At 61.6% G+C, this 115,343-nt stretch carries 93 protein-coding genes and 1 pseudogene (2 of these 94 cut by a window edge); 56 read left to right on the forward strand and 38 right to left on the reverse strand.

All coding sequences use genetic code 11. From position 1 onward, the window contains the following. Positions 1–1,030: the 5' portion of an omega-aminotransferase AptA gene (aptA, locus tag KVG85_RS16915; protein ID WP_217864425.1), read on the reverse strand. Its footprint begins 320 nt before the window's first position; 1,030 of the gene's 1,350 nt are visible here — the first part of the coding sequence; its start codon is at positions 1,028–1,030; the stop codon falls past the left edge of the window. Positions 1,031–1,167: 137 nt separating this feature from the next. On the opposite strand from aptA, the gene KVG85_RS16920 reads away from it, so the two are divergent. The 9 genes and pseudogenes from KVG85_RS16920 to KVG85_RS16960 all read left to right on the forward strand — a co-directional run bounded on the left by KVG85_RS16920 (position 1,168) and on the right by KVG85_RS16960 (position 11,703). Next, positions 1,168–2,088, forward strand: coding sequence for a LysR family transcriptional regulator (locus KVG85_RS16920; protein ID WP_016771807.1), 921 nt, complete (start codon positions 1,168–1,170; stop codon positions 2,086–2,088). 115 nt (positions 2,089–2,203) lie between these two features. Next, positions 2,204–3,602: pseudogene (locus KVG85_RS16925) on the forward strand (uracil-xanthine permease family protein). Positions 3,603–3,690: 88 nt separating this feature from the next. After that, entirely contained in the window at positions 3,691–4,341 is a 651-nt protein-coding gene (locus KVG85_RS16930; RefSeq protein WP_016771809.1) for a TetR/AcrR family transcriptional regulator, read from the forward strand. Between the two features lie 7 nt (positions 4,342–4,348). Then, complete coding sequence (locus tag KVG85_RS16935) at positions 4,349–4,930, forward strand: IMPACT family protein (protein ID WP_217864426.1); 582 nt, start codon at positions 4,349–4,351, stop codon at positions 4,928–4,930. 600 nt (positions 4,931–5,530) lie between these two features. Then, on the forward strand, positions 5,531–7,078 hold the full coding sequence (locus KVG85_RS16940; RefSeq protein WP_217864427.1) for an ABC transporter ATP-binding protein: 1,548 nt from the start codon (positions 5,531–5,533) through the stop codon (positions 7,076–7,078). A 13-nt stretch (positions 7,079–7,091) separates the two neighbouring features. Beyond that, the gene (locus KVG85_RS16945; protein ID WP_095180878.1) at positions 7,092–8,198 is read left to right on the forward strand and encodes an ABC transporter permease; all 1,107 of its coding nucleotides are present in this window, start codon (positions 7,092–7,094) and stop codon (positions 8,196–8,198) included. Continuing rightward, the gene (locus tag KVG85_RS16950; protein WP_217864428.1) at positions 8,198–9,124 is read left to right on the forward strand and encodes an ABC transporter permease; all 927 of its coding nucleotides are present in this window, start codon (positions 8,198–8,200) and stop codon (positions 9,122–9,124) included. Before KVG85_RS16945 ends, KVG85_RS16950 begins: the two co-directional genes overlap by 1 nt. A 276-nt stretch (positions 9,125–9,400) precedes the next feature. Further along, positions 9,401–10,087: an SDR family oxidoreductase gene (locus KVG85_RS16955; protein ID WP_217864429.1), complete on the forward strand. Its 687-nt coding sequence runs from the start codon at positions 9,401–9,403 to the stop codon at positions 10,085–10,087. A 257-nt stretch (positions 10,088–10,344) separates the two neighbouring features. Then, positions 10,345–11,703, forward strand: a complete 1,359-nt coding sequence (locus KVG85_RS16960) for an 8-oxoguanine deaminase (RefSeq protein ID WP_217864430.1) — start codon at positions 10,345–10,347, stop codon at positions 11,701–11,703. Between the two features lie 124 nt (positions 11,704–11,827). Here the strand turns inward: KVG85_RS16960 and KVG85_RS16965 are convergent, their stop codons facing one another. Then, positions 11,828–12,919: a calcium:cation antiporter gene (locus KVG85_RS16965; RefSeq protein ID WP_217864431.1), complete on the reverse strand. Its 1,092-nt coding sequence runs from the start codon at positions 12,917–12,919 to the stop codon at positions 11,828–11,830. A 286-nt stretch (positions 12,920–13,205) separates the two neighbouring features. On the opposite strand from KVG85_RS16965, the gene KVG85_RS16970 reads away from it, so the two are divergent. The 3 genes from KVG85_RS16970 to KVG85_RS16980 all read left to right on the forward strand — a co-directional run bounded on the left by KVG85_RS16970 (position 13,206) and on the right by KVG85_RS16980 (position 16,423). Continuing rightward, positions 13,206–14,279: a BMP family ABC transporter substrate-binding protein gene (locus tag KVG85_RS16970; RefSeq protein ID WP_217864432.1), complete on the forward strand. Its 1,074-nt coding sequence runs from the start codon at positions 13,206–13,208 to the stop codon at positions 14,277–14,279. A gap of 144 nt (positions 14,280–14,423) precedes the next feature. Continuing rightward, entirely contained in the window at positions 14,424–15,389 is a 966-nt protein-coding gene (locus KVG85_RS16975) for a 2-oxoglutarate and iron-dependent oxygenase domain-containing protein (RefSeq protein ID WP_217864433.1), read from the forward strand. 80 nt (positions 15,390–15,469) lie between these two features. Beyond that, positions 15,470–16,423, forward strand: coding sequence for an adenosine deaminase (locus tag KVG85_RS16980; protein WP_024011466.1), 954 nt, complete (start codon positions 15,470–15,472; stop codon positions 16,421–16,423). Positions 16,424–16,544: 121 nt separating this feature from the next. On the opposite strand, the gene KVG85_RS16985 is transcribed toward KVG85_RS16980, so the two are convergent. From KVG85_RS16985 to vimR, 3 genes are all read right to left on the reverse strand, one after another. Further along, a complete protein-coding gene (locus KVG85_RS16985) occupies positions 16,545–17,912 on the reverse strand; it encodes an MFS transporter (RefSeq protein ID WP_217864434.1) in 1,368 nt (455 codons plus the stop codon). A gap of 127 nt (positions 17,913–18,039) precedes the next feature. Continuing rightward, positions 18,040–18,774: an ArsR/SmtB family transcription factor gene (locus KVG85_RS16990; RefSeq protein ID WP_016771819.1), complete on the reverse strand. Its 735-nt coding sequence runs from the start codon at positions 18,772–18,774 to the stop codon at positions 18,040–18,042. A gap of 317 nt (positions 18,775–19,091) precedes the next feature. Continuing rightward, positions 19,092–20,021 (reverse strand): transcription regulator VimR, encoded by a 930-nt coding sequence (gene vimR, locus KVG85_RS16995; protein ID WP_217864435.1) that lies wholly within the window; start codon positions 20,019–20,021, stop codon positions 19,092–19,094. Between the two features lie 121 nt (positions 20,022–20,142). Here vimR and KVG85_RS17000 point away from each other — a divergent pair, with 121 nt between their 5' ends. From KVG85_RS17000 to KVG85_RS17010, 3 genes are all read left to right on the forward strand, one after another. Continuing rightward, complete coding sequence (locus tag KVG85_RS17000) at positions 20,143–20,436, forward strand: putative quinol monooxygenase (protein ID WP_122611296.1); 294 nt, start codon at positions 20,143–20,145, stop codon at positions 20,434–20,436. 32 nt (positions 20,437–20,468) lie between these two features. Then, complete coding sequence (locus KVG85_RS17005; protein ID WP_217864436.1) at positions 20,469–21,482, forward strand: zinc-binding alcohol dehydrogenase family protein; 1,014 nt, start codon at positions 20,469–20,471, stop codon at positions 21,480–21,482. Between the two features lie 151 nt (positions 21,483–21,633). Then, on the forward strand, positions 21,634–21,807 hold the full coding sequence (locus KVG85_RS17010; RefSeq protein ID WP_016771823.1) for a hypothetical protein: 174 nt from the start codon (positions 21,634–21,636) through the stop codon (positions 21,805–21,807). 17 nt (positions 21,808–21,824) lie between these two features. Here the strand turns inward: KVG85_RS17010 and KVG85_RS17015 are convergent, their stop codons facing one another. Together KVG85_RS17015 and KVG85_RS17020 are read right to left on the reverse strand one after the other, a co-directional pair. After that, a complete protein-coding gene (locus tag KVG85_RS17015) occupies positions 21,825–23,021 on the reverse strand; it encodes a multidrug effflux MFS transporter (protein WP_016771824.1) in 1,197 nt (398 codons plus the stop codon). An 87-nt stretch (positions 23,022–23,108) separates the two neighbouring features. Beyond that, positions 23,109–23,306, reverse strand: coding sequence for a cation transporter (locus KVG85_RS17020; RefSeq protein WP_217864437.1), 198 nt, complete (start codon positions 23,304–23,306; stop codon positions 23,109–23,111). Positions 23,307–23,454: 148 nt separating this feature from the next. Here KVG85_RS17020 and KVG85_RS17025 point away from each other — a divergent pair, with 148 nt between their 5' ends. The 3 genes from KVG85_RS17025 to cueR all read left to right on the forward strand — a co-directional run bounded on the left by KVG85_RS17025 (position 23,455) and on the right by cueR (position 26,816). Beyond that, the gene (locus KVG85_RS17025; protein WP_217864438.1) at positions 23,455–23,838 is read left to right on the forward strand and encodes a hypothetical protein; all 384 of its coding nucleotides are present in this window, start codon (positions 23,455–23,457) and stop codon (positions 23,836–23,838) included. A gap of 174 nt (positions 23,839–24,012) precedes the next feature. Then, positions 24,013–26,406: a copper resistance metal-translocating P1-type ATPase CueA gene (gene cueA / locus KVG85_RS17030; RefSeq protein ID WP_217864439.1), complete on the forward strand. Its 2,394-nt coding sequence runs from the start codon at positions 24,013–24,015 to the stop codon at positions 26,404–26,406. Continuing rightward, entirely contained in the window at positions 26,403–26,816 is a 414-nt protein-coding gene (gene cueR / locus KVG85_RS17035) for a Cu(I)-responsive transcriptional regulator (RefSeq protein ID WP_016771827.1), read from the forward strand. The genes cueA and cueR overlap by 4 nt, the downstream gene beginning before the upstream one ends. On the opposite strand, the gene KVG85_RS17040 is transcribed toward cueR, so the two are convergent. The 3 genes from KVG85_RS17040 to KVG85_RS17050 all read right to left on the reverse strand — a co-directional run bounded on the left by KVG85_RS17040 (position 26,770) and on the right by KVG85_RS17050 (position 31,141). Then, on the reverse strand, positions 26,770–27,978 hold the full coding sequence (locus KVG85_RS17040) for an MFS transporter (protein ID WP_217864440.1): 1,209 nt from the start codon (positions 27,976–27,978) through the stop codon (positions 26,770–26,772). The two genes, cueR and KVG85_RS17040, sit on opposite strands and share 47 nt — an antisense overlap. A gap of 558 nt (positions 27,979–28,536) precedes the next feature. Next, a complete protein-coding gene (locus KVG85_RS17045) occupies positions 28,537–29,433 on the reverse strand; it encodes a PA4780 family RIO1-like protein kinase (protein WP_016771829.1) in 897 nt (298 codons plus the stop codon). 430 nt (positions 29,434–29,863) lie between these two features. Beyond that, the gene (locus tag KVG85_RS17050) at positions 29,864–31,141 is read right to left on the reverse strand and encodes an acetyl-CoA C-acetyltransferase (protein WP_217864441.1); all 1,278 of its coding nucleotides are present in this window, start codon (positions 31,139–31,141) and stop codon (positions 29,864–29,866) included. 257 nt (positions 31,142–31,398) lie between these two features. Here KVG85_RS17050 and KVG85_RS17055 point away from each other — a divergent pair, with 257 nt between their 5' ends. The 5 genes from KVG85_RS17055 to KVG85_RS17075 all read left to right on the forward strand — a co-directional run bounded on the left by KVG85_RS17055 (position 31,399) and on the right by KVG85_RS17075 (position 38,174). Beyond that, positions 31,399–32,751, forward strand: a complete 1,353-nt coding sequence (locus KVG85_RS17055; RefSeq protein ID WP_217864442.1) for a 3-oxoacyl-ACP reductase — start codon at positions 31,399–31,401, stop codon at positions 32,749–32,751. 2 nt (positions 32,752–32,753) lie between these two features. Continuing rightward, on the forward strand, positions 32,754–33,608 hold the full coding sequence (locus KVG85_RS17060; RefSeq protein ID WP_217864443.1) for a MaoC family dehydratase: 855 nt from the start codon (positions 32,754–32,756) through the stop codon (positions 33,606–33,608). A 303-nt stretch (positions 33,609–33,911) separates the two neighbouring features. Next, complete coding sequence (locus tag KVG85_RS17065) at positions 33,912–35,486, forward strand: collagen-like triple helix repeat-containing protein (protein WP_217864444.1); 1,575 nt, start codon at positions 33,912–33,914, stop codon at positions 35,484–35,486. A 134-nt stretch (positions 35,487–35,620) separates the two neighbouring features. Next, on the forward strand, positions 35,621–37,291 hold the full coding sequence (locus tag KVG85_RS17070) for a ShlB/FhaC/HecB family hemolysin secretion/activation protein (protein ID WP_217864445.1): 1,671 nt from the start codon (positions 35,621–35,623) through the stop codon (positions 37,289–37,291). A gap of 520 nt (positions 37,292–37,811) precedes the next feature. Further along, positions 37,812–38,174 (forward strand): DUF6124 family protein, encoded by a 363-nt coding sequence (locus tag KVG85_RS17075; protein ID WP_217864446.1) that lies wholly within the window; start codon positions 37,812–37,814, stop codon positions 38,172–38,174. Here KVG85_RS17075 and KVG85_RS17080 read toward each other — a convergent pair. The 4 genes from KVG85_RS17080 to KVG85_RS17095 all read right to left on the reverse strand — a co-directional run bounded on the left by KVG85_RS17080 (position 38,140) and on the right by KVG85_RS17095 (position 40,101). Beyond that, positions 38,140–38,748 carry a hypothetical protein gene (locus KVG85_RS17080; RefSeq protein WP_217864447.1) on the reverse strand — a complete coding sequence of 203 codons (609 nt, stop codon included), beginning with the start codon at positions 38,746–38,748 and terminating at the stop codon, positions 38,140–38,142. The genes KVG85_RS17075 and KVG85_RS17080 overlap by 35 nt on opposite strands. Positions 38,749–39,081: 333 nt before the next feature. After that, positions 39,082–39,489, reverse strand: coding sequence for a response regulator (locus KVG85_RS17085; protein ID WP_217864448.1), 408 nt, complete (start codon positions 39,487–39,489; stop codon positions 39,082–39,084). 71 nt (positions 39,490–39,560) lie between these two features. Next, entirely contained in the window at positions 39,561–39,773 is a 213-nt protein-coding gene (locus KVG85_RS17090; RefSeq protein ID WP_110603764.1) for a Flp family type IVb pilin, read from the reverse strand. A gap of 112 nt (positions 39,774–39,885) precedes the next feature. Continuing rightward, entirely contained in the window at positions 39,886–40,101 is a 216-nt protein-coding gene (locus tag KVG85_RS17095) for a Flp family type IVb pilin (protein ID WP_397427850.1), read from the reverse strand. A gap of 329 nt (positions 40,102–40,430) precedes the next feature. Between KVG85_RS17095 and cpaB the strand changes: the two genes are divergently transcribed. From cpaB to KVG85_RS17135, 8 genes are read left to right on the forward strand one after another with little or no spacing between them, the layout of a single operon-like run. After that, on the forward strand, positions 40,431–41,372 hold the full coding sequence (gene cpaB, locus KVG85_RS17100) for a Flp pilus assembly protein CpaB (protein WP_217864449.1): 942 nt from the start codon (positions 40,431–40,433) through the stop codon (positions 41,370–41,372). A gap of 20 nt (positions 41,373–41,392) precedes the next feature. Then, on the forward strand, positions 41,393–42,610 hold the full coding sequence (locus tag KVG85_RS17105) for a type II and III secretion system protein family protein (protein ID WP_073471824.1): 1,218 nt from the start codon (positions 41,393–41,395) through the stop codon (positions 42,608–42,610). After that, positions 42,607–43,797 (forward strand): CpaE/TadZ family protein, encoded by a 1,191-nt coding sequence (locus KVG85_RS17110; RefSeq protein ID WP_217864450.1) that lies wholly within the window; start codon positions 42,607–42,609, stop codon positions 43,795–43,797. Before KVG85_RS17105 ends, KVG85_RS17110 begins: the two co-directional genes overlap by 4 nt. After that, positions 43,794–45,062, forward strand: coding sequence for a TadA family conjugal transfer-associated ATPase (locus tag KVG85_RS17115; protein WP_024011443.1), 1,269 nt, complete (start codon positions 43,794–43,796; stop codon positions 45,060–45,062). The genes KVG85_RS17110 and KVG85_RS17115 overlap by 4 nt, the downstream gene beginning before the upstream one ends. Before the next feature lie 17 nt (positions 45,063–45,079). Next, the gene (locus KVG85_RS17120) at positions 45,080–45,964 is read left to right on the forward strand and encodes a type II secretion system F family protein (RefSeq protein WP_217864451.1); all 885 of its coding nucleotides are present in this window, start codon (positions 45,080–45,082) and stop codon (positions 45,962–45,964) included. A 1-nt stretch (position 45,965) separates the two neighbouring features. Continuing rightward, positions 45,966–46,850 (forward strand): type II secretion system F family protein, encoded by an 885-nt coding sequence (locus KVG85_RS17125; protein ID WP_110647081.1) that lies wholly within the window; start codon positions 45,966–45,968, stop codon positions 46,848–46,850. Between the two features lie 23 nt (positions 46,851–46,873). Next, complete coding sequence (locus KVG85_RS17130) at positions 46,874–47,596, forward strand: tetratricopeptide repeat protein (protein WP_186567268.1); 723 nt, start codon at positions 46,874–46,876, stop codon at positions 47,594–47,596. A 9-nt stretch (positions 47,597–47,605) separates the two neighbouring features. Then, positions 47,606–47,878 (forward strand): DUF3613 domain-containing protein, encoded by a 273-nt coding sequence (locus tag KVG85_RS17135; RefSeq protein WP_024011439.1) that lies wholly within the window; start codon positions 47,606–47,608, stop codon positions 47,876–47,878. A 112-nt stretch (positions 47,879–47,990) separates the two neighbouring features. Here the strand turns inward: KVG85_RS17135 and KVG85_RS17140 are convergent, their stop codons facing one another. The 3 genes from KVG85_RS17140 to KVG85_RS17150 all read right to left on the reverse strand — a co-directional run bounded on the left by KVG85_RS17140 (position 47,991) and on the right by KVG85_RS17150 (position 50,840). Further along, the gene (locus tag KVG85_RS17140; protein ID WP_076565574.1) at positions 47,991–48,353 is read right to left on the reverse strand and encodes a DUF6124 family protein; all 363 of its coding nucleotides are present in this window, start codon (positions 48,351–48,353) and stop codon (positions 47,991–47,993) included. Between the two features lie 1,130 nt (positions 48,354–49,483). Next, on the reverse strand, positions 49,484–50,263 hold the full coding sequence (locus tag KVG85_RS17145) for a response regulator transcription factor (RefSeq protein WP_225926848.1): 780 nt from the start codon (positions 50,261–50,263) through the stop codon (positions 49,484–49,486). 106 nt (positions 50,264–50,369) lie between these two features. Beyond that, positions 50,370–50,840 (reverse strand): A24 family peptidase, encoded by a 471-nt coding sequence (locus tag KVG85_RS17150; RefSeq protein WP_130928807.1) that lies wholly within the window; start codon positions 50,838–50,840, stop codon positions 50,370–50,372. 75 nt (positions 50,841–50,915) lie between these two features. Here KVG85_RS17150 and KVG85_RS17155 point away from each other — a divergent pair, with 75 nt between their 5' ends. Together KVG85_RS17155 and KVG85_RS17160 are read left to right on the forward strand one after the other, a co-directional pair. Then, positions 50,916–51,362, forward strand: coding sequence for a TadE/TadG family type IV pilus assembly protein (locus KVG85_RS17155; RefSeq protein WP_024011435.1), 447 nt, complete (start codon positions 50,916–50,918; stop codon positions 51,360–51,362). Next, positions 51,359–54,121 (forward strand): PAS domain-containing sensor histidine kinase, encoded by a 2,763-nt coding sequence (locus KVG85_RS17160; protein ID WP_217864453.1) that lies wholly within the window; start codon positions 51,359–51,361, stop codon positions 54,119–54,121. Before KVG85_RS17155 ends, KVG85_RS17160 begins: the two co-directional genes overlap by 4 nt. On the opposite strand, the gene KVG85_RS17165 is transcribed toward KVG85_RS17160, so the two are convergent. The 5 genes from KVG85_RS17165 to KVG85_RS17185 all read right to left on the reverse strand — a co-directional run bounded on the left by KVG85_RS17165 (position 54,106) and on the right by KVG85_RS17185 (position 58,598). Further along, entirely contained in the window at positions 54,106–56,103 is a 1,998-nt protein-coding gene (locus KVG85_RS17165; RefSeq protein ID WP_217864454.1) for a pilus assembly protein TadG-related protein, read from the reverse strand. The two genes, KVG85_RS17160 and KVG85_RS17165, sit on opposite strands and share 16 nt — an antisense overlap. A 220-nt stretch (positions 56,104–56,323) precedes the next feature. Then, positions 56,324–56,881, reverse strand: a complete 558-nt coding sequence (locus tag KVG85_RS17170) for a DUF4136 domain-containing protein (RefSeq protein ID WP_016771849.1) — start codon at positions 56,879–56,881, stop codon at positions 56,324–56,326. A 41-nt stretch (positions 56,882–56,922) separates the two neighbouring features. Then, positions 56,923–57,534 (reverse strand): DUF4136 domain-containing protein, encoded by a 612-nt coding sequence (locus tag KVG85_RS17175; protein ID WP_073471800.1) that lies wholly within the window; start codon positions 57,532–57,534, stop codon positions 56,923–56,925. 12 nt (positions 57,535–57,546) lie between these two features. After that, the gene (locus tag KVG85_RS17180; RefSeq protein ID WP_024011431.1) at positions 57,547–58,296 is read right to left on the reverse strand and encodes a methyltransferase domain-containing protein; all 750 of its coding nucleotides are present in this window, start codon (positions 58,294–58,296) and stop codon (positions 57,547–57,549) included. Beyond that, the gene (locus tag KVG85_RS17185; protein WP_064362974.1) at positions 58,296–58,598 is read right to left on the reverse strand and encodes a MazG-like family protein; all 303 of its coding nucleotides are present in this window, start codon (positions 58,596–58,598) and stop codon (positions 58,296–58,298) included. Before KVG85_RS17185 ends, KVG85_RS17180 begins: the two co-directional genes overlap by 1 nt. 245 nt (positions 58,599–58,843) lie before the next feature. Here KVG85_RS17185 and KVG85_RS17190 point away from each other — a divergent pair, with 245 nt between their 5' ends. Then, a complete protein-coding gene (locus KVG85_RS17190; RefSeq protein WP_016771853.1) occupies positions 58,844–59,137 on the forward strand; it encodes a hypothetical protein in 294 nt (97 codons plus the stop codon). Between the two features lie 148 nt (positions 59,138–59,285). Further along, the gene (locus KVG85_RS17195) at positions 59,286–60,635 is read left to right on the forward strand and encodes an MATE family efflux transporter (protein ID WP_217864455.1); all 1,350 of its coding nucleotides are present in this window, start codon (positions 59,286–59,288) and stop codon (positions 60,633–60,635) included. A gap of 9 nt (positions 60,636–60,644) precedes the next feature. Here the strand turns inward: KVG85_RS17195 and KVG85_RS17200 are convergent, their stop codons facing one another. The 6 genes from KVG85_RS17200 to KVG85_RS17225 all read right to left on the reverse strand — a co-directional run bounded on the left by KVG85_RS17200 (position 60,645) and on the right by KVG85_RS17225 (position 67,326). Continuing rightward, positions 60,645–61,436 carry a DUF4123 domain-containing protein gene (locus tag KVG85_RS17200; protein ID WP_039757016.1) on the reverse strand — a complete coding sequence of 264 codons (792 nt, stop codon included), beginning with the start codon at positions 61,434–61,436 and terminating at the stop codon, positions 60,645–60,647. Further along, positions 61,433–62,773 (reverse strand): type VI secretion system Vgr family protein, encoded by a 1,341-nt coding sequence (locus KVG85_RS17205; protein WP_217864456.1) that lies wholly within the window; start codon positions 62,771–62,773, stop codon positions 61,433–61,435. Before KVG85_RS17205 ends, KVG85_RS17200 begins: the two co-directional genes overlap by 4 nt. A gap of 233 nt (positions 62,774–63,006) precedes the next feature. Then, the gene (gene speA / locus KVG85_RS17210; protein WP_016771856.1) at positions 63,007–64,920 is read right to left on the reverse strand and encodes an arginine decarboxylase; all 1,914 of its coding nucleotides are present in this window, start codon (positions 64,918–64,920) and stop codon (positions 63,007–63,009) included. A 220-nt stretch (positions 64,921–65,140) separates the two neighbouring features. Next, positions 65,141–65,512, reverse strand: coding sequence for a translation initiation factor Sui1 (locus KVG85_RS17215; RefSeq protein ID WP_007914613.1), 372 nt, complete (start codon positions 65,510–65,512; stop codon positions 65,141–65,143). 185 nt (positions 65,513–65,697) lie between these two features. Then, the gene (locus KVG85_RS17220) at positions 65,698–66,255 is read right to left on the reverse strand and encodes an NUDIX hydrolase (protein ID WP_125926231.1); all 558 of its coding nucleotides are present in this window, start codon (positions 66,253–66,255) and stop codon (positions 65,698–65,700) included. A 3-nt stretch (positions 66,256–66,258) separates the two neighbouring features. Further along, a complete protein-coding gene (locus tag KVG85_RS17225) occupies positions 66,259–67,326 on the reverse strand; it encodes a DUF2333 family protein (protein WP_217864457.1) in 1,068 nt (355 codons plus the stop codon). Between the two features lie 415 nt (positions 67,327–67,741). On the opposite strand from KVG85_RS17225, the gene gcbA reads away from it, so the two are divergent. The 5 genes from gcbA (at position 67,742) to accC (ending at position 73,964) form a co-directional block, all read left to right on the forward strand. Beyond that, a complete protein-coding gene (gene gcbA / locus KVG85_RS17230; protein ID WP_016771860.1) occupies positions 67,742–69,412 on the forward strand; it encodes a diguanylate cyclase GcbA in 1,671 nt (556 codons plus the stop codon). A 954-nt stretch (positions 69,413–70,366) separates the two neighbouring features. Then, on the forward strand, positions 70,367–71,410 hold the full coding sequence (locus KVG85_RS26335; protein WP_437182200.1) for a methyl-accepting chemotaxis protein: 1,044 nt from the start codon (positions 70,367–70,369) through the stop codon (positions 71,408–71,410). 242 nt (positions 71,411–71,652) lie between these two features. Continuing rightward, positions 71,653–72,108, forward strand: a complete 456-nt coding sequence (gene aroQ, locus KVG85_RS17240) for a type II 3-dehydroquinate dehydratase (RefSeq protein WP_016771861.1) — start codon at positions 71,653–71,655, stop codon at positions 72,106–72,108. A gap of 24 nt (positions 72,109–72,132) precedes the next feature. Continuing rightward, positions 72,133–72,591 carry an acetyl-CoA carboxylase biotin carboxyl carrier protein gene (gene accB / locus KVG85_RS17245; protein ID WP_016771862.1) on the forward strand — a complete coding sequence of 153 codons (459 nt, stop codon included), beginning with the start codon at positions 72,133–72,135 and terminating at the stop codon, positions 72,589–72,591. 17 nt (positions 72,592–72,608) lie between these two features. Further along, a complete protein-coding gene (gene accC / locus KVG85_RS17250) occupies positions 72,609–73,964 on the forward strand; it encodes an acetyl-CoA carboxylase biotin carboxylase subunit (protein ID WP_024011424.1) in 1,356 nt (451 codons plus the stop codon). Between the two features lie 64 nt (positions 73,965–74,028). Here accC and KVG85_RS17255 read toward each other — a convergent pair whose 3' ends face one another. Next, a complete protein-coding gene (locus tag KVG85_RS17255; RefSeq protein ID WP_225926849.1) occupies positions 74,029–77,853 on the reverse strand; it encodes a dermonecrotic toxin domain-containing protein in 3,825 nt (1,274 codons plus the stop codon). A gap of 323 nt (positions 77,854–78,176) precedes the next feature. Here KVG85_RS17255 and prmA point away from each other — a divergent pair, with 323 nt between their 5' ends. The 8 genes from prmA (at position 78,177) to KVG85_RS17295 (ending at position 88,546) form a co-directional block, all read left to right on the forward strand. Next, positions 78,177–79,055, forward strand: coding sequence for a 50S ribosomal protein L11 methyltransferase (prmA, locus tag KVG85_RS17260; protein ID WP_217864459.1), 879 nt, complete (start codon positions 78,177–78,179; stop codon positions 79,053–79,055). Positions 79,056–79,085: 30 nt separating this feature from the next. Further along, positions 79,086–80,345, forward strand: coding sequence for a DUF3426 domain-containing protein (locus tag KVG85_RS17265; protein ID WP_217864460.1), 1,260 nt, complete (start codon positions 79,086–79,088; stop codon positions 80,343–80,345). Positions 80,346–80,529: 184 nt separating this feature from the next. Next, complete coding sequence (dusB, locus tag KVG85_RS17270; RefSeq protein ID WP_217864461.1) at positions 80,530–81,540, forward strand: tRNA dihydrouridine synthase DusB; 1,011 nt, start codon at positions 80,530–80,532, stop codon at positions 81,538–81,540. Beyond that, on the forward strand, positions 81,537–81,857 hold the full coding sequence (gene fis, locus KVG85_RS17275; RefSeq protein ID WP_002555375.1) for a DNA-binding transcriptional regulator Fis: 321 nt from the start codon (positions 81,537–81,539) through the stop codon (positions 81,855–81,857). The genes dusB and fis overlap by 4 nt, the downstream gene beginning before the upstream one ends. 83 nt (positions 81,858–81,940) lie before the next feature. Beyond that, a complete protein-coding gene (gene purH, locus KVG85_RS17280) occupies positions 81,941–83,548 on the forward strand; it encodes a bifunctional phosphoribosylaminoimidazolecarboxamide formyltransferase/IMP cyclohydrolase (protein WP_217864462.1) in 1,608 nt (535 codons plus the stop codon). 167 nt (positions 83,549–83,715) lie between these two features. Then, positions 83,716–85,011: a phosphoribosylamine--glycine ligase gene (gene purD, locus KVG85_RS17285; RefSeq protein ID WP_217864463.1), complete on the forward strand. Its 1,296-nt coding sequence runs from the start codon at positions 83,716–83,718 to the stop codon at positions 85,009–85,011. A 99-nt stretch (positions 85,012–85,110) separates the two neighbouring features. After that, positions 85,111–87,888, forward strand: a complete 2,778-nt coding sequence (locus KVG85_RS17290) for a hybrid sensor histidine kinase/response regulator (RefSeq protein WP_217864464.1) — start codon at positions 85,111–85,113, stop codon at positions 87,886–87,888. Positions 87,889–87,949: 61 nt separating this feature from the next. Continuing rightward, on the forward strand, positions 87,950–88,546 hold the full coding sequence (locus KVG85_RS17295) for a MarC family protein (protein ID WP_016771870.1): 597 nt from the start codon (positions 87,950–87,952) through the stop codon (positions 88,544–88,546). A 78-nt stretch (positions 88,547–88,624) separates the two neighbouring features. Here KVG85_RS17295 and KVG85_RS17300 read toward each other — a convergent pair whose 3' ends face one another. From KVG85_RS17300 to KVG85_RS17335, 8 genes are all read right to left on the reverse strand, one after another. Continuing rightward, positions 88,625–95,731, reverse strand: coding sequence for a TcdA/TcdB pore-forming domain-containing protein (locus tag KVG85_RS17300; protein ID WP_217864465.1), 7,107 nt, complete (start codon positions 95,729–95,731; stop codon positions 88,625–88,627). A 367-nt stretch (positions 95,732–96,098) separates the two neighbouring features. After that, on the reverse strand, positions 96,099–97,799 hold the full coding sequence (gene cobJ / locus KVG85_RS17305) for a precorrin-3B C(17)-methyltransferase (protein WP_217864466.1): 1,701 nt from the start codon (positions 97,797–97,799) through the stop codon (positions 96,099–96,101). Continuing rightward, positions 97,799–98,533: a precorrin-2 C(20)-methyltransferase gene (locus tag KVG85_RS17310; protein ID WP_373877941.1), complete on the reverse strand. Its 735-nt coding sequence runs from the start codon at positions 98,531–98,533 to the stop codon at positions 97,799–97,801. Before KVG85_RS17310 ends, cobJ begins: the two co-directional genes overlap by 1 nt. Next, positions 98,530–99,156 carry a precorrin-8X methylmutase gene (locus KVG85_RS17315; RefSeq protein WP_076565519.1) on the reverse strand — a complete coding sequence of 209 codons (627 nt, stop codon included), beginning with the start codon at positions 99,154–99,156 and terminating at the stop codon, positions 98,530–98,532. Before KVG85_RS17315 ends, KVG85_RS17310 begins: the two co-directional genes overlap by 4 nt. Next, entirely contained in the window at positions 99,149–100,447 is a 1,299-nt protein-coding gene (gene cobG, locus KVG85_RS17320) for a precorrin-3B synthase (protein WP_225926683.1), read from the reverse strand. The genes KVG85_RS17315 and cobG overlap by 8 nt, the downstream gene beginning before the upstream one ends. A gap of 156 nt (positions 100,448–100,603) precedes the next feature. Next, complete coding sequence (locus KVG85_RS17325) at positions 100,604–101,254, reverse strand: hypothetical protein (RefSeq protein WP_217864467.1); 651 nt, start codon at positions 101,252–101,254, stop codon at positions 100,604–100,606. A 52-nt stretch (positions 101,255–101,306) separates the two neighbouring features. Then, positions 101,307–102,125 (reverse strand): hypothetical protein, encoded by an 819-nt coding sequence (locus KVG85_RS17330; protein ID WP_217864468.1) that lies wholly within the window; start codon positions 102,123–102,125, stop codon positions 101,307–101,309. A 142-nt stretch (positions 102,126–102,267) separates the two neighbouring features. Further along, positions 102,268–102,939 (reverse strand): hypothetical protein, encoded by a 672-nt coding sequence (locus KVG85_RS17335; protein ID WP_217864469.1) that lies wholly within the window; start codon positions 102,937–102,939, stop codon positions 102,268–102,270. A 225-nt stretch (positions 102,940–103,164) separates the two neighbouring features. On the opposite strand from KVG85_RS17335, the gene cbiE reads away from it, so the two are divergent. The 8 genes from cbiE (at position 103,165) to KVG85_RS17375 (ending at position 111,621) form a co-directional block, all read left to right on the forward strand. Then, a complete protein-coding gene (gene cbiE / locus KVG85_RS17340) occupies positions 103,165–104,376 on the forward strand; it encodes a precorrin-6y C5,15-methyltransferase (decarboxylating) subunit CbiE (protein ID WP_217864470.1) in 1,212 nt (403 codons plus the stop codon). Next, positions 104,369–105,466, forward strand: coding sequence for a cobalt-precorrin-5B (C(1))-methyltransferase (locus KVG85_RS17345; RefSeq protein ID WP_217864471.1), 1,098 nt, complete (start codon positions 104,369–104,371; stop codon positions 105,464–105,466). Before cbiE ends, KVG85_RS17345 begins: the two co-directional genes overlap by 8 nt. Further along, positions 105,463–106,179 (forward strand): cobalt-precorrin-6A reductase, encoded by a 717-nt coding sequence (locus KVG85_RS17350; protein WP_217864472.1) that lies wholly within the window; start codon positions 105,463–105,465, stop codon positions 106,177–106,179. The genes KVG85_RS17345 and KVG85_RS17350 overlap by 4 nt, the downstream gene beginning before the upstream one ends. Before the next feature lie 318 nt (positions 106,180–106,497). Further along, positions 106,498–106,896 carry a DUF2946 domain-containing protein gene (locus KVG85_RS17355; RefSeq protein ID WP_217864473.1) on the forward strand — a complete coding sequence of 133 codons (399 nt, stop codon included), beginning with the start codon at positions 106,498–106,500 and terminating at the stop codon, positions 106,894–106,896. A 48-nt stretch (positions 106,897–106,944) separates the two neighbouring features. Next, positions 106,945–107,424: a copper chaperone PCu(A)C gene (locus KVG85_RS17360; RefSeq protein ID WP_217864474.1), complete on the forward strand. Its 480-nt coding sequence runs from the start codon at positions 106,945–106,947 to the stop codon at positions 107,422–107,424. A 21-nt stretch (positions 107,425–107,445) separates the two neighbouring features. Beyond that, positions 107,446–107,892 carry a DUF2946 domain-containing protein gene (locus tag KVG85_RS17365; protein WP_217864475.1) on the forward strand — a complete coding sequence of 149 codons (447 nt, stop codon included), beginning with the start codon at positions 107,446–107,448 and terminating at the stop codon, positions 107,890–107,892. Between the two features lie 84 nt (positions 107,893–107,976). Continuing rightward, positions 107,977–110,097: a TonB-dependent copper receptor gene (locus KVG85_RS17370; protein WP_217864476.1), complete on the forward strand. Its 2,121-nt coding sequence runs from the start codon at positions 107,977–107,979 to the stop codon at positions 110,095–110,097. A gap of 150 nt (positions 110,098–110,247) precedes the next feature. After that, positions 110,248–111,621 (forward strand): PepSY-associated TM helix domain-containing protein, encoded by a 1,374-nt coding sequence (locus KVG85_RS17375; protein ID WP_217864477.1) that lies wholly within the window; start codon positions 110,248–110,250, stop codon positions 111,619–111,621. A 52-nt stretch (positions 111,622–111,673) separates the two neighbouring features. On the opposite strand, the gene KVG85_RS17380 is transcribed toward KVG85_RS17375, so the two are convergent. After that, positions 111,674–115,343, reverse strand: partial view of a DUF4329 domain-containing protein gene (locus tag KVG85_RS17380; protein WP_217864478.1) — the 3' portion only. 1,199 nt of this gene lie beyond the right edge of the window; the window shows 3,670 of its 4,869 coding nt (coding positions 1,200–4,869); its start codon lies off the right edge, out of view; the stop codon is at positions 111,674–111,676.

Genomic DNA, 115,343 nt, shown 5'->3' on the forward strand with positions numbered 1-115,343 from the left:
CGAGTGCCGCAAGACCGGCGGCACAGGCCACCGGGTGCGCCGAATAGGTGTAGCCGTGGGGGAATTCCACGGCGTATTCCGGCGTCGGCTGGTTCATGAAGGTCTGGTAGATCTCGGAGCTGGCAATCACCGCGCCCATCGGAATCGCGCCGTTGGTGACTTGTTTGGCGATGCACATCAGGTCCGGGGTCACGCCGAAGCTCTCGGCGCCGAACATCGAACCGGTGCGGCCGAAACCGGTGATCACTTCGTCGAACACCAGCAGGATGTTGTGCTGATCGCATATCTCGCGCAGACGCTTGAGGTAACCCTGCGGCGGAACCAGTACCCCGGCAGAGCCGGCCATCGGTTCAACGAACACCGCAGCGATGTTGGAAGCGTCGTGCAGTTCGATCAACTTGAGCAGTTCATCGGCCAAAGCAATACCGCCCTGCTCCGGCATGCCACGGGAAAAGGCATTGCTCGCCAGCAGTGTGTGCGGCAGGTGATCGACGTCCATCATCGACTGGCCGAACAGCTTGCGGTTCCCGTTGACGCCGCCGAGGCTGGTGCCGGCGATGTTCACACCGTGGTAGCCACGGGCGCGGCCGATCATTTTAGTCTTGGTCGCCTGGCCTTTCAGGCGCCAGTAGGCACGGACCATTTTCACCGCAGTATCGGCGCACTCGGAACCAGAGTCGGTGAAGAACACATGGTTCAGATTGCCCGGGGTCAGCTCAGTGATTTTCTCTGCCAGTTGAAACGACAACGGATGGCCGTACTGGAAACCCGGCGAGTAATCGAGGGTGCCCAGCTGTTTCGAAACGGCTTCCTGAATTTCCTTGCGGGTGTGCCCGGCGCCGCAGGTCCACAGACCGGACAGCGAGTCGTAGATCTTGCGGCCCTTGTCGTCGAACAGCCAGCTGCCTTCAGCGCCGACGATCAAACGCGGGTCGCGCTGAAAGTTGCGGTTGGCGGTGTACGGCATCCAGTGCGCGTCCAGCTTCAGTTGGCTGGCCAGTGGCGACGGCGCGTTTTCAGGCATGTTCATCGGGCAAAACCTCGCAGGGCATAAGCGTCAGGGAGATGGAAAGCGTTGTTGCAGCTAAATTGCCACGGCGATAAAGTCGGTGAAATCCAACTCTTCTAACCTTCAGTTAGTTCATTGCTAAACAAAGAGAACAAGAAATGAGCAGCCGCCGCGCCGATCCGTTAGCCCAGGTCAGTGACTTTGATATCCGTTTGCTGCGGATTTTTCGCAGTGTCGTGGAGTGTGGCGGCTTCTCCGCAGCGGAAACCGTGCTCGGCATCGGCCGCTCGGCGATTAGCCAGCAGATGAGCGATCTGGAACAGCGCCTCGGCTTGCGCTTGTGCCAGCGTGGCCGGGCCGGGTTTTCCCTGACCGAGGAAGGTCGTGAGGTGTATCAATCAGCGCTGCAATTGTTGAGCGCGCTGGAGAGTTTCCGCACTGAGGTCAACGGCCTGCACCAACACCTGCGCGGCGAGCTGATCATCGGCCTCACCGACAACCTCGTCACCCTGCCGCACATGCGCATCACCCACGCCCTCGCGCAGTTAAAAGAACGCGGGCCGGATGTGCAGATCCAGATTCGCATGATTGCACCAAACGAAGTTGAACAAGGTGTGCTCGACGGGCGCCTGCACGTTGGCGTGGTACCGCAGGCCAGCGCCTTGTCGGGACTGGAATATCAGCCGTTGTACAGCGAGCGCTCGCTGCTGTATTGCGCGGTGGGTCATCCGCTGTTTTATGTCGACGACAAACAACTCGATGATCAACGCCTCGACAGTCAGGACGCGATTGCGCCGACCTTTCGTTTGCCGGCGGAGATTCAGGCGCATTATCAGGCGCTCAACTGCACCGCCAGTGCCTCTGACCGTGAAGGCATGGCGTTTCTGATTCTGACCGGGCGCTACATCGGTTACCTGCCGGATCACTACGCCAATCTTTGGGTACAGCAGGGGCGCTTGCGTGCGCTCAAGGCCGGCACGCGTTTTTACGATTTGAGTCTGGCATCGGTCACGCGCAAGGGGCGGCGCCCTCATTTGGTGCTGGAAAGTTTCCTCGAGAGTCTGGCCGCAACGCGATAGATAAGCGCGCAGAGCCCAGCCCGACTGGGCCTAATCGACAGAATCGAGGAATAACCTGAGCAAGTGGACAGGTTTTTGCAGAGAAGGGGTAACTCTCCTTCAAGAAGCCAAAGCCATGCAGCCAGATTCCGATTCGTCCAGTGAACTGATCTACGGCCTCAACGACCGCCCCAAACCACTCGCCGCCATTCTCGCCGCGCTGCAACACGTGCTCGCGAGTTTCGTCGGCATCATCACCCCGCCACTGGTGATCGGTTCCGCGCTCGGGCTGACCGCGCATCTACCGTACCTGATCAGCATGGCGCTGATGGTCTCGGGCGTCGGCACTTTTATCCAGGCGCGGCGACCGTTCGGCATTGGCGCGGGGATGATCTGTCTGCAAGGCACCAGTTTCGCGTTTCTCGGTGCGGTGCTGTCGGCCGGGTTTCTGGTCAAGCAGCGCGGCGGCAGCCCGGAAGATATCCTGGCGATGATTTTCGGCGTGTGCTTTTTCGGCGCAATCGTGCAGATTGTGCTCAGCCGCTTCATCGGTCAGTTGCGCCGAGTGGTGACACCGCTGGTGACCGGCATCGTCATCACGCTGATCGGCATCAGCCTGATCAAGGTCGGCATCACCGATCTGGGTGGCGGCTTCAACGCGCCGGACTTCGGCACGCCGGGCAATCTGGCCTTGGGCGTGTTCGTGCTGCTGACAATCATTCTGCTCAACCGCTCGAATACGCCGTGGGTGCGACTGTCGGCGATCATCATCGGACTGGTGCTCGGCAGTCTCGCTGCGTGGTTCAGCGGAAAATTGCTGCCACAGCCGTTGCCTGACTTGCCACTGGTGAGTTTTCCTACGCCGTTCAAGTTCGGATTCAACTTCGACTGGACGGCTTTCCTGCCGGTCGCGCTGATTTACCTGATCAGCACCATCGAAACCGTCGGCGACCTCACCGCCAATTGCATGCTTGCCCGCCAACCGATCAGCGGCCCTTCTTATATAAGCCGCTTGCGCGGTGGCGTGCTCGGTGACGGTGTGAGCTGCATGATCGCGGCGACCTTCAGCGCCTTCCCCAACACAACGTTCGCGCAAAACAACGGGGTGATCCAATTGACCGGTGTGGCCAGCCGCTACGTCGGCCTGTACATCGGCGCGATCCTGTTTTGCCTCGGCCTGTTCCCGATGATCGGCGCGGTGCTGCAACAGATTCCGAAACCGGTACTGGGCGGCGCAACGCTGGTGATGTTCGGCGCTGTGGCGGCGGCGGGCGTGCGCATTCTCGCGCATTCTCGCGCAGTCGCCGCTGGACCGGCGCAGCATGTTGATCATCGCCACTTCGTTCGGCGTCGGCCTCGGCATCGCCGCGCAACCGAACCTGCTGCACCTGCTGCCGAAACTGGTGCAGAACCTGTTCGACTCGGCGATCACCAGCGGCGGGCTGACGGCAATCGTCCTCTGTCTGTTGTTGCCGGAAGGCAAAACCGCTGAGACAAAAAGCCCCGCGTCATTGAACAAGATCGAACAGGCGTAACTGTTTTTCCGCGCCAGGACTTGTCGGATGCCTGTGGGTGCGCTATCAACGCAGCTGGTTGCACCCACAGACAATCCCGGAAGTGCCTATGACCTTTGAAGTCCCAGCCCACGGCGGCAAACCCGCCAGCCGCATTCGTCAGAAGAACGAAGAGACCATTCTCAAAGCCGCCGAAGACGAGTTCGCCCGTCACGGGTTCAAAGGCACCAGCATGAACACCATCGCGCAGAATGCCGGGCTGCCCAAGGCCAACCTGCATTACTACTTCACCAACAAGCTCGGTTTGTATGTAGCAGTGCTGAGCAACATCATCGAGTTGTGGGACAGCACCTTCAACACCCTCACTGCCGAGGATGACCCGGCCGAAGCGCTGACCCGCTACATCCGCGCGAAGATGGAGTTCTCCCGGCGCCAGCCACAGGCTTCGCGAATCTTCGCCATGGAAGTGATCAGCGGCGGCGAATGCCTGAGCGAATATTTCAATCAGGATTACCGCACCTGGTTCACCGGGCGCGCGGCCGTGTTTCAGGCGTGGATCGATGCGGGCAAAATGGACCCGGTCGACCCGGTGCACCTGATTTTCCTGCTGTGGGGCAGCACTCAGCATTATGCCGACTTCGCCACGCAGATCTGCCGCGTCACCGGGCGCAGCAAGTTGACCAAGCAGGACATGGAAGACGCCGGCAACAACCTGATCCGCATCATTCTCAAAGGCTGCGGCCTCACTCCTTCTCTATAAGACGTTTATGCCTTTCACCCTCAGCGGTTTTTGCGAGTACCGCGAAGAGATTCGCAAAAGCCGTTTCATCACTCTGGCGACGCCGATCAGCAGCCCCGCCGATGCGCAGGCGTTTTTCGAGCAGCAAAGCGATTTGAATGCCACGCACAATTGCTGGGCGTGGAAACTCGGCGCGCAATACCGCAGCACTGACGACGGCGAGCCGGGCGGCACGGCCGGGCGCCCCATTCTGGCGGCGATAGAAGCTCAGGATTGCGATCAGGTCGCGGTGCTGGTGATTCGCTGGTACGGCGGCATTCAACTGGGCACCGGCGGTTTGGCCCGGGCCTATGGCGGCGGCGCCAACAAGTGCCTGCAAGCGGCGCAGAAAGTCGAGCTGATCAGCCGCGTGCCGCTGACTTGCGCTTGCGGATTTGCCGAGTTGGCACTGGTGAAGTTGCGCGTGGCGGATCTCGGTGGATTGGTGGTGGAGGAAAACTTCACGGCCAATGGGGTGGAGTTGAAGTTGGCGGTGGGGCAAGCGCAGATCGACGTGTTGCAGGGTCAGTTGGCGGATCTGAGCCGGGGGCGGATTTTGTTGCAGCGTTGAGAGTGGAAGATCAAAAGATCGCAGCCTTCGGCAGCTCCTACAGGGGATCGCATTCCGATTGTAGGAGCTGCGGAACGCTGCGATCTTTTTTAGGGCATTCCCCAATTGGCGACTTGCCCACACCTGCTGTGCACCCGACTGTGGATAACCTGAGCACACACCGCTGTAACCCTTCTGTCATGCGGCTTTGCGCGATTTGTTCAATTTTCGTTCAATTGACCCGACGAAAGGGAAATCAAGAGTAAAAACAAACAGTTACCTTCGTTTATGACCATTAGAACAAAGCATCGCAGTGCTTATGCCCACCCTCGGCGCTTGCGCACAATTACTGTGGAGCAACCTGTGGATAAGCCGTTCATGACCGCCGCAGCCGCTGGATCTGTCTGGCTCCCAGGCAGTTGCTCGTTTTTTAACCAACTGCAAGCGGGCAAAACTGGAGCCTGTTCAATGACTTTGCGCTGAATTGGTGCTCGATTGAAAAACAAAACGCCCGCCGATGCGCTGCTGTCGGCACTTGCGGACTGGCTCCGCAAGCGTTCCTGACTCAATGGCCAGGAAATTGCTTTATCCACAGGCACAACTCAGTCAGTCGAGCCTGTCATGTCCATCGCCCCTTCCCCACCGCGCCTGCAACTGCGCCAGATCAGCAAACGCTACCCCGGATGTCTGGCCAACGATGCCATCGACCTGAGCATCGCGCCGGGTGAAATCCATGCCCTGCTCGGTGAAAACGGCGCGGGCAAAAGTACGTTGATGAAAATCATCTACGGGGTCACCCAGTGCGATAGCGGCGAAATGCTCTGGGAGGGGCAGCACGTGCAGATGCGCAACCCGGCGCAGGCGCGGCAGCTGGGCATTGGCATGGTGTTCCAGCATTTCTCGCTGTTCGAAACCCTCAGCGTCGCGCAGAACATTGCCCTGGCGATGGGCGCGGCGGCCGGCACGCCGAAGCAACTGGAGCCGAAGATTCGCGAAGTCTCGCGGCGTTACGGCATGGCGCTGGAGCCGGAGCGACTTGTCCACAGCCTGTCGATCGGCGAGCGCCAGCGGGTGGAAATCATTCGTTGCCTGATGCAGGACATCCGCCTGCTGATTCTCGATGAGCCGACCTCGGTGCTGACCCCGCAAGAGGCGGACGAATTGTTCATCACCCTGCGTCGCCTCGCCGACGAGGGCTGCAGCATTCTGTTTATCAGCCACAAGCTCGGTGAAGTGCGCGCCTTGTGCCACAGCGCCACGGTGCTGCGCGGCGGTCGGGTTGCCGGGCATTGCGTGCCCGCCGAATGTTCGGACCAGCAACTGGCGCAAATGATGGTCGGTGAAGCGGCGGCTTTGATTGGCGAGTATCCGAAGGTCAGCGGTGGCGCGGTGTTTCTGCAGGTGCAGGGTTTGAGCTGGCACAACCCGGACCCTTTTGGTTGCTCGCTGACAGACATCGACCTGCAAGTGCGCAGTGGTGAAATCGTCGGCATCGCCGGGGTCGCGGGCAATGGGCAGGATGAGTTGCTCGCCCTGCTCAGCGGCGAACAGCCCTTACCGCGCGCGCAGGCGGCGACCCTTCGCTTCGCAGAGCAAAACGTTGCCGATCTGCGCCCGGATGCGCGGCGCAAACTGGGTTTGGCCTTCGTGCCGGCCGAACGCCTTGGCCACGGCGCGGTTCCTGAGTTAAGTCTGGCCGACAACGCCCTGCTCAGTGCTTTTCAGCACGGGCTGGTCAGCCACGGGTTGATTCAACGCGGCAAAGTCGAAGCCCTCGCGCAGCAGATCATCCAGCGCTTCGGCGTGAAAACCCCGGACACGCAAACCGCCGCGCGCAGCCTGTCCGGCGGCAACTTGCAGAAATTCATCCTCGGCCGGGAAATTCTTCAGCAACCGAAACTGCTGATCGCTGCGCACCCGATCTGGGGCGTCGACGTTGGCGCCGCCGCCACCATCCATCGCGCGTTGATTGCCCTGCGCGATGCCGGCGCGGCGATTCTGGTGATTTCCGAAGACCTCGATGAGCTGTTCCAGATCAGCGATCGCCTCGGCGCGCTGTGCGGCGGGCGTCTGTCGGCGCTGCAAGATACTGGCGCTACACAACTGAGCGATGTCGGCGCGTGGATGGCCGGCCAGTTCGATCACTCACCTCGCGCCGCCTCGGTTTAACGGAGTTCCAACCATGCTGCTTTCTCTCGAACCCCGTGGCCAGCAATCGCGCCTGATGCTGTGGTGCTCGCCGTTATTGGCGGCGGCGCTGACCCTCGGCTGCGGCTCGCTGTTGTTCATCGCGCTGGGCCACGATCCGCTGCAAACCTTGCACACACTGCTGATCGCACCGGTCAGCGATTTGTATGGCGTGTCTGAATTGCTGGTCAAGGCGCTGCCGATTCTGCTCTGCGCACTCGGCCTGGCCGTGGCCTATCAGGCGCGGATCTGGAACATCGGCGCCGAAGGCCAACTTCTACTTGGCGCCTTGGCCGGCAGTGCTCTGGCAGTGAACGTTATCGACATGCAAAGTCGCTGGGCGCTGGTGCTGATTCTGCTGACCGGCACGCTGGCGGGCGCCGCATGGGCCGGGCTCACCGCATGGCTGCGCACGCGCTTCAACGCCAACGAAATCCTCACCAGCATCATGCTCAACTACATCGCGCTGAACCTGCTGCTGTTCTGCGTGCACGGGCCGTTGAAGGATCCGGCGGGCTTCAATTTCCCCGAGTCGGCGATGTTCGGCGACGCCAGTCGTTTGCCGCTGCTGCTGGAGGACGGCCGCGTGCATGCCGGGGTGTATTTCGCCCTGCTCGCGCTGGTTGCGGTGTGGGTGTTGTTGCAGAAAAGCTTCATCGGCTTCCAGATCAAAGTGCTCGGGCTGGACAAACGTGCGGCAGGTTTTGTCGGCTTTCGAGAGAAGCGCCTGATCTGGCTGGCGCTGTTGATCAGCGGTGCTCTGGCCGGGCTCGCCGGGGTCTGCGAAGTGACCGGGCCGATTGGCCAATTGGTGCCGCAGGTGTCGCCGGGCTATGGCTACGCGGCGATTACCGTGGCGTTTCTCGGGCGGCTCAACCCGCTCGGCATTCTGTTCTCCAGTCTGCTGATGGCGCTGCTGTACATCGGCGGCGAGAGCGCGCAGATGTCGCTCAATCTGCCGCAAGCGATCACCCAGTTGTTCCAGGGCATGATGCTGTTTTTCCTGCTCGCCTGTGACGTGCTGATTCTTTATCGGCCACGCCTGAAACTGCGCTGGACCCGGCGCGCCTCGACCCCTGCCGTAACCGCCGGAGCGCTGTGATGGATATCGATCTGTTGAGCAATATTTTCTACGCGATGGTCCGCTGCGGCACGCCGCTGTTGCTGGTGGCATTGGGTGAGTTGATCTGCGAGAAAAGCGGCGTCCTCAACCTCGGCCAGGAAGGCATGATGCTGTTCGGTGCGGTGATCGGTTTTATCGTCGCGCTGAACAGCGGCAACCTGTGGCTGGGTGTGCTGCTGGCGATGTTGGCCGGGATGTTGTTGTCGTCACTGTTTGCCCTGGTCGCGCTGGTGTTCAACGCCAATCAGGTGGCCACCGGTTTGGCCCTGACGATCTTTGGCGTCGGGCTTTCGACGTTTGTCGGCGCGGCATGGGTGGGTAAGCCGCTGGCGGGTTTCGAGCCTCTGGCGATTCCGTATCTGAGTGAGATCCCGCTGATCGGGCGGATGCTGTTTGCCCAGGATCTGCTGGTGTATCTGTCGTTCGCGCTGTTTGCGCTGGTGGCGTGGGTGATCATCAAAAGCCGTGTCGGCCTGATCATTCAGGCGGTCGGAGAAAACCCGGATGCGGCCAGCGCCATGGGCTTGCCGGTGCTGACCGTACGCACCTTGGCGGTGTTGTTCGGCGGAGCAATGGCCGGGCTGGCCGGGGCTTATCTGTCGCTGGCCTACACGCCGATGTGGGCGGAAAACATGACCGCAGGGCGCGGCTGGATCGCTCTGGCGCTGGTGGTGTTTGCCAGTTGGCGGGTGTGGCGGTTGTTGCTTGGGGCGTATCTGTTCGGCCTTGCCAGCATCCTGCACTTGGTGGCACAGGGGCTGGGACTGGCGATTCCTTCGAGCCTGCTGGCGATGCTGCCGTATGTGGCGACGATCTTGGTGCTGGTGTTGCTGTCCCGCGATGCCGTGCGCACTCGGTTGTATGCGCCGGTTTCGTTGGGGCAGCCGTTGCAATCGGGACATTAGTTGATGTCAGAGCGGGCCTCTTCGCGAGCAGGCTCGCTCCCACAGGGGATCTGAGTGAACGCGGGCAAATTTGGGAGCGAGCCTGCTCGCGAAGGCGTCCGCACGGGCAACACCTGGAGCACGACCCACAACAATTCCTGCTCAAACAATCTCGAGAAAGTCAGCGAGCCTGGAGTATGCTCCGGGGTCAAAGCCTGTTTTCGCCAAGCGCTGCAACTGTGGCTCGGTCAGGCGTGTCCATTGAATCCTGAATGCTGACTTTCAAGGAAACCCATCATGTCTCAGGCAAAAAACGCACTGATCATCGGCGCCTCCCGCGGCTTGGGCCTCGGTCTGGTGAAGACCCTGCTGGCCGATGGCTGGCAGGTCACCGCGACGGTGCGCAATCCGCAGAAGGCCGAGGCGCTGCAAGCGCTGGGTGACGTGCGCATCGAGAAGCTCGACATGGACGATCAGCAAGCGGTGATCGCTCTAAGCCAGAAACTCAAGGGCGAAACCTTCGATCTGTTGTTCGTCAACGCCGGGGTCAAAGGCCCGGACGTGCAGACGCCGGGCGGCGCGACACTGGCCGAGGTCGGGCAACTGTTTTTCACCAACGCGGTGGCGCCGATCAATCTGGCCCAGCGTTTCGTCGGGCAGATCCGCGACGGCAGCGGCGTGCTGGCGTTCATGAGTTCGGTGCTCGGCAGCGTGACCATGCCCGACGCGCCGGAGCTGGCGTTGTACAAGGCGAGCAAGGCGGCGCTGAATTCGATGACCAACAGTTTTGTCACGCAACTGGGCGAGCAGAAACTGACCGTACTTTCGCTGCACCCGGGCTGGGTGAAGACCGACATGGGCGGCGAAGGCGCCGATCTCGACGTCGAGACCAGCACCCGCGGGCTGATCGATCAGGTCAATGCGTTCACCGGCAAGGGCGGGCATCACTTCGTCAATTACAAGGGTGAAACCATTCCCTGGTAAGCACTGAAAATCCCGATGTGGGAGCGAGCCTGCTCGCGAATACGATCTGTCAGGTAAATCTGTATCGACTGACAGGACGCCTTCGCGAGCAGGCTCGCTCCCACAGGGGGATGATGGTGAATGGTCGGGTGGCGCTTGCCCGGCGCGGCGATTTGTTTGAAACTGCGCGCCTCGTCCTTCGCGGCGACCCTGGATCAGCAGACAGGGCAACACTGAGCTGGCAACCCTGAACCCAACTTTCAGAGGAGCCGGCCACAATGCCTGCGACCCGTACCTGGTTAAAAAACCCCCTCGCCATTTTCACCTCCAACGAGCTTGATGCCCGTGGCGGTCTAGTCGTGCAAGACGGTGTCATCGTCGAAGTGCTCGCTGCCGGTCAACAGCCGTCGGCGCCGTGCAATGAAGTGTTCGATGCCCGCGAGCATGTGATCCTGCCGGGCCTGATCAACACTCACCATCACTTCTATCAAACCCTGACCCGCGCCTGGGCGCCGGTGGTCAATCAGCCGCTCTTTCCGTGGCTGAAAACCCTGTACCCGGTATGGGCGAGGCTGACCCCGGAAAAACTCGCCCTCGCCACCAAAGTGGCGCTGGCCGAATTGCTGCTCTCGGGTTGCACCACCGCTGCCGACCATCACTATCTGTTCCCGGACGGTCTGGAAAACGCCATCGACGTGCAGGTCGATACGGTGCGTGAACTGGGCATGCGCGCCATGCTCACGCGCGGCTCGATGAGCCTTGGCGAGAAGGACGGCGGCCTGCCTCCGCAACAAACGGTGCAGGAAGGTCAGGTGATTCTCGATGACAGCCAGCGGCTGATTCACGAGTATCACGAGCGTGGCGACGGCGCGCAGATCCAGATCGCCCTGGCGCCATGTTCGCCATTTTCCGTGACCCCGGAAATCATGTCGGCCAGCGCTGATCTGGCGAACAAGCTCGATGTGCGTCTGCACACCCACCTCGCTGAAACCCTCGATGAAGAAGACTTCTGCCTGCAACGTTTCGGTCTGCGCACCGTCGATTATCTGGACAGCGTCGGCTGGCTCGGCCCGCGTACCTGGCTGGCCCACGGCATCCATTTCAACCCCGACGAAATCGCCCGCCTCGGCCAGGCCGGTACCGGCATCTGCCACTGCCCAAGCTCGAACATGCGCCTGGCGTCCGGCATCTGCCCGAGCATCGAGCTGACCGACGCCGGCGCGCTGTTCGGTCTAGGCGTCGACGGCTCGGCGTCCAACGATGCCTCGAACATGATCCTCGAAGCGCGTCAGGCGCTGTACATCCAGCGCCTGCGCTACGGCGCCGAAAAGATCACCCCGGAGCGCGTACTGGGCTGGGCGACCAAAGGTTCGGCGAGCCTGCTCGGCCGCACTGACATCGGCGAAATCGCCGTCGGCAAACAGGCGGATCTCGCGTTGTTCAAGCTCGATGAACTGCGCTTCTCCGGTAGCCATGATCCGATTTCGGCGCTGTTGTTGTGCGGCGCGGATCGGGCGGATCGGGTGATGATCGGGGGCAAGTGGCGTGTGGTCGATGGGCAGGTTGAAGGGCTGGACCTGAAAGGTTTGATCTCCGATCACAGCCAGGCGGCTCGCCAGTTGATCGCCGGGACCTGAGTCACCGCCGTTCAAAACTGTGGGAGCGAGCCTGCTCGCGAAGAGGGAGTGTCAGACAACATGTTTGTTGGATGACACACCGCTTTCGCGAGCAGGCTCGCTCCCACAGTTGTTTTGTGTGGGCTTAGAGACCAAGTAGCGACAGCATGATGAATGTGGCAAACAGTACAAAATGCGTCATGCCCTCAATGGCGTTGGTTTCGCCGTCATTGAGGTTGATCGCGCTGACGATCAGGGTGATGAAGATCATCACCGTCTGCACCGGGGTCATCGCCATTTGAAACGGCTGGCCGGTGTACAGCGCCATCGCTTCCATCACCGGCACGGTCAGAATCACCGTCGACAGTGACGCGCCCATCGCAATGTTGACCACCGACTGCATGCGATTGGCCAGTGCCGCACGCAGTGCAGTCAGAATCTCCGGCGCGGCGGAAATCGCTGCCACCAGAATCGCCGTGATCACCGGCGGCGCGCCCGTGCCTTCCAGGCCCAGATCGAGGGTCTTGGACATCACCTCGGCCAGTGCGCCGATGATCACCACCCCCGACACCAGAATGCCGACCGACAGCGCCAGGCTGACCGGCTTCGGCTCCTGCTCGACCGGCTCTTTCTTGCGACGTTTGTCCGGGTAGCTGTAGCTGAAAAAGTAACTGTGCGGGCCGACCTGCATGCGCAGGAACAGCGCGTAGAGCACCATCATTGCGCCAATGGTGAACGCCGAATACATCTTCCAGTTGGCCTCGGGAATGAACTCCGGGACCACCATCGACACGCCCATCGCGGTGAGAATCATCACGCTGTAGCTGCGCGCCGAATCGTCGTTGTAGGACTGCTCGCCGTGTTTGATCCCGCCCATCAAAGCGGCGAGGCCGAGGATGCCGTTGATGTCGAGCATGACCGCTGAATAAATCGTGTCGCGCACCAGCGTCGCCGAGGCTTCGTTGCTCATCATGATCGCCAGGATCACCACTTCGACCAGCACCGCCGAGAGCGTGAGGATCATCGTGCCGTAGGGGTCGCCGACCTTTTCCGCGAGCAGTTCGGCGTGATGAGCGACGCGCATCGAAGCGGCGACGATAAAGGCGATCAGCAGCAGACCGCCGCCCAGCGCGACGATCTGACCGCTGTGCAACAGCCAATGTTCCAGTGGATAAGCGACGCACGCGGCAAGGACTGCCAGCAGCAGAAAGCTTTCTTGTTTAAGGATCGAGAACATGGGGGGCCTTTTGCCGAAAAGAGCTGATGAAGCTACTGACTGCTGCGCGCCGCTAACGTTTCGTTACATCTTTGCGCACCACGCGATGGCAGCTGGATTCAGGCATGCACTTTTATTGGCCTTGCCGGCCTCTTCGCGAGCAGGCTCGCTCCCACATTGAAATGCGTCCCCTGTGGGAGCGAGCCTGCTCGCGAAGGCCGCACTGCGGTTGTGGATTATTTATTGTCCTGTTGGTCAGCAATTTGCATTGGCCCTGGGCACACACAACAAAATGGAGTTCGGGTTCATGCCAATACGTCCGCTGCACAAACTGCTGTACGCCGCCATCGGTCTGGGAATCAGCCTGAGCACCAGCGCTGCCGATCCGCTGAAGGTCGGTTTCGTCTACATCGGCCCGATCGGTGACCACGGCTGGACGTATCAGCACGAACAGGGGCGCAAGGCCCTGGCGGAAAAACTCGGCACGCAGATCACCACCAACTACGTGGAAAACGTCGCCGAGGGCGCCGACGCCGAGCGGGTGATCCGCAACATGGCCAAGGACAAATATGACCTGATCTTCACCACGTCTTTCGGCTACATGAACCCGACAGTGAAAGTCGCCAGGCAATTTCCCAAGGTCACTTTCGAACACGCCACAGGCTACAAGCAGGACAAGAACCTCGGCACCTACCTGGCGCGCACTTACGAGGGCCGTTACGTCGGCGGTTTCCTCGCGGCGAAGATGACCAAGACCAAGAAGATCGGCTATGTCGCCTCGTTCCCGATTCCGGAAGTGATCCGCGACATCAACGCCATCCAGCTGGCCTTGAACAAGTACAACCCTGGCACCGAAATCAAAGTGGTGTGGGTCAACTCCTGGTTCGATCCGGGCAAGGAAGCCGACGCCGCCAACGCGCTGATCGATCAGGGCGTCGACGTAGTGTTCCAGCACACCGACAGCCCGGCGCCGATCCAGGCTGCCGAACGGCGCGGCGTGTATGCCGTGGGCTATGCCTCGGACATGGCCCACTTCGGCCCGAAAGCCGTGCTGACCTCGATCGTCAACGACTGGGCGCCGCACTACATTCAGGCGACGCAGAGCGTGATCGATCACACCTGGAAATCCCAGGATTACTGGGGCGGGTTGAAGGAAGGCACGGTGGAACTGCCGATCAGCGATCTGGTGCCGGCGCCGGTGAAAGCCGAGGCCGAGCAGTTGATCGCTGACATCAAGAGCGGCGCGTTGCAGCCGTTTACCGGGCCGATCAAGGATCAGGCCGGTGTGGAAAAAATCCCCGCAGGCGTGAGCGCGACCAATGCGGAACTGGCGTCGATGAATTATTACGTTGAGGGCATGAAGGCCGAGATGCCGAAGTAGTCCCCCGATTCACCACACAAAACCCTGTGGGAGCGAGCCTGCTCGCGAAAGCGGTGTGTCATTAACAAAAATGTTGTCTGACACTCCGTCTTCGCGAGCAGGCTCGCTCCCACATTGGAAACACAGCGTATTCAAGGATTGTGTATGGATCAGCTTCCGATCATTGATATCAGCCCGCTCTATAGCGACGACGAAAACGCCTGGCCTGCGGTGGCCGAACAAATCGACCAAGCCTGTCGCGAGTGGGGCTTTTTCTACATCAAGGGCCATCCGATCTCGGCGCAGCGCATCGACGATCTGCTCGATCACGCCCAGCGCTTCTTTGCATTGCCAGCCGCAGAAAAACTCAAGATCGACATTACTCAGACCCGCCACCATCGCGGCTACGGTGCGATTGCCACCGAGCAACTGGACCCGGACAAACCCAGTGACCTCAAAGAAACCTTCGACATGGGCCTGCACCTGCCGGCCGAGCATCCCGAGGTGCTCGCGGAGAAACCTTTGCGCGGCCCCAATCGCCATCCGGCGCAACCCGGCTGGGAAGCCCTGATGGAGCAGCACTACCTCGACATGCAGGCGCTGGCGCAAACCCTGTTGCGGGCGATGACCATTGCGCTGGGCATCGAGCGCGACTTCTTCGATACGCGTTTTGTCGAACCGGTCAGCGTGTTGCGCATGATCCATTATCCGCCGCGTCACACCGCCAGCTCGGTCGAGCAGCAAGGCGCAGGTGCCCATACCGATTACGGCTGCATCACCCTGCTCTATCAGGACAGCGCCGGCGGTTTGCAGGTGAAGAACGTCAATGGTGAATGGATCGACGCGCCACCGATTGACGGCACGTTCGTGGTCAACCTCGGCGACATGATGGCGCGCTGGAGCAACGACCGTTATCGCTCGACGCCGCACCGGGTGATCAGCCCGCTGGGCGTGGATCGTTACTCGATGCCGTTCTTCGCCGAACCGCACCCGGACACGCGCATCGAATGCCTGCCCGGTTGCCAGGATGCACAGCACCCGGCGAAATATCCGACCACCACCTGTGCGCAATTCCTGCTGTCGCGCTTCGCCGATACCTATGCCTATCGTCGCGAGCAAGAGGTGGTTTGATCGATCACCTGGTCAGGTTTTGCCAATTGTTGCGGCCAGCCTCTGTAGAATGCCGGCATTGCACCTGATGAGAAAAGACTATGTACGACTGGCTCAACGCCCTGCCCAAAGCCGAACTGCACCTGCATCTGGAAGGTTCGCTGGAGCCTGAACTGCTGTTCGCCCTGGCCGAACGCAACAAGATCGCCCTGCCGTGGAGCGACGTCGAAACCCTGCGCAAGGCCTACGCCTTCAACAACCTGCAGGAATTTCTCGACCTGTATTACCAGGGCGCCGATGTGCTGCGCACCTCGCAGGATTTCTACGACCTGACCTGGGCCTACCTGCTGCGCTGCAAAGCACAAAACGTGATCCACACCGAACCGTTCTTCGATCCGCAGACCCACACCGACCGGGGTATCCCGTTCGAAGTGGTGCTCAACGGCATCGCCGCCGCGCTCAAGGATGGCGAGACGCAACTGGGCATCAGCAGCGGTTTGATCCTCAGCTTCCTGCGCCACCTCAGCGAAGACGAAGCGCAGAAAACCCTCGATCAGGCGCTGCCGTTCCGTGATGCGTTTGTCGCAGTCGGTCTCGACAGCTCCGAGATGGGCCACCCGCCGAGCAAGTTCAAACGCGTCTTCGATCGCGCCCGCGACGAAGGCTTCCTCACCGTCGCCCACGCCGGTGAAGAAGGCCCGCCGGAATACATCTGGGAAGCCATCGACCTGCTGAAAATCCAGCGCATCGACCATGGCGTGCGCGCGATCGAAGACGAGCGCCTGATGCAGCGGATCATCGACGAGCAGATTCCGCTGACCGTATGCCCGCTGTCGAACACCAAACTCTGCGTGTTCGATCACATGTCGCAGCACAACATCCTCGACATGCTCGAGCGCGGCGTGAAGGTCACGGTGAACTCAGATGACCCGGCGTATTTCGGCGGGTACGTGACCGAGAACTTCCATGCGCTGCACGAGCATCTGGGCATGACCCAGGATCAGGCCAAGCGCCTGGCGCAGAACAGCCTGGATGCGCGGTTGGTAAAACCTTAAGCAACACCGCAAAACCAATGTGGGAGCGAGCCTGCTCGCGAAGAGGGAGAATCAGTCAACATTTTCGTTGAATGAAACACCGCTTTCGCGAGCAGGCTCGCTCCCACATTCATATCGATTTTCACTCGGTAAGCTCTTCCAGGGTCTTGCCCCGCGTCTCCATCCCGAACAACCACACCACGCCCGCCGCAATCGCGAAGCACGCCGCGCCGAGCGCGAACACCCCGCCCTGCCCGGTAATCGGGAACACCAGCCCGGTCACCAGTGGCCCGAGCAGCGAGCCGACGCGGCCGATCGCCGAGGCGAATCCCGAGCCGGTTGCCCGTGCCGAAGTCGGGTACAGCTCCGGCGTGTAGGTGTAGAGCACCGCCCACATGCCGAAGAGGAAAAACTGCATCAACAATCCGGTGCCGATCAGCAGCGCCATGTTGCCGCCGAACACCGCGCTCTGCCCATACAGAAACGCCATCACCCCGCCGCCGAGCAGGGTGACGATGCACACCGGTTTGCGCCCCCAACGCTCGACCAGCCACGCCGCCATGAGGAAGCCGGGAATCCCGCCGAGCGAGATCAGCACCGTGTAATACACCGATTGCGTCACGGCGAAACCCGACTGCTGGAGCAATGCGCTGAGCCAGGAAGTCAGCCCGTAGAAACCCAACAATGCGAAGAACCACAGACTCCAGATCATCGTCGTGCGCTGGCGATATTGCGGCGACCAGATCTGCTTGAGTGCCGAGAAGAAATTACCCGGTGGCGTCACCGTGCGTGGCAAACGAACCGGTTCCGGTAACGCCGCACCGCCCAGCGAAGCACGCACCCGCGCTTCGATGCCGTTCAACACCTTGTCCGCGTCGGCGTCGCGCCCGGCCTGTTCCAGCCAGCGCGGCGACTCAGGGATGAAAAAGCGGATTGCCAGAACAAACACCGCAGGCACCGCCAGTACCAGGAAGATATCGCGCCAGCCAATCAGCGGCAGCAGGAAGTACGAGAGAACGCCCGCCGCGACAAAACCCAGCGGCCAGAAGCCGTCCATCAGGGCGATGTAGCGCCCGCGTCGTTGCGCCGGAATCAATTCCGACAGCATCGACTGTGCGATGGGAAACTCCATGCCCATGCCGATTCCGAGCAGGATGCGAAACAGCGTCAGCGTCTCCACCGTCTGCGCCGTCGAACACAGGTAACTGGCCACGCCCCACAACACGATGCTCCACTGAAACACCGGTTTGCGCCCGAAGCGGTCGGCGAGCATTCCCGACAGCGACGCCCCGAGCACCATGCCGAAGAAGCTCGAACTGGCCAGCAGCCCTGCCTGTGCACTGCTCAGGCCGAACTCGGCTTTGATCGAGCCGAGCAGGAAAGTCATCATCGCCAGATCCATGGAATCGAAGAAAAACGCCAAGGCAATGATGATGAAAATGACGCGGTGATAACCGCTGAGCGGCAGCCGTTCCAGGCGCTCAGCCGCACTAAAGCGTTGTGTATTCATGTTGTGCTCCCCCATCCGGAAAATCCCCGGATCGAGTGTGCGTCATGGTCATTCAGAGGTCGTACTGGATGCGACCTGTTCACAGCCGTGGACGACGTCTGCCTTCAGCTCATCGCCGAGCAACGCTCTAGAACGCTGTTTCCAGCTCGGTTTCCTTGGCAAAGCGATGGATTTCGCGCTGGCCGGTGGCGGTCAACTGCAAGGCGCGGGAATCGTTGGGCAAGGTCAGCCAGCCGGACTGCATGAACAACTGCAATAGCGCCGCGCCCAGTGAGCCGCCCATGTGCGGACGACGCTCGCTCCAGTCCGGGCAGGCGCAGGCGACCTGCACGTTGCGATGGGCCAGAGCCTGGATGAATACTCCGCGCTGGGCCAGTCGGGTGGAGCCCTTGTGCGTCACCACCACCCGCTGCTCAAGCTGTTCGATCCAGCCGGCATCGAGCAGGCGCTGATACAGGTCGGCCGCCAGGGTACCGCCCAGATGATCGTCGCAGAACCGCGCGCGCAACAGCGAGGACGGCGCCGCCTGTGGTCTGACCATGGGAGCCGTGCGTTTCAGCGCATCAGGGATTTGCCGTGGCGCGCTGGCAATGGTGGCGCTGGCCAGTGCTTCGATCGCCGCGCCGATTTCCGGTGCCGCCAGGCGAAAGAAGCGTTTGCGCCCACGCATTTCGATGTTCAACAGCCCCCCTGCGGACAGGCGTCCCAGATGCGCACTGGCCGACGACGGCGAGAGCCCGGCCAGCAGCGCCAGCTCTTCGGCTTGCCGGGCCGAGCCATCCATCAACGCCCACATCATCGCGCTGCGCTTGGGGTCGGCCAGCAATGTCGCGATCTGGCTGATGCACGGTGCATGTTCCATATGTTCACTCCCTGTTGAATCGTATCGTCTACCGCTCGGAGACATCCTGGCCGGTTATGGGGCATCGGCCAACACGCGAAAATCGCCCGGGATCGGTGGCAAGGGATGCCACCGACACCAGCTGCTCCGGCACACAACCTGGCAGCAGAAGTAGCAACCGTCACCAAAAGCCGGCAACGCGTTACGGGGTCTGCGCGCCGGGTGTCAGTGCAGGCATGAGGCGGGCGCTAGTATAAGCGGGTTAAGCCAGACGTCCTGCGCCTGGGCCTGGGCAGGTGGCGATTGTTCCTGACAGAAATTTCTCTAATTGCCTGCGACTAATGATCAACTTTGAGGAAACCGGGAAATTGGCTACTCAATTCGGCGCATCGGCTGGCGAGCATCTCCCTCAGCAGGTTCACCGGCTTACTCAATTGTGCGCGATGGGCGCACAACAGATTCAGCGGTGCGCGCTCACACAGCAGTTCCGGCATCAGCACTTTGAGGCGTCCGGCGAGCACATCGGTGCCGACGTCCAGCCAGGATTTGTAGGCGATACCGGTACCGGCCAGCGCCCATAGCCGCACGACGTCAGCGTCATCGCTGAAGCGGTCGCCACTCACGGTCAGGCCGACTTCGCGTTTGCCATCGTGAAAACTCCAGTGGTCGTGGACGCGGCTGCCGAGCATGTACAAAAGGCAGTTGTGCTGGGCCAGTTGCTCGAGCTGGCGCGGTTCGCCATGCCGGGCCAGATAGTCCGCAGATGCGCACAACACGCGGCGATTGTGTGGCGCGATGGGCAAGGCGATCAGGCTGGAATCTTCCGGCTCGCCGTAGCGCAGGGCGATGTCCACCGGTTGCCGGAACAGGTCGGCGATGCGGTCGCCAAGTAACAGGCGCACCGTCAGTTTCGGGTGTTCACGCTGGAACGCGTCGAGCCACGGCAGCAGCAGATTGCGGCCGAAGTCCGAGGGTGCTGACAGTTGCAGAATTCCGCTGACCTGATCCTGTCCGCTGGCGAGCAGTCGACGGCCTTCGTCGAGATTGCTCAGGGCGGCGCGGGCATATTCGAGGAAGCCTTCGCCCTCAGCGGTCAGGCGCAGGCTGCGGGTCGACCGCGCCAGCAGCCGTGCACCGAGTTGCTGCTCGATGCGCTTCAAGGCCGCGCTGGCCACCGCAGCGGACATGTCCATCACCCGTGCCGCCGCCGACAGGCTGCCCAGATCCGCCGCGCGAACAAACAACTGCAAGTCATCAAAACGCAGCATGCGCAGCCTCGATTATCAAAAAAATATTGAAAGAGACTGCTCTTTTAGCCGGTTTTATCGCGCAGAGAAATAGCCAATGATGGCCTCCAACAAATTCATCCCGATTCTCTGGAGTCCGCGCATGTCACAGCCCTTTACCGCTATTGCTACTCTGACCGCCAAGCCCGGCCAGCAGGACGTTCTCGAACAGGCGCTGCGTGCCCTCGTCGAACCGAGCCGCGCCGAGCCCGGTTGTGGCCAGTACGACCTGCACCGCGACCTTGCCGATCAACAGGTTTTTTATGTGATCGAACAGTGGGCCAGTGACGAGATTCTTGAGGCGCACAACGCCAGCGCGCATTTTCAGAAGTTTCAGGCCAGCGCCGGCCACACCATCGAACACTTCCAGCTCAAACGCCTCGGCAAAATTGCCTGATTCCTCCTTCTATCAACTGTACGGAGCCACTTATGAAAGCCATTGCCTATTACGCGTCCCTGCCGATCAGCGACGCCAAGTCCCTGCAAGACATTGAACTGCCAGAACCGGTTGCCGGCCCGCGCGACCTCTTGGTGGAGGTCAAAGCCATCTCGGTCAACCCGGTCGATACCAAAGTGCGGCAGAACGTGACGCCGGAAAACGGCGCGGCGAAAGTGCTGGGCTGGGACGTTGCCGGTGTGGTCAAGTCGGTCGGCAGCGACGTCACCCTGTTCAAGGCCGGTGACAAGGTGTTCTACGCCGGTTCGATTGCCCGGGCCGGTGGCAATAGCGAGTTGCACGTGGTTGATGAGCGCATCGTCGGTCACATGCCCAAGTCGCTCGGTTTTGCCGAAGCCGCTGCGCTGCCGCTGACCGCGATCACTGCGTGGGAATTGCTCTTCGAGCGCCTGCAAATCAGCGAGGGCAGCAACGATGACGGCCAGAGCCTGCTGATCGTTGGTGCGGCGGGCGGCGTGGGTTCGATCCTCACTCAATTGGCCAAGCAATTGACCGGCCTGAAAGTCATCGGCACTGCCTCCCGTGCGCAAACCCGTGACTGGGTCAGCGCACTCGGTGCCGATCTGGTCATCGATCACAGCCAGCCGCTGAGCGAAGAATTGAAACGCGCAGGCATCACCAGCGTGACCCACGTCGCCAGCCTGACCCAGACCGACCAGCATCTGGCACAACTGGTCGAAGCCCTCGCGCCGCAAGGCAAACTGGCGCTGATCGACGATCCGAAGTCCCTCGACATCAGCCTGCTCAAGCGCAAGAGCCTGTCGCTGCACTGGGAGTTCATGTACACCCGCTCGTTGTTCGAAACGCCGGACATGATCGAACAGCACAAGCTGCTCAACCGCGTTGCCGAGCTGATTGACGCCGGCACTTTGAAGACCACCCTGGGCGAGCACTTCGGTGTGATCAACGCCGCCAACCTGCGCCGCGCCCATGAACTGCTGGAAAGCGGCAAGGCCAAGGGGAAAATTGTTTTAGAAGGTTTCTAAAAAATAAAGCCTCGCAAACGCTCGTGATGCCAGAGCGGTTGCGGGGCTTTTTGCCGTCAGTCGGTTGCTTGACCCTTGTCACAATTGCGCGGGTATCGAGGTCTACAATCGAAGCCTCTGCGATACGTCTTTTACGCAAGGGAGGTCAGCAATGAAGATCCTGATAAAAGAAGTGGCAAAGTCTCAATGGCAAGTGCGCCTGGACCAGCACGTCGTGACCTTTCGCAGTGAAGCCGAGGCCCTGGCCTTCACTCGCACCCTCGAAGCGCGACTCTGCGCGCCCCACCGGATCCCCGAACCCAGCCAGCAGCGCGCCGCCGGCTGAGTTTTCTAACCGAGCCTTTAAACCTGGGCTTGCGCCAGCGCCCGGGCGTTCTGCAAGCGCCGGGTGAGCAGCGCGACGCTCACCACCAGCAGACCGCACAGGCTGATGACCATGGCCATCGGCACGGCGCTGCCATCGTGCAACACACCCACCAACGCGGCGGCACCGGCGGCGATGCTGAATTGCAGGCAACCAAGCATCGCCGACGCACTGCCGGCGCGGGCGCCCTGACCGTTCATCGCGCAGGCCGAGGCATTGGGAATGATGCAGCCGAGGCTGGCGATGCAGATGAACAGCGGAATCAGCAGCGGCCACAACGCCTCGGGACGCATCGCGCCGACGGCCAGCAGCGTCAGTCCGGCGAGGAAGTAAACCCACACTGCGCGCACCAGCAAAAACGCCGGGCCACGCTTGGCGAGCAGACGAGCATTGACCTGCGCCACCAGAATGAAGCCCGCCGCGTTGGTGCCGAACAGCCAGCCGAAATGCTCGGCGGGCACACCGTAGAGCTTGATGAACACAAACGGTGAGCCAGCGATGTAGGCGAACATGCCGGCGATGGCGATGCCACCGGTCAGGGCATGGCCGAGGTAGACCGAATCCTTGACCAGTCGCGCGTACTGGCGCAACGCACCGGACAACGGCTGGCGCGGCACGTGGGCCGGCATGCTTTCCGGCAGCCCCAACGCCACCGCCAGACCCGCCGCCGCACTGAACCCGGTGAGGACCAGAAAGATCGACTGCCAACCCGTGGTATTGACCAGCAGCCCACCGAGCATCGGCGCCAGAATCGGCGCCAGGCCCATTACCAGCATCAACTGGGAAAACACCTTCGCCGAGCCCACCGCGTCGCACTTGTCGGCGACCACCGCACGGGAAATCACCATGCCCGCACAACCACCGAGTGCCTGGACAAAACGCGCGCCGATCAGCCATTCCAGGCTCGGCGCGTAGGCGCAGGCCAATGACGCCAGGGTGAACAGAGCAACGCCACTGAGCAGCGGAAGCCGCCGGCCAAAACGATCGGAAATCGGCCCGTAAGCCAGTTGGCCCAGCGACAGACCGAGGAAGTACGCCGCCAGCGTCAGCTGGACATGCTGCTCATCGGTGCCGAACGCCAGCGCCATGGCCGGAAAGGCAGGCAAATAGAAGTCGATCGCCAAAGGACCGAAGGCGCTCAAGGCGCCGAGTATCAAAATCGTGCGGAAATTCATCAGGCATCCAGGTGGGCAAGTCGCAGCCCGACAGTCTAGCCGCGCCCGGACGCCTTGAACATTCCGATAGCTCGCTAACGATCAATTTCAGACGAGCTTCACCTCATAACCCTCTTCGCGAATCGCTGCGATGACCTGATCGGCACTCAGCGCGCTCTCGATGCCGACTTCCTTGGCCTCCAGATCGACGCGCACGCTGGCCGCCGGATCCAGCGCCTGCACCGCAGTGGTAATGGCTTTGACGCAATGACCGCAGGACATGCCTTGAACGTTGAACGCTTGCATGGGAAGACTCCTTTGAGTGAGGTTGCCGGCAGTCTCGAGCTTGCCACGATGGCAAGGTCAAGTTCTGCGAAAAACTGCCGGGCTGGCAATCGGCGCCGCGCTCGGCCAAGCTGCATGCATCAATGACTGGAATTCAGGAGATTCAGCCATGCGCTGGTCAGCTTTGGGCCTGTTTGGCTTGCTCAGCCTTTTCGCCGCCGTCCCGCAGGTGCAAGCCGCCGGCGAGGATTACGCGGTACTGATCATTTCCCGCGAGCGCCTCGAAGTGGCGACCTCGTGCGAGATCGGCGTGTACATCCAGGATCAGCTCTCGGCACGCCTGTTTCAGGAGCAGAGCACTTCGTTCAACCTGCCGCCGGGCAAGGTTTCGCTGCGCCTGAAACTGCTGCCGGGACAGGCACCGGGTTGCAATCCCGGCATGCTCGCACCGGGTTCGCAGGAAATTAAACTGCAAGCTGGTGAGATACAGAAGTACCGGATAGCGATGGCGCAGGACGGTATGTACCTGAAGCGCGCCGATCTCGGTTATTGAGGCGATCCCTAACCTGTGGGAGCGAGCCTGCTCGCGAAAGCGGTGCATCATTCAGCAATCATGGTGACTGACCTGGCGCATTCGCGAGCAGGCTCGCTCCCACAAGAATGGTGCTTGACCTTGCCCGCATGGCAAGGTTGATCCTGTAGTCATCCACTACAGGGAGCGCGACCGATGTCCGAATCCACCACTTTCGATCTGCCGATTGCCGGCATGACCTGTGCCAGTTGCGCCGGGCGTGTCGAGCGGGCGCTGCGCAAGGTCAGCGGCGCTAGTGCCGTCAGTGTCAACCTCGCCACCGAACAGGCCCGGGTACAGGCGCCCGGCGACAGCCTCCCGGCGCTGATGCAAGCCGTGGAGCGCGCCGGTTACAGCGTGCCCCGGCAAACCGTCGAATTGAGCATCGACGGCATGACCTGCGCGTCCTGCGTCGGTCGCGTCGAACGCGCCCTGAACAAAGTCCCAAGCGTGAGCAGCGTCAGCGTCAATCTGGCCAATGAACGTGCGCACCTCGAATTGCTCGGCCAGGTCGATACGCAAACCCTGCTCGACGCGGTGAGCAAGGCCGGTTACTCGGCCAGCGTCTGGCAAGCTGAACGGCCACAGTCCGATGACCAGCAAAAACGCCTGCACCGCGAGCGCTGGGCATTGATCTGCGCGATCGCCCTCGCTCTGCCGCTGGTGCTGCCGATGTTACTGCAGCCGTTCGGCATTCACTGGATGCTCCCGGCCTGGGCGCAATTCGCCCTCGCCACTCCCGTGCAATTCATCTTCGGCGCACGCTTTTATGTCGCGGCGTGGAAAGCCGTGCGCGCCGGCGCCGGCAACATGGACCTGCTCGTCGCCCTCGGCACCAGCGCCGGTTATGGCCTGAGTGTCTATGAATGGGCCAGCGCGGCCGGACGCATGCCGCATCTGTATTTCGAAGCCTCGGCGGTGGTCATCGCTTTGGTATTGCTCGGCAAATATCTCGAGAGCCGCGCCAAACGCCAGACCGCCAGCGCCATCCGCGCCCTCGAGGCGTTACGGCCGGAGCGCGCGATTCAGGTGGTCGACGGACGTGAGCAGGACGTTGCGATCAGCGCCCTGCGCCTCGACGATCTGGTGCTGGTCAAACCCGGCGAACGCTTCCCGGTCGATGGCGAAGTCGTCGAAGGCCAGAGCCACGCCGACGAAGCGCTGATCAGCGGCGAAAGCCTGCCGGTGTCGAAACAACCGGGCGACAAGGTCACCGGCGGCGCGATCAATGGCGAGGGTCGTTTGCTGGTGCGCACCCAGGCCCTCGGCGCGGAAACCGTGCTGGCGCGGATCATTCGTCTGGTCGAGGACGCGCAAGCGGCGAAAGCGCCGATCCAGAAACTGGTGGACAAGGTCAGCCAGATCTTCGTCCCCACCGTATTGCTGATCGCCCTGGCCACGCTGATCGGCTGGTGGCTGTACGGCGCACCGCTGGAAACGGCGGTGATCAATGCCGTCGCCGTGCTGGTGATCGCTTGCCCGTGCGCCCTCGGCCTCGCCACCCCGACGGCGATCATGGCCGGCACCGGCGTCGCCGCGCGCCATGGCATTCTGATCAAGGACGCCGAAGCGCTGGAGCGCGCCCATGAAGTCAGCAGTGTGGTGTTCGACAAGACCGGCACGCTGACCTCGGGCACGCCGCGTATCGCGCATTTCAACGCGGTCGATGGTGACGAAAATAATCTGCTGACCTTGGCCGGTGCCTTGCAGCGCGGCAGCGAGCATCCTTTGGCCAAAGCGGTGCTGGATGCCGCCGCCGAACGCGGCTTGAACGTGCCCGACGTCAGCGACAGCCAGGCGCTGACCGGACGCGGCATTGCCGGCACGCTGGATGGCCGGCGCCTGGCGCTGGGCAATCGGCGGATGCTCGACGAAAGCGCCTTGAGTGGCGGTGAATTGAGCACATCCGCCGAAGCCTGGGAACGCGAAGGCCGCACATTGTCGTGGCTGATCGAACAAAGTCCTGAGCCGAAGGTGCTGGGTCTGTTCGCCTTCGGTGACACGCTGAAACCCGGCGCTCTGCAAGCGGTGCAACAACTCGCCGCACGGGATATCCAGAGCCACCTGCTGACCGGCGACAATCGCGGCAGCGCACGGGTGGTGGCTGATGCCCTGGGCATCCGCAGTGTTCACGCCGAAGTGCTGCCGGCCGACAAAGCCGCGACCGTCGCCGAGCTGAAGAAAACCGGCGTAGTCGCCATGGTCGGCGATGGCATCAACGACGCCCCGGCCCTCGCCGCCGCCGACATCGGCATCGCCATGGGCGGCGGCACCGACGTCGCCATGCATGCGGCCGGCATCACCTTGATGCGCGGCGATCCGCGACTGGTGCCGGCGGCGCTGGAGATCAGCCGCAAGACCTACGCAAAGATTCGCCAGAACCTGTTCTGGGCCTTTGTCTACAACCTGATCGGCATTCCGCTGGCGGTGTTCGGCTTCCTCAATCCGGTGCTGGCCGGCGCGGCGATGGCGCTGTCGAGCGTCAGCGTGGTGAGCAATGCGCTACTGTTGAAAACCTGGAAACCCAAGGACCTGGAGGAACACCGATGAACATCGGCCAAGCAGCCCGGCAGAGTGGCCTGAGCGCAAAAATGATTCGTTATTACGAGTCGATCGGTTTGCTCAAAGCGGCCAATCGCACCGACAGCGGTTACCGCGTATACGGCAGCGATGACTTGCACACGCTGGCATTCATCAAGCGCTCGCGGGATCTGGGCTTTTCCCTGGAAGAGGTCGGCAAGCTGCTGACCCTCTGGCAGGATCGCCAGCGCGCCAGCGCTGATGTGAAAGCACTGGCGCGCCAGCACATCGACGAGCTGAACCAGAAGATCCGCGAGCTCGGCGAGTTGCGTGACACCCTGCAGGATCTGGTCGAACATTGCAGCGGCGACCATCGCCCGGACTGCCCGATCCTCAAGGAACTGGCGTCGGGCTGCTGCGCGCAACCCGCCCGCGCCTGATCCCCAGCAGCGTCACCACACCCAAGGTGCCGAGGGGAATGCCGTGGAACAGCATGACCACGGCCCCCGGCGTCCACCACGCGTAGAACGGCGCGGCGACCAGCATGCCGATGCCGAAACCGCTCATCTGCAGCAAGGTCAGCACGCTGAAAATCGGCAGGCGCAACGCCGCAGGTTCCCGTTGCAGCCGTGACATCAGGCTGACTTCGGAAACCCCGTCACCAAGCCCGGCCGGCAAGGCGAACAGCAGCAGCCCCACGAGGCTGTGCTGCTGGAACATCAGAATGAAACCGCAGGACATCAGCGCCACGCCGCAGAAGAATCTTCTTTCGAGGTGGCTATTCTCCGAACCCTTCAGGCGACTGGCGATTCGCGCGCCGAGGAGTTTGCCGCTGGCCCATACCGAAAGCGCCAGGCCCAAGGTCGTACTCGCCGCCTCGGGCGTCAGCAGTTTCGAAATGATCGGGAAGCCGACGTTGTGCGCGGCGCTGCCCAATGTGTCGGCCATGGTCACCGCGAGCATGGCCGCGACCACAGGCGCCGAACGCAGGCCCTGCCGCAGCGCAAACCATTCACCGCGCTCCGGCTGTTCGCTTACATCGGTTTTTTCGAAACGCAGCGGCATGATCAGCAGCGCGGCGAGCAAATAGGTCAGCGCGTTGAGGGCGAAGACCGTTTCAAAACCAAAAGCAGCCACCAGCAACCCCGACACCAGACTGCCGCCGACCATCGCTGCTGAAGACGCCGAGGTGATCCAGGCGTTGGCCTTGAGCAATTGCGCCGGCGCGATCAAGCGCGGTAAATGGCTATTGAGGCCGATGGCGAACATCGAATTGCCCAGGCCGAGGCCGAAGGCAATGAATGGCAACAGCCATGCCTGCTGACTCGCCGGAGTGATCAACAGCAGCGCCAGCAGTGCAGCGCGCAACAGATCGAAAGCAATCAGCGGCGCGCGGCGCTGCCAGCGTCGGTAGAAGCGCGTGCCGATCAGGCTGGCGAAAATCCCGCCACCGACGCGGCTGGCAAGGAAAATGCCGACGCTCATGGCGCTGTTGCTCAGCAGGTAGACGTAGGTGGCCAGCGCGACCATGTTGAGGAAGGCGCCGAAATCGGAGATCAGCCGGGCGGTTACGATCAGGTGGGTGTTGCGTGGGGTGGTCACATTCAGTCCTTGAGTGTGGTTGGAGCGCTGGACAGTAGACGCGAATAAGCCAGGATCCGAAAGCCCCCTCACCCTAGCCCTCTCCCAAAGGGAGAGGGAACCGATTGGGGGATATTTGGGAGATACACCGACCTGAACGTTTTCCGTTGAATCCATGATCGACTCGGTTTTTCAGGTCGACGTATGACGCAAGACACCTCGGTCGGCCCCCTCTCCCTCCGGGAGAGCGGACCGATTGGGGGATATTTGGGAAATACACCGACCTGAACGTTTTCCGTTGAATCCATAATCGACTCGGTTTTTCAGGTCGACGTCTGATGCAAGACACCTCGGTCGGCCCCCTCTCCCTCCGGGAGAGCGGACCGATTGGGGGATATTTGGGAGATACACCGACCTGAACGTTTTCCGTTGAATCCATGATCGACTCGGTTTTTTCAGGTCGATGTATGGCTCAAGACGGCTCGGTCGGCCCCCTCTCCCTCCGGGAGAGGGCTGGGGTGAGGGTGCTTTTTGACTCAAACAAAAAACCCGGCCGAAGCCGGGTTTCTCATCACGCGATCACTGCATCCACGGCGGTGGAGGCGGCTCTTCGGGTTTGCCTTTCGGCGCGTCGTCCGCCGCGCGAATGGCCTGCTTGCGCTCCTCGTCGAGACGCGCCGCTTCGATCTCGCGCAGCACCCCGCCGACATCGGCCAGGTCCTCCGGATCGTCGAACTCGCCGGTCAGCACACTGTTCGGGTGCAAGGTGCCGGCTTCGTACAACGCCCACATTTCCTTGGCGTACTTGGTCTTCTTCAATTCCGGCGCGAAACGGCCGAAGTACGAAGCCATGTTGCCAACGTCACGCTCGAGCATGCTGAACGCGTGGTTGTTGCCCGCAGCGTCGACTGCCTGGGGCAGGTCGATGATGACCGGGCCGGTCGGTGTCAGCAGCACGTTGAACTCGGAGAGGTCACCGTGCACCAGACCGGTACACAACATCAGCACGATCTGCGAAATCAGGAACGCGTGATACTCGCGCGCCTGATCCGGCTCCAGCACCACATCGTTCAGACGCGGCGCGGCGTCGCCGAATTCGTCGGCCACCAGCTCCATCAACAGCACGCCGTCGAGGAAGTCATAGGGTTTTGGCACTCGCACACCGGCGCCGGCCAGACGGAACAGCGCCGCCACTTCGGCGTTCTGCCAGGCGTCTTCGGTCTCTTTGCGACCGAACTTGGACCCCTTCGCCATGGCCCGCGCCTGACGGCTGTTACGAACCTTGCGGCCTTCCTGATACTCGGCTGCCTGGCGGAAACTGCGTTTATTCGCCTCCTTGTAGACCTTGGCGCAACGTAACTGATTGCCGCAGCGCACTACATAAACAGCTGCCTCTTTGCCACTCATCAGTGGGCGCAGCACTTCGTCGACCAGACCGTCCTCGATCAGGGGTTCAATGCGTTTTGGAGTCTTCATCAGCTTTTATTGTGGGTCCTTTATTACCAAACACGCGAATGTCACTCGTTATACGGCAATCCTCGCCCGACGGGGAGGGGTTGCCGACCTGTGAACCTTGAGGATGCACACACTGTGCCGGATCAATCGCAGCGACCCGGGCGAATCATAGCCGAGACCGTGGCATTGATTGGTATCGTCCGGCAAGGGCATTTGCGACAGAATCTGACATGGTCAGTGAACTTCAGTTGCCCTCACCCCAGCCCTCTCCCTGAGGGAGAGGGGGCCGACCGAGGTGTCTCCCGTAATGCATCGACCTGAGAGACCGCAGCGCTTCTGGTTTGAATCGCAGCTTTGGATTCGGTGAAGGGCGCTCAGGTCGGCGTCGATTTCAAGCATCCCCCCATCAGTCCCCTCTCCCTTTGGGAGAGGGTTAGGGTGAGGGGCTTTTTCAGCGTTCGATAATCGCGGTGACACCCTGCCCGCCCGCCGCACAAATCGAAATCAACCCTCGCCCCTTGCCCGCCGCATCCAGCAGCTTGGCCAGATTCGCGACAATGCGCCCGCCCGTCGCAGCAAACGGGTGCCCCGCCGCCAGCGAACTGCCTTTGACGTTAAGCCGACTGCGATCAATCGAACCCAGGGGCGCGTCGAGCCCCAAGCGGGTTCTGCAGTATTCGGGATCTTCCCAGGCCTTGAGCGTGCACAAGACCTGCGCGGCGAAGGCTTCGTGAATTTCGTAGTAATCAAAATCCTGCAAGGTCAGGCCGTTGCGCGCCAGCAAGCGTGGCACGGCGTACACCGGCGCCATCAGCAGTCCTTCGGCACCGTTGACGAAATCCACTGCCGCCGCTTCGCCGTCGCGCAGATAAGCAAGGATCGGCAAACCGCGCTCTCCGGCCCATTCCTCACTTCCCAGCAACACCACCGAAGCGCCATCGGTGAGCGGCGTGGAATTGCCGGCCGTCAGCGTGCCCTTGGCGCTTTTCTCGAAGGCCGGTTTCAGCGTGGCGAGTTTTTCCGGGGTCAGGTCCGGGCGCAGATTGTTGTCGCGGGTCAGGCCGAGGAACGGCGTCATCAGATCGTTGTGCCAGCCTTCGCTGTAGGAAGCGGCGAGTTTGTGGTGGCTTTCGAGGGCCAGTTGATCTTGCTCTTCACGGGGGATATTCCAGGTCTGCGCCATCAGCTCACAGTGCTCGCCCATGGACAGGCCGGTGCGTGGCTCGCCGTTGCGCGGGAATTCGGGAATAAGATGCTGGGGCCGCAACTGCAAAAGGGTTTTCAGTTTCTCGCCGGTGCTCTTGGCGCGGTTGGCCTGTAGAAGAATCCTGCGCAGGCCTTCGCTGACGCTGATCGGCGCATCGGAAGTGGTGTCGACGCCGCCAGCGATGCCGCAGTCGATCTGGCCAAGGGCGATTTTATTCGCCACCAGCAACGCCGCTTCCAGACCAGTGCCGCAGGCTTGCTGAATGTCATAGGCCGGCGTCGCTGGAGACAGGCGCGAGCCGAGCACGCATTCGCGGGTCAGGTTCATATCCCGTGACAATTTAAGCACCGCGCCCGCCACCACTTCGCCGATGCGCTGGCCGTGCAGGTTGTAGCGTTCGATCAGGCCTTCCAGCGCGGCGGTGAGCATCGCCTGATTGCTGGCGGTGGCGTACGGCCCGTTGGAGCGGCCGAAAGGGATGCGGTTACCGCCGATGATCGCGACGCGGCGCAGCTGGGTCATGAAAAGCTCCTGTTCCAAATGGTCGAAATTTGCCCAATCCCTGTGGGAGCGAGCCTGCTCGCGAAGAGGCCGGCACATTCAGCCTCTTCAGCGCCTGATACAGCGCCTTCGCGAGCAGGCTCGCTCCCACATGAACCGCATTTATCTGCAAGACCTGCTAAACCTGAGTGTTCAAGCGTAGGCCTTATTGCGCCGATCGAACGATTGATTGCCGTAGGCAGTCCACACTTTGAACCCCAACTTCTGGAGAGCGTTCCATGTCTGACCGCTATATCGACTTCGCCAACTCATCCTTCGGCCATCGTCTGGTCGGGGCCTTGGGCCTGCCGTCGCCGGTGCGGCTGGAACGCTGGCAGGCGGGGCGTCTGCGGCCGATCGAGGGCGCCCTGTTGATCGGTGGCGGGCCGCTGGCCGAACGGATCAGCGGGTTTGCCAATCGCTTGACCGACGCGATCTACAGCTACGGCACCGAGCCCTCGCTGGCCACCGCGTGGATCCCCGGCCACGGGCCGAAAATCAAAGCGGTGGTGTTCGACGCCAGCGCTCTGCAACACACCGACCAGCTCAAGCAACTGCGCGAATTCTTCCAGCCATTGATGAAGAACCTCGACCATAGCGCGCACCTGGTGATTCTCGGCCGTGCTCCGGAAAGCCTGGGTGATCCGTTCGCCTCCAGTGCGCAGCGAGCACTCGAAGGCTTCTCGCGCTCGCTGGCCAAAGAGCTGCGCGGCGGTGGCACCTTGCAGCTGATCTACGTCGGCGAAGGTGCCGAAGATCAACTGGAAGGCCCGCTGCGATTTTTCCTCTCGCCGAAAAGTGCATTCGTTTCCGGCCAGGTGATTCGCCTGACCGCGTGCGCTACGCCAGTCACTGACTGGACCCGCCCGCTGGCCGGACGCAAGGCGTTGGTCACCGGCGCTGCGCGCGGCATTGGCGCGTCGATTGCCGAAACCCTCGCCCGGGATGGCGCCGAGGTGATTCTGCTCGACGTACCGCCGGCCAAGACCGACCTCGAGGCCCTCGCCGCCCGCCTCGGCGGCCGTGCGATCACCCTCGATATCTGCGCCGATGATGCAGCCACCCAATTGATCGAACAGCTGCCCGATGGGCTCGACATCCTCGTGCACAACGCCGGCATCACCCGTGACAAAACCCTCGCCAACATGACCCCGGAATTCTGGGACGCGGTGCTGGCCGTCAACCTCAATGCTCCGCAAGTGCTGACCAAGGCGCTGCTCGACAGCGGCACCCTGCGCGACAACGCACGGGTGGTCCTGCTTGCCTCGATCAGCGGCATCGCCGGCAATCGCGGGCAAACCAACTACGCGGCAAGCAAGGCTGGCCTGATCGGTCTGGCCCAGGCCTGGGCGCCGACGCTGCTGGAACGTGGCATCAGCATCAACGCCGTCGCCCCCGGTTTTATCGAAACGCAAATGACCGCGCACATCCCGTTCGGCCTCCGCGAGGCCGGGCGGCGCATGAGTTCGCTGGGCCAGGGCGGCTTGCCGCAAGACGTCGCCGAAGCCGTGGCGTGGCTGGCGCAACCGGGCACGGGCGCGTTCACCGGGCAGGCGTTGCGGGTCTGTGGGCAAAGTGTTCTGGGGGCATAAAGATGACCATCGAATGGCACACGCTGGATCGCGAACCGAGTCTGCCCGCGCTGTACTCGCGGGCAGCGACGCGACGCAAAATCACCGGTACGCAACTGCCCGACAGCGGCCTGCGCTGCTGGGTCGATATCGACAGCAAACGGCTGGCGGCCTATCGCAGGGTCTGCGGTTTCGTCGATGACGGCCTGCTGCCGCCGACCTATCCACACATCCTCGCCTTCGCCTTGCAGATGCAATTGCTCACGGCCAAGGATTTTCCGTTCCCGCTGCTGGGGCTGATTCACCTGAGCAACCGCATCCGCGTGCTGCGGCCGATGGGCGCGATCAGTCGCGGGCAAGTCAGCGTGCGTGTGCACAATCTGCAACCGCACGCCAAAGGCGCGACATTCGATCTGCTCACCACCCTGGACGATCAGCTTGGGCCGCTGTGGGAAGCCGAAAGCCGGATGCTCTGTCGCGGGGTGAAACTCGAGGGCGAGGCGCTGGCACAGGACTGGCAGCCGTCACAGGACTTGCTCGAAGTGGCGCGCTGGACTGCGCCGGCCGATATCGGTCGCCAGTATGCGAAAGTCTCCGGCGACTACAACCCGATTCACCTCAGTGCGGCGAGCGCCAAACTGTTCGGGTTTCCCACCGCGATCGCGCACGGACTTTGGAACAAGGCGCGGACACTGGCGGCACTCTCCGATCACCTGCCCAAAGCCAACCTGGAAATCGCCGTGCACTTTCGCAAACCGGTGCGCCTGCCCAGTGAAGTGACATTGCTGGCCAGTGCCGCGGGTTCCAGCGGTGAGTTGCGCCTGATCGGCGCCGGCGACCTGGAACATATGGTCGGTCAGTGGCAACCGATCGCCTGATCCGGCGGGGCGGAAAAACCCGTTAATTGTGTATATATCACTTAAGTTTTTCCGCGCCCTGCCCGCCGCTTTGGAAAAAACCGAGCCTTGAATTTCAAGGCTTTTTTTTGCCCGTTTATTACCGGGGTATTAGTCCTTCGGCATAGCGCCGAGCCCTTTATATAAAGGGGTTAATACCAACTTGAGAATGGTGAAAACCCTGCCGTCGACTGAGATTACAGCCACGGACGAGGCATCGCCGACGACAGATCGGCGAGCCATCGAAGGCAACGTAACGTTGTGACAGGTGCAGGAATCTCAATCATGAAAACTCAAGTGATGTGGTCCAAATCGGCAATCGCGCTGGCACTGATTCTTTCGGTCGGCCTCGTCGGCTGCAGCAGCGGCGGTGGCGGTCATCGCAGCAGTTCGGGCAGCTCGACGGCGGACGGCACGGCGGGCACCGATGGCAGCGGTGGCGCGGGTGGCGGAACCGGCGGCGATACTGCCGGCACTGGTGGCACCGGCGGCACTGGCGGCGGAACCGGTGGCACTGGCGGTACCGGCGGTGGCACCGATCCGACCAACCCAACCAATCCGACAGACCCGACCGATCCCACCAACCCGACCAATCCCGCTGCACCTTCGCTGGTGACCACAACACTTGTTCAGGATGTCGGCAAAACCGTCAGCGGTGTCGGCGATGGCGTCGGCCAGATCGGCGATTCGCTGAGCACTGTTCCGGTCGCTGGCGGCATCGTGCAAAGCGTCGCCAACACCACTGGCAACGTTGTCAGCACCTTGGGCGATGGAGTCACTAACGGCATCGGCAAACTGGCCACTGACCCGAAAGGCTTGACCACCACGGTGGCCTCCGTTGGCGGCGTGGTCGCGGATGTCGGTGACGGCGTATCTGATCTCAGCGCCAAACTGAACACAGCGACAGGCAGTGTTCCCGTAGTCGGTGGCGTCGTTACCAAAGTAGTACCGCTGGTCGATGGCATCGGTGAAAAAGTCACCATGCTTGGCGACACCCTCAACACCTCACTGACCAGCGGCCCGACCAGCCAGTTGACCAACAAGGTCGGCAGCGGCCTGGTGCCGGTGATCGCCATGGTCGAAAGCACCACCGACAAACTCGGCGATGCCACCGGCCTGGGTGATCCGCTCAAAGGGGTGATTTCGAAGGTCGGCGGCACGGTGAACAGCCTCGGCGGCAAGGTCACCGAAGCTGGCAACGGCAATGCCCTGACCAACACCCTCGGCGGCGCCCTGAGCAACACCGGCACGGCGGTCGGCAAAGCGGGCGGTCTGGTGTCCAATGGCACTGGCTCGGGTACTGGCGGAATCGGCGGCATCGGTGGTGGCCTCGGCGGTACCGGCCTGCTGCAAACCGTCGGGGGTGCGGTGGTCAACGTCGGCAGCGGTCTGAATGCCGGCAGCACCAGCGGCGTGGTCAGTGCCGGTGGTGTTACTGCCGGTGGCCTGGGCAACACGATTGCGTCGATCAACACCGTACTCGGTGGTTCAGGCACACCGATCACTGCAACCACGTCGCCGCTGGCCAGTGTCGGCGCCGCAGTCGGTGCGGGCCTCAATCCGGTCACCAGCGCGGTCACCACGGTCACACAACAAGTCGGAGCTGCTACCGGTCTCGGCACTCCGGTTGCAGGTATCACAACTCAGGTCGGCGCTGCGGTGGGCAGTCTCGGCGGGACGATTGCGGCAACCAACAATCCGGTCACCACGGCGGTTGGCGGTCTGGTTACCAACGTTGGCGGCACTGTGGCGGCAGTCGGTGGCCTGGTCAACGGCGGCACTGCCACTGGCGGCACAACTGGCGGTCTGGGCGGGGTACTCGGCGGCCTGACCGGCGCGCTGGGCGGCAACAAACGCTGAATTGCACCTGGCCGATTCGACGGCCTTACCTACAGCGCCTACGCTTGGTTGAGGGCGGAAGATTCCCACGAGTCTTCCGCCTTTTTTCTAAGGAAAAATCTGCCCTGTGCTGTGTTCTGACCATGGAGTGTCCTATGCGCGTACTGGCATCCCTGCTGTGCCTGAGCCTCAGTTCCGCTGCCCTCGCCGACACCTTGCCCAGCTTTCTCAACAGCAACGAAACCATCCGCAACCTGCCCGTACCCAACCTGCCCGCAGACGCCTATCGGCCGAGCGCGGCGCCGCTGCAAGTGCCGGCCCCGGGTGCGACCGCCGCGCAGCCATTGCTGATGGAAACCAAGGTCAACCTCAAGACCGTGCAGATCGAAGGCGGCACGATCTACCCGCTCAACGAACTCGCCGAAGTCTACAAACCATTGATCGGCCGTCAGGCCAGCCTTGCCGAACTGATCGAAGCCACGCGCAACATCACCCGCCGCTATCAGCAGGATGGCTATCTGTTGTCCTACGCGTTCCTGCCGCAACAGAACTTCGATGATGGCGTGGCCCGCGTGGTGCTGGTCGAGGGCTACGTGCGCGATATCCAGATGCAGGGCGACATCGGCCGGGTCAAAAGCCTGCTCGACAAACTCGCCGCGAAAATCCAGGCCGAACGCCCGCTGACGCGCAAGACCTTCGAGCGCTACACCACGCTGATGAGCCGTATTCCCGGGGTAACCATTCAAGCGCAAGTGCCACCGCCGGGCACCACTGATGGCGCGACCACTCTGGTTGCCCAGGCCAGTCGCAAACCGTTCACCAGCACCCTGAGCACCACCGAAGACAACCGCAACGGCCCGCAGGCGTTGCTCGGTGTCAGCAGCAATTCGCAGACTTCGATGGGCGAACAGTTGAGCCTCAGCGGCCTGTTCCCACCGGGCGACGACAAAGAGCATTACTACCGTCTCGACTACAGCCAGTTCCTCGATACCGAAGGCACGCAACTCAACGTCTCGGCCTCGCGTTACCGCGCCGACCCGGACACCGAAGTGCTGGTCGGCGGTGGCGGGCGCCTGAGTACCCACCGCGAAAACGACCGCTACTCGATCGGCTTCAGCATGCCTCTGATCGCCTCTGCCAACGAACTGCTGACCGCCGGCTCGCGCCTGTATGCGGTCGACGACAAGACGCGCTACGACGGCATCAACTTTCCCTTCAGCACCGAACTGCGCACCGACGTCCGCGCCCTCGCTTTCGAAGGCGACTGGCGCAAGGCCGACGCCCGCCAGTTGCGCATCCTCAGCGCCGGCGTTTATCAAGGCTTCGACAGCCTCGGCGCGAGCACCAATTATGACGACATCGACCTGGATTTCTTCCGCGTGCGCCTGTCCGGCGTGCAGAGCGACAAGTTCCTCGACAACTGGCAAGGCGTGCTCTCGGCAGCGCTGTACTGGAGCGACGACACCTTGCCCGACAGCGAACGCGCAGTGTTCGGCGGGCAGAATTTCGGCCGTGGCTACCCGGACGACCAGGCCTCGGGCGACAAGGGTTGGGGCGTCGCTTACGAGGTCAACTACAGCTTCAACCGCGACGGCAACTGGGTGCGCATCCTGCAACCCTACGTAGTAGTCGACCGCTCACGCAGCTGGTTCAACCAACTGCCGGTGCAGGCCAACAACCTGTCATCGACCGCGCTCGGGCTGCGCTTTGGTGATGCCAAGTATTACAACGTGGCGCTGGAAGTGGCGAAGGCCATGTCCGATGAAGCGCTGGACACGTTCAATCGCAAGCCGCGGTACAGCATCAGTTTCAGTTATCAGTTGTGAGGGGCGAGTGGTGTGTCAGTCAGGATTTTTTGACTGACGCACCGCCTTCGCGAGCAGGCTCGCTCCCACAGATTCGGCGGGGTTCACGGTTGCTGAGTACAACCGCCTTCCCTGTGGGAGCAAGCCTGCTCGCGAAAGCGTTCGGCTATTCAACCGATTTATCGCAGCGCTTAAACCAGCCGTTTAAACACACGCCCCGTTACCTCGCAACAGCCCACAAATCCTTGCGCCGTTGCCTACGGCTACGCCAGAATCCGCCGGCTTGTGCGCCTGAGTCGCGGGTTCTATCGTTTGCCTGCCACTGCTCATCAGTGGTCGGGTTTAGTCGCCCGCTTGTCCACGACGCACAGGTTCCTGTCAGCCAGGTATTTGCATACCTGCACTTGATGGTGGCTGTGCGCAGGGCGCCTTAGGGCGCGCCGATTTCGTGGCTCATCGGTCGACTAACCTGCGTGCAGCTGCCTCCCTTTCGTTTAGTCGCGAACGGGTTGCGGCCCTACTCCATCAGGAGACTGAGCCCGTGAAAAAGATAACGCCCGATCCACCTCTTGCCGATCCGACTTTCGCCGACCCGCTCCTCGAAGCGCAAAAACTCAAGGAAGCCGCCGACCGCGCCATCGATTACTACCTCAACCCCCGCCTCATCAAAGACCCCGCCGCACCGCGCAAACCCAGCACCCTGTTCTTCGTCGACCCGGCTGCGGACAACGAAACCCTGTTGGTCCATGCCTGCGAATCACTGGCCTCGGCAAGCATCATGGCCAGCGACCTCGCCGGATTTATCGATGGACCGCAGCGCAGCTCCCTGCTGGGGATACAACAGGTGATCATGCTGGGCGAACTGGCGGTCAACCGCGTACTGGACAGGCTTGTGCCGGAGTGACAAGAGCAAGAGGTTGATTGCGCAGGTGGTGAGTCAGGCAGAGCGTTGTTGACTGACTGGCCGTCTTCGCTGGCAAGCCAGCTCCCACAGGATTGATGTACGTCAGGAAGAAAATGGTTGGCTGGCAGGCCGCTATCGCGAGCAGGCTCGCTCCCACAGTTTGATCGGGTGCGTTCAGTGAGAAACAGGTTGGCTGGCAGGCTGCCTTCGCTGGCAAGCCAGCTCCCACAGGATTGATGTACATCAGGAAGAAATGGGTCGGCTGGCAGGCCGCTTTCGCGAGCAGGCTCGCTCCCACAGTTTGAATCGAGTACATCAGCGAGAAACAGGTCGGCTGGCAGGCCGCCTTCGCGAGCAAGCTCGCTCCCACAGTTTGAATCGAGTACATCAGTGAGAAACAGGTTGGCTGGCAGGCCGCCTTCGCGAGCAAGCTCGCTCCCACAGTTTGAATCGAGTACATCAGCGAGAAACAGGTCGGCTGGCAGGCCGCCTTCGCGAGCAGGCTCGCTCCCACAGAAAAGCAAAGCAGCGCAGCTGCCCGCGGCGAAGCCGCACCACTCAACAATGAGCGCAAGCTCGAGTGCTCTTGATCTTGATCCACCGGCGACGTCGGAAGGCTGAGTGGAGGGATTGATCCGGGCGTGGGAGCGCAGCGACCGTTCGACGCAGTCGAACACAGCGGAAGGAGGTGCAGCGAAGCAAACCGTAGCCGCTGCGCCCGGATCAGTCCCGGAGCGAAGGACCCCGAGCCTGCGAGGGCCGAACGTAGGAGCAAGCCTTTTCGGTTACCTTTTTGGCGTTTGAAAAAGGTGACTCGCCGTAAGGGCGAAACCGCCAGCCGCCACACCCGCAGCAACGGATATTCACCCAAAACCCACCAACACGGTCGGCCCAAAGGCCGCCGAGTTCACCCAGCCTCAACCCGAGGCTTGGGAAACAAATTATCGAGAGTCTCCAACAACCTGACGTGATAAATCGGCTTGCGAAACAGATCCAGCACCTGCAACCGCAACATATCGCTGACATCCTCCATATCCGCATGCCCCGACATCACAATCACCGGCAAATGCGCCCGCGACGTATGCTCACGCAACCGCCTGATCAACGACATGCCCGACTCCTCCGGCATACGCAGATCAGTAATCACCAAAGCAATATCAGGATGCCGGGTCAACAGATGCAACGCCAACTTCACCGACGTCGCGGTATGACAGACAAACCCCTCCCCCTCCAGCAACTCCGCCAACTCCAGCAACGCGTCTTCTTCATCATCAACCAGAAGCAACTGTTGGCGCGGCAGCGAGGGAGAATTCATGGGCAGCCCCGAAATACTGAAAGTAAATCTCAGTGTAGCGCGCCGTTGGCCAGACGCGACCGGCACTTCAATCAGGGCGTCTGCACCGGAGCCGTCTGCGCGGTGCCACCGAGCGACACCAGGATACTGTTGAAAATCGCCAGTACCTTCGCGCCAACCGGTGTCACAAACACCACAACCACCACGGCAACCATCGCCACGACAATCGCATATTCGATGGCAGAGGCACCGTCACTGCTAGCCAGAAATGCTCGAACCCGCGTCAGCAAATAATCAAGCAGCATGGACATTCTCCTCGCGCCGACATGGTCGGACGCTGGCAAACGGAGGTCCTGTCAATGCCTGGGCGCACCTGTCACTTACGCAGAGACACTGAACAGGAAGAAGAGATAGCCATCAAGTGGTCGGACGCACTTGCGCTGTACCGCCCAGCGAGGTCAGTACCGAGTTGAATATCGCGAGTACCTTCGCGCCGATCGGCGTCACGAACACGACGACAACAACTGCCACCATCGCCACCACAATCGCATACTCGATCGCCGAAGCACCCTCTTCACTGCGGGCAAACGCGCGAGCCTTGGCGATCACATAATCAAAAGTCATACGAAACATAGCTCCACTCCTTCGCGCCTCTGGCGCCGACATCACCACCGCGGCAAGGTTCCACCGTGCCACCTGAGCATTGTCAACAAACCCCCGCCCAACAACTGTAAGAACGCATTAATCACAAAGCATTAATCCCATCGTTTTTCCGCCGTTTCCGGCTGTTAACTGGCCAGAGTCATACTTTGGTACGGTTATTTCGCCTGTCATTAATGGCGCTTTTGCTTGGATCAGCTAGCTTGGAAATAGCGAAATAGTTGCATGTTCATAGCTGCCGAAGCAGTCCGCCTTTCGCAAGCAAATGCAATCGGTTGTGCAGCAGGAAAGGGAGAGCCGTCATGAACAGTCGCGTCACCATGGGCCTCGCCGCGTTGCTGTTGATCGGCGCGGTTTTTGTCGGTTACTGGGGGCTGGTGCTCAGTCGTCAGCCGGCCCCGGTCGCCGAAGCGCCCGTCGCCCCAGCGGTCAGCATTGAACAGACTGTCGCGATTGCCGAAGACCAGACCCGCCAACCGGTGGTGGTGCTGCTCCACGATGTAGCGCCGTTCACGCCGTTGACCGCCGCCGATGTGACCGTGGAAAAACTGCGCAGCGCACCGGCCGGCAGCCTGACCAGCATCGAACAAGCAGTCGGCCGCACGCCTTGGCGCCACCTCAGCGCCGGCACCTGGCTGAATGACGAAAGCTTCCAGGCCGGCGGTGCGCTGGCGCGGATGATTCGCCGCGACGAGCGCGCACTGACCGTGGCCGTCGATGAAGTGATCGGTGGCGCCGGGCAATTGCTGCCGGGCGATTACGTTGATGTGCTGCTGTATCTGCGCGAGGACGCGAGCAATCTGCAGCAGTCGGCGCAGATCGCCGTTCCGGCCCTGCGCGTGCTCGGGATCGGTGATCAGTACGGCCTGACCAACGACGGCCAACCGGCTTCCCCCAACCTCAGCGCCGAAGAAAAACTCAAACAGGACCAGCGCCGCATCGCCGCACGCACCGTGGTGCTGGCGGTGCCGGAACAACTGCTCAGCCGCCTGATGCTCGCCACTCAAGTCGGCACGTTGCGCCTCGCGGTGCGCAGCAGCGAAGAACAACGGCTGGCCAAATACTGGGCCGGCGAGGCGCAATCGCCCGCGCATCTGGATCGCGCCAACAGCCAGCTCTTCCAGTTCACTCAACTCGCCCTGGGCAGCGCGCAAAAAACACCTGCCACCGCCAGTGCCGGCGCGGCGCCCAGGCCTGCGGTGGAAATCATTCGCGGCAACCAGATCAGCCAACAAACCCCATGACTGCGCAAGGATTCACGTGCATGCAGAGTCGACTCAGACCGACATTGAAACCGGCGCTCCGGGCCTTGCTGTTGTTGGGATTGACGATGGATACCGCCCTCGCGGCGGTGGGCAATTGCTCGGCACTGCCGCGCCTGCCCTCGGTGATCGAGATCGGTGAAGGCTTCCAGCAGGACATGCAGTCACCCGTGGCAATCACTCGGCTGGCAGTGGGCGATCCGAAAATTGCCGACGTGCATGCCAATGGCGGTTCGTCCTTTTTGCTCACGGGCGTCGGCCCCGGCGCGACCAGCCTGATGGTCTGGACCGCCTGCTCGGCGCAGCCGCAGCAAGCCATGGTCTTCGTCCAGGGCGCGGCGACCACGGCGCTGACCAGCAGCGTGCCGTCCGACGATCCGACCCTGCCATCGCAGGTGCAGACCGACATTCGTTTCGTCGAAGTCAGCCGCACCAAGCTCAAGGAAGCCACGGCGTCGCTGATCGGCACGCGCGGCAACTTCCTGTTCGGCTCGCCCGGCACGCTGCCGCCGATTGACGGCGTGCCGCAGCCGCGCCTGCCGGTGGATAACTCGCTGTTCAATTTCTCCTGGGTCGGCGGCAAGACCATGGCGATCATCAACGCCCTGGAAACCAGCGGCTTCGCCTACACCCTGGCGCGACCAAGTCTGGTGGCGTTGAACGGGCAAAGTGCGAGCTTCCTGGCCGGCGGGGAAATCCCGATTCCGGTGCCCAGTTCCGGCAGCGACAGCGTGTCGATCGAGTACAAGGAATTCGGCATCCGCCTGACCCTGACACCAACCATCATCGGCCGCGACCGCATCGCGCTGAAGGTCGCCCCGGAGGTCAGCGAACTGGATTTTGCCAACGCGGTGAACATCGCCGGCACCACCGTTCCGGCGCTGACCATCCGCCGTACCGACACCAGCGTGTCGCTGGGTGATGGCGAAAGTTTCGTCATCAGCGGTTTGATCAGCACCACCAACAGTTCGCAGGTGAACAAGTTTCCCGGCCTGGGCGACATTCCCATCCTCGGGGCGTTCTTCAAGGGTTCGCAGATCAAGCGCGAGGAGCGCGAACTGCTGATGATCGTCACCCCGCACCTGGTCCAGCCATTGGCGGCGGACGCGCGACTGCCGTCGTTGCCGGGCGAGAAACTGCGCAATTACGACCCGAATTTCTATCGCATGTTCTTCCTCGAGAATGGCAACTTCGACAAGCGCAGCGGGTTGTCGCAATGAACCAGAATCTCAGCCAGACCTTTCTCGCCATCACCCGCAACAGCACCGATCTGGAATGGCTGCAAAGCGCCCTCGCGCCACTCGGCCAGGTGATCAGCGCCGGTGCCGGCAGCCTCGACGAACTGCTCGCACTGGTCGATGTAACGTTCGCCAATCTGGTCTTCGTCGGTCTCGACCGCGAGCACGTCGTCGCGCAGAGCGCGCTGATCGAAGGTGCGCTGGAAGCCAAGCCGATGCTGGCGATCGTTGCTCTCGGCGACGGCATGGACAATCAGCTCGTACTCAATGCAATGCGCGCCGGTGCGCGGGATTTTGTCGCCTATGGCTCGCGCTCCAGCGAAGTTGCCGGGCTGGTGCGGCGCCTGAGCAAACGCCTGCCGGCCGTTACCCCCAGCACGCAGCTCGGCGGCCTCACCGTTCTGTACGGTGTGCAAGGCGCGTCGGACGGCGCCTTGATCGCCAATCACATGGCCATGGTCGTGCAGAAAAGCGGCCAGCAAACCCTGCTGCTCGACCTCGGCCTGCCCCGTGGCGACAGCCTCGCGTTGTTGGGGCTGGAGAGTTCGTTTCACTTCGGCGACGCCCTGCGCCATTTGCGCCGCCTCGACGCTACGCTGATCGACAGCGCATTCACCAGCGCCGACCAAGGCCTGCGCATTCTTGCCTATGCCAACACTGACGAACCGCTGGAAACCACCAGTGCCGCCGAGCTGTACATGCTGCTCAGCGCCTTGCGCCAGCACTTCCAGCACATTGTCGTGAACCTCACCGGGCAAGCCGACAGTGAAGCGTTGCGCACCTTCGTCAGTCACTGCGACAAACTGCTCTGGTACACCGACCAGAACGTCCTCAACTGCCGACGCAATCTTGCCGTGCTCAACCAATGGCGTGAGAAAGGCATGAAACTCGAGCACGGGCGCTTGCTGATCGATCGCTACCTGAGCAACGTCGCGCCGGATGCCGAGACTCTGGGCAAGACCTTCAATCTGGAAGTCATCGCCGTGCTGGCCTTCAGTCCCGACGTGCGCCTGAACGCGAAAAATCAGGGCGTCAGCCTTTTCGAACTGGCGCCGCGGGAAAAACTCACCCAGAGCCTGCGCGCCCTCGGCGAACGTCTGGCCAAGCGTTCCGAAGGCCTGAGCAAACCGAAAGTCACCTGGTTTGATCGTCTGAGAGGTCACTCATGAGCGCAGAAAAACTCTTTGGCGCGACGCCACGCGGAGCGATCGGTAACAGCGATCACGAAGGCCTGAAACTGGTCCTGCACCGCTACATCATCGACGCCATCGAGGAGTCAGGGAAAAACCTGCTGGAAGGTTCACGCCAGCAACTGGCGCAGTTCGTCACCGACAAGGTCGCCGAATACATCGCGCGTTTGCACCTGGCGATCTCGCGCTACGAGATGGAGCGCCTCGGCGAGGAAATCGTCGACGAACTCACCGGTTTCGGCCCACTGGAAGTCCTGCTGCGTGACCCGTCGGTGACGGAGATTCTGGTCAACGGCCCGCACCGGGTGTTCATCGAGCGCGACGGCGTACTGCATCAGAGCGATCTGCGTTTTATCGATGCGCATCACGTCGAGCGGGTCATGCAACGCATTCTTGCGCCGCTCGGGCGCCGCCTCGATGAGTCCTCGCCGATGGTCGATGCGCGCCTGCCCGATGGCAGCCGGGTCAACGCGATCATCCCGCCGATCGCCCTCGACGGCCCGTGCCTGTCGATCCGCAAGTTCCGCAAGGACATGCTCAAGAGCACCGACCTGATGGCGATGCAGACCATCGATCTGGCGATCTTCGAATTCCTCCAGAACGCCGTGGGCAGGCGCTGCAACATCCTGATCAGCGGCGGCACCGGCACCGGCAAGACCACGCTGTTGAACATCCTCAGCCAGTTGATCAACCCGCACGAGCGGCTGGTGACCATCGAAGACGTCGCCGAACTGCAACTCGGCCATCCGCATGTGGTGCGTCTGGAAACCCGTCCGCCGAATGCCGAGGGTCATGGCGAGGTCAAGGCCAGCGACCTGATTCGCAACGCCCTGCGCATGCGTCCCGACCGGATCATTCTCGGCGAGATCCGTGGCGTCGAAGTGGTCGATGTGCTCACCGCGATGAACACCGGCCACGACGGTTCGATGAGCACCGTGCACGCCAACAATGCGCAGGACGCGTTGCTGCGTCTGGAGACCCTGGTCGGGCTGACCGGGCGCTCGATTGCCGAACGCACCTTGCGTCAGATGATCTGCGCCGCCCTCGACGTGATCATTCAACTGACACGCATGCCCGATGGCCGGCGCTGCGTCAGTGAAGTGGTGGAAGTGGTTGGCATTCGCGAGGACGTCTACGTCACCAACACCCTGTTCCGCCTCGACCGTCGCACGGGGTTCGGCTTTGTGCGCGAAGCGGTCAACCCGGCCGGCGACAAGCTGCGCCACGACGCTCACCTGGGCTGACGGCGAGGAGCACGCAGATGCTGGGACCGATCATTCTCATCGCCATTTGCCTGATGCTGCTCGGGCTGTCGATCTATCTGTTCCTGCAAGGCCTGCGCAAGACCGCGACGGAAAAAGTCCTCAATCGACTCGCCGCCGGGCAACCGCAACTGGTCGTCGAGCAGACCCGGTGGGTGGGACTGGAACGCATGTTTTTGCGTGCAGGACTGGGTCGGCTGAGCGAACGTCTCGGGCAATGGCTGAGCCTGTGGGCAGCAGCGATGGGAGCGGGGTTCTTAACCGCGAGCTGGGGCGGGCTGGTACTCATGCTGATCGCACCACCCGTTGCATTGCGGCTGTACATCGCCATTCGCTACCGACGGCGGATCCGCCGCATGATCGAACAACTGCCGCAATTGCTCGACCACACCGTGCGCAGTCTCAAGTCCGGGCGCACGCTGAGCGATGCGGTGCTGGGCGGCATCGAGGCCAGTGAAGATCCCTTGAAAGCGGCCATGGGCCGGGTGCAGCGCAACGTGCAACTGGGGGTGAACCTGCCCGATGCGGTCAGCGATTTTGCCGAACTCTACGAGCAGGACGAACTGCGCATGTTCGCCCTCGGCCTGAAGGTCAATCACCGCTACGGCGGCAACGCCAGTGAGCTGCTGGAGAACCTGATCAAACTTATCCGCGAGCGCGACCAGGGCGCGCGGCAGTTGCGCGCCCTTACCGGGGAAACACGCATGACCGCTTGGGTCTTGGGTTTGCTGCCGCTGATTCTGGTGAGCTATTTCATGCTGACCAACCCCGGCTACATGCTCGGCATGTGGCACGACGAAAGCGGCCAGACCATGCTGCTCAGCGCCGCCGTGTTGCAGGTGCTGGGCAGTCTGGCGCTGTGGCGCATGTTGCGGAGCGTTTGAGATGGTCTGGCTCGCGGCGTTGCTGTTGCTCCTCGGTTCGCTGTTATTGCTGGGCAATCACCTGCTCACCGAACGCCGCCGCGTGCGTCAGGTGCATCAGCGCTTGCACGGCCAATTGGTCCGGGAAAACCGTTTCGGCCACTGGCTGCGCGCGCTGGGCAACAGCCGTTTCGGCCGGGGCTCGGTGAGCATCGACAGCGAAACCCAGACACTGCTCGGCCGCCTCGGCTGGCGCCGCGCCAACGAGCGCGCGCTCTTCGCCGCCTGCCAGATCGGCACGCCGCTGCTCGCTCTGGGGCTGGCGATCTTTTTGCAGGAAGTGTTTTTCCCGCAGACCAGCCATCGCTGGATGGCGCCGATGTTCGCTGCGGGCGGCGGCTATCTACTGCCCAAACGCCTGCTCGCCTACGCCGCCGCCCGCCGACAGAAAACCATCGCCGTGGAAATTTCCACGTTCATTCCGCTGCTGCGCATCCTCTTCGAATCCGGCATGGCCGTGGAACAAGCGCTGCGCGTGCTCAGCGTCGAAGCGCAGAAACTGCTGCCGGAGCTGACCAGCGAACTGCGCCTGATCCTCAGCCGCGTCGACTCCGGTCTGGAGCTGGGCCAAGAGCTGAACAAGACCGCGGTGATGCTCGCGGTGGACGAATTCACCGACACCTGCGTGATCCTCCAGCAACTGATCCATCAGGGCGGCGGCGCGATGAAATCACTGCTGGCGCTCAAGCAATTACTCGATGACCGACGCCTGACGCGGCTGCAGGAATACATCTCGAAGATGTCGGCGAAGATGTCGGTGGTGATGATGCTGTTTCTGTTTCCCGCCCTGCTGATCGTACTGGCCGGCCCGGGCTTCACCGCCATTGCCCGCGCCTTCGCAAACTGACCTTGGCTCATGGAGAGCGTTTGATGAAAGTACTGATAGTCATGGCAAGTCTGTTGCTGCTCAGCGGCTGCGCTACGGATGGCCAGGCGCCGTGGACCTCGCTGCTGTCGCCGTCCAGCTGCAGCAAACTCACGTCGGAGCAGGAGCTGTCGCTGAACCTCGCCGATGATCTGGCCAGCGACGGCAAGCTCCACGCCAGCCTCGCCAACCTGCAAAGCCTGCCGGACAACCTCAGCGAAGTGCGCCTGCGCAAAGCCAAGGTCTATCGCCTGCTCGGCCGCAGCGAAGCCGAGCCGCTCTACCGCAGCCTGCTCGGCGGCTGCCTCACCGCCCAGGCCGAACATGGCCTGGGCCAGGTCTACGCCGCCCGTGGCGACAACGGCCAGGCCCAGGCCCACCTGCAACGCGCCGCGCGCCTGGCGCCCACCGACGAAAAAATCCGCAATGACCTCGGCGTGGTCTACCTCAACCAACTTCGCCTCAACGAAGCGAAATTCGAATTCCTCACCGCCATCGAGCTGAGCCAGAACAATCAACTGGCGACGCTGAACATGGTCACCCTGCTGCTCTACCAGAACGACTGGCCCCAAGCTGCGGAAATCGTCAGCCGCTCGAAACTGACCCCGGAACAATTCACCGAAGCGCAGCAACGCGCGGAAAAACTCAAAGCCCCGACCCACGCCAAAGCCACACCCGGCGACCGCGTCGCCGCCTTCATCGACCCGCTACCGCCGACGCTCGAATAGGAGACAGCCATGACCATCCGCAAAGGCCTGTGCTACCTGACCCTGCTCACCCTGCCCCTCACCGCCCACGCCATCGACACCGGCCCGGCCTCGGCGCAACAACAGGAAACCGAAGGCTGGCTTGTCCTGCAAAGCCGCAACAAAGCCGCCTCGCCGAAACCGCAAAGCGCCACCGCCACCGAACGCGAACTGGCGATGCAGCGCTGGCTGAAGAAATACCAGTATGAGATCCCGGATTTTTACGATCCGGATGCGGGCGGGAAGATCGAGAGCAAGAACTAGTCTGGTGGTGTTCTTGAAGGCCCCTTCGCGAGCAGGCTCGCTCCCACAGTTTGCAATGCATTTCCCCTGTGGGAGCGAGCCTGCTCGCGAAGAACGATAAAGCGGTCGCAGGTCAGGTCTGCGGATCAACCCGATCCAGCGCCCGATTCACCGCCAACTCCGCCAGCATGACAATCTGCTGAATCGCCAACGCCGTGCTGCGCTGAAACCCGCTCAACTCACCAGCGAAATTACTCGCCATCGCACTCGCTGACGCCAGCGACTCACAGGCATGCGCCAACAGGCTTTCGGTATCGACATTGGGCACCACCATGAACAGCGTGCTGGGCGGGTGCGGTTTTGCAGGTTCGGGGCAGAGATAGAAATCGAGCGCGCGTTTTATCGCTTCGCGGTTTTTCACCAGATCGTCGGCGCGCATGGCGTCTTCGAGCGGGGTGGTGGGGGATGGGGGTGGGTCTGGGATCAGTTTGTCCATGAGAACTCCTACTTGGCTGTGACGCCCTCTTCTGTCGTTTCCACACGACAAAAGGTGGCAGCTGTACGCAGGGTGGAAAACCGATAAGTAGGCAACCGGCCAGACCAAAGTCTGCCCACGCACAGCCGCCGCGACACAGTTTGCAGACGAACGAACACGCCGACAACGATTACGGTAGCAATGCAAAGCAACTACTTGAATTTCAGGTTTCCACACCTGGCCGCTGAGTTGTCAGCGACAGCCAGAGACTAGTGACCCGACGTCCGACGGACAACCTGAAAACCTTGTGGGAAGGTTCTGGCAAATCAGACACAGATTTAAACAATCAAAATCAAAAGCACCCTCACCCTAGCCCTCTCCCAGAGGTAGAGGGGACCGACCGAGTTGTTTGGGTGAAGTACACCGACCTGAAATACCGAGTCGAATACAGATTTTGAAGCAGATCAAAAGCACCCTCACCCTAGCCCTCTCCCAGAGGGAGAGGGGACCGATCGAGTTGTTTGGGCGAAGTACACCGACCTGAAATACCGAGTCGAACACAGATTTTGAAGCAGATCAAAAGCACCCTCACCCTAGCCCTCTCCCAGAGGAGAGGGGACCGACCGAGTAGTTTGGGTCAGGTATGCCGACCTGAGATACCGAGTCGAATGCAAATTTTGAACAACCCGCAAATCGGCTCCCTCTCCCTCGGGAGAGGGCTGGGGTGAGGGGCGAATCCAGCGCAAAACAAAAGCCAGACACCGCATGCTTTTCACCACTCAAAACAATGAGCGCAAGCTCGAGTAGCTTTTGATCTTGATCTGGGAGCCCGTCGGCAGGCTGAGTGGAGGGATTGATCCGGGCGTGGGAGCGCAGCGACCGTACGACGCAGTCGTACACAGCGCAAGGAGGTGCAGCGAAGCAAACCGTAGCCGCTGCGCCAGGATCGATCCCGGAGCGAAGGAACCCCGAGCCCCAGCGAGCGGGCCGAACGTCAGGGCGAAGACCTTTTGGTTACTTTGGGCTGGGCCGGCATTCCGGCGTTTGCCAAAAGTGACCCGCCGTAAGGGCGGAACCGTAATCAGCAACACCAAAAAAAACGGATATTCACCCCAACCACCCAAAGCATGGTCGGCCCAAAGGCCGCCAAGTCAATGCGCAGTAACCCGCTGCCGCCCCGCCGAACTACCAGGAGAAAGCGCCAAAGCCAACTGCGTCCGATTATGCATATGCGTCAACCGCAACACCTGCGACACATACAACTTCACCGTGTTCTCGGTAATCCCCAACTCACAGGCAATCTGATAATTGGTCTGCCCCTTGCCCACCAACCGCGCCACATCCAACTGCCGGGGCGACAATTGACTGAACACCGCCGGCATCTCCACGGACTCAGGCTCACCATCACTCACCACCGGCACGGGCGAACGCCGCACCTTGTCCAGATCCTGATAAAGGTCATCAATCGACTCGGACAAAAACTGCAACTTCTGATTCAAATGCCCCAGATGCAGATTCTTCTGCCGTTCCTGCAAAGCCAGTTCCTGGCGCCGCACTCCCTCAAGCAACTCTGCCAGATCAATCGGCTTCTGATAGTAATCGGCAATCCCCGCACGCAACGCCTTGATCACATCCTGCTTGTCAGCGCGCCCGGTGAGCATGATCGCCTCGAACACCCGCTGCTTGCCGGCCAGTCGCTGCAACGCCTGGATCAACTCGATGCCATCCATGTCCGGCATGTGCAAATCACTCAGCACCAGACCGATGTCCGGGTCCGCCCTGAACAGCTCGATGGCTTCAAGACTCGAGTCGCACGGCACGCAACGGTAGCCACTGCTCTCGAGAAACTCACAGAGTTCTTCGACGATCAGCGGCTGATCATCGACCACGAGGATTTTTACCGAATTAGGCTTGTTCACGAACCACTCCATTTGCTCGGCCAACGCTGACGATTCCTGCACTTTGGTGGCGTATTCGCCTGAATTGAAAGTAGACCCACTTTCCGACTATGTACATAGGACTAGTGGCACCCCGCGATCAGGTGATCCAGTACAGCGAAAGCACCACACCTACCCACACGAACGGCGCAAATGGCAGCTTTTTTGACTTGTCCGGGGCCAGATGACGCACATGCTCTCTAACTCCTTGAGCCATATGAGGCCAGACTTTTGGCGCGAGCAGCAGCCACAGCACGCTGGCCACGCCCGCGCCGATGAACGCGCCAAGAACGAATATGCCGTTCGTCGCAAGACCCAGGGCTGTCATTAATTTCACATCGCCGGCGCCCATGCGGCCCAAGAAATAACCCGGCAGCGTCAGCAGCAAAGCGATCAGGCAGGCCCAGCCGCCTTGCGCCGCGTTGGCGCCCAGCCAAGTAGTGCCAGTCGCCAACAACCAGACCAACGCCAGCGCGCCCACGCCTAACGTCAATGCGTTGGAAATTCGTCGCTGCCGGGCATCTTGGGCGGCGCAGATCGCCAGCCAGATCAGAACAAGGGAAATCTGCATCCGCTGAAAGCCGTCCGTTTTGCCTGATTGATTCTATGCTGATACTACGCAGTGACTGTCAGGGTAGACGCACGCATGAAAAACGGCTTTCGCAGGTCGCAAAAAGGTGCGGTGGCGATCGAATTCGCCTTGGTGTTCATCATCTTTTTTGCAGTGTTTTACGGGCTGGTCAGCTACGGCCTGCCCTTCGTGATGATGCAATCGTTCAACCAGGCCACCGCCGAGGCGGTGCGCCGCAGCGTTGCGGTCGACCCGACCACGCCGAACTATTCGACGGTGGTGGTCAACACCGCCAATGCCGCACTGACCCAACAACTGCAATGGCTGCCCTCGGCCTTGAATCTGGTGGTCGGCACCGACACCAGTGCGGCCTACGACGCGGGGACTGGCACCCTGACCGTCAGCGTCAATTACCCGGTAAGCAAGCTCAATCAGATCATGCCGTTTCTGGTGCTGCCCGGGATCGGCACGGTGCCCAATCTGCCCACGCACCTCACCGCCCGCTCGAGCCTGCAATTTTGACCGCCGGCGATAAGTTTTTCGGGCGCTTGCTCATGCGCGCCCCCACCGCAGCCCACGACTTGCCGGACCACCTCGGCGCGCCGCCGATCGGCCTGCATTTTTATCTGGATGGCAACGGCGCCGTGTTGCAGATCGCCGGCCCGCTGCGGCATTTGCTCGCCCAGCACAAACCTCAGGGTCAGCCGCTGCCGCTCCGCGCCTATCTGCTGCCGCATAGCCTGTTGAGCGTGGAAGGTGAGCCGCGAGACTGGCAAGGGCAATTGCTTGATCTCGATTTCAGCGGCCTGAATGATCAGCCGCTGCACCTGCGCGGCTGGGTGCAGCCGCTGGAGGATGGCTGGCGATTGCAGATGCTCGACATTGCCGACCTGCTGCTCGAACGCCAGCAAGCGCGCGACCGCGACGCCTGCCAGACCCTCGCCGCGCTGGTCAGCGATCGTCTGCGCACATGCAGCCTGACGCGTCTGCCGACGGTGCTCGGCGAACAATTGCAGGCCCTCGCTCAGCGCTGGCACATCCCCTGTCTGGCGGTGGCGTTACTCGATGAACAGGCCCAGGGCTGGCAGATTCATCAACAGTTTCGCGGCCACAATGCCCCGCAACTGTGGGAGGACGGCCAGCCGCTGGGCACGCCGCTGGACAGCCTCAACGGCAGCGCGCCGCAACGCCTCGCGGGGCCGCAGGGCCGCTATGAACACTCGCGATTGCAGGCCACGTTCGGCAACGCCAACGGTTTCGCCGTGCCCTACAGCAATGACCAGGGCGTGGTCGCCTGGCTGCTCTGCGGGTTTTATACGGTGGACAACGTGGCGCCATGGCTGACCGATCGTGACTGGCTGACCTTGGCCGGCGCGCTGGCCGGGCCGCTGCTCAGCCGCTTGCGCGAGCGACGCCATGTGCAATCGATGGAGCGCCTGGACTCGCTGCAAAACCTGCTCGGCACTGGCTGGTGGGAAATCAGTGGCGCAGAGCAGATTGAACTGGCGCCGACGCTGGCCTCGGCACTGAATCTCAGCGATCGCCTGCTGCCGGTAGAGGACTGGCTGTTGCTGTTTCACCCCGCCGACCGCGACGAGTTGCGCAGCCGTTTGCGCGCCCTGCAATTACAAGGAGAAGCGCTGACCCTGAGCGTGCGTTTGCACCGTGCGGATGTCGGCGCAACCGCGACGTGGTACCGGATTCAGGGCCAGGTCAGCGGCACCGGTGAGCATCGGCGCCTGGTCGGATTCATGCTCGACATCAGCGATATCCAGAATCAACAACAGCGCGCCGCCGCCGCCCATGCGCGGCTGGATAATCTGATTGCCAGTTCACCGGCGGTGATCTACGTGCAGCGCTACGCAGAAGGCGCGCTGATCCCGGCGTTCTTCAGCGCCAGCCTGCAACCCTTGCTGGGCTGGACGCTGGAAGATTGCGATGCAGCAACACTGGTCGAGCACGTCCATCCCGACGACCGTGAACTGTATTTCCAGCGCAACCGCCAGTTGCTGCGCGAAGGTTCGGTGCGTGCGCGTTATCGCCTGCGTGACAGTCGCGGCGATTACCACTGGCTGCTCGATGAGGCGAAATTGCTGCGCAATGATCTCGGTCTGCCGGTCGAGGCGGTGGGCCTGTGGCTGGATGTCACCGACGCGACGCTGGCCGCCGAGCAGGTGCGGCAAAGCGAAGAGCGCTACCGGATTCTGGTCGAGGATTCGCCGGCAATGATCTGCCGATACCGCCCGGACCTGACGCTGATCTTTGGCAACCGACCGTTGGCGACTTATCTGGAATGCACGCCGGAACAACTGCCCGGGGTTGATCTGGGTGGCTGGATGTCCGAAGAACAGCGCGGCGCGTTTGTGCAGCGCCTGAGCCAACTGACGCCGCAACAGCCAGTGAGTACAGCGGAAATCAGCCTGCAATTGCCCGGACGCGAACACGCCTGGTGGGTCTGGTCGGATCGCGGCGTGTTCGATGAGCAGGGACAGTTGATCGAAGTGCAAGCGGTTGGCCGCGACAACACCGAGGTGCGCCGCTCGCAACAGCAACTCACCCAAAGCGCGAAAATGGCCACCCTCGGCGAAATGGCTACCGGCCTTGCCCACGAGATCAACCAGCCGCTCAACGTCATGCGCATGGCCATCGTCAACGTGCTCAAGCGCCTCGGCAACGGTGATGTGCAGGTCGATTATCTGACCGACAAACTCAACCGCATCGACGCTCAGGTTCAACGCGCAGCGAAGGTGGTCGACCACATGCGTGTATTCGGCCGGCGCTCGGAAATCGAACAACAGTTGTTCAACCCGGCCCAGGCCATCGAAGGCACCCTGTCGCTACTGGCCGAAGGCATGCGCGGCAAAGGTGTCGATCTGCGCATCAGCGAGACCGGCTTCGAGGCGCAGGTGCGCGGCTACGTCGATCAGTTGGAGCAGGTGCTGATCAACCTGATGGTCAACGCCCGCGACGCCCTGCTCGGCAAACGCGAGGGCGACTCAACGTTCAAGCCGTGGATTTCGATCTACGCCGAGCGCGACGAGGAAAGCGTGCGCCTGTGGGTCGAGGACAATGGCGGCGGTATCGATCCGCGTTTGCTGGAGCGGATCTTCGAGCCGTTCTTCACCACCAAGCCGATTGGCGTCGGCACCGGTCTGGGCCTGTCGGTGAGCTACGGTATCATCGCCAACATGGGCGGCCAGTTGAGCGTGCGCAACTCCACGGAGGGCGCGCGGTTCTGCATCGAATTGCCGATCGCCAGCGACGATCAGATCACCAGATAGGCCTTGCCGGTCTGCCCGCAGGTCATGTTGGCGCCCACCTCGGTGTTCATCAGATTGATGCCCAGGCCTTTGAGCAAATTGTTCAACAACGGGTCGAGCAAGGGACTGATCAAACCGGTGACCACTGGCAACAAGCGGTTGCTGACGTCGCTGATCAACGAAGCCACACCGGTGACGACAGCGCCCAGCGGGTTGCTGCCCACGGGTTTGTAGACGATCAGGTTGATGCCCGACAGGGTGTTCGCCAGGCTGCCGACGATGTTGCTGGTCGGCGCGGCCGGTAGCACGCTGGGCGGCAGTTTCAGATTGGCCGGGGTGGCGAAGGGTGTGGTGCTGGAGAACAGCAGATTCTGCGTGGTCTGCGCGACGCTGGTGTCGAGTTTGATGGCGATGCCGCCGGCGCCGTATTGCACGTGGGAGGCGGCATCGCAACTGCCGATGCCGAGAATCCTGTGGCAGGTGATGATGCCGAGATCGACCAGCGGCAGCGGCGCCACCGTTGGTTCGGCGACTGAAGAGAACGCCGCGACAGGATCGATCTTGCCGAGTTTGAGATCAGCCAGAGAAGTCGTGGTGGCGGCAGTCAGGCTTTTGCTGTCGGTATCGCCGGTCGGGCAGCGATAATCGGTGACATAGCTTTTCGCCCCGCCGGCATCCAGCGCGATGTCGATCTGCGGTGAGGGCAGCAGCTTCGGATCGAGCTGTTGGCAACCGGCACCCAACAGGCAGAACACTGAATTGAGCGTGTCCACCAAGTTCAGGCTCAACAGCGCATTGAGCGTCGGCGTCAGCGTACCGACCAGGCCCAGCACCGCATTGGTCAGCCCCGTCACCCCCGTGAGCACCGGCAGATTCACCGACAGCAGCGTGCGCACCTGCGCAGTGCGCACATAAATTCGGTCCGGTCCCAACGGATCGGCCCTGGCCCGCGCCGGATCGCCAATCGCCGAGAACTGCGGCGGTTCGATCACCTTCACCCGTACCGTGACACCGGCCAGCCCCAGCACGTTGACCGGCAAGGTCGCCGCCACCGCGCTCTTGCTGTTGGCCAGTTGCACCACGCCCTGCACCAGTTGCAGCAATTGCAGATTGGCATCCAGCCCCGCCGCCGTGGTGCCGGTCTGCAGCTGCAGGATCTCGCCGAGTCTGACCGGTGCTGCGTTGCTCGCGGCGACCTGCAACTGGCCCAGCGCGGTAACCACTTGCGCGGTCGCACCGTTGAGCTGCACCACCGTCGCTGCGGCCTGAATCAGCTGCGTCACGGTCGCTTGGGTGTTGAGCAATTGCGTGTAGTTGCCGGCGCCGACGTTGAGGTCGATGGCAAGTTGATCGAGGTATTTGAGCAGGTTGATATCGGTGTGCAGCAAGCCGTCCCAGCCCACCGCCGAGAGGTTGACGTTGCCGCCGAGCAACCCGGAAAACAGCGGATTGAGAATGTTCGACTGCGCCGTGTCGATGCTGGCGAGGGTGCTGCGGATATTGAGTTGGGCGACGGTTGGCTGCGGTTTGGCGGCTACTGCCGACGCATTGAGCGTGGTATTGAGGCTGACCGGCGTGGCACTGAACAGCGCCTGTACACCGCCGGCGAAACTGCTGGTGACCGTACGACTGGCGGCGACCTTGACTGCGCTTGATTGCGTGGCATCGACGGTGAAACTGCGCACACCACTGGCGGCGGTGGCCAGCGTGCCGCAGGTGGTCGCGAGCGTATTGGCGGCATCGACCACGTAACCATTGCGCAGCGCACTTTGCCCGGCATAACTGGCGGCGGTCAGCCCGGGCAGGCAATTGCCGCCGCGACTGACCGCTTCGAGGGCGGCGGTATCCACCACCCGCTGCAATTTGCGCTGTTCCATGTACAGGCGGCCGCTGTCGACCACCAGCAACATCATCACCAGCGCCAGACTCAGAGTGGCGGCTGCCATCAAGCCGATCGCCCCGCGTTGCCGGGCCGGGCCGTTGCCTTGCGATCCTGGCGACATGGCGCACTCCTTTGCCGGCGCAGTGCCGAGCGCTACCTCCGTTAATGAAAAGGAGTGTAGACGCGGTCGGTCGAGACTGCTGGCGTCGCGCCATTCATGTCACCACCGCCACGGTGGGAGCGAGCCTGCTCGCGAAAGCGTCGTGCCAGAGGATTCAATGCTGCATGACACACCGTCTTCGCGAGCAGGCTCGCTCCCACAGGAAACGGTTCAGAGCGGTTCAACGCGGTGGATAGTTGGCCAGGATCCTTGCGACGGTCTCGCGAATGGCATTGCTGCGGTCAGCCGGATTCGGGCGGTTGCTGAGCATTTGCTCATCGCTGCCACGCCAGACCAGTTTGCCGTCCTTGCCGTCGAGCAGGTCGATCTGAATGGTCGCGACCTTGTAGGTGATGTTGCGCGTTTCGTTGTACATCGGTGCGCCCCAGTAGCCATTCCACGGGCCGCCCCAACCGCCGCCGTAATTGGTCGTCACCTGCTGCTGCCGGTCCTCGACGATCAGGTAGGTCTGCACGCTCAGATCACCCTTGCCGCCGCCGGCAGCCGGGCGCAAACCGCGCTGATCGAGTTGATCGGCCACCGCCTGGCGGATGCGCTGTTCGGTGAGGTCGCTTTTGATGCGCGGATCATCGGGGCGATATTGCAGGGCCGGGTCTTTCCAGCTCCAGCTGCGATAAGCGGCAAAGTCGCGGCTGGCGTCGAAATCGTGATTGACCTGATTGGCGGCGCAGGCACTGAGCAGCGCGGCAACAGCGAGTAGAGCGAGACGGCGGAACATGATTTTTCTCCGGGTGAAGACATGAACCTGCTGACACGACGTCAGCTGGGAGGATACGCCGCCATGGCTTTTTCCACAGCCTCGCGGATCGCATCGGCGCGTTCGATCTGATTGCCCTGGGTGCCGGTCTCGGCGCTGGCGCTCCACACTGGCTGACCATTGCCGGCATCGAACAGATCGACCCGCACCACTACGACCTGCTCCTGATAAGTGCGCATGACCGGCACGCTGTTGTACATGCCGTAACCGCGACCATAACGATCATAGCCGCCGTATCCACCGTAGTAGCCGTAATCATCGCGAACCTGACGCAAACGGGTTTCCAGACGCAGGTCGGCGCTGACCAGCAGGTCAGCCGGGCGGTTGTCGCGCATCGGCCGCAAGCCGCGTTGGTCGAGGGCGTTGCTGACCGCCTCGGCCACTTGCGCCGAGTCAGCCCACGCCGTGCCCGGCGGCAACTGCCCGTCGCGCCAGGCCCAATTGCGGTAGCGCCCGTAATCACGCGGCGGCGCCGGGTAGGCGCTGCGGTCGAAGGTGGTGGCGGCTTGCGGCGGTGCCGGCGGCAACGGCCGTGACTGGGCCACGTAGGGGTTGCTGCCTTGGCAAGCGGCCAACCCCAGACTTATCAGCAATAACCCGCATCGAGCTTTCATGTCGCGCTCCGCTCAGATCGGCCGGCAGATCCAGTGCAAGTAACGCCCAAGCCCGGCGAAGCCTGGGTGACGACGGTGCGCGAGTTCCATTTCCAACAAGTCCGCCAGTTCGGCGCGGGCCTGGAATTCCACCGGCATGTAATCGTGAAATACCCGTACGCCGCTTTGACTTTCGACCTGCCACATTCCAGCGAGTTGCGTTGCCAATTCCCGTGGGTCGAGAGGCTGCTGCGGGGTCAGGCTCTGTTTCTCGCCGGCCATGACGTTCTTGCGCATTTTCTTGAAATGGCCCTTGAGCAGATTGCGATAAATCAGCGCGTCACGGTTGTAGAAGGCCAGCGACAGCCAGCCGCCGGGCTTGGTCAGTTGATGCAGCACCGGCAGGATCGCATGGGGTTCGGCGAGCCATTCCAGCACGGCGTGGCAGATCACCAGATCATAGGGCTCGGTGAGCTGACCGGGCAGTTCCTGCCACGGCGCCTGAATGAATGTCGCGGTGTGTCCGGCTTCGGCAAAACGCTGGCGCGCGCCTTCGAGCATCGGTTCCGCCGGCTCGGTGAAGGTGACGTCATGGCCGCGCTCGGCCAGCCACAGCGACATATGCCCCAGGCCCCCGCCGATATCGAGCACCCGCAGCGGCCGATCCGGCAAGGCCTCGGTCAGATCGGCCTGCAACACGGCGAGGCGAATCGCGCCTTTGGCGCCGCCGTAGATTTTTTCGGCGAAGCGCGTAGCCAACTGGTCGAAATGACGGTCGCTCATCAGTTGAACCGCCGTTCGCTGTCGGCGAGCTTGGCGCGCACCACTTCATTCATGTCCAGGCCCAGTTCGCTGCACAGCAGCAACAGATACAGGACGATATCGCCGACTTCCTGCCCGGCGTGGGCGAGCTTGTCCGCCGGCAACTGGCGCGACTGGTCTTCCGTCAGCCACTGGAAGATTTCCACCAGCTCGGCCATTTCCACGCTGGCGGCCATGGCGAGGTTTTTCGGGCTGTGAAATTGCCGCCAGTCATTGCGGTCACGAATGGCGTGCAGGCGTTCGGTCAGTTCAACAAGGTTCATCGGGCTCTCCTGAAGACGCATAGCTTCGGGGGGATGTGGGCTGAAGGCAAGCAGCGCAGATGATCAATTGTGGGGCCGAGCCTGCTCGCGAAGGCGGTGGATCATCCAGACCGGATTTGCCTGACACGCCCCCTTCGCGAGCAGGCTCGCTCCCAAACATGATCCGGGCAAACCTTCTATCATGCAGGGAACTCGGCCGCCCTCGGCGTGGCCCAAGGCTCAGCTCTTTCATCAGGGATGCACACATGCGTGTAGAAAGCTTTTTCGAATGGCTCGGTCAGGCACTCGGTTCGGTCATCCGTTTTATCGTCGACGGCCTCAGCGGCCTGTTCAATATGCTCAGCAATGCCGGCAGCAACTTTGTCGACGGCCTGGCGCAAACGCTGGGGATGGACACCTCGATCATCAGCATCATCGCCCTGATCGTTGGCCTGATGCTGCTGTGGTCGGCGATCCGGGCGTTCATGAACGCATCGATCATTGCCGGGATCATCTGGTTGCTGCTGGGGTTGTGGTTGTTGAGCTGGATCATCCATTAACCCACCGCCCCCTGTAGGCCCTCGCCTGCTCGCGATCGCGGTATGTCATTCGAAGCTTGTGTGACTGAACGGGCGCTATCGCGAGCAGGCTCACTCCTACAGTGAATTGCGTTAATCGCTACAATCCCCGCTCCCCCAAGGAGCCTGCATGTCCTCTCTGATTACCGACTGGCGCGACCGCCCGACTCACCGCAAGGTCTGGGCACTCGCCGCGCCGATGATTCTTTCCAATATCTCCGTGCCGCTGGTGGCGCTGGTCGACAGCACTGTCATCGGCCACCTGCCGCATGCCCATCAACTGGGCGCGGTGGCGGTCGGCGCCAGTCTGTACACGTTTCTCGCCTGGGCGATGGGTTTTCTGCGCATGGGCACCACCGGTTTTGCCGCGCAGGCTGCCGGGCGCAGCGATGGTGCGGCGTTGCGGCAGATTCTCTTGCAGGGCCTGTTGCTGGCACTGGGCTTGGCCGTCGTGCTCGGCGGCCTCGGCGTGCCGCTCAGCGGCGTTGCCCTGCACTTCATGCAGCCATCGGCAGAGCTGGATCAATTGACCCGGGCGTTTTTCCACACGCGCCTGTTCGGCCTGCCCGCCGCGCTGGCGACCTATGCACTGGTCGGCTGGTTCCTCGGCACGCAGAACGCGCGGGCGCCGCTGGCGATTCTGCTGAGCACCAACCTGATCAACATCGTCCTCAATCTATGGTTCGTCATCGGCCTGGACTGGGGCGTGGTCGGCTCGGCGCGCGCTTCGGTAATCGCCGAATGGAGCGGCGCCCTGCTCGGCCTGTGGCTGACGCGCAAGGCGTTGCGCGCCTATCCGGGGCAGATCATCTGGTCGGCGCTGAGAGTCTGGCAGAGCTGGCGGCCGCTGCTGGCAGTCAACCGGGACATTTTCATCCGCAGCCTCGCCCTGCAATCGGTGTTTTTCCTGATCACCGTGCAAGGCGCGCGGCTCGGCGATGCGACCGTAGCGGCCAACGCGCTGCTGCTCAACGGCCTGCTGCTGACGGCCCACGCACTCGACGGACTGGCGCACGCCGTTGAAGCCTTGTGCGGGCATGCCATCGGCGCAAGAGATCGCCTGGCCCTGCGCCGGTCACTGGTGGTGGCCGGCGGCTGGTCGTTGATTGCCAGCCTCGGATTCGCCGTGCTTTTTCTGCTGGCCGGGCACCTGTTCATCGAGATGCAGACCGACATCCAGAGCGTGCGCGACACGGCGTTCGTCTACCTGCCCTACCTCGCCGTGCTGCCGCTGATTGCGGTGTGGAGTTACCTGCTCGACGGCCTGTTCATCGGCGCCACCCGCGCGCGGGAAATGCGCAATGGCATGCTGCTGACGGTGTTGTTGCTCCTGCCGTTCGCCTGGTTCTTGCAAGCACTGGGCAATCACGGCCTGTGGATATCTTTCCTGCTGTTCATGGTCTTGCGCAGCCTGACCCTCGGCGCGCAAGCCCTGTGGCTGAAACGCAGCGATGGCTGGTTCAGCGGCAAGGCTCACTGACGGCATCAGTCAGTCCGCCGCACCCCACTGCCGACGCAGATGATCGAGGCGCTCCTGCTGGGTCAGACCCGCCGGTGGAGCAACCAGCACCGCGCGCGGATGCAGCAGGCGCAGCCACAGCCAGCCGTCGAGCACCGCGCGATCACTGAAACCCAGCGCCAGACCCTGTTGCACATGCACAGCGATCGTCTGGTAATCGGCGCACAGGGATTGGCACCAGCGCCAGATGTGTTGTTCCAGCAGACAGGTTTGCAGGCGCTCACGCTGGCGCCGGGTCAGGCTTTCTTCGATGCCCAGCGGTTCGACGAGCAGGCCGGGATTGCGCAGCTGTTGCCAGCCCTGACTGCCGATGGCGCGGTCAGCCCAGGTACCCCCAAACCAGCGCAACTGGCGGATTGGCCCGAGCCAGCGACTCAGTTGCGCGGCATCGCAGGCATCGAAGAAATAGCTGGCGGTCTGCCGGTTGTAATAGCTGAGCAAGGCCCGGTGATTCAAGCCGAATGAGACGGTGAGCATGCGTTGCAAGTGGCTGATCAGCTGCTGCGCCGGTATTTCGCAGCTCAGCAGCAGCCCGCGCCAAGTGTCCGGATCGCGCAGGCACAAGGCGGTCAATGCCGGATTCTCACGCAAGTCGACAAGAACCGGGCCGTGCTCGCTGACCGGTTGAAATTCGGTACCGTCGAACAACCGGTGCCGCTGCACATCGGCAAAGCCCTGCCGCAACGTCAGCAGGGCGCGTGACGCGTCAGGGGTATCGAGTAACAGCCATTGCGCCATAGGCTCAAGCGCCGCGCCGCTCATCTTGCGCTGCTCTGATCAAGCGCGGTCAACAGCCGGCAACTGCACACGGACTCGGCACAGTGGTTGAAGCTCCCACCTCCCGGCATCAGGCACAGCAGCAGCAACGGCTCGCCGGACTGCAACAGCTGCTGCAACCCATCGCTCACCAGCAACTCCGGCAACGGGGCATCGTCCTCAACCGTATCCTCCACCAGCGCCGGAGGCTGGAGAACGCCGCTGACCATCGGCTGATCGGGGTCGCCTTCGAGGAAACTCACCACGACTTCCACGCCATCGGCCAGCGCCGCTGATGGCAACTCGCTCAGGGTTGGTGCGAGCGGTAGCCAGCAATGGCTCGGCGCTGCGCCTTCGCCCTGATACAGCCAGTCAAATTGCACCGCGACCGGCCGCGAGCGATCGGGTTGCGCTTCATCGACCGAAACCACCCAGGCACGCTGCAGGCTGTGCATGCGTTGCTTGGCTGGCGTCGCGGCGGGCGCAAAGACGGGCACCCGCGCGGCCGCGAACAGGCGATTACCGTAGGGCGGTTCGAGAGACTGATCGGCACGGTGCTCGATGCGGGTCAGCAACCATGGGCGGTTGCATTCGATGAAGGGATGGCCGTCCAACGGCAACCACTGACCGCTGCGCAGGGCGGACAAATCGCTGTGGCCTTCGGCATTCGGTCCGCGCTGGCCGGCCAGTGAATCTTCTTGCAGTTGCCACTGGCGTACGGCTGGAGTGACGCAAAGGTGGTCATGCTCGCCCTGATAGCGCGCGACGTCTGCCTGCGGCATCCGCGTCGGATCATCGCCCAATACCAGACAATGCCTGTCGCGGTGATGCTCGAAGTAATAGTGAATACACGCCTCTGCGCACAGGCGCTGGAGCAGTTGCAGATCGGATTCCCGGTATTGCGTGCAGAAGGTGCGGGCCGGGTAGTCGCTGTGCAGGTCGAAACGTCGTTGCAGCCCGACGATGCCGTGCTCACGCAGGACCTGGTCGATGATCTGCGGCACGGAGCGGCCGCTGAATATGCGCTGGCTCAAACGCAGGTCGAGGCAGTCGAGCCTGGGCCCAAGACGCACGCGACTCAAGCGCAAGCCATGGCCGTGCTCGTGCTGGACAAGGCTGTGCATTTGCCCGTGCACACCCTGGTCGGGCGCGCCGAAACACAGGAACGCGGAACGGTGCAGCAGGCCGGCAAGATCCAGATGCGGATCGTCGATCACCACATCGATCTCGAAGACAAAGGGTTCGCTGAGCGCTTCCCTTCCGGTAAAGGCGAGAACTTCGAAGGGGTCGGACAGGCCCGCTACATCGAGACGAAACGACGACTCGTTGACTGGATCGAACATGGGCGGATCTCTACAGGAGGGGCGGCCGGGGATTCTCGCCGAGAGGCATGGCCGAGTAGAGAGGCGAAGTACAACTTAGGAAATGACCTACGCGAAAAGCAGACCAGATGAGTTTGCTGACCGTGATCGCACAGGTTTTCGTGAAAAAATCAGGAGATGTCCCACCGGGTTGTCCGAATTTTCCACAGCTTGCGGAAAAAAATCGGACAACCCGGGCGGAACGCTATCGGGTCTCAGGAAGACAGATAGGAGGAGCGGGTCAGGCCCAGACGCAAGGCATCGAGGAACTGCGTGCGCTCGCTGGCACTGATCCGGGCACTGGCGCACTTGTCGCGGTAGTGGGTCATCAGTTCTTCCGGCGACAAGTGCACGTAACGCAGCATGTCTTCGATGGTGTCGTGGGTTTCGATACCGGCGTGGTACACGCTGCCATCGGCGTTCTGGTAGATGTTCACCGAGTCGGTGTCGCCGAACAGGTTGTGCATGTCGCCGAGGATTTCCTGATAGGCGCCGACCAGGAATACGCCCAGCAGGTAATCTTCGCCTTCATTCAACGCGTGCACTGGCAGGCTGGTTTCGATGCTCTGCTCGTCGACGTACTGGTTGATCTTGCCGTCGGAGTCGCAGGTCAGATCCTGCAGCACCGCACGGCGCAGAGGCTCTTCATCGAGACGGTGCAGCGGGATGATCGGCAACACCTGATCGATCGCCCAGGTGTCCGGCAGGCTCTGGAACACCGAGAAGTTGCAGATGTACTTGTCGGCCAGCTTGTCGTTGAGTTCGTCGAGCACCTGGCGGTGCGAACGCTGACGCGCCTTCAGCGAGTTGTGCAGGCGACGGCACACGGCGAAGTAGCACTGCTCGGCCAGGGCTTTTTCCGCCAGGGTCAGCTTGCCATCGGCGTACTGCGCGGCGACGTCGCTCATGTAGTGCGTGGCGCGCCAGTAGGTTTCGGTGACCATTTCGATGTCGGTCGGGCCAAGCAGATCGACCAGCCATTGCACGGTTTCCGGCAGGCTTTCCTTGTTCTCGATCAGCGGGATCTCGTCGTTGTGTTTCTCGACGTCGGTGACCTGCACCACCAGCATGGCGTGGTGCGCAGTCAGCGAACGGCCACTCTCGGAGAAGATGTGCGGATGCGGCAGGCTCTGCGCGTCGCAGAATTCCTTGAGCATGCCGACCACAACACCGGCGTAATCGTCCATGTCGTAGTTGATCGAACTGGCGTTGCGCGAGTGGGTGCCGTCGTAGTCGACACCGAGGCCACCGCCAACGTCGATGTGATCGACCGGCAGACCGAGGTTGCGCAATTCGCCGTAGTAACGGATCGCTTCCTTGAAGCCGTGCTGGTAGTCAGCGAGGTTGGCGATCTGCGAACCCATGTGGAAGTGCAGCAGGCGGATGCCTTGATCGAGGCCGGCGCCACGGAAGCGCTCGACCACCGACAGCAGTTGCGCCGCCGACAGACCGAATTTGGATTTCTCACCACCGGTGTCCGCCCACTTCGAGGAGGCCAGCGACGACAGCCGCACGCGCAGACCCACCTGCGGCTTGACCTTCAGCGAGGCGGCTTCTTCGATCACCAGGCCGACTTCGGATTCTTTCTCGATGACGATGAACACGTTGTGGCCGAGCTTCTGGCCCATCAGCGCGAGGCGGATGAACTCGCGGTCCTTGTAACCGTTGCAGACAATGGTGCCGCCCTTCGGCGCCAGCGCCAGCACCGCCAGCAGCTCAGGCTTGGAGCCGGCTTCCAGACCGATGGAGACGTTCTGGGTGGCGATGATGTTCTCGATCACCGCTTCTTGCTGGTTGACCTTGATCGGGTACAGCGCGGTGTATTTGCTCTGGTATTCCAGGCGTTCGATGTTCGAATCGAAAGCGCCGGTCAACTGACGGACACGGTCTTGCAGGATGTCGGGGAACCGCACCAGCAGCGGCAAGGACAAACCGCTCTTGCGCAGTTGGTCGACTTGTTCGAACAGGTCGATAGGCGAGCTGCTCGGGCCGTTCGGACGTACCTCGACGCGACCGGCTTCATTGATCGCGAAATACCCGGCCCCCCAATGGCGGATCCCGTAAACGCTGCGGCTGTCCGCAACTGTCCATTGGCTGCCATCGTCTTTACGTGTGCGTCGTACGGACATCGAAGTCCCCTATAAAGAAGTCAGAGTGCGTCGCCTGACGTTCAGGCCGGCGCAGTCTAAAGAATGAAAATGACGGTTCGTCAGTGCGGCGGTAGACCGCACTGACTGCGTGGAGTTTAGAAACCGGTCATGAACAGGCTCTGTGAAAACCATGGCGACGACGCCGGATCCGAGAACACTCGAAGCCGGATCAAGCCGCCGGAGGGTTTCACAGAGGCTGCTAGCCGCCGGATTTCTTCGCTTTGAAACCGTGCTTGATCAGCTCCGCCAAGAGTAGCTCGACGTGATCGCCCTGGATTTCGATGATGCCGTCCTTCAACGCCCCGCCGGTGCCACAACGTTTCTTCAACGTCGTCGCCAGCTCCTTGAGCGCGTCTTCGGCCAGAGGCACGCCGGTGATGGTGGTCACCGTCTTGCCGCCACGCCCTTTGCTTTCGCGACGCACGCGGGCAATGCCGTCACCGGCCGGGATCACGGTTTGTTTGCAGATACAGGCGTCCACCGGTTTGCTGCATTCCGGGCAATGACGACCTGCGTCGGTGGAAAATACCAGGCCGCCCAGGGCGGCGAAGGATGCGGCTTTCTTGGCCACCGGCAATCCTCTCGGGAGGACAAAGACTGATCGCAACCTTGGGCAAGGTCAGCGACCGCGAAGCCCCACTCAGGCAGGGGCAGCGCTACTGCATCGGCGCTTTTGGGAAGCGTTCGGTGCAGTTTGAAAAGGTCGCGCAGTGTAACGGCAAAAATCGCGATTGCTAAGTGCCAATCGGCGCCAATTCATGTGTTCTTTGCGACGTTGCTTTGCTGCGCCTTGAGATAGCGCTTCAGCGCGGCCAGAGAGTCCGGGCAATAAGGCTTTTCGCTGATTTCGCGCATGACCTGTTCGACGGGGATGAATCGCGCTTCGAGGACTTCTTCCGGCTGCAGTTTCAGCGGCCCGTCCCACACGGCGGAAAACGCCGAACACCACAGGCGGTTGCCGGTGTCTTCGAAGTAGAAGTGATCGTGAGCGGTGAGTTCGACGCCGCTGACGCCCAGCTCTTCTGCAAGCTCGCGCGCCGCCGACTCGGCGTAGCTTTCGTCAGCCTGGACCATGCCGCCTGCGGCAACATCCCAGTAACCGGGGTAAATCGCCTTGCTCAACGTGCGCCGGTGCACGCACAGCTCACCGGCGGAATTGAACAGCATGATGTAGGTGCCACGGCCAATCAGCCCGCGCTCGCGCAAGTCGGAGCGCACCAGCGCGCCGAGCAAGTTGTCCTGCTCGTCGACCCAGGCGATCTGTTCGGCGTCCGAGGCGGCGCGATGGGCCGCCTCTCTTGTGCTCTGGCTCACCTATCAGCCCTGATTGAGCAGTTGACGCAAGTCGATCACCGCAGCGTTGGCCCGGGAAATGTAGTTGGCCATGACCAGCGAGTGGTTGGCCAATACGCCGAAACCGCTGCCATTGAGGATCATCGGGCTCCACACCGGCTCTTGCGAAGCCTCCAGCTCACGGATGATCTGGCGCACGCTGACGGTGGCGTTCTTCTTCGCCAGCACATCGGCGAAGTCGACTTCGATGGCGCGCAGCAGATGCGACAGTGCCCAGGCCTGACCGCGTGCTTCGTAGAACACGTTGTCGATTTGCATCCACGGGGTTTCCACGACTTCTTCGTCAACCTGCGGCACTTCGCCGACCGCCGGAACTTCGGTCTTCAGCGCAGTATTGAGCTTGACCCGACCGACACTGGCCGACAGGCGTTGCGACAACGAACCGAGACGGGTGCCGACATCGCCCAGCCAGTTGTTGAGGTTGTCGGCGCGGGCGTAGAACAGCGCGTTTTTCTGATTCGGATCGGACAGGCGCGCCTGATAACGGCTCAGGGAGTTGATGCCTTCCTGGTATTCCGACTCGCTGGACGGCAGCACCCAGCTCTTGTTGTCGAAGTTGAAGCGCGGTTCGGCCTTGGCCAGATCGGCGTCTTCGGCCGACTGTGATTGCGAACGGGCAAAATCCTTGCGCAGGGCGCGGGTCAGGTCACGCACCTGCACCAGCACGCCGTATTCCCAGCTCGGCGTGTTGTCCATCCACAGGCCCGGCGGGAAACGGTCATTGGAAATGTAACCGCCCGGCTTGTTGAGCAAAGTGCCGGCAACGGTCTTCAGGGTCTCGACCGTGGTGTAGCCGACCACCATTTGCTTGCCCTCTTTCTCGGCAGCGACCTGGGCGTTCTGCGCCACCGGAAACAGCTCCGGTTCCTGGCTCCAGTACCAGCCCAGCGCGATGGTGACCAGCAAGTACAGACCGACCACTGTGGCCAGCGCCCGGCTGAACAGCAGCCCGCCGACATAGCTGCGGGTGGCCGACTTGGGCTCGGCGGCACGTTCAGGCGCGCTGCCCGCGCGGTTTTTCCAGTCCAGCATGGCGATATCCTTTCAATCACTTGGGTTCAACGGTTCGACCACAACCATACAACAACGTGCCAAGGCCGGGCACCCGTCGCTAACGATAAGCCGCAAATGGTGCGGCCCGATGACGCTTCGCGACACACTAAGGGATTCCCTGATAGGGCAACGCCAGCAACGCAGTGAACTCTGATCTGGATTCGGCCCGAGCAGCGATGTACAAATTCCCGACTGTTCTGCCCTGCCCTTCAAATCAAGCGTCCGGATTTCGGGCATCTGACTGACCTGCAAGTGCATGAGAAAACCACCCGGTCAGAAACTGAATCGTGTCGTCCAGCAGATTATTGACGTACGACACTCGTCTAAGGGAAAAGAGGTGCTAGCATAGAGCCACCAGTCGATCTCAGCATGCACCCTAACTAGTAGTCAGGATATGACCGAGCCAGAAGACCCCAGCCGTGAGCGTCTCAAGCACCACTTTGCCCAGCGGGTAATTCATCAGGCACGTCAGATTCTTGAGATATGGCAGCGCCTGCAACGCAGTGAGTGGTCCACCGTCGATCTCGCCGAACTGAGCGAGGCGAATCTGCGTCTGCTGCGTTTTGCCGAGCGCTTTGAACAGCCGGAACACACTCAGTTGGCGCACCACATCAGCCAGTCGCTGCAAGCGGTGGATGCCAACCGTGGGCGCCTCAGCAGCGGCCTGATCACTGATCTGAATCGCTTGATGCAGCGCCTGTCGCGCACCGGCCTGCGCCATGGCGACCAGCTCGACCAGACGTTCCTGCCGCCGCTGCGCAAGCCGATCTACGTGATGTTGCAGGATCACGACCGCGCTGAACGACTGGCCAAGCAACTGGAGTTTTTCGGCTTGAGCGCGCAGGCATTGGACAGCGTGGCCGCGTTTCGCTCGTCAATGGTCGAGCGCTTGCCCGCGGCGATTGTCATGGACGTGGATTTCAGTGGCCCCGGCATCGGCCTGAAACTCGCCGCCGAAGCTCAGGTCGGCCTCGAAGAACCCCTGCCGCTGCTGTTCTTCAGCCTGCACGAAACCGACACCCCGACCCGCCTCGCCGCCGTGCGCGCCGGTGGCCAGGAATTCCTCACCGGCACCCTTGAAGCCTCGAGCCTGCTGGAAAAAATCGAGGTGCTGACCTGCGTCGCCCAGTACGAGCCCTATAAAGTGCTGATCATCGACGACTCGCGCGCCCAGGCCCTGCACACCGAGCGTCTGCTCAACAGTGCCGGGATTGTCACTCGCACCTTGATCGAACCGATTCAGGCAATGGCCGAGCTGGCGGATTTCCAGCCGGACCTGATCATCCTCGACATGTACATGCCGGCCTGCACCGGCACCGAGCTGGCCAAAGTGATCCGTCACAATGACCGCTACGTCAGCGTGCCAATCATTTACCTGTCGGCCGAGGACGATCTGGACAAGCAGCTCGACGCCATGAGCGAGGGCGGCGATGACTTCCTGACCAAGCCGATCAAACCGCGGCACCTGATCACCACTGTGCGCAACCGCGCCGCCCGCGCGCGCAACCTCAAAGCACGGATGGTCCGCGACAGCCTCACCGGCCTGTACAACCACACGCACATCCTGCAATTGCTCGAAGACTGCTCGTTCCGCGCGCGCCGCGAAAACAAGCCGCTGAGCTTTGCCATGCTCGACATCGATCACTTCAAGCGGGTCAACGACAGCCACGGCCACCCGATGGGCGACCGGGTGATCAAGAGCCTCGCGCTGTTTCTCAAGCAGCGTTTGCGCAAGACCGATTTCATTGGCCGATACGGCGGCGAAGAGTTCGCCATCGTCATGCCCGACACCGATATCGACGCGGCGCACAAAGTCCTCGACGAGATTCGCCAGCGCTTCGCCGAAATTCATTACCCGGCGCAGCCGCAGGACCTCTGGTGCACGTTCAGCGCCGGCGTAGTAGAAATGTGCGATGACTCCGACAGCCTGATGATGGCCAGCCAGGCCGATGAGGCGCTGTATCGCGCCAAGGGTGCAGGACGCAATCGGGTGCAGACCGCGCGCCAGTCAAAGCAAAGTGCCACTTTTTCATCGGAATCCACTGATTCGGTCATAACCCTGTAATAGAACCGCAATAAATTCAGGCGCTTACCATTCCTGCCGTTGGTAGCCGTCATGCGCCTGAAGTTGCTCACCAATCTCAACACTCTGCTGCTGGTCGCCGTCTGCGTGGCCCTTGGCGCCACGCTGTGGTGGTCGCAAAAAGCCCTCGAACGACCCTATCTTTTGATGGAGCGTTACCTGGGGCTGTCGCAACAATTTCAGAATGAAGTAGCGCGCAACGTCGAGGATTATCTGGCCAGCGGTGACGCGCTGCGCCTGAGCAGCGCCGCCCAGGCTATCAACAGCGTGCAAAAGCAACTGGGTGACTTGCCCCCGGCGCTGGCCGACACCGTGCGGCCAAGCCTGTCGAGCCTCGATGAATTCAGCAAAACCGACCTGCTCGCCGCCGGCAAACTGGCCGGCGATCCGCAGGCGCTGCTGTTGCAGGCCGAGCGCGAACTCAGCGCCAGCCTCGACCAGCTCAACACCTACGCCAATGGCAACGCGACTTATCTCGCGCCGCTGCTCGCCGCGTCGCAGCATCTGGGCAGACTGTCGCTGGCGCGGGACAAACTGGTCAGCAGCGGGCGCAGTGAACTGGCTGCCGATGTCGAGCGCGAAGTGAGCAACATGCGCGCTCAGGCCCAGGCCATCGATGCCCTGCCCTTGCTCGGGGTAGTCACCAGCAACGAATCGAGCAGTGACGATTTCGCCGCGCTGATGGGCATCGAAACCACTGATAAAGCCGCCGCCGAAGATGCCGGTGTCGGCCTCAAACGCGAACTGAACAGCTTGCTCGGCCGCTATCCGGCGGAACTGGCGCGCACCCGCGAGCAGATCCAGAAACGCGCCGAGCTCAGCGCCGCCACCCACGAAAAAATCGCCAGCGTGCAACACGCCATCGCCGGTCTCGAACCGGTGGTACGCGCGCAACACGGGCAGATCCAGGGCGAAGTGCGCCTGATGCAAGGCGTGATGATCGGCCTGATTCTGCTGATCGCCCTGCTCATCGATACCTTGCAGCGGCGCCTGGCCCGCACCCTGACCAACCTCGCCCCGGCGCTGTCGACGTGGGCCGAGGGCGATTTCAGTCGCGACATCCAACTGGGCAAGACCAATCGAGAACTGCACGATATCGAAGCCTCGCTCAACCGCTTGCGCGCCTATCTGGTGGATCTGGTCGGCACCATTCGCGGCAACGCCGAGCAAGTCGCAGGCAGCAGCCGCACCCTCGCCGAACTGAGCAATGACCTGCATAGCGGCGCCGAGCATCAAGCAGGTGACACTGCGCTGATTCGCGACTCGCTGGGTGAACTGGAGGCGACCATTCAACAAGTGGCCGGCGATGCCCGCCAGGCTGCGGACGCCAGCCGTCATGCCGGTCTGGCCGTCGAACATGGCCAGACGGTGATCGGCCAGAGTCTCACCGGGCTGCATGCGCTGGTTGGTGAAGTTCAGGGCAATGCGCAGATGATCGAACATCTGGCGGAAGAGTCGGCAACCATTGGCGGCGTGCTGACGGTGATTCGTTCGATTGCGGATCAGACCAATCTGCTCGCCCTGAACGCCGCGATCGAAGCGGCCCGCGCCGGGGAGATGGGCCGTGGTTTTGCCGTGGTCGCCGAGGAAGTGCGCTCGCTGGCACAACGCACCGCCGGGGCCACGGCAGAAATCCAGGCGCTGATCGCCGGCCTGCAGACCGCCGCGCGGCAATCGGTCGAAGGCATGCGCGCGCAGGTCGAGCACGCCGAAGCCACGGCCAGTCAGGCGCAAGCGGCGGACGGTGCATTGGACAAAATCGTCGGCGCGATACAGACCATCGCCGACACCGCCGTGCGCATCGCCGATGTCACCGCGCAGCAAAGTGGCGCGGTCAGCGAGATCCGCGATCACAGCGAGCGCATTCATCAATTGGGTGGGGATAACCTGCTGCGCATCGGCCAGGGGCGCGAACAGGGCGAGAATCTGCTGGTTCTCGGCGGCCAACTGCACACAGCCGTCCAAGCCTTTCGCGTCTGACACACCGCCTTCGCCAGCAGGCTCGCTCCCACTTTGGAATGCATACCCCCTGTGGGAGCGAGCCTGCTCGCGAAGAGGCCCTTGCCAACATCGCGAATGACCGGATCAGCTCACCCGGTCACAAATTTCGCGCAAACATCGCCCATCGTGCCGCCTATTGCATGGAACTGGACAGTCACAAAGGCTTTGCGGCATAGTCGCCGGGTTCTGACGACTGCTCATTGATAACAAGGACAACGCAGATGGCAACGCTACTGGTGCTGCACGGCCCCAACCTGAACCTGCTCGGCACCCGGGAACCGGGGACCTACGGGTCGACGACCCTGGCGCAGATCAATCAGGATCTGGAGCGGCGCGCCCGTGAAGCCGGCCATCATCTGCTGCATCTGCAAAGCAACGCCGAGTACGAATTGATCGATCGCATCCACGCTGCGCGCGGTGAAGGCGTGGACTTCATTCTGATCAATCCGGCGGCTTTTACGCACACAAGTGTCGCATTACGTGACGCGCTGCTGGGAGTGAGCATCCCATTCATCGAAGTGCATTTGTCCAACGTGCACAAGCGCGAACCTTTCCGCCATCACTCCTATTTCTCCGATGTAGCGGTAGGAGTGATCTGCGGCCTTGGCGCCAGCGGTTACCGACTGGCCCTGGAGGCCGCACTAGAGCAGCTTGAACACCAAGCTATACGCCCCTGACCGACCCTTGGGAGTTGATGATTCATGGATATCCGTAAAGTTAAGAAACTGATCGAATTGCTGGAAGAGTCCGGCATCGACGAGCTCGAGATCAAGGAAGGCGAAGAGTCCGTACGCATCAGCCGTCACAGCAAGACTCCGGCGCAGCAGTACTACGCGCCAGCCCCGATGCAGGCTCCGGCCGCTGCCCCTGCTGCCGCGCCAGTCGCTGCCGCTGCTCCGGCTGCCGCTGCTGCACCCGCGCTGAACGGCACCGTGGCCCGTTCGCCGATGGTCGGCACCTTCTACCGCAAATCTTCGCCAACCTCGCCAGCCTTCGTTGAAGTCGGCCAGACCGTGAAGAAAGGCGACACCCTGTGCATCGTCGAAGCCATGAAGATGATGAACCACATCGAAGCTGAAACCAGCGGTGTGATCGAATCCATCCTCGTCGAAGACGGCCAGCCGGTTGAGTACGACCAACCGCTGTTCACCATCGTTTGAACCGCGGAGAGCCTTTGATGACTGCGAAGTTGGAAAAAGTTCTGATCGCTAACCGCGGTGAGATCGCCCTGCGGATTCTGCGTGCCTGCAAAGAGATGGGCATCAAGACCGTCGCCGTTTACTCCAAGGCCGACAAAGAGCTGATGCACCTGGGTCTGGCAGACGAATCCGTCTGCATCGGCCCGGCGTCCGCCGCTCAGTCTTACCTGCACATTCCGGCCATCATCGCTGCCGCTGAAGTGACCGGCGCTACCGCCATTCACCCAGGCTACGGTTTCCTCGCGGAAAACGCCGATTTTGCCGAGCAGGTCGAGAACTCCGGCTTCGCCTTCATCGGCCCGAAAGCCGACACCATCCGCCTGATGGGCGACAAGGTATCGGCCAAGCACGCGATGATCGAAGCAGGCGTACCGACCGTTCCAGGTTCTGACGGCCCGCTGCCGGAAGACGAAGAAACGGCGCTGCGCATCGGTCGTGAAGTCGGCTACCCGGTGATCATCAAGGCCGCCGGTGGCGGTGGTGGTCGCGGCATGCGCGTGGTGCACAAGGAAGAAGACCTGATCGCCTCGGCGAAGCTGACCCGCTCCGAAGCAGGCGCGGCGTTCGGCAACCCGATGGTCTATCTGGAAAAATTCCTCACCAACCCGCGCCACGTCGAAGTGCAGGTTCTGTCCGACGGCCAGGGCCACGCCATCCACCTGGGCGACCGCGACTGCTCGCTGCAGCGTCGTCACCAGAAGGTTCTCGAAGAAGCGCCGGCACCGGGCATCGACGAGAAAGCGCGCCAGGAAGTATTGGCTCGCTGCGTCAAGGCATGCATCGACATCGGCTACCGTGGCGCCGGTACTTTCGAGTTCCTCTACGAGAACGGTCGTTTCTACTTCATCGAAATGAACACCCGTGTTCAGGTGGAGCACCCGGTTTCGGAGATGGTCACCGGTATCGACATCGTCAAGGAGATGCTCAGCATCGCCGCCGGCAACAAGTTGTCGTTCACTCAGGATGACGTGGTCATTCGTGGTCACTCGCTGGAGTGCCGGATCAACGCTGAAGATCCGAAGACCTTCATGCCGAGCCCGGGCACGGTCAAGCATTTCCACGCCCCAGGCGGCAACGGCGTTCGCGTCGATTCGCACCTGTACAGCGGTTATGCCGTGCCACCGAACTACGACTCGCTGATCGGCAAGTTGATCACTTACGGCGCAACCCGCGACGAAGCCATGGCACGCATGCGCAATGCCCTGGACGAAATCGTGGTCGACGGGATCAAGACCAACATCCCGCTGCACCGTGACCTGGTTCGTGACGAAGGCTTCTGCAAGGGCGGTGTGAACATTCACTACCTCGAGCACAAGCTGGCCAAACAGTCGTAAGGCTGAAGCGGCATGGAAAACCCGATCCCTGCGGATCGGGTTTTTTATGCCTGCAACAAAGCCATCAGAGCATTACCGTGGAGAACGCCTGCTGCTCGACCATTGTGGCAGATGCCTGCAGGCCAGCATCATCGACCACCGCTCCTGCGGCGTTTTCATGTAACGGCCTGCGGGTGAACCGTCTCGTAAAGTTTCGGGCACGTATCGAGAGCCCGTCCGTGGCATAGCTCGATCTGGCAATAAGCGGGTTGTACAGCCTGCCAATCTGACCAGAGGAATGCTTGAACACTCTCGAGACTCCATTGTTCAGATTCAGCACCACGCCATAGCTGTTGCCCAAGCACGACGAGTATGACCAGTAATCCCAGGTCGGCTGCAGGCCCTGTTCGCGCAAAACGCGCCTGACCGGACCGCCGATGTCAGCACCCGCCGACAGCCAGTCGCCGCCCACCAGCGTGGCGCGAATGTTCTGCGGTGCGCCCCCCAGACGCTCCAGCACCTGCGTGACACTTCGCTCGATCAAGGGGCGAATATTGTGATCAAAATGAATGACCGCCCCCACCCTTGTCGTCGGGTTATACAGCGAGGCGATGACGCAACTCTGCGCATTCAAAGAAAACAGATAGTTATCTGGCGATCCGGGACGAAAATGCGCCACCACCGCTTCGCCCTGCAGCGCGCCGCGGTTCAGCACTGGCTCGACACCTCCAGGAAAAGCATCATTCAAATCGCTCACGCGCCCAAGGTTGCGCACGTTGCCACCCGTGAGCCCGACCCTGGCGTGTGTCCACTTGCCCCCCGGAGCAAGCCGAATCGGTTGCTGATAAATGGCGGTCGGGCGACGGGCATCGACCAGGCTCAGCCCACCAAAATGCGGATTTTCCCTGACCAGGAAATACTTGCCCTTGTTGCGAATGTAATAGGCCGGTTGCGGCTGCGCAGCGCTGGGCGGACTGCGCCATGTGCCGAAAAAGACGCCTTCTTCGGTCACCCTTTGCAAACGCTCGGGCGCCTTGCTGACGGCCTGCCTGGCATGGAAGCGTACTTCCCGGATCGCCGGCAGCGCTTCCCTGCGCAGCGGAGCCACCGTGTTCAGACGCTCTGACAACAACGAGACTGGCCTCATGGTGTGTTTCAGACTTCTGGCCGCACCGCCCAGCCACTTGATCGCACTGCCGGCGCCGACCATAGCGAACAACGCACCCCACGACGCCTCCAGCCAGTGGCCGAGCGCGCCATCGACGTCACCCTCCAGATGCGCAGCGACCGCCTGACCGGCGCTGACGGCAATGAACACAACATCAAGCAGCAAGGCAAACGGAGGGAACACCATGCAAAACGGTGCGGCTGCAAACATCAGCCCCTTGACCACTTGGCGTTCGATCATTTGCGCGCGGCTGGTGGTGATGTCCTGCACATCCGTGACCGCGCGCTCGATGTACGCATTGAACTCGCTGCGCGCGTCAATCAGGCGCTGCGCTTCGTACAGCGTATCGACGCGTTGTTTTTTTGCTGCAATCGCATGCAGGGTGCGCGACACGATGCTGCGCGCGGCAACCGGCGTACGCGCCATCAAGTAGTCATGCAAAGCGCCGGCGATGTCGCCGAACAGTGACTGATATGCACGCACCACAATGCCGTCGGGCGCGTCAGGCGTGTACAGCCACCAGGACGGCTCGGGGTTGAACGAGGTCAGGACATAAACCCCGAGCACGACGTGATGGCGCACGGTGAACCTGAACACGCCGTCACTTTCAACCATGCTGGCGCCCGGAAAATGCGTACCCGGCGCTGGCACCTGACTCAACAAAGAGACCTGACGCACCAGCGCTGAATACACCGCGTCGCTCAATCGCGCCTGACTTCTGGCCACGCGTAAATCACGGTCCATCTTTGACAGCAGCACGTTGCGGTAGGCGAAGCGACGCGGTTCGTAGGCAGCATCACGCGGGTCGAGATATTTGCCACGGATCTCGCTGGCGTATTTTTCACCCAGCCACGCCCGGCGCAGATACTGCGCCAGATCGGCGCTGCGCACCTTGCTCAGATCCTGGCCAACCGACGATCGCACGCCTTTTTTCGGGTGCTCGATGCCGGAGTTGTCATCGTAGCCGTGAATGGCCAGGTCGAGCAGCGTGGCTACCTGCTGCTTTCTGCGGTCGGCCACGCCAGGGTTGTAGTCAATCAACACAGTGGCCGGATCGACCGGTTCCAGCACATTCTTGCTGCGCATATAGGGCGTGATCGCTGCAGCAACCGTGCGCCTGGCGAAATCGACAAACACCTCGAAACCGCCCAGCAGCTCGTTGAAAACCTGCTGATGAACGATCAGTTCCTGATTCAGACTGCTGATGCGCCGGCGAGCCTCGAGCCCGAGCGTCGTGTACCAGCGCAGCGAGTTATCCTGCTCGACCCGCTGCAGATTGTTTGCCAGGCCCATTTTTGCAGCGGCTTCGACGCATTCTGTGAACGGCAGGGGCGCTCGTCGAAGGTCACTCTGCATGCCCCAGAGAGCGGGGCTGGCTGCAGCGGCCAACAGATAATCCCGTGCAGGGTGATGTGCAGCCGGCGAAAGTTGCTGCAACAGATACTCGCGACCGGATTCGCTCTGCGTCCAGCTCCACACTTCGCCGGTCAACGCCGCAATCGAAGGCAACCGGACCCACTCCTGACCGTCCGGTTTGTTGGGCGCGTACAGCACCAGGTTATTCACCGCTTGCTCAGTTTCTGCCTGGTAGAACACCAGAAGATCGGCGCATTGCATGCCGTTGGGCAGCGTCAATGCCGCCACTTGCAACGGTTTCTTTGTGGTTTGCTCAGACCACGTCTGCTCGAGACGCTCATGGTCGGAATCCGACAGATGAGCTGCGCAGCGCGCGACGAATGCGCTCTGCCTGAGCCGTACGGCAAACCAGTCGACAAGTGCCTTCTGCACCTCTATACGCTCGTACTGTTTAGCGAGAACTCGCAGGTAGTCCGCCGGATAATCCTGTTCCGCCAGCATGTCGGCAATGAATGTTGGTTTCAGTGACTGATTGCGCAATGGCGCAGGACTGCTGATCTCCAGTACCGCTGCGAAGTCCTGCCCGATCGGCCCGCATGCCAGCAGGTCACTGAGGCTGCGATTGTGGGTCGGCTCACCGACCGCCGAGCGCCATCTGAGCCGCACGTCGATCCGGTCTGGTTCAACCGTCATGTCGAGCTTGAGCTGAATGTATTCGATGGCCTGCTGGCGGGCAAAGTCGCGCAACGAGCCGTAGCCCTGCAGCAGGTCATTGAGTGCTGCCTGGGCCAGTGAGGTCTGCTCCTGACAGTCGCGCAACGAGGCGCGATCCGGCTCCTTCAGCGCCTTCATCCATGACGGCAGTTGCGCGAAGGAATGCGCCTCTAGAATCTTTTTTTCTGCACCGGTTGCCAGGGCGGTCAATCGGTACCGACGAGTGCTTCGGGCCTGAACCCTGTCGATTTTGCTGCGCAATTGATCCAGTGCCAGGTCCGCCAGTTGGTCACGGCGCAGCAGCAACTCGATGTCCTTGATATAGCGCCGAAGCTTGCGTTTGATCAGACGATCAAACAGCGCTTCTTGCCCTTTTGTCGCCCAGTGTTCTCGCAGGTATTTTTTGTACTGGTCGAGGAAGTGCAGCGATACGCTATCCACCGTCCGGATAACGTGCTCATGACGGCTGGACGGCAATCCGCGGTCGGCGCCCCCAGGCCAGCGAAATGGCGCGTCCTCGATCGCGAGGAACATGATTGGCCGGCCGTCGATAAGCTTTTGCAGAATCGCGTCAAGCAGGGCAACCACAAAACCCGGGGCGAAATGGCCGTCCGGGTAATGCCTGCGCAGTTCAGTCAATGCGAAATGCTCCAGCGCCTCGAGCAACGTCATCTGACTGCTCAAGCGCTTGTCGATCATCACCTGCCAGCGCGTGATGCGCAGCAGGATTTCCTGCACCGACCCCGCAGACGCAGCGGCTACCGGTAGTGTTTCTTCTACAATCCCTTGTTGATCCGCCATGTCGCCCAGCCTTTTGTTGCGTAGAGATGAGCCCTCACTCTATTTCCCGGCCTGCGTGCTCAGGCCGTACATATATATATGGCGCGCGCGAATGTGTTACAGCCGACCAGCGTGTCCACTTTGCCGGCGACCTGGCGTAAACTGCGCGCTTTTGCAGCTTCGGGCTGCCCCACAGATTTTCAAAGGTGCCCGCCATGCCTTGGCTGCAAGTCCGTCTCGCCATCACCCCGGAACAAGCCGAAACCTACGAGGACGCCTTCCTCGAAGTCGGCGCCGTGTCGGTGACTTTCATGGACGCCGAAGACCAGCCGATCTTCGAACCGGAACTCAACACCACGCCGCTGTGGTCGCACACCCACTTGCTGGCGCTGTTCGAAGGCGGTACCGGACCGGAACCGGTGCTGGCCCATCTGGAACTGCTGACCGGCAGCCCGTTGCCCGAACATCACAGCGAAGTGATCGAAGATCAGGACTGGGAACGCAGCTGGATGGACGGTTTCGAGCCGATGCGTTTCGGCCAGCGCCTGTGGATCGTGCCGAGCTGGCACGCCGCACCCGAGCCTGACGCGGTCAATCTGCTGCTGGACCCGGGCCTGGCGTTCGGCACCGGCACCCACCCGACCACCGCGCTGTGCCTGGAATGGCTCGACGGCCAGGATCTGAAAGACTGCCACGTGCTCGACTTCGGCTGTGGCTCGGGGATTCTGGCGATTGCCGCCCTGCTGCTCGGCGCCAAACAAGCTGTGGGCACCGACATCGACGTGCAGGCGCTGGAAGCCTCGCGCGACAACGCCGGGCGCAACAACATTGCCGATGAGCTGTTCCCGCTGTACCTGCCCGAGGATCTGCCGCAGGTTCCGGCCGACGTACTGGTGGCCAATATTCTCGCCGGCCCGCTGGTGTCGCTGGCACCGCAACTGTCCAGCCTGGTCAAGAGCGGCGGGCGCCTGGCGCTGTCGGGCATTCTCGCCGAGCAGGGCGAAGAAGTAGCGGCAGCTTATGCGCAGGACTTCGAGCTCGACCCGATCGCCAATCGCGACGGCTGGGTGCGCATCACCGGGCGTCGGCGCTAAAATGACCGCTTGCCTGAACCGGATCGCCGCATGACCGACAGTTTCGTCACCCAATGCCCGCATTGCCAGACCAGTTTCCGCGTCAACCATGCTCAGTTGAGCGTGGCGCGCGGCGTGGTTCGTTGCGGCTCCTGCCTGCAAGTGTTCAATGCCGCCAAGCAGCTGCTCGAGCAACATTCCGGCAAGGACACGGTGACGCCGCTCGCACCAGCGCTGCCTGAAACGCCCGCGCCTGTCAGCGATTCTGCGGTCGTCGAACAGATCCCCGCACCGCGCGCCATCAGCCAGAAGCAATGGAGCGCGTCGGAACTGGATCTGGACAGCCTCGATCTGGACGAAGAACTCGCCCGCCTCGAACAGCGCGAAATCCAGCCGGCCGCAGAATTCGGCCGTACCCGCGAAGAATCCTTGAGCGCCCGGCGCGACAGCCCGGAACCGGACGAAGGCACATGGCCCGACAGCCTGTTCAGTGAGCCTGCCGATGAGCGCAGCGTAGCGCCGGATATCGAGCCGGATATCGACGGCGTCGAAACCCTCGAACCCGAGCGCACCGAACCCTCGTTATCACTGGAACCGGTGGATCTGGATGACGAGCCGCCGATCCCGCAACTGCGCCTGCACGATCCGATCGATCCCAACGCCCGCCGCGAACGCTTCTCGGCCAGCGACGACAGCGATGACGACGATCTGCCATTGATCACTTCGCCGCGCAAAAAACGCGAACGGGCCGAGCCCGGCGTGCGCGCCGAGGTCCTGCAGGATCTGACCGACGACCCGCTGCAACTGGACTGGCAGCAACGCCGCTCGCCATGGGGTCGGCGCCTGCTCTGGCTGCTGCTGGTAGTGTTGGCGGCCGGCGGCCTGGCCGCTCAGTACGTTGCCTATCACTTCGAGGAACTGGCGCGGCAGGATCAATACCGACCGTGGTTCCAGCAGATCTGCCCGCAGATCGGCTGCACCGTGCCGTCCAAAGTCGACATCGGCAAAATCAAAAGCAGCAACCTCGTGGTGCGCAGCCATCCGGAATTCAGCGGAGCGCTGGTGGTCGATGCGATCATTTACAACCGGGCGACGTTTTCTCAGCCGTTTCCCTTGCTCGAACTGCGTTTTGCCGACCTCAACGGTCATCTGATCGCCAGTCGTCGCTTCAAACCCGGCGAGTACCTGAGCGGCGATCTCGAGGGCCTCGCGGAAATGCCGCCGCAGACGCCGATCCACATCGCCCTGGATATTCTCGATCCGGGGCCGAAAGCGGTGAATTACAGCCTGAACTTCCACTCACCGGAATGAACCGCTTCAGCGTTTCCCGATTGACGGCATTTTTCTGACTGATCGCGGCCGACCAAACCGTTGGCGATAACAGAATAACTGTTCAGATTTTGTTCAATTCAGCCTTTAACCAGTCATCGAGAGCGGGTATCATGCCCACCCTTTTTCGAACTCTCATGATCCGGCCCCACTTCAGGGAAGTCCTATGTCGGCGGTACGCATCGGCCCATATACATTGCAGAACGGTTTGATTCTCGCCCCGATGGCGGGAGTCACCGACCAGCCCTTTCGTCAGCTGTGCAAGCGTCTGGGCGCAGGGCTTGTAGTCTCGGAAATGGTCACCAGCGACATGAGCCTGTGGAATACCCGCAAGTCGCGCATGCGCATGATCCACGAAGGCGATCCCGAGCCGCGCTCGGTGCAGATCGCCGGTGGCGACGCGCAGATGCTGGCCGATGCGGCACGGGCCAACGTCGAACTGGGCGCACAGATTATCGATATCAACATGGGTTGCCCGGCAAAGAAGGTCTGCAACAAGGCCGCCGGCTCCGCGTTGCTGAAAGACGAAGCATTGGTGACCGAGATCCTGCAGGCCGTAGTGGCCGCGGTTGAAGTGCCGGTCACCCTGAAGATCCGCACCGGTTGGGATCGCGAAAACAAGAACGGTCTGAACGTGGCGAAGATCGCCGAACAGGCGGGAATCACAGCGCTGGCCGTACATGGCCGTACGCGCGCCGATCTGTACACAGGGGAAGCCGAGTACGACACGATTGCCGCGATCAAGCAGGCGGTGTCGATCCCGGTGTTTGCCAATGGCGATATTGATTCGCCGGAAAAGGCCCGTTACGTGCTAGACGCGACCGGTGCCGATGGCCTGCTGATAGGCCGTGCCGCTCAAGGGCGGCCATGGATTTTTCGCGAGATCGAACACTTCCTGCGCACCGGCGAGAAATTGCCGGCGCCGGAATTGAGCGAAGTGGAACGCATCCTGCTGGAGCATCTGGCTGCCCTTCACGCCTTCTATGGCGACGTGATGGGCGTGCGCATTGCCCGCAAGCATGTGGGCTGGTATCTCGCAACCTTGCCGGGCGCCAGGGAGTTTCGCGCCCGTTTCAATCGTTTGGATGGTACGGAAACACAATGCGCCGACGTTCGGGAGTTCTTCGCCGAGCGTTACAAGAGCCTGACAGGGGACGAAGAAGGGGTGGCCGCATGACGATGATGACCGAGACTTTAGTGAGTGGAACAACACCCGTGAGCGACAACGTGAATTTGAAACAGCACCTCAACACGCCGAGCGAAGAAGGCCAGACCCTTCGCGGGAGTGTCGAGAAGGCGCTGCACAATTATTTCGCCCACCTTGAGGGCGCGTCCGTCACGGATGTGTACAACCTGGTGCTGTCCGAAGTCGAGGCGCCCCTGCTCGAAAGCGTGATGAACTACGTCAAGGGCAACCAGACCAAGGCCAGTGAGCTGCTGGGGCTGAACCGCGGCACGCTGCGCAAGAAACTCAAGCAGTACGATCTGCTGTAAGCATTCAATCAAACCAGAAAGGCGCCCGCGTAAAAAACGGTCGCCTTTTTTGCTGACTTCCTTTGCTTTTGATGGAAATTGAGATGACCGACCAGACTACCCGCCTGCCGATCCGCCGCGCCTTGATCAGCGTTTCCGACAAGACCGGGATCCTCGAATTCGCCAAGGAGCTCGAAGCTCTCGGCGTCGAGATCCTCTCCACCGGCGGAACGTTCAAGCTGCTGCGTGACAACGGCGTTGCCGCAGTGGAAGTCGCGGATTACACCGGTTTCGCCGAGATGATGGACGGTCGGGTGAAAACCCTGCACCCGAAAATCCACGGCGGCATCCTCGGTCGTCGCGGTACTGACGACGCGATCATGAACGAGCACGGCATCAAGCCGATCGATCTGGTGGCGGTCAACCTGTACCCGTTCGAAGCGACCATCAACAAGCCAGGCTGCGACCTGCCGACCGCCATCGAGAACATCGACATCGGCGGGCCGACCATGGTCCGTTCAGCAGCGAAAAACCATAAAGACGTGGCCATCGTGGTGAATGCCAGCGATTACGCCAACGTCCTGGAAAACCTCAAGGCCGGCGGCCTGACCTACGCTCAGCGTTTTGACCTGATGCTCAAGGCCTTCGAACACACCGCCGCCTACGACGGCATGATCGCCAACTACATGGGCACCGTGAACCAGGCCGCTGAAACCTTGAGCACTGAAGGTCGCGGCGAATTCCCGCGCACCTTCAACAGCCAGTTCATCAAGGCTCAGGAAATGCGCTACGGCGAGAACCCGCACCAAAGCGCGGCGTTCTACGTGGAAGCCAAGCCTGCCGAAGTCGGCATCGCCACCGCGACCCAGCTGCAAGGCAAAGAACTGTCGTACAACAACGTCGCCGACACTGACGCGGCGCTGGAATGCGTGAAGAGCTTCGTCAAGCCAGCCTGCGTGATCGTCAAGCACGCCAACCCGTGCGGCGTGGCGGTCAGCCCGGACGCTGAAGGCGGCATCCGTCAGGCTTACGAACTGGCCTACGCCACCGACACCGAGTCGGCGTTCGGCGGCATCATCGCCTTCAACCGTGAACTGGATGCCGAGACCGCCAAAGCGATCGTCGAGCGTCAGTTCGTTGAAGTGATCATCGCCCCATCGGTCAGCGAAGAAGCCCGCGCCATCGTTGCCGCGAAAGCCAACGTACGCCTGCTGGCCTGCGGCGAGTGGTCGGCTGAGCGCGCCGCTGCCTGGGATTACAAGCGCGTCAACGGTGGCCTGCTGGTGCAGAGCCGCGATATCGGCATGATCAGCGCCGACGACCTGAAAGTGGTGACCAAACGCGCACCGACCGAACAGGAAATCCACGACCTGATCTTCGCCTGGAAAGTCGCCAAGTACGTCAAATCCAACGCCATCGTCTACGCCAAGAATCGCCAGACCATCGGTGTCGGCGCCGGCCAGATGAGCCGCGTCAACTCGGCCCGCATCGCCGCGATCAAGGCTGAGCACGCCGGTTTGCAGGTCGCCGGTTCGGTCATGGCGTCCGATGCATTCTTCCCGTTCCGCGACGGCCTCGACAACGCGGCCAAGGTTGGCATCACTGCGGTGATCCAGCCGGGCGGTTCGATGCGTGACAACGAAGTGATTGCTGCTGCTGATGAAGCCGGCATCGCGATGGTCTTTACCGGTATGCGCCACTTCCGTCATTGAAGCAGCCGCAAGTTTCAAGCTGCAAGCTGCAAGAAAGAGCAGACAGGTGTCGCTCCTTCTTGCAGGTGCAGCCTTATTAATTCAAAGCCGTAAGCTGTAATTGAGCGCCACGCAGTCGCTCTTACTTGCAGCTTGTAGCTTGCAGCTTTCTCCGAAGGAGTCTCTCTTTGAATGTTTTGATCATTGGCAGCGGTGGCCGTGAGCACGCTCTGGCCTGGAAAGTGGCTCAGGATCCGCGTGTGCAGAAGGTTTTCGTTGCACCGGGCAACGCTGGCACCGCCATTGAAGCCAAGTGCGAGAACGTCGCCATCGACGTGTTGGCGCTGGAGCAACTGGCCGATTTCGCGGAAAAGAACGTTTCCCTGACCATCGTCGGCCCGGAAGTGCCGCTGGTGGCTGGCGTCGTCGATCTGTTCCGCTCCCGTGGCCTGGACTGCTTCGGTCCGACTGCCGGTGCTGCGCAACTGGAAGGTTCGAAAGCCTTCACCAAGGACTTCCTCGCGCGCCACAAGATCCCGACCGCCGATTACCAGAACTTCACCGAGATCGAGCCGGCCCTGGCTTATCTGCGTGAGAAAGGCGCGCCGATCGTGATCAAGGCCGATGGCCTGGCTGCTGGCAAAGGCGTAATCGTCGCCATGACCCTGGCCGAAGCCGAAGACGCCGTGCGCGACATGCTCGCCGGCAACGCGTTCGGCGACGCCGGTTCGCGGGTGGTCATCGAGGAATTCCTCGACGGCGAAGAAGCCTCATTCATCGTCATGGTCGACGGCAAGAACGTGCTGCCGATGGCCACCAGCCAGGACCACAAACGCGTCGGCGACGGCGACAGCGGCCCGAACACCGGCGGCATGGGCGCCTACTCCCCTGCCCCGGTGGTCACCGCCGACGTGCATCAGCGCGTGATGGACCTGGTGATCTGGCCGACCGTGCGCGGCATGGCCGACGAAGGTAACGTCTACACTGGTTTCCTCTATGCCGGTCTGATGATCGACAAGGCCGGTAACCCGAAAGTCATCGAGTTCAACTGCCGCTTCGGCGATCCGGAAACCCAACCGGTGATGCTGCGTCTGCAATCGAGCCTGGTGCTGCTGGTTGAAGCCGCATTGGCGCAAGCGCTGGACAAGATCGAAGCACAGTGGGATCCGCGTCCGAGCGTTGGCATTGTGCTGGCCGCTGGCGGCTACCCGGGCGACTACGCCAAAGGCGCAGCGATCAACGGACTGGACGCGGCGGCAGCTCTGGAAGGCAAAGTCTTCCATGCCGGCACCGCGCTGAAAGACGGTCAGGTCGTGACTGCCGGTGGTCGTGTACTGTGTGCCACTGCCATGGGCGCCACTGTCGGTGAAGCTCAGCAGCAGGCCTACAAACTGGCCGCTGCGATCGACTGGGAAGGCTGCTTCTACCGCAAGGACATCGGCTACCGCGCCATTGCCCGTGAACGCGGGGAAGTCCAGGAGTAAGCGATCCATCAGGCCTGGCGCGGGATGCCATTCCTCGCCGGGCTGTTCGGTCGTCGCGCATCGTTATATTCTGGCATCAACCTACGAAGGGATTTCGCCGTGCGCTGGCTCAGGATTGCCATAAGCTTCACCGTCACGCTGCTGACCTTGCTCTGCATGCTCCCGGCCCAGGCCGCGCAAGGCAGTGGCTGGTCGGTATTGCTTGACGATCAGGGCATCCTGCAACTGAGCGACATCCGCTCCGCTCGCTACACCAATCAATTCAGCCCCATCGAGCTTGACCGCCTGACCGCGGCCGAACCCGAGGGCGCCCTGTGGCTGCGCTTCAAACTGGCGCCGGGCAAGCACGAACAAGTGCTGCGCATCTTTGCCCCCGACCTGTCACAACTCAATCTCTACGTGCTCGACGGCGACCGGCTGATCGAGCAACGCAATACCGGCAACGAACGGCCCCAGGCCGAACATCCATTGCCGAGCAGCGATTTCATGCTGCCGCTGCCCCAGGCCGACAAGCCGCTGGACATCTACGTACGCATGATCTCCGGCCATCAGCTGCGCCCGCACATCACCCTGCAAGCGGCAATCGAAGGCGCCGCCGATCAGAAGCAGACGCTGATTTTCGGCCTGCTGTTCGGCTGCCTCGCCATGCTCCTGCTGCACAACCTGGTGCGCTACGCCTACTCGCGCTCGCGCAGCAGTCTGTGGCTGGCGATCTGTGAGGGCCTGCTCGGGCTGAGTCTGTTCCTGTTGCTCAATCTCGCCGGTCCGTGGTTGCCGAACTGGCAAGCCATTCAGACGCCGGGCGCTTATCTGGCATTGCTGCTGACCGCCCCAGCCGGGTTGATGTTCGCCCTGCGCTTCTTTGCGCCACTGGGCCAGCACGCGCTGAACAAACTGCTGTGGGGCGACATCCTGTTGATCGTCACGTGCAGCCTGTTGCTGCTGTTCGTCAACACCTTGCCGCTGAACATCATCACCTACGCACTGGTCGCACTGGCCGGCCTGAGCATGTTGCTGGTGGGCTTCTATCACTGGCAAAAAGGCTATCGCCCGGCGCGTCTGTTCGTCGCCGCCATGGTCGTGTTCAACATCGGCACGCTGGTCATCCTCCCGGCGCTGCTGGGGCTGACACTGGTCACGCCGCAAGGCCTGATCATGACGCTGATGGTGTTCATCTGCATCAGTGGCCTGCTGATGAGCATTGCCTTGGGCGAGCGACAGCGCAGCATCACCGAAAGCCGTTTCAGCATCAGCCGCGACCTCGCGGCAAGCAACGCCGAAATCAACGCCAAAGCCGAATTCCTCGCCAAGATCAGCCACGAAATCCGCACGCCGATGAACGGTGTACTGGGCATGACCGAGCTGCTGCTGGGCACGCCGCTGTCGGTCAAGCAACGCGATTACGTGCAGACTATCCACAGCGCCGGCAACGAACTGCTGACGCTGATCAACGAGATCCTCGACATCTCCAAGCTCGAATCCGGGCAGATCGAACTCGACGACGTGCAGTTCGATCTCAACGCGCTGATCGACGATTGCCTGAGCATCTACCGGGCCAAGGCCGAGCAACAGAACGTCGAGCTGATCAGTTTCATCCAGCCGCAAGTGCCACGGGTGATCAGCGGCGATCCGACGCGCCTGCGCCAGACCTTGTTGAGCCTGCTGGAAAACGCCCTGAAGAAAACCGAAGAAGGCGAAGTACTGATCGTCGTCGCCCTTGACGAGCGCAGCAGCAAACCGCGCCTGCGCATTGCCGTGCAGGACAGCGGCGTGCCGATGGAGGCGGAAGAGCGAGAGGCGCTGCTGCACGCCGAATTGCACAGCAAGCATTTTCTCTCGGCCAATCGTCTGGGCGGCAATCTCGGCCTGGTGATCGCGCGGCAACTGATCCGTCTGATGCAGGGCGAGTTCGGCATCAAGAGCGGCGCCACTCAGGGCAGCACTTTGTGGCTGACCTTGCCACTGGACCCGGATCGCCTCGAACATCCGACGTCCGATCTGGACAGTCCGCTGCAAGGCGCACGGGTGCTGGTAGTCGACGATAACGACACCTGCCGCAAAGTGCTGGTACAGCAATGCAGCGCCTGGGGCCTGAATGTCAGCGCCGTGCCGTCGGGCAAGGAAGCGCTGGCGCTGCTGCGCACCAAGGCGCACTTGCGCGATTACTTCGACGTGGTCCTGCTCGACCAGAACATGCCCGGCATGACCGGCATGCAACTGGCAGCGAAGATCAAGGAAGACCCGAGCCTGAACCACGACATCCTGCTGATCATGCTCACCGGCATCAGCAACGCACCGAGCAAGATCATTGCGCGCAATTCGGGGATCAAACGAATACTGGCCAAACCGGTGGCCGGTTATACGCTCAAGACCACGCTGGCGGACGAACTCAATCAGCGCAACAAGGGCCAGGTGGTATTCCAGCCGCAAGTCGTTACGGCGGCCACAGCGGCCAAGGTGCCGAGCGACTTCCGCATCCTCGTCGCCGAAGACAACACCATTTCGACCAAAGTGATCCGTGGCATGCTCGGCAAGCTCAACCTGCAACCGGACACCGCGAGCAACGGCGAAGAAGCCCTGCAAGCGATGAAGGCCCAGCGTTACGATCTGGTGCTGATGGATTGTGAAATGCCGATCCTCGATGGCTTCTCCGCGACGCAGCAACTGCGCGCCTGGGAAGTCAGCAATCAGCGCATCCGCACACCGATTGTCGCGCTCACCGCGCACATTCTCGCCGAACATAAAGAGCGCGCCCGCAAGGCCGGCATGGACGGGCACATGTCCAAACCGGTGGAGCTGTCGCAACTGCGTGAACTGATCGAGCATTGGGTCGCCGAACGCGATCAGCAGAACCGGGCCACGACCCAGCCGTCGTAAACCGACAGATTGTCCGGTGCCTGATAGACTCCCCCGACTCCATCGCCAGTGAGCTTGCATCATGCTCCATGTGTTGTTCAGCGTTTATCTGAAGATGCTGGTGCTCTACAGCCCGTTCTTCGTGTTGTCCTGCTTTATCAGCCTGACCCGTGGCTATTCGCGCAAGGAACAGCGGCGTCTGGCGTGGAAGGTCGCCCTCGCCACACTGATTTCCAGTGTTCTGCTGTATTTGTTCGGGCGGGTGATTTTCGATGTCTTCGGCATCACCGTGGACGCCTTCCGCATCGGTGCCGGCAGTGTGTTGTTCATTTCCGCGCTGGGCATGGCTCAGGGCAAGCCGGCGGTGCAGGCCGATAATGTGCAGCAGGATGTGACCATCGTGCCGCTGACCATTCCGCTGACAGTCGGCCCCGGCACCATCGGCGCCTTGCTGGTAATGGGCGTCAGCCAGCCGCACTGGGACGACAAGCTCACCGCAATCATGAGTATTGCGCTCGCCAGTTTCACTGTCGGTGTGGTGCTGTACCTGTCCAATCGCATCGAGCGGATTCTCGGCGATCAGGGCTTGCAGATTGTCAGCCGCTTGATGGGATTGTTTGTTTGCGCGCTGGCAGCGCAAATCATCTTTACCGGAGTGAAGGGTTATCTGGTGCCTTGAGCATTGTCGCAGCGCAACCGCCACAACAAAACGCCGCGTACGGTCACCGTTCGCGGCGTTTTGCTGTGCATGGCGACCTCAGCGCAGCGCTGCGATCACCGCTGTCAGGCTGACCGTTGCCTCGACACCGCGCACAGTGGCGAAGGCTTGCAGCCCTTGAGCCAGCGTCAAGGTATGTTGCCGCCCGGCGATGGGCAGCATCAGTAGCAGTGGGCGTTGTCCGTCGAAATTGCGCACGATCAGACTGTGTCCGGAGTCCGGATCGGTCAGCACCACATCATCATCGACCCGTGACATCCACCAATGTCCGCACTCGTCCAGATCCAGATCCAGCAGGCAAGGTTCTGCCGTTTCAGCATCCGAAGCCTGTCGCCCATCGACCACGATGCAGTCCAGGCGCTGGAAGGACGCTTGCGACAGCCGATAACCCGAGGTCTGCGCACCGTAAGCCAGCAGCAGCCTGGCGACGCCATCGGGCACTAATGTTTCAATCTCTGTGATGTCATCACCTATCTCAAGCACCATGACCTCGGCGTCGCGATCCGCATAACTGCCGGGCAGCCAGACGCCGTCGTTCGGGCCGGCGCTGAAAATCAACTGGTCGACCGGGTCGAACAGCATCGGCTGCTTCGACCCGCGCGTACCGAGAAATGCCGACCACTGCCCGTCGCTGCGCCCGGCCAGATCGAACAGCTGATCAAGTTGCGGCAGGTAATACAAATAGCGTCCGGTTGCACTTGCCACTTGTATGACAGGCGCGTGGGCATGCCCTTGCAACAATTCTCGCAGGCGCGCACGTAACTGTTCATCGCTCTGACCCGGCACATGAGACCAGCGATTTTCCACGCCTACGATCATTGCCGGCTGGTTATCCAGCAATTGCAGATGCACGCCATCAAGGGTCTGCGCGACCAACCCTTCACCCTGGCGTCGCACCTCAGCAAAAGTCCATGACGTCCAGACCTTTTCAGGCCTGCCGAGCGCCTCCGGTTTCAGCAAACGATGGTCAGCGCCAAACACTCCCCGCAGTGCGTCGATCGCCACCAGCGGCTGGCGGTAAAGTTGTCCGGCGCTGATTTCAAGCATCCAGACCGCGCTGTTATCCGGGGTCAGACCGAACAGCGCCAGCTCCTTGCCTTGACCGATATCGGCCACAGCGATTCTGCCATCGACACACCATGCCGCCACGAACGCCTGACCTGCCACATCACGTAGACCGAAGATCGGCAACGGCAGCAACGGCGCTTTCGTGGCCAGCGCGGGCAATGCGCTCAACCAATCGGGATGTCGCTGCAGCCAACGCGGCCCGACACCGGCGAACCGGAGAATCGACGGCTTATCGGCCTGATCGAGCCACGCCTCATCGCTTCTGTGGGCAAGGGAAGGAACCCCGTACTGAAACACAATCGCGTCGTCGATCGCTGCCGCTGCCGGCACGTCGACGATATCGATTTCGAACAGTCGGCCGTCATCTTTGGTAGCTATGTAGCGCGGGCCGGACTGGTTGATTTCGACCACATCGCGCTCGACCACCACATTCTGCCAATGCCCGACACGGGGTTCGATGCCGCGGCTGATGGTCCGCTCCTGCTGGCTATAGAACAGCACTGCACTGTTTTCAGGGTTGGACGGCATCAGCATCGACAAGTCTTCGGGCCAGGAAAGGTCTTGCCTGGCCTGAATGCACTTGCCCGTTGTCATGTTCAGCCACGCCCGATCGCGCAACTGCGCCCCGGCATAACCCCCGACGACAATGAACGGAGCACAGGACCAGCCGCTGCTGCTGGCGGCCATGTCTGTCGAGTCGCCCTTGTCCGGGGCATCGATTTGTCGAAGCGCTTCGCGCGGTTCGAACCGATAATCCTCTGCCGCAAAAGTGATCTTGCAAGCCGTCAGCTCCACCTGCTGACCGGTGATCCGATACTCGATGGTGGTGGTGCCATGCAACGCTTCTGCCGTCAGCTTCTGCGCAATCCGCAGCGCACCATTGGCTTGTTGTTGGCAGCCAATTATCGTCGATCCCATTCGCGGATTTTTCAGACGGTAGCGATGCTGGACGGTGCCGGTCAGCACATCGACCCGCCATAGCGATGGATGATCGGGATGATAAAACCACGCATGGCCCGCGTTGACGCCTGCCAGAACCACGCCCTCGTTGACCTCCTGCGGCAGGTTACGGGCGAACAGCACCCGATCCCGCGCGGTGTCGTAATAGCCGGTGGTCACCACTGGCTGGCCCGGCGAATTGAACGGCACTCTGAAGTTACGCAACGGCAAATACGCTGCGGTCAATTGCCCGCTTGTGACCTGAGCGCGCAGATAGCGCCGAACCGGCGCCGGGATGACGCTGGCTGTCATGTCGGCGCTGCGCAACTGATCCGCAGCTTTGTTTTGGTAGTCGAGGACAACGCCGATCAGATGCAGGCTGAGGCCTGTCCAGTCGACCCGGAACAGTCCTTCGGCGAGTTCGATGACGCCATCGAAACGATTCAACACCAGTCCATCGACCAGCATGTCAGGTGCGCTGTCGATGCTGTCCCGTGGCTTTTCACGAAAGCTGACCTGTTCTACCCGTGCCCAGGACGCCTGCACCGTCCATGTCACCTGTTCCCAGCCATGCGCTTGCTCGAAGTTCACCGCCAGCAGGCCCGGCACCAGGCGAATCCGGTATTGCCCCTGCGGTGCGGTGATCCGGTAGGCAATCTTCTCGCGCCACTCTGGTGGCAGGTCCGGAACCACCAGTTGGCTGACCTCGGCGCTCAACTGCAGCTTGATCGTCGTGGCCATGAAGACCGGATGCAGCTTGTAGAGTATGTGCGGCGCAAACGGCGTACTGAACAGGTAAAACACCCGGTTACCGAGCGCGTCATATTCCAGCTGATGTGCCAGGCGGTCATGCAACTGCGGATAGCGGGTCTTGGAAAAAGGCACGACCCCGGCGCTGCCGAGCTGATATTCGTAGCCGTAGTAACAGACGGGTGAACAGGGCAGCACCAGCGCCTCGGGCAAGGTCCCCCAGACGCTGCCGACAGCAGGCCGTTGAAAGGCTCTGGGGATGTTGATCGCGGCATGTCGCCTGGCTGGATCATCGTCGTACTGCGGCAGCTCCAGCGCACTGCCTTTCCAGGGGTAAAACTTCTGCCCCTCGAACGCCACCCTTCTGCTGTGCAGATCCACCTCGGTAATCACGGCCAGAGAGGGGAACTGCAAGACCGCACCAGCGCGTTCGTAATATTGCTGATAAGCGTCGTGAATCTGCGAGAGGTGCTCGCCAATGGCCGCAGCCTTGTCCATGATCTGCCCGAGATTGCTGGCAATGGCGGTCACCCCGATACCCACGCCCAGTAGCGGCACGGACAGCGCTGCGGCGAACGCGGCCACCGTTCCGCCCGCTGCCAGGGCGACAAGATCCAGACCCAGCGCCGCCGTGTTGAACGCCAGGGACGTGGAGAACCGCGCTCGCTGCTCATGATTCTCTGCCTGCGTCAGGTTGTAGATGTCGAAGCCGATATTGGCCACGGAAAATGCCACACCAACGCCCGTTGCGGCCTGTCCTGCCAGGCGTGCGGCGAATGAGCCCTGCTGCAACGCCCGCTCGGCCGCCGCTAAATGGCGCACCAACTGGATGACCTGCACTGCATCGCTGGCCACACCAAAGCCCAGCTGTGCATAACTGACGTACACCTGGATCTGCAGAGCAACGGTCAGCGTCGGCACCGTATCGCCAGCGCGGTAATCGCGCTGGCGCATTTCACTGATCAGCGTCTGGATTGCAAAGGCAAAACTCAGCCGGCTGCCACCGTCGTGGTCAGCCGTCTGCCCGGGCCTGGCCGCGCCGCCCTGCACGAGTCGTTCGACGTATTGCCTGATTTTCTGAAAGCGCGAATCGCGGGTGATCACCGTCAGGGTGTTTTGCGCATTGCGCGGATCGATCAGGGTAATGCTGTGGCCGCTGTCGGCTTTGTTGCCGAGGGTATCGAGCAACGGCACGTAATCACGCGCCACCTTGTGCTCACGGCGCAAGCGCTCGGTTGCCTGCTCGAACTCGCTGGCCCAGTAGCGTGCGTCCAGTTGCGCGAGACTGGCGCCCAGTCGAGCGTTTTCGCCCAGAGACCGGGTACGGGCCAGCGCTTGCTTGTGCCAGATCGAAGCGTCCTGCGGATCAGCCAGCGCAAGGTTGTGCAGAAAACTGTCCACGCGCAGATCCGATGACAGCCTGCGTTCGGCGATCGCCGAGGTGTCCAGTTCGATCACGTTGAATAGCGCATTGGCCGCATCGCCCAGGCCATAAAGCTTCGCCAGTGCATTGTCGTCCGCGCTCAGATAACGCTCTACGCCACGCTGCATCTGCGCACCATCGGCAAACCCATAGATAGCGAAGTTGGGGTCGTAGAAGCGATAGGCCGCGTGCTCACCGGTTCGCACTTTGGCCAGCAGCAGGGCGTGGTCGCCGGTGTCGAGCAGCAGCACCGCAGGTGCCGCACTGGCGTCCAGCGCGGCCATGATGCTGTCCATGCGCCGCACACCGCGAGCGAAGCCGACCTCGCCGGTGGGCAAGGCGCGCAGTTCGTCCAGCGCACTGCGCAACGCCCGCGAGCCGAGTTCGTCGGGACTCGCGCTGGCGCTGGCGACATGCCCGACCAGCGCCCGTTCCGCCGGCTCGCCAGCTGCAACGGCGGCGCCCATCAGCAGCACCAGCGGATAACAGCGGCGCCCCGGGTCGCCCGCGTTGTGCTGCAACAGATCCTGCGGCAACTGCTTGACCGACACCGCGCCGGCCTTGAAAAAGACGTCACGCACCTGGCCGCTGCGCTGCAAGATCTGCGTGCGAAACTCCTGCCGGGCGCTGTGCTTGATCTGGCCGATACGCTCGCCCCACTGGCGCAGCGTCAGCGGCTCAGACATGGCTTGCACCTTGAGCTCGCGGGTCGTCGATGTGGCCGTCGGCAGGTCGCGTTCCAGCCCGTTCTCGAACGCCGCCGAGCGGCGTTGGCGCACGGCTTTTTCAATCGCATCGTAGCGCGCGAAAGTGCCGTCGCGGTCGGTGGCGATGGCAAGGTCGCGCACCTGTTGCCAGGTATCGGCGAACCCGCCATCGTCCACGCTCGTCGCGCCGAAAATCCCCCCGAGCACGACCCGCATCGCGGGGCTCAGTTGCTCCAGCGGCAGCGTTCCGTGGGCGATGCGGCTGAACAGTTCGTTGAGATGGCTGACAGAATCCGCGCCACGGGAGCTCGGCACCACGACAGGTCCTTGCGCCAGCACCTGTTGGCGGGTGTCGAAGTCGATGACCACGGCTTGATCGAAGGTAACCTCCCCGCTCAACTTGTCTCGCATCGCTCGAATGAACGGCTCGCCCAGATCATCCATCAAACGTTGCAGCACCGCGGTCAACAGCACCGGTTTGCCTTCGACAACGGGCCAGCCGCGCTCGAAGGTCAGGCTTCGATCATTGAGCAGGTCGGACAAGCGTCCGGCATAACGGGATTTGAGCTTGCCCTCGGCCCAACGGGCGTGTTCCTTCTCCAGCCAGTCTTTTTCCGCGCCCCTGACGATCCAGCCGGAAATGGTCTCTTCTTCGGTATTGACGTTGTAGCCCTCGCGTAGACGCTGTTGCGCCAGCACCTGACGAGTGAAATACGGATCGCAATTGGCTTCGATGTATTCATGCAATCCGGCGAGGGCCGCGCCCGGGCCAGTGAGCGTTACCGTACCCCCCGCGTCATTACGAATGCCGTCCTGGTAATAGGTGACAACCGCTTTGAGCAATTGGTAGGCATAAGTTTCATTCCAGTTGGTGAAGTTCGACCTGACCAACATCTCTTCGATGACTGCCGCAGCGACCGTGGTCAGGGTTTCACTGTCGGCCCACCCGGATCCCGAGTTGGCCATGCGTCTTTCCACTTCCGCGAGCACGTCGTAATTAAGCCGAATGACTTGCATGATCGACATCGTCATGCCGCTGCCCGGCTGGGCGATGAAATGTGCATTCATTTCTTCGTCGATTTGCAGCCCCATGCGAAAGCCGTTCTCGCCGGCCTCCACGGTTTTTGGCGGCTCGAACAGTTCAAGCACGTCCGGTTTGCTGCGAGCAAAATCCTCGAGAAGTTGTTTATGTTGTTGTGGAAGACTGTCGGTTCTGTCGGGGTAATGCTGTGGATCGCGTCCAGGCATCAACTGCGGGTTGTTGTTCAACAGAAGTTGCAGAACCGCGATTTTCTGCGTCTGGCTGTAATCGCTGATATCGACACCGCCCAACTTGTCGAGCAGTGGCGGCAGATAATCCATGTCGCTATAACGCCCGCCTTCACGAAGTTCCGCCTGCAAGCGCACCACATCGCTCGCTGCGGCGAAGTTGCCGCGCATCGACACTTCGCGGCGGTAGACGTCCGCCAGCAAGTCATCGGCAAAGGCGTGAGATACATCGCGTAATTGCAGATCCGCGCCAACCATCGCCAGATGGCTGTCGAGGCAGCGTTGACGAAAAGCCTGCAGCGTCGCGCGGTCCTTGCCATAAGCGCGCACCATCAGATCGATGCGTGCTTCATCGGTTCGCCCCCTCCACTTCGGCTGGCTGAGGTAGTCGAACATCTGCTGTTTCAACACCCGTGCGCGGTCTTCGATCATAGTCGCCAGTTGCCCGGCGTGCTTGAGTGCAGCGCCACCGGACGCCATCGCATCAGCCCTGGCACTGTCGAGGATGACCCGGTTCATCTCGAAAGCCAGCAACGCATCGCTGTCGTACCAAAGGTTGAAGCGGTAACCCTCCGCCGCCATCACCTGGCGCCAGATATTCATGTAATCGCGCTGATTGACCCCGACTTCGCTTCCGCCAACCCAGACGAAATGGATGACTTTCGGAACAGGCCGGGTCAGCCCCGACAACATTTCCACGGTCGTCGAAAGCCGTGACAGATAACGTTGCAGCCCTCGCGCAATGTCATCGACAGCCGTCGGGACAGGGGTTTTCTTGCGTTTGAGCAGCGCTGCAAGTTGCTCTTGAAACAGGCTCGCCAGGGTCAACAACGACACCGGATCAGTCGTTTGACTGGCTTGCTGGTAATAGTCGTTAAGCGCTTGGTATTGCGCCGAGGTGGAGAACTCCCGCAAGGTCCTGGAAAGCACCGAATATTCTTGCGCAGATATGAACGCTCGCCCGAACGAATAATCGTTTTTCAAAGCCATTACACACTCCTTGTTTATTAAATGGCTCATTGACCGCGCACACTTTCGCGCCGCTGCAGAGCGGTAGATTGATTTGAACGACACTCGACAAGTGCTGTGAACACAGCACCCTAGTGGGCGAATACGCGCCACACAAACCACAAGGAATACAAAGCTTGTCCCCGGCAATATCTGATAACACCGGAGCACTACGCTGTAACGGCAGCGTAATAATTAGCGGACCGGCGCGACCGTCGGGCATAAAAAATGGCCATGCCCTGTGGGACATGACCATTGTTTATTGCTGGTGGAAAACAGTTGAAACTTCAATCGAACTTACAACCGCTCAAACTTTCCATCGCTGACAATTGCATGAGCGGAGGATCTTTCAGGACAGCGGTTTTTCACCATACCAACGCGGCGTATACACCCATTCACCGCCCCCGGCACGGGCGAAAGTGCAGGTGGTCGAAGAGCCGATCAACACCATGGTGCGCATGTCCACCTGTTCCGGTGTCAATGCGCCCAGGGTCGTGGTGCGCAGCGTCTGCCCCGGCCGGCCGATGTCCCGACCGAGCACCACCGGTGTTTCAGGCGAGCGGTGCTGCGCAACGATCTCCAGCGCCCGGCCCAGTTGCCACGGGCGCGCCCGGGAAATCGGGTTGTAGAACGCCAGGGCCAGATCCGCTTCGGCGGCCAGATCCAGACGCTTTTCGATGATCGACCACGGCTTGAGGTTGTCCGACAGCGACATCACACAGAAGTCGTGGCCCAGCGGCGCACCGGCCTGAGCCGCAGTGGCCAGCGAGGCGGAAACGCCCGGGAGGATTTCCAGATCGACGTTGTGCCACGCCGGATCGTCCGATTCGTGCAGGGCTTCGAGCACCGCAGCGGCCATGGCGAATACGCCCGGGTCGCCCGAGGAAACCACGATCACCGAGCGGCCTTCGGCGGCGAGCCTGAAGGCATGGCGGGCACGCTGCATTTCTTCGCGATTGTCGGTGCAGTGCTGCACCTGATCGTCTCGGAAAGGGCCGGCCATGCGCACATAGGTTTCGTAGCCCAGTACATCGGTGGCGCGGGCCAGTTCGGCTTTCACCGCAGGTACCATCAGTTCGGCGGCGCCGGGGCCAAGGCCAATGACCGCGAGGCGACCACGCGGGCGGCCGATCTGCGCGACGTCCAGTGGTTGCTCGGCAATCGCGATCGCCAGATGTTCTGTGCTGATCACCTTCGCCGCAGGCACTGCAACTCGGGCCAACGCCTGAAGATCGTTTTGCGCTGCGACGAAGCGCAGCGGTACGCCTAACTCGAGCGCAGCCTCGCGCAGATTTGATGCGGCCATTTCAGCGTCCGCTGCCACCAGACACGCCAGTGCCGACAAGGCGACGCTGGCTTGGTGCAACGCAGCGCGAATGGCGTTCGGCAGATCCGCCACGTCAGCGTTCACTGCCACCGCCACACTGCGCGGGTAAATCAGCAATTCATCGGCACTGGCCACCCGCTGCGCACTGCTTACATGAATCGACCGCTGCGCCTGCGGATCCTGCGGCAACTGCGCCTGATCCAGCCACGGCGCCGCGCCTTCGATGCGCACGCTGTGCCCGGCGAGCAGATCGGAAACGAAGCGTTTGCCCGATTCCAGATCAGCCAGTGCGTAGCCGCTTGGCGGATTGAGCAGGCAGGTGCCAAAGCGCAATTCGCCGCTGGTGGTGATCGCCGGCGCGACTTGCAGCGCCGCCGCAATCTCCCGGGCCATGACGTTGACCCCGCCGAGGCCACCGAGCAACGGCACCACCGCGCTGCCGTCTTCGGCCACCGCCAGCACCGCCGGTTCGGCGCCTTTCTCCAGCAACAGCGGCGCCAGCGTGCGAATGACAATGCCGGCTGCGCACAGGGCAATGATCGGCGTGTCCTGCCGATACAACGCGCGCAGGGTCGCGCCGAATTCCTCATAGCGGCTGTCGGCGCCTTCAACCCGTCCGGCAAGGCCATGGACCTGCGCCGCCGGATAGACCTGTTGAATGCGCCGCGCCGTGGCGAGGCTGCCCTGGCCGAGAATGACGATGGCGGGAGTCGCTTGGCTCATCAACCTTGCCACCGTTCGCCCGGGACGATGATCAGCGAGAAGTACGGCGAGGACATCGGCTCGACCTGATCCATCGGCACGATCTTCTGATTGGCCATGGTCGCGCGCTCGACATACAGCGCGCGCTCGGCGAGACCGAGTTCTTCCAGCACCTGACGCACCTTGGGAAAGTTGCGCCCCAGTTTCATGATCACCGCCGCATCGGCATCGGCCAGACGCCGCTTCAATTCTTCCTGGGGCAGCACGCCGGAAAGCACCGACAGGCTCTGATTGCGATACACCAGCGGCGCGCCGAGCACCGAAGCGCCGCCGAGCATCGAGCACACGCCGGGCACGACTTCGGCCTCATAACGGCTGGCGAGGCGGTCGTGCAGGTACATGTAGGAACCGTAGAAGAACGGGTCGCCTTCGCAGATCACCGCCACGTCGCGGCCGGCATCCAGATGTTCGGCGACCGCCACAGCGGCCTCGTCGTAGAAATCGCTGATGACCTGTTCATAGGACAGCGGCGCCGGCAACGCCTCGGTGGTCACCGGATAGACCAGCGGCAGCAGATTCTGCGCCTCGACCAGATGCGCCTCGATGATGCCGAACGCATTGCCCTTCTTGCCCTTGGCGACGAAATACGCGACCACCGGCGATTCGCGCAGCAGGCGCAAGGCTTTGACAGTGATCAGTTCCGGGTCACCGGGGCCAACACCGAGGCCGATCAGACGTCCTTTGGCCTGCATCATTCGATCTCCGTGGCGAGGGCATTGACGGCGGCGGCGGCCATGGCGCTGCCGCCCAGCCGGCCTTGCATGATCACGAACGGCACGCCGCGACTGTCGGCGGCCAGCGCCGCTTTCGATTCGGCAGCGCCGACAAAACCCACGGGGAAACCGAGGATCAGTGCCGGTTTCGGCGCGCCGGCGTCGAGCATTTCCAGCAAGTAGAACAGCGCGGTCGGTGCGTTGCCGATCACCACCACACTGCCTTCGAGGTGCGGGCGCCACAGTTCCAGCGCGGCAGCCGAGCGGGTGTTGCCCAACTCGCGGGCGAGCTCCGGCACGCTGTCGTCGCGCAAAGTGCAGATCACTTGGTTGTTGGCCGGCAGGCGCGTGCGGGTCACGCCTTCGGAGACCATCCGCGCGTCGCAGAGAATCGGCGCACCGGCCGCCAGTGCATCGCGCCCGGCCTTGCCCGCGCCCTCGGAGAATTGCAGACCGTCGACGGCCTCGACCATGCCGCAGGCGTGGATCACCCGCACCGCGAGTTTCTCCAGATCGGCGGGAATGCGCGCCAGATTGGCCTCGCGGCGAATGATCGCGAAGGAGTTGCGATAGATCTCCTGACCGTCGCGGATGTAATCAAGCATCAAGGGGGCTCCGGGAGCGGGCGTCGAGCAGGGTCGCGGCCGCTTCAATAGTAAGGTTGCAGGCGTGCAGCGTGCCGAAACCGGGTTGTGCTGCATCGCGAAAATAGAGGTCGTAATGACCGGGGGCAACGGCCAGCAGCGTCGCTGGCGCGCAGTGGGCGGCGGCGCAGGAGCGCGAGCAACCCGACAGGTGTACGTTGAGTCCCGCTGGCAGCAGAGGTGCCAGTTGCCGGGCATCCTGCTTGGTGTCGGCCAGGCCTTTGCCGCAGCCATCGGCGCCGGTGCAGGCGATCAGGCGAGCCAGTGGTTCGGCCTCGGTCGTCAACAGGCCCAACGCCCGCAACTGCTCAAGCACGTTGTCGGTATCCGTCGCTTGCACGTTCGGCAACAGCAGGCTCTGCCACGGCGTGAAGCGCAGACTGCCATCGCCAGATTGTCGAGCCAGTTGCGCCGCGCCACGCAGCATCGCCGGATCAAGTCGGCCCAGTGGCGGCACCGCGCCGACGTAGCAGAGACCCTGGATGTTTTGCTGATGAGCGCCGATGTGCAGCGCGTCTGCCGACGTCGGGCGCTGCCAATTGCTGATCGCCTTTACCGATACGCGCTCGCGCAACGTTTCAAGAAACGCGAGCCTGGGAAATTCATCGAGCAGATGGCGCATCCGTGTTTGCTCTGGCCGGGCCAGGTCGAGGAACAATTCCAGCGCGGCGACCACCAGCGCCTGAGCGTTGTCCTGAGTCACAGCGCCGAGAGGCCGATCGATCGGGCAACCGGCCAGACCGAATGCCCAGAGGACATCGCCGTCACGCTCGAATGCCGACAGCCACAGATCATGCGGATGTTCGAGCATTGCCAGCGCTTCGCCGCCATCGAGCTGCACGGCGAACTTGGCGCTCAACTCATGGAAGCGCGGATGGCTTTGCAAGGTGTCGAGGATTTGCCCTGCGAGCGGGCGCGTGTCGATCAGCATCTGCCGATCGATGCCGGCGGCCGGGCTGAGCATCAGATTGCGCACATCGTCGCCGGCGGCGTTCTTCGGCCCGAGGCCAGCGGCCAGCAAGCGCTCGATCAGCGCCGCCGATTGCGCACCGATGCCGCGAATCTGCAGATTGCCGCGATTGGTCGCCTCAATCGCGCCACTGGCAAACTCCTCGGCGGCAGCGGCCACCGCATCGGCCTGATCAGCACTGATCGAACCGCCATCGAGCTTGATCCGACAGATACCGCCGTCCAGTGCCTGGACGATACGCAGCAACCCCGGGCAGGCCGAGGGGCGTAAGGCGGTGGACATCGGGCGTTCGTTCAAGGGGCTGACCGGTTGTGTGGCAGAAGCGCTTCGCGGGCGAAGGCGCGGTATTATGCCTGCTTTGCCCACCGGTATGAAAAGTCTGCCCTCTGTCTCGACCGGTGGGGCAGGCAGGCTTCAGTTGTTGCCTCTGCCGCGCTCTCAGGTCAGGGCGATAATCTGCTTTTCGCGCCGTTCGCCCAATAACGCAATGATCCTGGCTCTCGAGAAACAGTAATCATCGGCATCTATAAGAGCCTTGTAGCAATCAACAGCAAGGTTGCCGACTATCTGCTCAGCATTGAAGCGTCGCTCAAGCACGTTGCCCGGAACAGGCTCTTTGACGGCAAATGAAATGACGACCATCGTAATCGTTGATTCCGCAGATACGCTGCCAAGCATGAAGCGAATCGACTTGCCCTCTTGCAGAATATTTCGCTGAAGCAACTCAAGGGCCGCACCGTTGCTCTCCAGTTGCGAGGTCAGATTGGCAATTACCTGTTGGTTCAAAACTGCCGGCGCCCAACCTTGCAAGAGTTCTTGAGTCAACTCCAGCAGAGTAAAAGTATCGGGCGTAGTGACCGGCGCGCTGATAACCGGATCGTCGAAAAAAAAAGCACCGGTGACTTTCAAAGCCGTTTTATTGGCATCATTCCATGCCTCGTATTCAACAGCATCGGGAACTTTATGCGAGGCGACTGTTTGTGAATAAAGCAGCGCATCGAGGCTGTCGTCACTATCAGATGCCGACAGCTCTTTACTCACCAGCACTAATGCCCCTGCGCATACGAAAACCTTCGAAATCGCGAACATTCGCATCTCCCACAAAAAAACCAGAGGCTTGCGCCTCTGGCATTAATCAATTTCAGGCCGACTGGCCAAATTCGTAGCTGAGCGCTTTCTCACGTTGCTCAGTCAGAGCCTTGACAATCAATGGTTCTACCATTGCATAGTCTTCCTCATCCATATACATCGTGGCGCCGGCGTTATAAATCTCCACAGCAGATGTTGCCCATTCTACAAACAGTACTTTGGTAGGTTGAGCCGAAGCCAGATATTGCACAGCAGCGATTGCCAGGGTGATACCACCTTCATCATCCTGCGAAGCCGCACTCATGCAAAAGTTGCCACCTTCGGCTTTCTTCGAGTTGTTCTCGAACAGCGTCAGGGCCTGTGGTTCATTTTTCAGTGCATCCATGGTCGCATCTGCCACAGAGGACAATACTTTAAGGGCTGCCTGGCCCTGTCCTACTGCTGCACCAACAGCGGTATGCAGAACAGACAGGACAACATTGTCCATGGTCAGCTTTTGCGAAGTAGCGGTATATCGATTATAAGGCTGGCTGAAAGCAAACCAGCCAGCCAGTTTCATCAATCGCATAAACTCGTTATAGCGCTGTTCTTTCTGGTTGGCCGCCGGATATTTGAGCAAGGCAACCAGATCGGCATACATGTAGGTGTTTTTAACGATTCGCTTGCTGCGCTTGGACATGCTTGCATCAAAGCCTGCAATACCCGAGCCCATGATTGCAGCATTCAGTTCATCTTTATCAATCGGCAAGCTACTGCCAACACTTGCCGAACGCGAGCGCAGCACTGGCTGCGCAGCGATAAACTCATTGGTTTGTGCAATCAAACTAAACCGCTCAACAGCGGACATTACATCTTTATTCAGCTCAGTCATAAATGGATTCCTTTCATGATTAAAACACCGACTTGGTGTGGAAAATAAACTAACCACAGCGCCGGAGTTAATCAAATCGAAAATCCATGCATTTAATTTCAGACCATCATACAAACCAGCAAACAAAGCTCTCCAACTAAGATCAAGCGCCCTGAGCCAACTCAATTTCACGCGTGCGCATATCAAGTACTGCAGCAGCCAACTGAAGCCGATTTTCATTTATCGCGGCAGACCTGATCAAAAAGCGCCTGGAGCGGATATCAAGCTCCGAACCCGTATGCTGAATAGTCCAGAACAAATAGGTAGAGGACCACTTCGCATCAAGCAAGCGAACGTTACTGACGACAATCTCCAACTCCCTATTGAAATTGTACTGAGCAGGAGAAAAACGAAAATCGCTCCATTCCCGAGCGCTGCCTCTAAATACGTCTATGGCGTCCGAATGTGTCTCAAGCATATGGAACGCTTCCTTCATTAGCCCGACTTTCTCTCGACTTAGTTGTTGCGACAAGGATCGCGCCCAGACGTCCAGCGCATTGCCGGTAAAGTTCTTGTCAACATGGATTACCGGAGCCTGCTCCAGGCTCCAGCCAACAGACCAAAGCACCCCAGAATAATATTCGAACCAAGCAGCTGGCTCACTGTTTCTGTTATGACGCAAATCGGCTCTGTATTCTGCCCAGCGCATACTGTCTTTGACGAATCGTTTGTCTTCCGCAGTCAACCCGGAAAAGTAGGACAACAGATTATTCCCCATCACCGTCGCACTGCCTTGGTTGGGCAGTGCTGAGATACTGTTCAAAACATCGCTCATTTCAATTATCCATTCGATTATTCAATTGACTAAAAAAGTACCTTCCAGATAGTCACAAGTACTTTCAGCGGAACGCCAATTCAATACTTGCGAAGAACTCGAAAAATCACAAAAGACAATGTAAACATTCAATGTCGGCGTTCCTGAAAAAAGGACAGCAGCCAGTTATCGATTGTCGCGTTATCATGTCGCCCGCTTCGCTGGACGCAGGATCTGGAGTATGAAATGGGCGATTGGCTGACCGTTGTGGGTATTGGTGAAGACGGCTTCAAGGGTTTGGGCAAGAATGCCCGGCGTGCTCTGATGGGCGCTTCGCGGATCGTCGGCGGCCAGCGTCAGTTGGATTTGCTGCCGCCGTGCATTGGCGGCGAGCGGCAATTGTGGCCGAGTCCGTTTTCCCTCGCGCCGGTACTCGAGTCGCGCGGCGAGCCGGTCTGCGTGCTGGCCAGCGGCGATCCGATGTTCTACGGCGTCGGTGCCAGTCTGGCGCGGCAGGTGCCGAGCGCCGAGATGGCGATCATCCCCGCCCCTTCGTCCTGCGCACTGGCGGCGGCGCGCCTGGGCTGGCCGTTGCAGGAGGTGACGGTAGTGTCGCTGGTGGCGCGTCCGCTGGCGGCGCTCAATGCACACCTGTTCAGCGGCGTGCGTCTGTTGTTGCTGAGCAATGACGGCAGCAGCCCGGCCGCCGTTGCGCAATTGCTGTGCGAACGTGGTTTCGGCCCAAGTCGCATGACAGTTCTGGAGCATCTGGGCGGTGACGCCGAGCGACGTATCGAACGCAGCGCCAGTGACTGGGAAAATGCGCCGATTGCCGATCTCAATGTCGTCGCTGTCGAGTGTCTGGCCGAACCCGGTGTTACCGGCCTGTCACGCCTCGCCGGTTTACCCGATTCGGCGTTCCGTCACGACGGCCAGTTGACCAAGCGCGACGTGCGCGCCATCACGCTCGCCCGCCTGGCGCCGAAGCCCGGCGAACTGCTCTGGGATGTCGGCGCCGGCAGCGGCTCGATCGGCATCGAGTGGATGCGCGCGCACCCGAGCTGTCGTGCCATGGCGGTCGAGGCCGACGAGGGCCGTCAGCAATTGATCGAACACAACCGCGATGCGCTGGGCGTACCCGGCCTGCACCTGATTCGCGGCAAGGCGCCGCAAGCACTGGATAACCTCGAACGGCCGGACGCTGTTTTCATCGGCGGCGGCGTCACCCGCGAGGGTGTTTTCGAAACCTGCTGGGACCGGCTCAAGCCCGGCGGCCGTCTGGTGGCCAACGCCGTGACCCTGCAAAGCGAAGTCACCCTGGTGCACTGGCGCGAACAATACGGTGGTGAGCTGACGCGCATCCATGTCGCCCAGGCGCAACCGCTCGGCGAGTTCGACACCTGGCGTCAAGCATTGCCGATCACCCTGCTGGAACTGGTCAAACCCCTCGATGCGTGACGAAACCGCCGAACAACCCGCGCCCCTGCGCAGCGGCCTCACCACCGGCAGCTGCGCCACCGCCACCAGCCTCGCCGCCGCGCGCCTCTTGCTCACCGACATCGCTGCCGACGCGGTGCACATCACTTTGCCCAAAGGCAAACAGGTGCAGATGCGCCTGGAGTTCTGCCGCCTGAGCGAGGACGGCGCCGAAGCCGGGACGATCAAGGATGCCGGCGATGACCCTGACGTCACCCACGGCGCCCTGCTCTATTCACAGGTGCGACTGTCCGCCGAACCGGGAATTCGCTTCAACGCCGGTGTCGGCGTCGGCACGGTAACCCGACCCGGTCTGGTATTGGCCGTCGGCGAGCCGGCGATCAACCCGGTGCCGCGCAAGATGATCAGCGATCACCTGACCTTGCTCGCCGCCGAAACCGGCTACGGCGGCGGCTTCGAAGTCACAGTCAATGTCGAGGGTGGCGCAGAACTGGCGCTGAAAACCATGAATCCACGGCTGGGCATTCTTGGCGGCCTGTCGATCCTCGGTACCAGCGGCATCGTCCGACCGTTTTCCTGCGCTGCTTACATCGCCTCGATCCATCAGGGCATCGACGTAGCGAAAACCAACGGCTATCTGCACATCGCCGCGTGCACCGGCAACGCCAGCGAAGACACCATGCGCCGGGTCTACAACCTGCCGGAAATCGCCCTGATCGAAATGGGTGATTTCGTCGGTGCGGTGCTCAAGCATCTGCGCAAAGTACCTGTGGATAAACTCAGCCTCTGCGGCGGCTTCGGCAAGATCAGCAAACTCGCCGCCGGGCATATGGATCTGCATTCGCGGCATTCGAGCATCGATTTGCCGCAATTGGCCGAATGGGCCGCGGCGATTGGCGCGGACCCGGCGTTGCAGCAAGGCATTCGCGAAGCCAATACCAGCCAACAAGCCTTGGCCATGGCCAGCGCGGCGGGCATTGCTTTGGGAGATGAGGTTTGTCGCCATGCGCTGAATTTCGCTCGCAGCGTAGTGCCGGCGCAGGTCCAGGTCGAGGTGTTTGCCATTGATCGTCAGGGCGGGATTGTCGGGCACGCCGGAGGTTTTGCATGAAACGGATCCTGTTGCTCGGCGGCGTCACTGAAGCGCTGGGGATTGCCCGCACGCTCGGCCCGCAACATATCTACAGCCTAGCCGGCGTTGGCCGGGTGCCGAGCGATTTGCGCTGCCAGGTTCGGGTCGGCGGCTATGGCGGCGCCGAGGGTCTGGCGCAGTTCATCGCCGATGAAGGCATCGATCTGCTGCTCGACGCTACACACCCGTACGCCGCACAAATCAGCGCCAACGCCGCCCGCGCGGCACAGCTTGCCGGCATTCCCTGCTGGGCCTTGCGCCGCCCCGCCTGGCAGCCGCAAGCAGGCGATGACTGGCGCGAGGTCAGTGACTGGGCCGAACTGATCACAGCGCTGCAACCGTTCCACCGCCCGCTGTTCACCCTCGGCCGCGAACCACTGCAACACCTCGACGAAATCCCCGCCCACCAGTTCTGGACCCTGCGCGCCCTCGACGTTTACCCCGGCAACGCGCGCTGCGAAGTGATCGGCGCACGCGGCCCGTTTCTGCTGGAAGACGAGCGAGCGCTATTCGAGCGCCGACAGATCGATGTATTGATCAGCAAGAACAGCGGCAGCACCGCCACCGAGCCGAAGCTCGAAGTGGCGCGCGAGCGCGGCGTGCCGGTGCTGGTGTTGAAGCGCCCGGGGTTGCCGGGGGTTGATCGGGAGTTTGAATCAGTCGCTGAAGTCCTCGCTGCCCTTTCCCACTGAATCGGCACGGCCCTTTGTGGGAGCGAGCCTGCTCGCGAAGACGTCAGCACCAGTAGCCTTCCATTGTCTGACACAGCGCTTTCGCGAGCAGGCTCGCTCCCACAGGAATGGTGGATGCAGCTGGTATCTGTGCACATCCACAAAATTTGTGGGAGCGGGCTTGCCCGCGAAGGCGTCCGGTCTGGCACTGCCAATCCAAGTGGCTACACTCTTTTCAACAGCGCACTGCGACACCAAACCGCACTACGCTTTTTTACTTATCGGCCCTGATCAGGCTAAATGGGCCGCGCCTGATCGCCCACCCAACGGACCTGTCCCATGAACCGACGCCGGTTAGCATTTGCCTGGATCGCCTGCCTTGCAGTGCTGTTCAACATGCTCGCCATGCCGCTGAGCGGGGCGATGGCGCAGGCGGCCAGTTCACCGGCCGAGCAGATACTGTGGAGCAGTTTCTGCACCGGCAGCGGCATGAAGATGGTGGCGATCGATATCGGTGCCACGGATCAGAAGGCCGCGCAAAACGACAGCCATTCGAACATGCAGCACTGCTGGTGTTGCTCAGGTGGGACGCCATTGCTGGCGCTGCCGGGGCATTCGCCGCAGCTGTATTTCGCGCAATTTGAAAGCAACCGCAGCGTTGCGCCCGTCTCCCTGCAAGCCCCGACGCCGCGCCAGCAATGGCCGAGTCTCAATCCCCGTGCTTCCCCTCTGGTCTGATTTGTTCGCGCCACAAATCCGCGTTTCAAATCGTTCTGGAGAACTGCCATGTTGAAGAAACTCTTCGTCCTCGCTGCGCTGTTGTTGCCGGCGTGCTTCGCCCATGCCCATGAATACAAGGCGGGTGCGCTGGAAATCGCCCACCCGTGGTCGCAGGAACTGCCGCCGAATGCGCCGACCGTCGCCGCCTACTTCATCATCCACAACACCGGTAAAAGCGCCGATCGCCTGCTCAGCGTCGACTCGCCCATCGCTGCACAAGCGCAGTTGCACGAGCACGTGATGCAGGGCGATCTGATGAAGATGCAGCAAGTACCGAGCGTGGAGATCCCCGCCGGCGGCACCGTGACCTTCGCGCCGATGGCTTACCACGTGATGCTGCTCAACCCGAGCGATCGCAGCCTGCTCAGCGACGGCAAGCGTTTCCCGATGATCCTGCATTTCGAAAAGGCCGGTGACGTCAGCGTTGAAGTTGCCGTGCAGAAGAAAGCGCCGGAATCCGCCCAGGGCCACGTGCACGCTCAGTAACCGTTTCGGCTGACTTCGCCCATGCGTCCGTTGCGCGCCAGGCCCGTCCCGCATCACCGTCAGACTCAAACGCTGACGCGTGGCAGCTGGATCGCCCTGTTCGCCATGTTGATGATCTTCATCGGTCCACTGATTTCTCAGTCGATGCCGATGGATCAACACGCCTCGACGTCGATGCCAATGAGCATGGACATGTCGATGGACATGCCCGGCATGGATCACAGCGGCCATGCAGCCCAGCCTGCGGCCGAGCATTGCCCGCCGCAATCTTTGCATCACGTGCTGTGGGAAAAATGCGGCTATTGCAGCCTGCTGTTCAATTGCCCGGCACTGACCGGCGGCGGCGATTTCGTCGCTTTCAACATCCCGCCACCGAACACCTTCACCCCACCCTCGCCGCGTCTGGGCCATGCCCGCCAACCCTTCTTCCCCGGCGCCCGCACCCGCGCCCCGCCCATCGCCACGTAAACACGCACCTCTGATTGCACACGGTTGAGAAGACAGCTCCAGGCTGCCGGCCGTGGTGTTTACGACTGTTCGATGGAAATTGTCATGTCCAGGTTTACTGCTGTCCCCTGCGCGGAATCTGCCCGCGCGCACTTTGCCCTGAATGAATCGCGGATTCGTTGCAGGCACGCTATTGCCGTCCTTTGCGGCGTACTGCTGACACCGCTGGCGCTGGCTGATGATCACACCGGCCACGAAAGTGAATTGAGCCCGACGGTGATCACTGCCATCGCTCCAAGCTCGCCACTGACGATCGTCACCAACCCCAAGGATCCGCGCCAACCGGTGCCGGCCAGTGACGGCGGCGATTACCTGAAGACCATTCCCGGCTTCGCTCTGGTGCGCAATGGCGGCACCAACGGCGATCCGGTGTTGCGCGGGATGTTCGGTTCGCGGCTGAACATCCTCACCAACGGCAGCATGATGCTCGGCGCTTGCCCTGGCCGGATGGACGCGCCGACTTCGTACATCTCGCCGGAAACCTACGACAAGCTCACGGTGATCAAAGGTCCGCAGACTGTCCTCTGGGGGCCGGGCGCATCGGCCGGTACGGTGCTGTTCGACCGTGAGCCGGAGAACTTCGGCGAACTCGGCACTCGCGTCAACGCCAGCATCCTGGCTGGCTCGCATGGGCGTTTCGACAAGGTTGTCGACGCGGCTGCCGGCGGTCCGTTGGGCTACGTGCGCGTCATCGGCAACACCGCGCATTCCGACGATTACCGCGATGGCAACAACGACATCGTCGCCTCGCGTTACGACAAGTGGAACGGCGATGTCGCACTGGGCTGGACGCCGGATGCCGACACCTTGATCGAACTCACCGCCGGCAAGGGCGACGGCGAGGCGCGGTATGCCGGGCGCGGCATGGACGGTTCGCAATTCCTGCGCGAAAGCCTCGGCCTGCGTTTCGAGAAATCCAACATCAGCGAGGTGCTGGAAAAACTCGAGGCGCAGGTCTACTACAACTACGCCGACCATGTGATGGATAACTACACCCTGCGCACCCCGTCCGGCACCGGGATGATGGCGGGACCGATGGCGTCCAACGTCGACCGTCGGACCCTCGGCGCGCGACTCAAGGCGACCTGGCGCTGGGCCGATGTTCAGCTGATCACCGGCCTCGACGCACAGACCAACGAGCACCGCCAGCGCAGCTCAATGGGCATCGACACCTACAAGGACCTGCCGTACAGCAAGGACGCCGATTTCCATAACTACGGCGTGTTCAGCGAAATGACCTGGTACGCCGCCGAGCGTGATCGCTTGATCACTGGCGCACGGGTGGATCGCGCTTCGGCCAAGGATTACCGGCAGACCACCGGGTCGGGGATGATGTCCCGCCCCAACCCGACCGCCGACGACACCCGCGCCGACACCCTGCCCAGCGGCTTCATCCGTTACGAGCATGACCTCGCCGACAGCCCGACCACGCTCTATGCAGGCCTCGGCCACGCGCAACGCTTTCCGGATTACTGGGAGTTGTTTTCACCCAAGTCGGGCCCGGCAGGATCGGTCAATGCGTTCGACTCGATCAAACCGGAAAAGACCACGCAGCTCGACTTTGGCGTGAACTACAGGAGCGCCGACCTCGAAGCCTGGGCCTCGGGTTACATCGGTGTGGTACGCGATTACATCCTGTTCGACTACACGCCGGGAATGATGGGCATGAGCAACTCGCGCGCCGAAAACATCGACGCGCGGATCATGGGTGGCGAACTGGGAGCTGCCTATAACCTCACCGACAACTGGAAAGCCGATGCGACCCTGGCCTACGCCTGGGGCAAGAACAGCAGTGACGGCTCGGCCCTGCCGCAGATGCCGCCGCTGGATGCGCGTTTCGGCCTGACCTACAGCCAAGACAACTGGAGCGCCGGCGCACTCTGGCGAGTGGTCGCCGCGCAGCACCGCATCGACGCGAACAAGGGCAACGTGGTCGGCAAGGATTACGCCCAGAGCTCCGGCTTCGGCGTGTTCTCGCTCAACGGCGCGTACCGCATCAACCAGCACTGGAAGGTCAGCAGCGGCGTCGACAACCTGTTCGGCAAAGCCTACGCCGAGCACCTGAACCTGGCTGGCAATGCCGGGTTCGGTTACCCGGCCAATGACCCACAGGCAATTAATGAACCGGGGCGCACGCTCTGGACCAAAGTGGATATGAGTTTCTGACACCAACACCTACCCATGTGGGAGCGAGCCTGCTCGCGAAGAGGCCGGCGCATTCAGCAGTGATGTCGTCTGGCATGACGCCTTCGCGAGCAGGCTCGCTCCCACAGGTAACAGACAACGAAAAGAACCAAGCCAAGCGGAGCAAACGTGATGCAAAAGCCTCAACCGAATTTCTACAACCTGGCCTGGCGCTGGCATTTCTATGCCGGGCTGTTCGTCGCGCCGTTCATGGTGATACTGGCCCTGACCGGGATCATTTATCTGTTCAAGCCGCAGCTCGACTCGCTGATGTACAGCAGCCTGCTCGAAGTACCGGCCGGGCACCACACGGTGCCGGCCGATGACTTGCTGCAACGGGTGAAAGCTGCCTATCCGCAGGGCCAGGTCACCCAGTACCTGCCGCCGGTGAATGCCGAACGCAGCGCGCAATTCGTGGTGAAAAATGCCGGCCACGAACTCAACGTGTTCGTCGATCCGTACCACGGTGACATCCTCGGCGAGCAGGATGCCAAGCAGAATCTGCAAGCCATCGCCCGTGCGATCCACGGCGAATTGATGATCGGCACGGTCGGCGATCGCCTGATCGAAATGGCCGCTGGCTGGGGCGTGGTGCTGGTGGTGTCGGGGCTGTTTCTGTGGTGGCCGCGCGGTCAGGCGGCGGGCATCCTGTGGCCGCGTTGGAACAGCCGCGGTCGAGTGTTGTGGCGCGATCTGCATGCCGTCACCGGTTTCTGGGGTGCGACATTGCTGTTGGTGATGTTGCTCAGCGGCATGACCTGGACCGGTTTCTGGGGCAAGCAATACGCGCAGGTGTGGAACGTGTTTCCGGCAGCGATGTGGGACAACGTACCGACCTCCGACATCGAGGCGCGCACCCTCAACAGCGCGACCCGCCAGACCGTGCCATGGGCGATGGAAAACACACCGATGCCGATGTCCGGCGACCACGCCGAACACATGAATCACGGCAATGCCCATGCCGGTCCCGCTGCACCCGAAGTCAGCCTGCAGGATGTGCAAAACATCGCCAGCGAACGCAAGGTGGAGCCCGGCTACAGCATCACCCTGCCGACCACCGCCACCGGCGTGTTCACCATTGCCGTGTTCGCCGATGACCCGCGCAACGACGCCACCCTGCATATCGATCAGTACACCGGCAAGGTCCTCGCCGATGTGCGCTTCGAGCACTACGGCACCGTTGCTCGCGCCACGGAAATCGGCGTGATGCTCCACGAAGGCAAGATGTTCGGCACCTTCAACCAGATCGTCGTGCTGCTGATCTGCCTGATGATTCTGCTCAGCGCCGTCAGCGGTGTGGTGATCTGGTGGAAACGACGCCCCGAAGGCAAGTTCGGCGTGCCGCCGCTGCGCCATGATCTGCCGAAGTGGAAAGCCGGCGTGGCGATCATGTTGGTGCTGGCGGTGGTGTTTCCACTGGTGGGGGCTTCGCTGGTGGTGGTCTGGTTGCTCGACCGGTTTCTCGTGCCCCGACTTGGTCTGCGGGCCGCGCAGGTGCAGCGTTGATATGACGGGCGCGGGCCGTTTCGGCGGCCCGCGCCTGTTCATTTCATGTCACTTACAACTCGTCGCGCAAGCGCACGGTACCGGGTGTCGGGGACTGCTGACGACGGCTTCGCCAGGTCGTATTCATGCGTCCGGTCTGGCGCCAGTAATAACCGGCGATCAGCACCCGGAACTCACCCAGCACCATAAGCCGCGAGAGAAACTCTCCAGGGCTCAGCCGGCTGACCCAGCGTCCACCCTCGAAAGTGGCTGAGCGGGTCAGCAACAGATCTCTTTCCGCCCGTGAATACACGGGCGTGTACTTGAGCAGCACATCGTGCGGCGTTGAATAGTAAAAGTGGAGGATATGCAGGCCTTTCTCCGTGGGGGCATGGGTGTGCGCGTGCACCAGCGAAGGCGCAGCGTAATTGGCATAGACCTGATCCACATCCGCCGCCAGCGTGGTGTTGCCCGAGACATGCAATTGATGGGTGGCCATCACCGAGTAACCCTCGGGATAGCGCGGCGCCGGATCGCGCCAACTGACAGCAGGATCCGTGGCGGTACGCAGTATGCGCACCTGCGGATTGTCCTCGTTGGCGAGGTACACGATCGGCTCAAGCGGAACGAATCGAAGGCTGGACGGGTTCGCCAGAATCGCACTCTCATAACCGGTTCCTACGACCGCTTGGCCGGCTACCCGCCCATGGGCATGGCAGGCGGCATCATCAGGATGATGAAAGACAGGTCCCAGCGCTGGAGCAGGATGCTCGCGCCAGCGTTGTTCACTGGACACGTCGGTCAGCCGTGGCTGCCAGTTTTCATCCACCTGGCCATGCCGCGACCAGTATTCACTGGTTTCAATCACCTCAAGTCGGCCGGCATGAGCCATCCGGTGGACATAGTCGACAAATCTGAAGGTACCGCTGGCAATGCCTCGTTCGTCGACGGCCGCCTCAACCTTCGAGAGGAAGGCATTGGGGCGCAGTTGCACTTGCCCGAACTGATCGTAGAAAGTGCCGGGCTCGAACGCATGCAGGTGCAATTTCAACAACGCGCCATCGGCGCAGCAGAAGTAGATCGGCCGGTATCCCTGCGGCGTGTTGGCCCATGCGCAGGCAGCCTGGACATCGTTGGGCAGCAGAAAAAAGTGCCGTATGTCGTCCGGCCGCGCGCCCAGAGGTGGCAGCGCTGCTCGCAAGTAAATGGCGTTCAGACTGAAGCCTGACGGCAACTTGCCCTGCTCGAAAACCCGATCCAGCGCCAACCCCGAACGCTGCACCGCAACGGGCAGAGTGGACACGAACAGGCCCTCTGGGCCGTTCAAAAGGTAACCGAAGGTCTGCGTATCCCTGCTCGCGGAGAATTCATGAGCGTGCCGCGCGGCAGCGTCGGCCTCGATGAACAGCGGGCTGCAGACCGGGCTGCTCAACGCCTTGGCATAATCTGCGCTCGGCAAAAAATCCCCGGAATAGGGTGCCCACTGGGTTATCGGCCGCGGTTGCCCCCAGATCTCGCTTGCGGTGACCACCCACAAGCGTCCGGCCCTGGCCAGATCATTCACCCATTCGACGGGTTTCAATTGCCGATCGCGCAAGCGCTGTCTTATCGCTTTTGCATCGACAAAGGACCGCTGATCGCCCTGATCAAGCAGTTGCGAAAGCAGTTCGGGTTGCGGCCGATAGCCGATCACCGCGCCATCCGGACAGAACAGGTATTCATCCCGTGGAGTGGGCGTATAGCGAACCAGCGAACCGTCCGCCGTCATCCAGTATTGCTCTTTCATGCCGCGATTATCGAACGCCGACTCCAGCACCTCGGCCGAAAACACGTTCTGGTAGACCAGCTTTTGCACAGGCGCCAAGACCACCGACACCTCTTGGGCGACGCGCGACCGGTACCGCGCTGCGATGCGACAACCCGCGGGAAACAATCCGGCTGCGTGACTTTCCTCAGGGCAGATATCGGTGAAATCAAAATCCTCATGGCTGACTTCAACGGGCAATGTGGCGACGTAGCGCTTATCGACCGTCTCCAGAATCAGCCCGCCATGCACCCTGTCGGTCATCAGAGGCACGAGTGTCCTGGCGTGGACGGCCGCGTCGTCAGCCGTCTGAAAAACCGGACCGAGCCTGCGCCGTTCGAGATGTGCGTACGCTTGCCAGGTGACATCGACCAGCCCCGTCCGGTCCCAGCACAGACCGGTGCGCATGACGGACAGCTCGCCGCTGCTGGCGACCTCATGGATAAAGTCAGTCGGTAAGCGGACTCCAGCGGCCAGATCGCTTTTGATCTTTTCAAGCGTGTGTTGGGACGAGGCGTCATGAAACAGCTTGCTGGACTTGCTCCACGCATATTTGAGCAGAGCTCCATCGCGCACGGCGATATAGAGCGCTGCGGGAACGTCCGACACCATGACCGGACGCCGGCCGCCGTAGTACATCGAGGCTGTCAGGTGGTCCGGCGAGATGAAGTAATGTGCCAGCCAGTCATCCGGACTTTTCGTCGGATCACCGGCACGTTGCGATGCGTAGAAATTCCCGTGCAGCTCAAAGCCCTCGGGCAACGCATGCCATGGTTCAGTGGCCAGGTCGGCGAATACCGAATCGAGCCTGAACAGATTTCTGCCTTGATCACTGACGGGCACCAGTTCGGTAGCCACGTACTCTTGCCGGTTCTTGTGCTTGAGAATAAACCCGAAGTATGCGCGCACTTCTCCCTGCGGACGAAAGTCCCGGAGGCATCGATCCTGCGCAGCTTCATCCGCCGAGGAAAAAAACGCGCCGAACGCCACACGTTCCACGCGTTTCCAGGGTAATGGCAACGTCAGCGGCGGCAACGGGATTTGCGGCTGCGGGAGTGACGTGGGTTTGGGCAGGATCGGCTTGCCTCTGTCCGGTTCGGGATACAGCTCTGGCGGCACTTGCAACACCGGCACCCGCGGCGCGGGCGGAGGCGCGGGCGTGGTGCGCAGCGACCAGGTCGGCGGGACCCGCCCGCGATAGCCCCACAGCTGATTATCGATCAGAACCGTTAAACGTCCGGCCGCAGCCTGTTCACGAATGAAGTCCTGCGGGCGTTTACGGCCGCTGTCCAGTTCCAGCGCCAGTGCGCCTGGATGCTGGCGCGTGCCCAAGCGCCTGCCCAACTCCGTGGAGCCCGCAGATCCGTTGACCTCATACTTGACGAGACTGTCCGGCGCCGCGCTGATATACAAGGCAATCTCGTCGAGCAGAACCTGCCTGACCTCCGCCACACTCAACATCTGCAAGCTCGCAACCGCTTCCTGATATGTCCAGCCAAAAAGCTCTGTATCTACCGGCAAAAGTTGTGACAGGGCGATGTGTGAGACGTAACGGGCGTGCAGCGCATGGTCGTCGGGAAAGACCGGACGCCCTTGATTGTCCATCGGATAAAGTCTGCCCTGGCCAAGCGTGTCGATATCTCCCGGCAACGGTTCGGTCACCACGAAACGCTTGTCGCTGCGCTGAAAAACATACCCGGCGTACGGTTTGTCACGGCGCATGCCGGCGAGTTCATGGGCGTGGCGGACGGCATCATCGGCGTATAGAAAAGCGCCGCTCAATCGCGGCCAGGGGAAGTTGGCGAAGGGTTGCCATTGCAGATCCACCGGCCCTAGATGTGCCCAGAGCGCACTTCCGCGTACGACTTCCAGGGTCCCGGCCAGTACCAGCATCGAGACAAATGCTCGGGGCTCCAGTGTGCCGGCCAACAGCCTTGCC

This window comes from Pseudomonas triticicola (assembly GCF_019145375.1).
Classification (GTDB): Bacteria; Pseudomonadota; Gammaproteobacteria; order Pseudomonadales; family Pseudomonadaceae; genus Aquipseudomonas; species Aquipseudomonas triticicola.

Bases quoted from the DNA above. Each gene is read 5' to 3' on its own strand.
- KVG85_RS16920 (WP_016771807.1), top strand. From the start codon at position 1,168: ATGAGCAGCCGCCGCGCCGATCCGTTAGCCCAGGTCAGTGACTTTGAT.
- KVG85_RS16930 (WP_016771809.1), top strand. From the start codon at position 3,691: ATGACCTTTGAAGTCCCAGCCCACGGCGGCAAACCCGCCAGCCGCATT.
- KVG85_RS16935 (WP_217864426.1), top strand. From the start codon at position 4,349: ATGCCTTTCACCCTCAGCGGTTTTTGCGAGTACCGCGAAGAGATTCGC.
- KVG85_RS16940 (WP_217864427.1), top strand. From the start codon at position 5,531: ATGTCCATCGCCCCTTCCCCACCGCGCCTGCAACTGCGCCAGATCAGC.
- KVG85_RS16945 (WP_095180878.1), top strand. From the start codon at position 7,092: ATGCTGCTTTCTCTCGAACCCCGTGGCCAGCAATCGCGCCTGATGCTG.
- KVG85_RS16950 (WP_217864428.1), top strand. From the start codon at position 8,198: ATGGATATCGATCTGTTGAGCAATATTTTCTACGCGATGGTCCGCTGC.
- KVG85_RS16955 (WP_217864429.1), top strand. From the start codon at position 9,401: ATGTCTCAGGCAAAAAACGCACTGATCATCGGCGCCTCCCGCGGCTTG.
- KVG85_RS16960 (WP_217864430.1), top strand. From the start codon at position 10,345: ATGCCTGCGACCCGTACCTGGTTAAAAAACCCCCTCGCCATTTTCACC.
- KVG85_RS16965 (WP_217864431.1), bottom strand. From the start codon at position 12,919: ATGTTCTCGATCCTTAAACAAGAAAGCTTTCTGCTGCTGGCAGTCCTT.
- KVG85_RS16970 (WP_217864432.1), top strand. From the start codon at position 13,206: ATGCCAATACGTCCGCTGCACAAACTGCTGTACGCCGCCATCGGTCTG.
- KVG85_RS16975 (WP_217864433.1), top strand. From the start codon at position 14,424: ATGGATCAGCTTCCGATCATTGATATCAGCCCGCTCTATAGCGACGAC.
- KVG85_RS16980 (WP_024011466.1), top strand. From the start codon at position 15,470: ATGTACGACTGGCTCAACGCCCTGCCCAAAGCCGAACTGCACCTGCAT.
- KVG85_RS16985 (WP_217864434.1), bottom strand. From the start codon at position 17,912: ATGAATACACAACGCTTTAGTGCGGCTGAGCGCCTGGAACGGCTGCCG.
- KVG85_RS16990 (WP_016771819.1), bottom strand. From the start codon at position 18,774: ATGGAACATGCACCGTGCATCAGCCAGATCGCGACATTGCTGGCCGAC.
- vimR (WP_217864435.1), bottom strand. From the start codon at position 20,021: ATGCTGCGTTTTGATGACTTGCAGTTGTTTGTTCGCGCGGCGGATCTG.
- KVG85_RS17000 (WP_122611296.1), top strand. From the start codon at position 20,143: ATGTCACAGCCCTTTACCGCTATTGCTACTCTGACCGCCAAGCCCGGC.
- KVG85_RS17005 (WP_217864436.1), top strand. From the start codon at position 20,469: ATGAAAGCCATTGCCTATTACGCGTCCCTGCCGATCAGCGACGCCAAG.
- KVG85_RS17010 (WP_016771823.1), top strand. From the start codon at position 21,634: ATGAAGATCCTGATAAAAGAAGTGGCAAAGTCTCAATGGCAAGTGCGC.
- KVG85_RS17015 (WP_016771824.1), bottom strand. From the start codon at position 23,021: ATGAATTTCCGCACGATTTTGATACTCGGCGCCTTGAGCGCCTTCGGT.
- KVG85_RS17020 (WP_217864437.1), bottom strand. From the start codon at position 23,306: ATGCAAGCGTTCAACGTTCAAGGCATGTCCTGCGGTCATTGCGTCAAA.
- KVG85_RS17025 (WP_217864438.1), top strand. From the start codon at position 23,455: ATGCGCTGGTCAGCTTTGGGCCTGTTTGGCTTGCTCAGCCTTTTCGCC.
- cueA (WP_217864439.1), top strand. From the start codon at position 24,013: ATGTCCGAATCCACCACTTTCGATCTGCCGATTGCCGGCATGACCTGT.
- cueR (WP_016771827.1), top strand. From the start codon at position 26,403: ATGAACATCGGCCAAGCAGCCCGGCAGAGTGGCCTGAGCGCAAAAATG.
- KVG85_RS17045 (WP_016771829.1), bottom strand. From the start codon at position 29,433: ATGAAGACTCCAAAACGCATTGAACCCCTGATCGAGGACGGTCTGGTC.
- KVG85_RS17050 (WP_217864441.1), bottom strand. From the start codon at position 31,141: ATGACCCAGCTGCGCCGCGTCGCGATCATCGGCGGTAACCGCATCCCT.
- KVG85_RS17055 (WP_217864442.1), top strand. From the start codon at position 31,399: ATGTCTGACCGCTATATCGACTTCGCCAACTCATCCTTCGGCCATCGT.
- KVG85_RS17060 (WP_217864443.1), top strand. From the start codon at position 32,754: ATGACCATCGAATGGCACACGCTGGATCGCGAACCGAGTCTGCCCGCG.
- KVG85_RS17065 (WP_217864444.1), top strand. From the start codon at position 33,912: ATGAAAACTCAAGTGATGTGGTCCAAATCGGCAATCGCGCTGGCACTG.
- KVG85_RS17070 (WP_217864445.1), top strand. From the start codon at position 35,621: ATGCGCGTACTGGCATCCCTGCTGTGCCTGAGCCTCAGTTCCGCTGCC.
- KVG85_RS17085 (WP_217864448.1), bottom strand. From the start codon at position 39,489: ATGAATTCTCCCTCGCTGCCGCGCCAACAGTTGCTTCTGGTTGATGAT.
- KVG85_RS17090 (WP_110603764.1), bottom strand. From the start codon at position 39,773: ATGCTGCTTGATTATTTGCTGACGCGGGTTCGAGCATTTCTGGCTAGC.
- KVG85_RS17095 (WP_397427850.1), bottom strand. From the start codon at position 40,101: ATGTTTCGTATGACTTTTGATTATGTGATCGCCAAGGCTCGCGCGTTT.
- cpaB (WP_217864449.1), top strand. From the start codon at position 40,431: ATGAACAGTCGCGTCACCATGGGCCTCGCCGCGTTGCTGTTGATCGGC.
- KVG85_RS17105 (WP_073471824.1), top strand. From the start codon at position 41,393: ATGCAGAGTCGACTCAGACCGACATTGAAACCGGCGCTCCGGGCCTTG.
- KVG85_RS17110 (WP_217864450.1), top strand. From the start codon at position 42,607: ATGAACCAGAATCTCAGCCAGACCTTTCTCGCCATCACCCGCAACAGC.
- KVG85_RS17115 (WP_024011443.1), top strand. From the start codon at position 43,794: ATGAGCGCAGAAAAACTCTTTGGCGCGACGCCACGCGGAGCGATCGGT.
- KVG85_RS17120 (WP_217864451.1), top strand. From the start codon at position 45,080: ATGCTGGGACCGATCATTCTCATCGCCATTTGCCTGATGCTGCTCGGG.
- KVG85_RS17125 (WP_110647081.1), top strand. From the start codon at position 45,966: ATGGTCTGGCTCGCGGCGTTGCTGTTGCTCCTCGGTTCGCTGTTATTG.
- KVG85_RS17130 (WP_186567268.1), top strand. From the start codon at position 46,874: ATGAAAGTACTGATAGTCATGGCAAGTCTGTTGCTGCTCAGCGGCTGC.
- KVG85_RS17135 (WP_024011439.1), top strand. From the start codon at position 47,606: ATGACCATCCGCAAAGGCCTGTGCTACCTGACCCTGCTCACCCTGCCC.
- KVG85_RS17140 (WP_076565574.1), bottom strand. From the start codon at position 48,353: ATGGACAAACTGATCCCAGACCCACCCCCATCCCCCACCACCCCGCTC.
- KVG85_RS17145 (WP_225926848.1), bottom strand. From the start codon at position 50,263: ATGGAGTGGTTCGTGAACAAGCCTAATTCGGTAAAAATCCTCGTGGTC.
- KVG85_RS17150 (WP_130928807.1), bottom strand. From the start codon at position 50,840: ATGCAGATTTCCCTTGTTCTGATCTGGCTGGCGATCTGCGCCGCCCAA.
- KVG85_RS17155 (WP_024011435.1), top strand. From the start codon at position 50,916: ATGAAAAACGGCTTTCGCAGGTCGCAAAAAGGTGCGGTGGCGATCGAA.
- KVG85_RS17165 (WP_217864454.1), bottom strand. From the start codon at position 56,103: ATGTCGCCAGGATCGCAAGGCAACGGCCCGGCCCGGCAACGCGGGGCG.
- KVG85_RS17170 (WP_016771849.1), bottom strand. From the start codon at position 56,881: ATGTTCCGCCGTCTCGCTCTACTCGCTGTTGCCGCGCTGCTCAGTGCC.
- KVG85_RS17175 (WP_073471800.1), bottom strand. From the start codon at position 57,534: ATGAAAGCTCGATGCGGGTTATTGCTGATAAGTCTGGGGTTGGCCGCT.
- KVG85_RS17180 (WP_024011431.1), bottom strand. From the start codon at position 58,296: ATGAGCGACCGTCATTTCGACCAGTTGGCTACGCGCTTCGCCGAAAAA.
- KVG85_RS17185 (WP_064362974.1), bottom strand. From the start codon at position 58,598: ATGAACCTTGTTGAACTGACCGAACGCCTGCACGCCATTCGTGACCGC.
- KVG85_RS17190 (WP_016771853.1), top strand. From the start codon at position 58,844: ATGCGTGTAGAAAGCTTTTTCGAATGGCTCGGTCAGGCACTCGGTTCG.
- KVG85_RS17195 (WP_217864455.1), top strand. From the start codon at position 59,286: ATGTCCTCTCTGATTACCGACTGGCGCGACCGCCCGACTCACCGCAAG.
- KVG85_RS17200 (WP_039757016.1), bottom strand. From the start codon at position 61,436: ATGAGCGGCGCGGCGCTTGAGCCTATGGCGCAATGGCTGTTACTCGAT.
- KVG85_RS17205 (WP_217864456.1), bottom strand. From the start codon at position 62,773: ATGTTCGATCCAGTCAACGAGTCGTCGTTTCGTCTCGATGTAGCGGGC.
- speA (WP_016771856.1), bottom strand. From the start codon at position 64,920: ATGTCCGTACGACGCACACGTAAAGACGATGGCAGCCAATGGACAGTT.
- KVG85_RS17225 (WP_217864457.1), bottom strand. From the start codon at position 67,326: ATGCTGGACTGGAAAAACCGCGCGGGCAGCGCGCCTGAACGTGCCGCC.
- gcbA (WP_016771860.1), top strand. From the start codon at position 67,742: ATGACCGAGCCAGAAGACCCCAGCCGTGAGCGTCTCAAGCACCACTTT.
- KVG85_RS26335 (WP_437182200.1), top strand. From the start codon at position 70,367: ATGATCGGCCTGATTCTGCTGATCGCCCTGCTCATCGATACCTTGCAG.
- aroQ (WP_016771861.1), top strand. From the start codon at position 71,653: ATGGCAACGCTACTGGTGCTGCACGGCCCCAACCTGAACCTGCTCGGC.
- accB (WP_016771862.1), top strand. From the start codon at position 72,133: ATGGATATCCGTAAAGTTAAGAAACTGATCGAATTGCTGGAAGAGTCC.
- accC (WP_024011424.1), top strand. From the start codon at position 72,609: ATGACTGCGAAGTTGGAAAAAGTTCTGATCGCTAACCGCGGTGAGATC.
- KVG85_RS17255 (WP_225926849.1), bottom strand. From the start codon at position 77,853: ATGACGTTGCTCGAGGCGCTGGAGCATTTCGCATTGACTGAACTGCGC.
- prmA (WP_217864459.1), top strand. From the start codon at position 78,177: ATGCCTTGGCTGCAAGTCCGTCTCGCCATCACCCCGGAACAAGCCGAA.
- KVG85_RS17265 (WP_217864460.1), top strand. From the start codon at position 79,086: ATGACCGACAGTTTCGTCACCCAATGCCCGCATTGCCAGACCAGTTTC.
- dusB (WP_217864461.1), top strand. From the start codon at position 80,530: ATGTCGGCGGTACGCATCGGCCCATATACATTGCAGAACGGTTTGATT.
- fis (WP_002555375.1), top strand. From the start codon at position 81,537: ATGACGATGATGACCGAGACTTTAGTGAGTGGAACAACACCCGTGAGC.
- purH (WP_217864462.1), top strand. From the start codon at position 81,941: ATGACCGACCAGACTACCCGCCTGCCGATCCGCCGCGCCTTGATCAGC.
- KVG85_RS17295 (WP_016771870.1), top strand. From the start codon at position 87,950: ATGCTCCATGTGTTGTTCAGCGTTTATCTGAAGATGCTGGTGCTCTAC.
- KVG85_RS17300 (WP_217864465.1), bottom strand. From the start codon at position 95,731: ATGGCTTTGAAAAACGATTATTCGTTCGGGCGAGCGTTCATATCTGCG.
- cobJ (WP_217864466.1), bottom strand. From the start codon at position 97,799: ATGAGCCAAGCGACTCCCGCCATCGTCATTCTCGGCCAGGGCAGCCTC.
- KVG85_RS17310 (WP_373877941.1), bottom strand. From the start codon at position 98,533: ATGATGCAGGCCAAAGGACGTCTGATCGGCCTCGGTGTTGGCCCCGGT.
- KVG85_RS17315 (WP_076565519.1), bottom strand. From the start codon at position 99,156: ATGCTTGATTACATCCGCGACGGTCAGGAGATCTATCGCAACTCCTTC.
- cobG (WP_225926683.1), bottom strand. From the start codon at position 100,447: ATGTCCACCGCCTTACGCCCCTCGGCCTGCCCGGGGTTGCTGCGTATC.
- KVG85_RS17325 (WP_217864467.1), bottom strand. From the start codon at position 101,254: ATGTTCGCGATTTCGAAGGTTTTCGTATGCGCAGGGGCATTAGTGCTG.
- KVG85_RS17330 (WP_217864468.1), bottom strand. From the start codon at position 102,125: ATGACTGAGCTGAATAAAGATGTAATGTCCGCTGTTGAGCGGTTTAGT.
- KVG85_RS17335 (WP_217864469.1), bottom strand. From the start codon at position 102,939: ATGAGCGATGTTTTGAACAGTATCTCAGCACTGCCCAACCAAGGCAGT.
- cbiE (WP_217864470.1), top strand. From the start codon at position 103,165: ATGGGCGATTGGCTGACCGTTGTGGGTATTGGTGAAGACGGCTTCAAG.
- KVG85_RS17345 (WP_217864471.1), top strand. From the start codon at position 104,369: ATGCGTGACGAAACCGCCGAACAACCCGCGCCCCTGCGCAGCGGCCTC.
- KVG85_RS17350 (WP_217864472.1), top strand. From the start codon at position 105,463: ATGAAACGGATCCTGTTGCTCGGCGGCGTCACTGAAGCGCTGGGGATT.
- KVG85_RS17355 (WP_217864473.1), top strand. From the start codon at position 106,498: ATGAACCGACGCCGGTTAGCATTTGCCTGGATCGCCTGCCTTGCAGTG.
- KVG85_RS17360 (WP_217864474.1), top strand. From the start codon at position 106,945: ATGTTGAAGAAACTCTTCGTCCTCGCTGCGCTGTTGTTGCCGGCGTGC.
- KVG85_RS17365 (WP_217864475.1), top strand. From the start codon at position 107,446: ATGCGTCCGTTGCGCGCCAGGCCCGTCCCGCATCACCGTCAGACTCAA.
- KVG85_RS17370 (WP_217864476.1), top strand. From the start codon at position 107,977: ATGTCCAGGTTTACTGCTGTCCCCTGCGCGGAATCTGCCCGCGCGCAC.
- KVG85_RS17375 (WP_217864477.1), top strand. From the start codon at position 110,248: ATGCAAAAGCCTCAACCGAATTTCTACAACCTGGCCTGGCGCTGGCAT.